103 protein-coding genes, 7 tRNA genes, 1 pseudogene and 1 riboswitch (2 of these 112 cut by a window edge) are annotated in these 111970 nt (G+C 68.1%); of the genes and pseudogenes, 45 read left to right on the top strand and 66 right to left on the bottom strand.

Annotated features, from left to right (window positions below; all coding sequences use genetic code 11):
- Both FPY90_RS01815 and FPY90_RS01810 read right to left on the bottom strand, forming a co-directional pair.
- Positions 1-1354 carry the 5' portion of an FAD-binding oxidoreductase gene (locus FPY90_RS01815; protein ID WP_498683487.1) on the bottom strand. It extends 59 nt beyond the left edge of the window, so 1354 of the gene's 1413 nt are visible here — the first part of the coding sequence; its start codon is at positions 1352-1354; its stop codon lies off the left edge, out of view.
- A gap of 74 nt (positions 1355-1428) precedes the next feature.
- Positions 1429-4464, bottom strand: a complete 3036-nt coding sequence (locus FPY90_RS01810) for an ATP-binding protein (RefSeq protein WP_498683486.1) — start codon at positions 4462-4464, stop codon at positions 1429-1431.
- Positions 4465-4578: 114 nt separating this feature from the next.
- On the opposite strand from FPY90_RS01810, the gene FPY90_RS01805 reads away from it, so the two are divergent.
- Together FPY90_RS01805 and FPY90_RS01800 are read left to right on the top strand one after the other, a co-directional pair.
- Positions 4579-5253: a YigZ family protein gene (locus tag FPY90_RS01805; RefSeq protein ID WP_071213294.1), complete on the top strand. Its 675-nt coding sequence runs from the start codon at positions 4579-4581 to the stop codon at positions 5251-5253.
- Positions 5235-6389, top strand: a complete 1155-nt coding sequence (locus FPY90_RS01800) for a class I SAM-dependent methyltransferase (RefSeq protein ID WP_498683485.1) — start codon at positions 5235-5237, stop codon at positions 6387-6389. The genes FPY90_RS01805 and FPY90_RS01800 overlap by 19 nt, the downstream gene beginning before the upstream one ends.
- A gap of 13 nt (positions 6390-6402) precedes the next feature.
- Here FPY90_RS01800 and FPY90_RS01795 read toward each other — a convergent pair whose 3' ends face one another.
- The gene (locus tag FPY90_RS01795; protein ID WP_498683483.1) at positions 6403-7194 is read right to left on the bottom strand and encodes a PIG-L deacetylase family protein; all 792 of its coding nucleotides are present in this window, start codon (positions 7192-7194) and stop codon (positions 6403-6405) included.
- 294 nt (positions 7195-7488) lie between these two features.
- Here FPY90_RS01795 and FPY90_RS01790 point away from each other — a divergent pair, with 294 nt between their 5' ends.
- The 4 genes from FPY90_RS01790 to FPY90_RS01775 all read left to right on the top strand — a co-directional run bounded on the left by FPY90_RS01790 (position 7489) and on the right by FPY90_RS01775 (position 10781).
- On the top strand, positions 7489-8445 hold the full coding sequence (locus FPY90_RS01790) for a patatin-like phospholipase family protein (protein ID WP_498683482.1): 957 nt from the start codon (positions 7489-7491) through the stop codon (positions 8443-8445).
- Positions 8446-8527: 82 nt separating this feature from the next.
- On the top strand, positions 8528-9097 hold the full coding sequence (locus tag FPY90_RS01785) for an isochorismatase family protein (protein ID WP_071213298.1): 570 nt from the start codon (positions 8528-8530) through the stop codon (positions 9095-9097).
- A 153-nt stretch (positions 9098-9250) separates the two neighbouring features.
- Positions 9251-10522, top strand: a complete 1272-nt coding sequence (locus FPY90_RS01780; protein WP_498683480.1) for a S8 family serine peptidase — start codon at positions 9251-9253, stop codon at positions 10520-10522.
- Entirely contained in the window at positions 10515-10781 is a 267-nt protein-coding gene (locus tag FPY90_RS01775) for a hypothetical protein (RefSeq protein ID WP_498683479.1), read from the top strand. Before FPY90_RS01780 ends, FPY90_RS01775 begins: the two co-directional genes overlap by 8 nt.
- Here FPY90_RS01775 and FPY90_RS01770 read toward each other — a convergent pair.
- From FPY90_RS01770 to polA, 6 genes are all read right to left on the bottom strand, one after another.
- Complete coding sequence (locus FPY90_RS01770) at positions 10767-12098, bottom strand: hypothetical protein (RefSeq protein WP_498683477.1); 1332 nt, start codon at positions 12096-12098, stop codon at positions 10767-10769. The two genes, FPY90_RS01775 and FPY90_RS01770, sit on opposite strands and share 15 nt — an antisense overlap.
- 146 nt (positions 12099-12244) lie before the next feature.
- Positions 12245-13711 carry a 30S ribosomal protein S1 gene (rpsA, locus tag FPY90_RS01765; RefSeq protein WP_071213302.1) on the bottom strand — a complete coding sequence of 489 codons (1467 nt, stop codon included), beginning with the start codon at positions 13709-13711 and terminating at the stop codon, positions 12245-12247.
- Positions 13712-13873: 162 nt separating this feature from the next.
- Positions 13874-14818, bottom strand: coding sequence for a polysaccharide deacetylase family protein (locus tag FPY90_RS01760; RefSeq protein ID WP_498683475.1), 945 nt, complete (start codon positions 14816-14818; stop codon positions 13874-13876).
- A 4-nt stretch (positions 14819-14822) separates the two neighbouring features.
- Complete coding sequence (locus tag FPY90_RS01755) at positions 14823-16118, bottom strand: GNAT family N-acetyltransferase (RefSeq protein ID WP_498683474.1); 1296 nt, start codon at positions 16116-16118, stop codon at positions 14823-14825.
- 59 nt (positions 16119-16177) lie between these two features.
- A complete protein-coding gene (locus FPY90_RS01750; RefSeq protein WP_498683472.1) occupies positions 16178-17476 on the bottom strand; it encodes a GNAT family N-acetyltransferase in 1299 nt (432 codons plus the stop codon).
- On the bottom strand, positions 17476-20106 hold the full coding sequence (gene polA, locus FPY90_RS01745; protein WP_498685488.1) for a DNA polymerase I: 2631 nt from the start codon (positions 20104-20106) through the stop codon (positions 17476-17478). The genes FPY90_RS01750 and polA overlap by 1 nt, the downstream gene beginning before the upstream one ends.
- 85 nt (positions 20107-20191) lie before the next feature.
- On the opposite strand from polA, the gene FPY90_RS01740 reads away from it, so the two are divergent.
- The gene (locus FPY90_RS01740; protein WP_498683470.1) at positions 20192-20719 is read left to right on the top strand and encodes a hotdog fold thioesterase; all 528 of its coding nucleotides are present in this window, start codon (positions 20192-20194) and stop codon (positions 20717-20719) included.
- A 30-nt stretch (positions 20720-20749) separates the two neighbouring features.
- Here FPY90_RS01740 and FPY90_RS01735 read toward each other — a convergent pair whose 3' ends face one another.
- From FPY90_RS01735 to FPY90_RS01715, 5 genes are all read right to left on the bottom strand, one after another.
- Positions 20750-21313 (bottom strand): dihydrofolate reductase family protein, encoded by a 564-nt coding sequence (locus tag FPY90_RS01735; RefSeq protein WP_498683468.1) that lies wholly within the window; start codon positions 21311-21313, stop codon positions 20750-20752.
- A gap of 158 nt (positions 21314-21471) precedes the next feature.
- Positions 21472-21711, bottom strand: a complete 240-nt coding sequence (locus FPY90_RS01730) for a hypothetical protein (protein ID WP_083410980.1) — start codon at positions 21709-21711, stop codon at positions 21472-21474.
- Positions 21711-22916: an inorganic phosphate transporter gene (locus FPY90_RS01725; protein ID WP_071213309.1), complete on the bottom strand. Its 1206-nt coding sequence runs from the start codon at positions 22914-22916 to the stop codon at positions 21711-21713. Before FPY90_RS01725 ends, FPY90_RS01730 begins: the two co-directional genes overlap by 1 nt.
- 251 nt (positions 22917-23167) lie before the next feature.
- Positions 23168-24631, bottom strand: coding sequence for a pyridoxal phosphate-dependent decarboxylase family protein (locus FPY90_RS01720; RefSeq protein ID WP_498683466.1), 1464 nt, complete (start codon positions 24629-24631; stop codon positions 23168-23170).
- A gap of 15 nt (positions 24632-24646) precedes the next feature.
- Complete coding sequence (locus FPY90_RS01715) at positions 24647-26014, bottom strand: MFS transporter (protein WP_498683465.1); 1368 nt, start codon at positions 26012-26014, stop codon at positions 24647-24649.
- Between the two features lie 117 nt (positions 26015-26131).
- Here FPY90_RS01715 and FPY90_RS01710 point away from each other — a divergent pair, with 117 nt between their 5' ends.
- Positions 26132-26755, top strand: coding sequence for an L-threonylcarbamoyladenylate synthase (locus FPY90_RS01710; protein WP_071213311.1), 624 nt, complete (start codon positions 26132-26134; stop codon positions 26753-26755).
- 17 nt (positions 26756-26772) lie between these two features.
- On the opposite strand, the gene FPY90_RS01705 is transcribed toward FPY90_RS01710, so the two are convergent.
- The 3 genes from FPY90_RS01705 to FPY90_RS01695 form a co-directional block, all read right to left on the bottom strand.
- Positions 26773-27201 carry a VOC family protein gene (locus FPY90_RS01705; protein ID WP_498683462.1) on the bottom strand — a complete coding sequence of 143 codons (429 nt, stop codon included), beginning with the start codon at positions 27199-27201 and terminating at the stop codon, positions 26773-26775.
- Between the two features lie 49 nt (positions 27202-27250).
- Positions 27251-28183 carry an aldose 1-epimerase family protein gene (locus FPY90_RS01700; RefSeq protein WP_498683461.1) on the bottom strand — a complete coding sequence of 311 codons (933 nt, stop codon included), beginning with the start codon at positions 28181-28183 and terminating at the stop codon, positions 27251-27253.
- 177 nt (positions 28184-28360) lie between these two features.
- A complete protein-coding gene (locus FPY90_RS01695) occupies positions 28361-28981 on the bottom strand; it encodes an ANTAR domain-containing response regulator (protein WP_071213314.1) in 621 nt (206 codons plus the stop codon).
- A 158-nt stretch (positions 28982-29139) separates the two neighbouring features.
- On the opposite strand from FPY90_RS01695, the gene FPY90_RS01690 reads away from it, so the two are divergent.
- Both FPY90_RS01690 and FPY90_RS01685 read left to right on the top strand, forming a co-directional pair.
- Positions 29140-29220 (top strand) — tRNA-Leu (locus FPY90_RS01690).
- Positions 29221-29654: 434 nt separating this feature from the next.
- Positions 29655-30581 carry a S1C family serine protease gene (locus tag FPY90_RS01685; RefSeq protein ID WP_498685487.1) on the top strand — a complete coding sequence of 309 codons (927 nt, stop codon included), beginning with the start codon at positions 29655-29657 and terminating at the stop codon, positions 30579-30581.
- Between the two features lie 80 nt (positions 30582-30661).
- Here FPY90_RS01685 and pyk read toward each other — a convergent pair whose 3' ends face one another.
- From pyk to hisI, 11 genes are all read right to left on the bottom strand, one after another.
- A complete protein-coding gene (gene pyk, locus FPY90_RS01680; RefSeq protein WP_498683460.1) occupies positions 30662-32179 on the bottom strand; it encodes a pyruvate kinase in 1518 nt (505 codons plus the stop codon).
- A gap of 66 nt (positions 32180-32245) precedes the next feature.
- On the bottom strand, positions 32246-33703 hold the full coding sequence (locus FPY90_RS01675; RefSeq protein WP_498683459.1) for a glutamate synthase subunit beta: 1458 nt from the start codon (positions 33701-33703) through the stop codon (positions 32246-32248).
- Entirely contained in the window at positions 33696-38300 is a 4605-nt protein-coding gene (gene gltB / locus FPY90_RS01670) for a glutamate synthase large subunit (protein ID WP_498683458.1), read from the bottom strand. The genes FPY90_RS01675 and gltB overlap by 8 nt, the downstream gene beginning before the upstream one ends.
- Positions 38301-38778: 478 nt before the next feature.
- A complete protein-coding gene (lgt, locus tag FPY90_RS01665; protein ID WP_498683456.1) occupies positions 38779-39768 on the bottom strand; it encodes a prolipoprotein diacylglyceryl transferase in 990 nt (329 codons plus the stop codon).
- A gap of 11 nt (positions 39769-39779) precedes the next feature.
- On the bottom strand, positions 39780-40574 hold the full coding sequence (trpA, locus tag FPY90_RS01660) for a tryptophan synthase subunit alpha (protein WP_498683454.1): 795 nt from the start codon (positions 40572-40574) through the stop codon (positions 39780-39782).
- Positions 40571-41851 carry a tryptophan synthase subunit beta gene (gene trpB, locus FPY90_RS01655; protein WP_498685486.1) on the bottom strand — a complete coding sequence of 427 codons (1281 nt, stop codon included), beginning with the start codon at positions 41849-41851 and terminating at the stop codon, positions 40571-40573. Before trpB ends, trpA begins: the two co-directional genes overlap by 4 nt.
- Positions 41852-41914: 63 nt before the next feature.
- The gene (gene trpC / locus FPY90_RS01650) at positions 41915-42745 is read right to left on the bottom strand and encodes an indole-3-glycerol phosphate synthase TrpC (protein WP_071213327.1); all 831 of its coding nucleotides are present in this window, start codon (positions 42743-42745) and stop codon (positions 41915-41917) included.
- A gap of 2 nt (positions 42746-42747) precedes the next feature.
- Positions 42748-42999 carry an HGxxPAAW family protein gene (locus tag FPY90_RS01645; protein WP_071213328.1) on the bottom strand — a complete coding sequence of 84 codons (252 nt, stop codon included), beginning with the start codon at positions 42997-42999 and terminating at the stop codon, positions 42748-42750.
- A gap of 114 nt (positions 43000-43113) precedes the next feature.
- Positions 43114-43719, bottom strand: coding sequence for a Trp biosynthesis-associated membrane protein (locus FPY90_RS01640; RefSeq protein ID WP_071213329.1), 606 nt, complete (start codon positions 43717-43719; stop codon positions 43114-43116).
- A complete protein-coding gene (locus FPY90_RS01635) occupies positions 43716-45275 on the bottom strand; it encodes an anthranilate synthase component I (protein ID WP_498683453.1) in 1560 nt (519 codons plus the stop codon). Before FPY90_RS01635 ends, FPY90_RS01640 begins: the two co-directional genes overlap by 4 nt.
- A gap of 47 nt (positions 45276-45322) precedes the next feature.
- Entirely contained in the window at positions 45323-45724 is a 402-nt protein-coding gene (hisI, locus tag FPY90_RS01630; RefSeq protein WP_498683450.1) for a phosphoribosyl-AMP cyclohydrolase, read from the bottom strand.
- A gap of 143 nt (positions 45725-45867) precedes the next feature.
- Between hisI and FPY90_RS01625 the strand changes: the two genes are divergently transcribed.
- Positions 45868-46500 carry a TIGR03085 family metal-binding protein gene (locus FPY90_RS01625; RefSeq protein WP_071213332.1) on the top strand — a complete coding sequence of 211 codons (633 nt, stop codon included), beginning with the start codon at positions 45868-45870 and terminating at the stop codon, positions 46498-46500.
- Between the two features lie 351 nt (positions 46501-46851).
- On the opposite strand, the pseudogene FPY90_RS01620 reads toward FPY90_RS01625, so the two are convergent.
- The 3 genes and pseudogenes from FPY90_RS01620 to FPY90_RS01610 all read right to left on the bottom strand — a co-directional run.
- A pseudogene (locus FPY90_RS01620) lies at positions 46852-48525 on the bottom strand (amidase); the annotation flags it as partial.
- Between the two features lie 94 nt (positions 48526-48619).
- Positions 48620-50167 (bottom strand): APC family permease, encoded by a 1548-nt coding sequence (locus FPY90_RS01615; RefSeq protein WP_498683446.1) that lies wholly within the window; start codon positions 50165-50167, stop codon positions 48620-48622.
- Positions 50164-51198, bottom strand: coding sequence for an agmatine deiminase family protein (locus FPY90_RS01610; RefSeq protein ID WP_498683444.1), 1035 nt, complete (start codon positions 51196-51198; stop codon positions 50164-50166). Before FPY90_RS01610 ends, FPY90_RS01615 begins: the two co-directional genes overlap by 4 nt.
- Positions 51199-51402: 204 nt before the next feature.
- Here FPY90_RS01610 and FPY90_RS01605 point away from each other — a divergent pair, with 204 nt between their 5' ends.
- Entirely contained in the window at positions 51403-52038 is a 636-nt protein-coding gene (locus FPY90_RS01605; protein WP_071213336.1) for a TetR/AcrR family transcriptional regulator, read from the top strand.
- 42 nt (positions 52039-52080) lie between these two features.
- On the opposite strand, the gene FPY90_RS01600 is transcribed toward FPY90_RS01605, so the two are convergent.
- The 4 genes from FPY90_RS01600 to FPY90_RS01585 form a co-directional block, all read right to left on the bottom strand.
- Positions 52081-52857: a GNAT family N-acetyltransferase gene (locus tag FPY90_RS01600; protein WP_083410983.1), complete on the bottom strand. Its 777-nt coding sequence runs from the start codon at positions 52855-52857 to the stop codon at positions 52081-52083.
- On the bottom strand, positions 52832-53602 hold the full coding sequence (hisF, locus tag FPY90_RS01595) for an imidazole glycerol phosphate synthase subunit HisF (RefSeq protein WP_113761026.1): 771 nt from the start codon (positions 53600-53602) through the stop codon (positions 52832-52834). Before hisF ends, FPY90_RS01600 begins: the two co-directional genes overlap by 26 nt.
- 68 nt (positions 53603-53670) lie before the next feature.
- Positions 53671-54519 (bottom strand): ATP phosphoribosyltransferase, encoded by an 849-nt coding sequence (gene hisG, locus FPY90_RS01590; RefSeq protein WP_071213338.1) that lies wholly within the window; start codon positions 54517-54519, stop codon positions 53671-53673.
- 110 nt (positions 54520-54629) lie between these two features.
- Entirely contained in the window at positions 54630-54893 is a 264-nt protein-coding gene (locus FPY90_RS01585) for a phosphoribosyl-ATP diphosphatase (RefSeq protein ID WP_071213339.1), read from the bottom strand.
- A gap of 154 nt (positions 54894-55047) precedes the next feature.
- On the opposite strand from FPY90_RS01585, the gene FPY90_RS01580 reads away from it, so the two are divergent.
- The gene (locus FPY90_RS01580; RefSeq protein WP_071213594.1) at positions 55048-55467 is read left to right on the top strand and encodes an HIT family protein; all 420 of its coding nucleotides are present in this window, start codon (positions 55048-55050) and stop codon (positions 55465-55467) included.
- 34 nt (positions 55468-55501) lie between these two features.
- Here the strand turns inward: FPY90_RS01580 and FPY90_RS01575 are convergent, their stop codons facing one another.
- Positions 55502-55753: a hypothetical protein gene (locus FPY90_RS01575; protein WP_071213340.1), complete on the bottom strand. Its 252-nt coding sequence runs from the start codon at positions 55751-55753 to the stop codon at positions 55502-55504.
- A gap of 34 nt (positions 55754-55787) precedes the next feature.
- Between FPY90_RS01575 and FPY90_RS01570 the strand changes: the two genes are divergently transcribed.
- The gene (locus tag FPY90_RS01570; protein WP_071213341.1) at positions 55788-56561 is read left to right on the top strand and encodes a TRM11 family SAM-dependent methyltransferase; all 774 of its coding nucleotides are present in this window, start codon (positions 55788-55790) and stop codon (positions 56559-56561) included.
- A gap of 187 nt (positions 56562-56748) precedes the next feature.
- On the opposite strand, the gene FPY90_RS01565 is transcribed toward FPY90_RS01570, so the two are convergent.
- The gene (locus FPY90_RS01565; protein ID WP_498683440.1) at positions 56749-57375 is read right to left on the bottom strand and encodes an ATP-binding protein; all 627 of its coding nucleotides are present in this window, start codon (positions 57373-57375) and stop codon (positions 56749-56751) included.
- Positions 57376-57505: 130 nt separating this feature from the next.
- On the bottom strand, positions 57506-57991 hold the full coding sequence (gene soxR, locus FPY90_RS01560; protein ID WP_071213343.1) for a redox-sensitive transcriptional activator SoxR: 486 nt from the start codon (positions 57989-57991) through the stop codon (positions 57506-57508).
- A gap of 359 nt (positions 57992-58350) precedes the next feature.
- Between soxR and FPY90_RS01555 the strand changes: the two genes are divergently transcribed.
- Together FPY90_RS01555 and FPY90_RS01550 are read left to right on the top strand one after the other, a co-directional pair.
- Positions 58351-59022, top strand: coding sequence for a VOC family protein (locus FPY90_RS01555; protein WP_498683438.1), 672 nt, complete (start codon positions 58351-58353; stop codon positions 59020-59022).
- A 177-nt stretch (positions 59023-59199) separates the two neighbouring features.
- Positions 59200-60336, top strand: a complete 1137-nt coding sequence (locus tag FPY90_RS01550) for an NAD(P)/FAD-dependent oxidoreductase (RefSeq protein WP_498683437.1) — start codon at positions 59200-59202, stop codon at positions 60334-60336.
- Between the two features lie 111 nt (positions 60337-60447).
- Here the strand turns inward: FPY90_RS01550 and ribH are convergent, their stop codons facing one another.
- The 10 genes from ribH to FPY90_RS01500 form a co-directional block, all read right to left on the bottom strand.
- Entirely contained in the window at positions 60448-60930 is a 483-nt protein-coding gene (gene ribH / locus FPY90_RS01545; RefSeq protein ID WP_498683435.1) for a 6,7-dimethyl-8-ribityllumazine synthase, read from the bottom strand.
- A complete protein-coding gene (gene ribB / locus FPY90_RS01540) occupies positions 60927-62210 on the bottom strand; it encodes a 3,4-dihydroxy-2-butanone-4-phosphate synthase (protein WP_498683434.1) in 1284 nt (427 codons plus the stop codon). Before ribB ends, ribH begins: the two co-directional genes overlap by 4 nt.
- Positions 62207-62839, bottom strand: a complete 633-nt coding sequence (locus FPY90_RS01535; RefSeq protein ID WP_071213347.1) for a riboflavin synthase — start codon at positions 62837-62839, stop codon at positions 62207-62209. The genes ribB and FPY90_RS01535 overlap by 4 nt, the downstream gene beginning before the upstream one ends.
- 11 nt (positions 62840-62850) lie before the next feature.
- On the bottom strand, positions 62851-63903 hold the full coding sequence (ribD, locus tag FPY90_RS01530) for a bifunctional diaminohydroxyphosphoribosylaminopyrimidine deaminase/5-amino-6-(5-phosphoribosylamino)uracil reductase RibD (protein ID WP_498683432.1): 1053 nt from the start codon (positions 63901-63903) through the stop codon (positions 62851-62853).
- Complete coding sequence (pnuC, locus tag FPY90_RS01525; RefSeq protein WP_498683430.1) at positions 63903-64604, bottom strand: nicotinamide riboside transporter PnuC; 702 nt, start codon at positions 64602-64604, stop codon at positions 63903-63905. The genes ribD and pnuC overlap by 1 nt, the downstream gene beginning before the upstream one ends.
- 155 nt (positions 64605-64759) lie before the next feature.
- Positions 64760-64905: riboswitch (FMN riboswitch) on the bottom strand.
- A gap of 21 nt (positions 64906-64926) precedes the next feature.
- Positions 64927-65598: a ribulose-phosphate 3-epimerase gene (gene rpe, locus FPY90_RS01520; RefSeq protein WP_071213350.1), complete on the bottom strand. Its 672-nt coding sequence runs from the start codon at positions 65596-65598 to the stop codon at positions 64927-64929.
- A gap of 47 nt (positions 65599-65645) precedes the next feature.
- Positions 65646-67199, bottom strand: a complete 1554-nt coding sequence (locus FPY90_RS01515) for an RsmB/NOP family class I SAM-dependent RNA methyltransferase (RefSeq protein ID WP_071213351.1) — start codon at positions 67197-67199, stop codon at positions 65646-65648.
- The gene (fmt, locus tag FPY90_RS01510) at positions 67196-68134 is read right to left on the bottom strand and encodes a methionyl-tRNA formyltransferase (RefSeq protein WP_498683429.1); all 939 of its coding nucleotides are present in this window, start codon (positions 68132-68134) and stop codon (positions 67196-67198) included. Before fmt ends, FPY90_RS01515 begins: the two co-directional genes overlap by 4 nt.
- Positions 68131-68706 carry a peptide deformylase gene (gene def / locus FPY90_RS01505; protein WP_071213353.1) on the bottom strand — a complete coding sequence of 192 codons (576 nt, stop codon included), beginning with the start codon at positions 68704-68706 and terminating at the stop codon, positions 68131-68133. Before def ends, fmt begins: the two co-directional genes overlap by 4 nt.
- A 119-nt stretch (positions 68707-68825) precedes the next feature.
- Positions 68826-69677 carry a cytochrome gene (locus FPY90_RS01500; protein ID WP_071213354.1) on the bottom strand — a complete coding sequence of 284 codons (852 nt, stop codon included), beginning with the start codon at positions 69675-69677 and terminating at the stop codon, positions 68826-68828.
- Between the two features lie 211 nt (positions 69678-69888).
- On the opposite strand from FPY90_RS01500, the gene FPY90_RS01495 reads away from it, so the two are divergent.
- The 9 genes from FPY90_RS01495 to FPY90_RS01455 all read left to right on the top strand — a co-directional run bounded on the left by FPY90_RS01495 (position 69889) and on the right by FPY90_RS01455 (position 72836).
- Positions 69889-69961, top strand: a tRNA-Gly gene (locus FPY90_RS01495).
- Positions 69962-70022: 61 nt separating this feature from the next.
- Positions 70023-70093: transfer RNA gene (locus FPY90_RS01490), tRNA-Cys, on the top strand.
- A 24-nt stretch (positions 70094-70117) separates the two neighbouring features.
- Positions 70118-70189: transfer RNA gene (locus tag FPY90_RS01485), tRNA-Val, on the top strand.
- A gap of 34 nt (positions 70190-70223) precedes the next feature.
- Positions 70224-70296: transfer RNA gene (locus FPY90_RS01480), tRNA-Gly, on the top strand.
- Between the two features lie 159 nt (positions 70297-70455).
- Positions 70456-70527, top strand: a tRNA-Val gene (locus FPY90_RS01475).
- Between the two features lie 33 nt (positions 70528-70560).
- Positions 70561-70636, top strand: a tRNA-Gly gene (locus FPY90_RS01470).
- A gap of 142 nt (positions 70637-70778) precedes the next feature.
- On the top strand, positions 70779-71180 hold the full coding sequence (locus tag FPY90_RS01465; RefSeq protein ID WP_071213355.1) for a nuclear transport factor 2 family protein: 402 nt from the start codon (positions 70779-70781) through the stop codon (positions 71178-71180).
- A gap of 126 nt (positions 71181-71306) precedes the next feature.
- Entirely contained in the window at positions 71307-71534 is a 228-nt protein-coding gene (locus FPY90_RS01460) for an antitoxin (RefSeq protein ID WP_083410985.1), read from the top strand.
- Positions 71535-71639: 105 nt separating this feature from the next.
- Complete coding sequence (locus FPY90_RS01455; RefSeq protein WP_498683425.1) at positions 71640-72836, top strand: benzoate/H(+) symporter BenE family transporter; 1197 nt, start codon at positions 71640-71642, stop codon at positions 72834-72836.
- Between the two features lie 110 nt (positions 72837-72946).
- Here FPY90_RS01455 and zapE read toward each other — a convergent pair whose 3' ends face one another.
- Positions 72947-73984, bottom strand: a complete 1038-nt coding sequence (zapE, locus tag FPY90_RS01450; protein WP_071213357.1) for a cell division protein ZapE — start codon at positions 73982-73984, stop codon at positions 72947-72949.
- Between the two features lie 256 nt (positions 73985-74240).
- On the opposite strand from zapE, the gene FPY90_RS01445 reads away from it, so the two are divergent.
- From FPY90_RS01445 to ybaK, 3 genes are all read left to right on the top strand, one after another.
- Positions 74241-75149 (top strand): sulfurtransferase, encoded by a 909-nt coding sequence (locus FPY90_RS01445; RefSeq protein WP_071213358.1) that lies wholly within the window; start codon positions 74241-74243, stop codon positions 75147-75149.
- A 13-nt stretch (positions 75150-75162) separates the two neighbouring features.
- A complete protein-coding gene (locus FPY90_RS01440) occupies positions 75163-75603 on the top strand; it encodes a SufE family protein (protein WP_071213596.1) in 441 nt (146 codons plus the stop codon).
- 77 nt (positions 75604-75680) lie between these two features.
- Positions 75681-76190 (top strand): Cys-tRNA(Pro) deacylase, encoded by a 510-nt coding sequence (ybaK, locus tag FPY90_RS01435; protein WP_071213359.1) that lies wholly within the window; start codon positions 75681-75683, stop codon positions 76188-76190.
- Between the two features lie 23 nt (positions 76191-76213).
- On the opposite strand, the gene FPY90_RS01430 is transcribed toward ybaK, so the two are convergent.
- Positions 76214-77467: an alpha/beta hydrolase gene (locus FPY90_RS01430; protein ID WP_498683421.1), complete on the bottom strand. Its 1254-nt coding sequence runs from the start codon at positions 77465-77467 to the stop codon at positions 76214-76216.
- Between the two features lie 133 nt (positions 77468-77600).
- Between FPY90_RS01430 and msrB the strand changes: the two genes are divergently transcribed.
- From msrB to FPY90_RS01375, 11 genes are all read left to right on the top strand, one after another.
- On the top strand, positions 77601-78032 hold the full coding sequence (gene msrB / locus FPY90_RS01425) for a peptide-methionine (R)-S-oxide reductase MsrB (protein WP_071213598.1): 432 nt from the start codon (positions 77601-77603) through the stop codon (positions 78030-78032).
- 224 nt (positions 78033-78256) lie between these two features.
- Positions 78257-79630 carry a DUF6421 family protein gene (locus tag FPY90_RS01420; RefSeq protein WP_071213360.1) on the top strand — a complete coding sequence of 458 codons (1374 nt, stop codon included), beginning with the start codon at positions 78257-78259 and terminating at the stop codon, positions 79628-79630.
- 40 nt (positions 79631-79670) lie between these two features.
- Entirely contained in the window at positions 79671-80399 is a 729-nt protein-coding gene (locus tag FPY90_RS01415; RefSeq protein WP_071213361.1) for an SDR family NAD(P)-dependent oxidoreductase, read from the top strand.
- 73 nt (positions 80400-80472) lie between these two features.
- Complete coding sequence (locus FPY90_RS01410) at positions 80473-81528, top strand: threonine aldolase family protein (protein WP_498683419.1); 1056 nt, start codon at positions 80473-80475, stop codon at positions 81526-81528.
- Positions 81529-81624: 96 nt separating this feature from the next.
- Positions 81625-82242, top strand: a complete 618-nt coding sequence (locus FPY90_RS01405; RefSeq protein WP_286135256.1) for a DUF3000 domain-containing protein — start codon at positions 81625-81627, stop codon at positions 82240-82242.
- A gap of 64 nt (positions 82243-82306) precedes the next feature.
- A complete protein-coding gene (locus FPY90_RS01400; RefSeq protein ID WP_071213364.1) occupies positions 82307-83623 on the top strand; it encodes an HRDC domain-containing protein in 1317 nt (438 codons plus the stop codon).
- 145 nt (positions 83624-83768) lie between these two features.
- A complete protein-coding gene (locus FPY90_RS01395) occupies positions 83769-85007 on the top strand; it encodes a thiolase family protein (RefSeq protein ID WP_071213365.1) in 1239 nt (412 codons plus the stop codon).
- A 3-nt stretch (positions 85008-85010) separates the two neighbouring features.
- Positions 85011-87140 carry a 3-hydroxyacyl-CoA dehydrogenase NAD-binding domain-containing protein gene (locus FPY90_RS01390; RefSeq protein WP_498683416.1) on the top strand — a complete coding sequence of 710 codons (2130 nt, stop codon included), beginning with the start codon at positions 85011-85013 and terminating at the stop codon, positions 87138-87140.
- A 147-nt stretch (positions 87141-87287) separates the two neighbouring features.
- Complete coding sequence (locus FPY90_RS01385) at positions 87288-87719, top strand: QcrA and Rieske domain-containing protein (RefSeq protein ID WP_083410987.1); 432 nt, start codon at positions 87288-87290, stop codon at positions 87717-87719.
- A 91-nt stretch (positions 87720-87810) separates the two neighbouring features.
- Positions 87811-88290 carry a Rieske (2Fe-2S) protein gene (locus tag FPY90_RS01380; RefSeq protein WP_071213368.1) on the top strand — a complete coding sequence of 160 codons (480 nt, stop codon included), beginning with the start codon at positions 87811-87813 and terminating at the stop codon, positions 88288-88290.
- A gap of 108 nt (positions 88291-88398) precedes the next feature.
- Entirely contained in the window at positions 88399-89034 is a 636-nt protein-coding gene (locus tag FPY90_RS01375; protein WP_071213369.1) for a cysteine hydrolase family protein, read from the top strand.
- Between the two features lie 6 nt (positions 89035-89040).
- Here FPY90_RS01375 and FPY90_RS01370 read toward each other — a convergent pair whose 3' ends face one another.
- From FPY90_RS01370 to FPY90_RS01350, 5 genes are all read right to left on the bottom strand, one after another.
- The gene (locus FPY90_RS01370) at positions 89041-89703 is read right to left on the bottom strand and encodes a hypothetical protein (RefSeq protein WP_071213370.1); all 663 of its coding nucleotides are present in this window, start codon (positions 89701-89703) and stop codon (positions 89041-89043) included.
- A 44-nt stretch (positions 89704-89747) separates the two neighbouring features.
- Positions 89748-91175, bottom strand: a complete 1428-nt coding sequence (locus FPY90_RS01365) for an ATP-binding cassette domain-containing protein (RefSeq protein ID WP_071213371.1) — start codon at positions 91173-91175, stop codon at positions 89748-89750.
- A complete protein-coding gene (locus tag FPY90_RS01360) occupies positions 91172-91930 on the bottom strand; it encodes a CbiQ family ECF transporter T component (RefSeq protein ID WP_071213372.1) in 759 nt (252 codons plus the stop codon). Before FPY90_RS01360 ends, FPY90_RS01365 begins: the two co-directional genes overlap by 4 nt.
- 8 nt (positions 91931-91938) lie before the next feature.
- The gene (locus FPY90_RS01355; RefSeq protein ID WP_071213373.1) at positions 91939-92745 is read right to left on the bottom strand and encodes a glycosyl transferase family 9; all 807 of its coding nucleotides are present in this window, start codon (positions 92743-92745) and stop codon (positions 91939-91941) included.
- 202 nt (positions 92746-92947) lie between these two features.
- Positions 92948-93199 carry a DUF8817 family protein gene (locus FPY90_RS01350; RefSeq protein ID WP_071213374.1) on the bottom strand — a complete coding sequence of 84 codons (252 nt, stop codon included), beginning with the start codon at positions 93197-93199 and terminating at the stop codon, positions 92948-92950.
- A 223-nt stretch (positions 93200-93422) separates the two neighbouring features.
- Here FPY90_RS01350 and FPY90_RS01345 point away from each other — a divergent pair, with 223 nt between their 5' ends.
- On the top strand, positions 93423-93911 hold the full coding sequence (locus tag FPY90_RS01345; protein WP_498683410.1) for a hypothetical protein: 489 nt from the start codon (positions 93423-93425) through the stop codon (positions 93909-93911).
- A gap of 40 nt (positions 93912-93951) precedes the next feature.
- On the opposite strand, the gene FPY90_RS01340 is transcribed toward FPY90_RS01345, so the two are convergent.
- The 3 genes from FPY90_RS01340 to FPY90_RS01330 all read right to left on the bottom strand — a co-directional run bounded on the left by FPY90_RS01340 (position 93952) and on the right by FPY90_RS01330 (position 96671).
- Positions 93952-94389: a VOC family protein gene (locus tag FPY90_RS01340; RefSeq protein WP_071213376.1), complete on the bottom strand. Its 438-nt coding sequence runs from the start codon at positions 94387-94389 to the stop codon at positions 93952-93954.
- A gap of 224 nt (positions 94390-94613) precedes the next feature.
- Positions 94614-95684: a nucleoside hydrolase gene (locus FPY90_RS01335; protein ID WP_071213377.1), complete on the bottom strand. Its 1071-nt coding sequence runs from the start codon at positions 95682-95684 to the stop codon at positions 94614-94616.
- A 3-nt stretch (positions 95685-95687) separates the two neighbouring features.
- Positions 95688-96671 carry an aldo/keto reductase gene (locus FPY90_RS01330; protein ID WP_498683408.1) on the bottom strand — a complete coding sequence of 328 codons (984 nt, stop codon included), beginning with the start codon at positions 96669-96671 and terminating at the stop codon, positions 95688-95690.
- 183 nt (positions 96672-96854) lie between these two features.
- Between FPY90_RS01330 and argG the strand changes: the two genes are divergently transcribed.
- The gene (gene argG, locus FPY90_RS01325) at positions 96855-98282 is read left to right on the top strand and encodes an argininosuccinate synthase (protein WP_071213379.1); all 1428 of its coding nucleotides are present in this window, start codon (positions 96855-96857) and stop codon (positions 98280-98282) included.
- 94 nt (positions 98283-98376) lie between these two features.
- Here the strand turns inward: argG and FPY90_RS01320 are convergent, their stop codons facing one another.
- Complete coding sequence (locus tag FPY90_RS01320) at positions 98377-99129, bottom strand: DinB family protein (RefSeq protein ID WP_498683407.1); 753 nt, start codon at positions 99127-99129, stop codon at positions 98377-98379.
- A 185-nt stretch (positions 99130-99314) separates the two neighbouring features.
- Here FPY90_RS01320 and FPY90_RS01315 point away from each other — a divergent pair, with 185 nt between their 5' ends.
- Together FPY90_RS01315 and FPY90_RS01310 are read left to right on the top strand one after the other, a co-directional pair.
- Positions 99315-99950 carry a maleylpyruvate isomerase family mycothiol-dependent enzyme gene (locus FPY90_RS01315; protein ID WP_071213381.1) on the top strand — a complete coding sequence of 212 codons (636 nt, stop codon included), beginning with the start codon at positions 99315-99317 and terminating at the stop codon, positions 99948-99950.
- A 135-nt stretch (positions 99951-100085) separates the two neighbouring features.
- Positions 100086-100709: a maleylpyruvate isomerase family mycothiol-dependent enzyme gene (locus FPY90_RS01310; RefSeq protein ID WP_071213382.1), complete on the top strand. Its 624-nt coding sequence runs from the start codon at positions 100086-100088 to the stop codon at positions 100707-100709.
- Between the two features lie 73 nt (positions 100710-100782).
- On the opposite strand, the gene FPY90_RS01305 is transcribed toward FPY90_RS01310, so the two are convergent.
- From FPY90_RS01305 to dxs, 3 genes are read right to left on the bottom strand one after another with little or no spacing between them, the layout of a single operon-like run.
- Positions 100783-101355 carry a hypothetical protein gene (locus FPY90_RS01305; protein WP_071213383.1) on the bottom strand — a complete coding sequence of 191 codons (573 nt, stop codon included), beginning with the start codon at positions 101353-101355 and terminating at the stop codon, positions 100783-100785.
- A gap of 13 nt (positions 101356-101368) precedes the next feature.
- Positions 101369-101968 (bottom strand): DUF402 domain-containing protein, encoded by a 600-nt coding sequence (locus FPY90_RS01300; protein WP_071213384.1) that lies wholly within the window; start codon positions 101966-101968, stop codon positions 101369-101371.
- Positions 101965-103932: a 1-deoxy-D-xylulose-5-phosphate synthase gene (gene dxs, locus FPY90_RS01295; protein ID WP_071213385.1), complete on the bottom strand. Its 1968-nt coding sequence runs from the start codon at positions 103930-103932 to the stop codon at positions 101965-101967. Before dxs ends, FPY90_RS01300 begins: the two co-directional genes overlap by 4 nt.
- Positions 103933-104147: 215 nt before the next feature.
- Here dxs and FPY90_RS01290 point away from each other — a divergent pair, with 215 nt between their 5' ends.
- Positions 104148-104576 (top strand): arsenate reductase/protein-tyrosine-phosphatase family protein, encoded by a 429-nt coding sequence (locus FPY90_RS01290; RefSeq protein WP_498683405.1) that lies wholly within the window; start codon positions 104148-104150, stop codon positions 104574-104576.
- Positions 104577-104618: 42 nt separating this feature from the next.
- Here the strand turns inward: FPY90_RS01290 and FPY90_RS01285 are convergent, their stop codons facing one another.
- From FPY90_RS01285 to FPY90_RS01270, 4 genes are all read right to left on the bottom strand, one after another.
- Positions 104619-105071: a hypothetical protein gene (locus FPY90_RS01285; protein WP_498683403.1), complete on the bottom strand. Its 453-nt coding sequence runs from the start codon at positions 105069-105071 to the stop codon at positions 104619-104621.
- 198 nt (positions 105072-105269) lie between these two features.
- Positions 105270-107975, bottom strand: coding sequence for an aconitate hydratase AcnA (acnA, locus tag FPY90_RS01280; RefSeq protein ID WP_498683401.1), 2706 nt, complete (start codon positions 107973-107975; stop codon positions 105270-105272).
- Between the two features lie 181 nt (positions 107976-108156).
- Positions 108157-109509 (bottom strand): class I SAM-dependent RNA methyltransferase, encoded by a 1353-nt coding sequence (locus FPY90_RS01275; RefSeq protein ID WP_071213394.1) that lies wholly within the window; start codon positions 109507-109509, stop codon positions 108157-108159.
- Positions 109506-111554 (bottom strand): APC family permease, encoded by a 2049-nt coding sequence (locus tag FPY90_RS01270; protein ID WP_498683400.1) that lies wholly within the window; start codon positions 111552-111554, stop codon positions 109506-109508. The genes FPY90_RS01275 and FPY90_RS01270 overlap by 4 nt, the downstream gene beginning before the upstream one ends.
- A gap of 156 nt (positions 111555-111710) precedes the next feature.
- On the opposite strand from FPY90_RS01270, the gene FPY90_RS01265 reads away from it, so the two are divergent.
- Positions 111711-111970, top strand: partial view of a potassium channel family protein gene (locus tag FPY90_RS01265; protein ID WP_498683399.1) — the 5' portion only. The gene runs 427 nt beyond the window's last position; the window shows 260 of its 687 coding nt (coding positions 1-260); it begins with the start codon at positions 111711-111713; the stop codon falls past the right edge of the window.

Here is a 111970-nt window from a genome sequence, read left to right as displayed (position 1 = left end):
CCTTGATGCGGGCCAGCCGCTCGTAGTTGCCCAGGTAGGAGGCGCGGATCCGGTCGGTTCCCTCCTCCATCATGAAGTTCACGTACGCCCCGCCGGCCGTGGTCGGATGCAGCTCGTCGTAGTAGGCCTTGGTCCACTCGGTGATGAGTTCCGCGTTGGCCGGGTCCGGGTCGACTCCCACGATGACCCCGGCCCAGCCGCCGGACCGGTAGGCGAAGGCCGTGGCATCGGCCGGGACGCGCGCGGCGGCCCCGTCGATCGGGTACAGGTGCATGGTGGAGTACCCCGTGGGCAGCGCCGCCCCGTACTTGGCGTGGACCTGGATCGCGGCGTCGGAGATCTCCGTGACGAAGTCCGCGCGCCAGTACCATTGCATCCCGGCCGGGAACAGCGGGTCGAAGGCCGACTGCAGCGCGGAAAAGGGCATGGCCTGCAGGCCCACCAGCAACGGGGAGCCGAACCCGCGCACCGGTGCCAGCACCGCGTCGGCCACCTCGTGCGCCCCGGTGTAGCACCAGATGATGGCGCAGGCCTTCCGTCCCCAGAGTTCCTCGGGGAAGGGAGGGGCCGGAGGGATGGTCAGTAGGCCGATCCAGCCGGAGAGTTCCTCGGGCAGGGCGGGCAGCAGTTCGCGGTACCAGCGCATCACCGCCGGGGCGTCGGCCAGGTCGTAGAACACCGGGCCACCGATGACGGTGCCGTGCTCGCCGATCTCGTGCATGCGGAAGGTGAAGGAAGTGACGACGCCGAAGTTGCCCCCGCCGCCGCGCAGCGCCCAGAACAAATCCGGGTGCCGGTGCTCGTCGGCCGTGACCAGGGTGCCGTCGGCCAGCACCACGTCGGCGGCCAGCAGGTTGTCCACTGTCAGGCCGAAGCGCCGGGTCAGGTAGCCGATGCCGCCGCCCAGGGCCAACCCGCCCACGCCCGTGGAGGCGATGAAGCCGCTGGGGACGGCCTGGCCGAAGGCCACGGTGGCGTGGTCGACATCCGCCCACAGCGCCCCGCCGTCGACCCGCACGGTGTGCGCCGCCGGGTCCACCGTCGTGGAGCGCATCGCGCCCAGGTCGATGACCAGCGCGTCGTCGGCCACGGCCAGCCCGGAGGCCTGGTGCCCGCCGCCGCGCACCGCGAGCCCGAGGGAGTTTTCACGGGCGAAGTCCACGGCCGCGACGATGTCCGCGGTGTCGGCGACCCGGGCGATGGCGGCCGGGCGGCGGTCGACCATGCCGTTGTAGACGGCGCGTGCCTCGTCGTAGGCGGCGTCCTGGGGCAGGGTCAGGGTTCCGCGCAGGGAGGTGCGCAGCGGGGCAAAGAGCTCCGCGGCGGTTTCGGTGGTTTGGCTCGGGGCTTCCATGGTTGGCTCCTGTTGGGGTAGGGGGTGGGTGGCGCGATACACGCTAGGCGCGGCCCTGTTCGCCGGGCGTTCGCCTACGCGGCTCCGGGCCCCAGCCGGGCCAGCAAGGCGTTGCTGCCCTGCGCGCGGGCCACCTCGCGCGCTTCATCGAGCAGGGCGGCGGCGGAGTCCCCCGCATCGAGCAGCGCACGCATGCGCAGCACCTCGGGCAGCCACCAGCGGTCCCGGTGCAGGGCGGCGGTGGCCCGGGCCGCATCGAGCACCGCGCACGCATCGGACCGCCGCCCGCCCTCGGCGAGGGTCACGGCCAGCAGCCACAGCCAGTAGGGCATCCGCGCCAGCGCATCTTGGGCGTGCAACGCCCCGATCCCGGCGCGGATCCTTGCGGCGCCCGGCTCCCCGCCGGCCAGCCAGCCGGCCAGGATTTCGCCCCACGGCCCGTAGTAGGCGATGTCGTAGCGGTGGCACAGCGCGATCAGCTCCGCCACATTCTCGGCCACCGCGGCCCGGTCCCCGCGCCATTGCCCGAGCACCGCCGCATAGGCCAGGGCCACGGCACGGGTGTAGATGTGCCCGCCGGACTGCGCCCCGGCGAGCGCCTGCGCGCACAGCCGCCCGGCGGCGTCGTCGTCCCCGGCCAGCCAGTGCGCGTGTGCCCCCCAGGCGCGGGCATGGATGTGCAGCCGCGTGCCCAGGATGTAGGAGTAGCCCGGCGGAGAGTCGTCGGTGCAGTGCGCAAAGTGCTCGATGGCCTCGGCGATCCGCCCCGAGCCCTGCGCCGCTCCGGCCACGGCGAAGTGCGCCTGCCCCAGCAGGGCCGGGTCGTCCCCGGCCAGGTCCAGGGCCCGGCGGGCGATGGCGTAGGAATCCTCGATGCGTCCCTGGACGTAGCGTCCGGCAAAGAGCCCGACGAGGCTGGCCGAGTGCACCGAAGGCCGGCCCAGCCGTTCGGCCAGCGCACCGACGCGCTCGAGGTTCCCCAGCAACGCCGCCGAGGAGTAGCCCAGCAGCGCGGTCTGCGGCGGGGACATGGCCCGGCGCACCGACAGCTCGGCCTCGTCGCGCTCCGTTCCGGCGGGCAGCCGGCCGATGATCCCCAGTGCCTGGTCGTAGCTTTTCAGCGCGGCGGAGTTCGCGAACACCCGCACGGCGTCGGCGCCGGCCCGCAGGTGGAAAGGCAGGGCCCGCTCCGGGTTGGATCCCAGTTCGTAGTGCTCGGCGAGCGTGGCGGCGACGGCATCGAGCCTTCCCGCGTTCAGCAGTTCCAGGGACTTCGCCAGCCTGCGGTGCAGCAGCCAGCGGCCGGCCGGGGTGGTGTTCTCCCGCACTGCGGTGCGCAGCAGGTGGTGGCCGAAGTCGTAGCCGGCGCCGGTGGGCAGCAGGATGCCTTCGCGCCAGAGCTCGTCCAGGGCAGCGGCCAGGCGGACGGTGTCCAGGTTCCCGGCCTCGGCCAGCAGCTCCAGGCTGATGCCCCGCCCGAAGGCGGCGGCAAGCTCGGCCACCGACCGGGCCGCCGGGCCCAGGCGGGAGAGCCGCCGACCCAGCAGCGTGCCGAATCCGTCGCCCGGCGCCGCGCGTGCCGCCTCGAGGATGTACAGCGGGAAGCCGGAGGTGGCGGCGGCCAGCAGCCGGGCCTCGTCGGTGCCCAGCGGGCGGCCGCGGATCCGGCCTGCCAGCTCGGCGCCCGCCGCCTGGTCCAGGGGTGCGACACGCAGCCGGTGCAGCAGCCCCGCGCTGCGGGCGCCTTCCAGCAGGGCGCCGACGGCCGGTGGCTGGGTGTCGGCGCCCTCCCGCAGGGTGGCCACCAGCAGCAGCTGCCGGGCCGCGGGGTAATCGAGCAGGAAGGCGATCCAGGCCGCGGTGTCGGGGTCGCACCACTGCAGGTCATCGAGCACCAGCAGGGTGGGCCGGCCGGGGGCCGCGACGGCGCCGGCCAGGGATTCGAAGAACCGGTAACGCTGCCAGGCATCGACCATGGCGCGGCCCGGGCCCGGTGGCACGTCGGTCCCCGCGGACGGGGTGGGATCGGGCAGCTCGGGCAGCAGCCGGGCCGCCTCGTGACGGATCGATTCCGGAAGCGCGGCAAGCAGCGGGGCGATGTCGCGGCCGCGCAGCCATCCGGCGACCGGGGCCAGCGGGATGCGCCCGGAGGCGTCGACGCAGCGCGCGAAGGCAACTGCAGCCCCGCCGGTGCGCGCCAGTTGGCCCAGTGCCTTGGCCAGGTGCGTCTTGCCGACCCCCGGCGGGCCGGAGAGCACCAGCAGGGCCGGCCGTCCGGCCCGGGCCTGCTCCCAGCAGCTTTCCAGCACCTCCTGCTCGCGGTCCCGTCCCACCGTCAGGTTGCCGGCCGCCGCCGGCCGGGCGGCGGGTCCCGGTGCCCCGGGGTGCGGGGCGGGCAGCCCCAGCAACCGGCGGGTCTCGGCCGCCGGTGCCACGCCGAGTTCGTTCTCGAGCACGTCGGCACAGCGGTGGTAGGCGTGCAGCGCGGCGGGCCGGTCCCCGAGGGCCAGGTGGGCGCGGATCAGGCCCCGGTAGCCGAGCTCCTCCAGCGGTGCGATGGTGACGCGCCGTCCGGCCACCTGAAGGGCCCGCTGCCCCCGGCCCAGCGCGGTGAGGGCCGCGGCGGCCTCGTCGCACAGGGCGGTGCATTCACGCAGCAGCTTCTCCCGCGCCTCGGGCACCCAGTCGGAATAGTTCCCCGGCATCAGGTCCCCCCGGTACTCCCGCAGCGCCGCCTGGGCGTGGGCCACAAACCGGGCAGGGTCCCTGCCCGCCGCCTGCAGCGCCGCGGCCCGCTCGGCGGAGAAGACCTGCACATCCACGCGCAACCCCGCACACTCCAGCGCGCCGATGGCACCGTCGGACATCCCCAGCGCATCGACGCCGTCCAGCAGCCGGCGCAGGTTGTGCAGTTCGCGGCGCAGGTTGGTCATCGCCTGCGGTTGCGGGGTCTCGGGCCAGAAGGTGCCGGCCAGCACGGACCGCGGCACCCGGATCCCCGGATGCACCACGAGGTAGGCCAGCAGCTCGACGGCGCGCGAACCCCCGGCCGCCAGGTCCGTGTCCCGGCTGGTCAGTCGTTGTTCCCCAAGCAAGTTCAGTTGCAGCACCGCTTGCGCCCCGTTTCGGCCATTGGCCCACGTACAAGATTCTCCCACCGGGCCCCGGCAGCGACAATGCCCCGGCGGGCATCCACGGGCGCTAAACACTAGACTGGATCGGTAATGGACAACGATTCTGTGGCGACGGCCTATACGACGGTGGACGGGGACTTCGTCCACGAGCTGGAGATCAAGCGCTCGCGCTTCATCACCTACCTGCGCCGGGTCGAATCCGAGGCCGCCGCCCGCGCCCTGGTGGCCGAGCTGCGCAAGAAGCACTTCGACGCCCGGCACCACTGCAGCGCGTTCATCCTGGGACCCGACCGCACCGCGATGCGCAGCAACGACGACGGGGAGCCCTCGGGCACCGCCGGCATCCCGATGCTCGACGCGCTGGCCAAGCGGGAAACCGACGCCGGGAAGACCGATTTGTCGGACATTTCCGCGGTGGTGGTGCGCTACTTCGGCGGCATCCTGCTGGGCGCCGGCGGGCTGGTGCGCGCGTACTCCGAATCGGTGTCCAGCGCCCTGGATGCGGCCCCGCTGCTGCGCCGCGAACGCCTGCGGATCCTGGGCCTCGAGGCCGACTACGCCGCCGCCGGCCGGCTGGAAAACGACCTGCGTTCCGCCGGGGTGCAGGTGCTGGGCACCGACTACGGGCCGAGCGCCGCCACGCTGCGGGTCGCGCTGAACGACGAAGCGACGCTGCTGGCCGCGTTCGACGACCGGCTGGCCACGCTGACCGCCGGCGCCTCGCGCGCACAAGACCTTGGAACCGAATGGGTGGATGTCCGTTGAACCTGGATTTTGGGCTGTTGCGCCGCTGGCCCGACGTGGAGGCCGCGAACCTGCACGCGGTCGATGCCGCCGACCGGCTGCTGCTGGATCTGGCCTCCGAGGCCGGATGGCCCGCGGAGCCGGGCCGGGTGGTGGTCCTGGGCGACCACTACGGCGCCCTGGTCCTCGGGGCCCTGGATGCCGGGGTGCGCGGCATCCGCGTGCACCAGGACGCGCTCTCCGGGGCCCGTGCCATCGATGCAAACGCCGCGGCCCTGCTGCCGGGGCTTGCCGGCGACTACCGGCAGCTGCCCCTGGGCGCCGCGCTGCTGGAGGGCGCCTCGCTGGTGCTGGTCGCGCTGCCGCGGTCGCTGGACGCGCTGGAGGAGATGCTCGCCGCGCTTGCCGAACACGCCCGCCCCGAGGTCACCGTCATGGCGGCCGGGCGCATCAAGCACATGAACCTCTCGATGAACGAGCTGCTCGGCCGGTACTTCGCCACCGTCTCCGCCTCGCTGGGACGGCAGAAGTCCCGGGTGCTCACCGCCACCGGCCTGCTTCCCGCCGCGCAGCGCCCCGAGGCACGCTTCCCGTTGCGGCAATCATTCGCCGTGGGACTTGAGGCACCGCTGGAACTGCGCGCCTACGCGCAGACCTTCGGAGGCGCCAAGCTGGATCCAGGCACCCGCTTCCTGCTCGAGCACCTCGAGATTCCGCCGGGAACCGGGCGCGCGGTGGACCTGGGCTGCGGCAACGGCACCATCGCAACGTACCTCGCGGTGCAGCACCGGCGGCTTTCGGTCCACGCCTGCGACCAGTCGGCCTCCGCCGTCGCTTCCACGGAAGCCACCGCCGCGGCCAACGGGGTCGCGGACCGCGTCACCGCGGTGCAGGACGACGCGCTCGGGACCCTGCCCGATGCCACCGAGCAGCTGGTGGTGCTCAACCCGCCCTTCCACATGGGCAACACCGTGCATGCGGGGATCGCGCTGAAGCTGATGGCCGATGCCGGCCGGGTGCTGGCACCGGGCGGGGAACTGTGGTGCGTCTGGAATTCGCACCTGGGCTACCGCGGCCAGCTCGAAAAGCTCGTGGGCCCCACCCGCCAGGTGGCGCGGAACCCGAAGTTCACCGTGACGGTGTCGACGAAGGCGTAGGCCCCGGTTCGCCTCAAAGCCCCTCGAACAGGTCGGCGAGCACGGGCTGCCCGGCGGCACGCGGCGGCCACGCCATGACAGCGGGCTCGCGGGACACCATCCGTTCCCAGCGGCGCACGCTGGCGCCCGGTTCGATCAGCACCTCGCGCTGGCTGCGGTGCTCCAGCAGCCCGGCGACGATCCGCGAGCACACCGCGGAGGTGTCGACCTCGATGTAGATGGCCTCGTCCGGGACCGGTCGCAGGTGGTATTCGCGCCCGGGGTCCCAGGCCTCGGCGCCGGCGCGCCGCCGGGCGGTGTTCCAGCGTTCGAAGACCGAGGCGCGGATCGCCCCGTGGACCAGGCGGCGCAACCCGGGTCCCGGCACGCACCTGGCGCGGTGGAACGCCTCGTCGGCGGCACGCCCGATGGCGATGTGGTCGCGGTGCCCGGTGATCCCGTCCGGACCGAAGGTCGCCACGACCTGCGGCCGCTCGGCTTCCAGGATCGACTGCAGCCGGGCCACCAGCTCCTCGAAGTCGGCCTCCGCGACGTGCCCGTCGGCGTACCCCAGCCATTCGTGCCGCACCGGGACGGTGCCGTGGGCCTTCCAGGCGTTGGAGCTTTCCACCCGGCGCCAGGCGCCCAGGGTCTCCGGGGTCGCCGGCACGCCGCGGGAGATCTGCCCGGCGGCGCCGTCCGTGGCCAGCACCAGGACAAACCTGAACCCGGGGTCGTGCTCGTGCAGGGCGATGGAACCGGCGCAACCGTAGGCATCGTCGTCCGGGTGGGCGACGATGACCGCGATGGAATGCGCCTCGTTCATGGCGCATATCTTAGTCTTGGCCACGGCTTCCGCCTATGCATGCACCGGCCCCAAGGACAAGGAAAATCCCCGGCCTGGCGCGGGGTCTTCCCGACCCCGGGGCCGACGGGCTTCCACCGTTGTGCACCGGCTTTTCGGCGTGGTATTTTTGCGGTGATCGTGAACCATCGGCAGGAGGTGAGTCCCCCATGAACGCAGTATCCACAGTGGGTGCTCCCCTGCAGTCCACGATCGCGCGACCTCACTAGTCGCCACCGGGAGCGCCCCGCAGGCACATCGCGAAAGGCGACTCCCATGAATTCACATCCCTTTAACACCAGGCATTTCACCTTGCCCGCGCTCGACACCGCCCGGACCGCACGAACCGCGAACGAACGGGCGCTGGTCCTGGGCGGCGGCGGATCGGCCGGCAACGCCTGGCTGATCGGCGTCATCGCAGGCCTCCTCGCGGCCGGGTTGGATGTGACCGATGCCGATGTTCTCATCGGCACCTCGGCCGGTGCCACGGCCGCGGCCCAGATCTCCGGCGCAAGCCCCGCCCGGCTGCTGGCCGACATCCTGGCCGCCGAACCCCCGCAACGAACCGCAGGCGGAGGAACCGGCAGTGGACGCGCTGCCGCGGAATCGGCGGCCGGGCACCTGCGCAGGACGGGCGAACTCATCTCCGCCGCCGCCGACCCGGCCGACATGCGCCGCAGGATGGGCGCGGCCGCGCTGGAGCTGGAGGCGGCGTCGGAGGCTTCCGGGCAGGCGCGGTGGCGCGACACGGTCGCGGCCCGGCTGCCCGTCCGGCACTGGCCGGAGCGAACGATGCTTCTCACGGCGGTCGATGCCCGCACCGGGGAACCGGTCGTGTTCGACAGGCACAGCGGGGTCGACCTGGTGGACGCCGTGGCCGCCAGCTGTGCCGCCGCCACCGCCTACGGCATCGGCGAAGACTGGTTCATCGACGGCGGCTACCGGCGATCGAGCGAGAATGCCGACCTGGCGGCCGGTTGCGGGCGGGTGCTGGTCCTCTCCCCGCTCGGCGGGCGGACCCGGCACCCGGCGCAATGGGGCATGGGACTGGCCGTGCAGGTCGACGAGCTGCGCGCCGGCGGCAGCGGGGTCGAAACCATCCTGCCGGATGATGGTTCGCTCGAGGCCTTCGGCAACAACATGATGGACCCCTCGACGCGTCCGGCCGCCGCCCGGGCCGGTTGCGAGCAGGGCAGGGCGCTGGCCGGGCGGCTCGCCGGATTCTGGCACTGACGCCCGCCCCCGGCGGCTCGCCGGTCCCGGCTCCGCGCGCCATATCCCGGCCCGGGCCCCGAAGCGGTGCAATACTGCTGGCATGGACGAACATCGCGAAGGCTCAAAGACCGCACTTGTCATCATCAACATGCAGCAAGGCGTGATGGATTACTGCGTGCATCCCAAGAAGGTCGTCTCCCGCATCCAGGACCTGGTCTCCCGGGCCAGGGACACCGGCACGCCGATCTACTGGGTGCAGGACGAACGCGAATTCGAGCGCCATTCAACGCCGTGGCGCCTGGCCGCCGGACTGGAACCGCAGGACGACGAGCACCGCATCTTCAAGTCCTACCGGGACGCCTTCACCGGCACCGGGCTGCACGCCTCGCTGATCGCCCAAGACGTGGGACGCCTCGTGATCTGCGGTGCCCAATCCGACTACTGCCTGCGCACCGCGGCCGGCCGGGCGGCAGCCATGGGCTACGACGTCACGGTGGTGCGCGATGCCCACACCACCGGAGCGGAGACCTTCGAGGGCCAGTCCCTGACCGGCGACCAGATCATCGCGCACACCAACGCGTACTTCGCCGGACTCGACTACCCCAACCAGGACTTCTCGCTGCTGCGCACCGACGAGGTCGCTTTCCGTCCCGTGGCCACGCACGACTGATGGCCGGGCTCCTGCCGGCGGGTTCCGGGGTCCCCGGCACTACCGGGGACCCGGGAACGACGGTAGGGTTCTGGGTACTCGACTGCCAGCAGATGCTGCTCCCGGGGCCATGGCTTCCGGATCGCGGCGCGCCCACCTGACGAAGGAGCCACGATGTTCGACCCCGACAAGCCGCTTTCAACCGCCGCCGTTCCGGTTCCCGGACGCTTCGTGGTGGTCTTTGACCGCCCCGGGCCGGGGGCCTCCGCCCGCTTCGGCGCCAGGGCCCTGCAGGACGAGGTGCCCGGCATGCTCGAGGCCCAGGGCTTCGACCTCGAGGGCTACTTCCCGCGGCTCGGCGTGGCGGTGGTGGACGCGGAATCCGGGCAGCTGGGCGAGTTGCGGGCCCGCTGCAGCTCCGAGGGCCTGCCCATGCACATCGTCCCGGAAATGCGGTACCGGATCCTGCCGGCGGCCACCGGCCCCGAGGCTTCCGCGGCCCCGGCCTTCGCCGACACCCCCTCGTCGACCTGGGGGCTGGCGGCGGTGCTCGCCGCCGAGTCCGGGTACACCGGGGCCGGGGTCAGGGTGGCGGTGCTGGACACCGGCTTCGACGCCGGGCACCCGGACTTCGCCGGACGCGACGTCACCACCGAGTCCTTCATCGACGGCGAGGATTCCCACGACGGGCACGGGCACGGGACCCACTGCATTGGCACCTCCTGCGGTCCGCGCGCCCTGGACGGGGCCCGCGGCTACGGGGTGGCGCCCGGCGCCTCCATCTATGCGGGCAAGGTCCTGGGCAACGACGGGTCCGGAACGGACTCCGGCATCCTGGCCGGGATCGACTGGGCGCTGCAACACGACTGCCACATCGTCTCCATGTCCCTGGGCGCCGACGTGCGCCAGGTGCACCCGCCCTATGTGGCCGCGGGCCGGCGCGCGCTGGAACGCGGCACGCTGATCATCGCGGCGGCCGGGAACAACGCGCGGCGCTCGGCCGGGGAGCCGGGATTCGTCGGGGCTCCGGCCAACAGCCCGTACATCATGGCCGTCGGTGCCCTGGATTCCCAACTGGCCGTCGCCGATTTCTCCGCGCGCACGCTGCCGGGACGCGGCGGCCAGGTCGACATTGCCGGCCCCGGGGTGGGGATCTACTCCTCGTGGCCGATGCCCCAGCGCTACAACACCATCAGCGGCACCTCGATGGCGACCCCGCATGCCGCGGGCGTCGCCGCGCTGCTGTGCGAGGCCACCGGTTTCCGCGGCCGCGAACTGTGGGCGGAGCTGGCCCAGGAAGCCCAACGGCTGGAGCGGCCCTCCGTCGATGTCGCAGCGGGCCTGGTGCAGTCCCCTCCCCCGGCCGCTCCCGAATCGCCGGCCCCGGCAGCGCAGGAACCTGCACCGGAGGACGAATCACCGGAAAGCTACTACGGCCATGGATGACTCCGGCCGGACACCGCTGCCGCCAAGCACCACCTTCATCGTGACCGTCCAGGACGCCTACCTGGAACGGGTCCAGGAGGTTGCCCACGACCTGGAGGAAGCGGGCCTGGCCATCGACCGGGTGCTGGGCAGCCTCGGCCAGGTGGTGGGGCACGCCGAGGATTCGGGGCGGGCCCGGCTGGCCGGGGTGCGCGGGGTGGCGTCGATCGAGCCCGAACGTCGTTTCGGGATCGCTCCCCCGGAATCAGGGCTTCAGTAGCTGCGGGGCGGCTTCCGGGAAATAACCCGGCATGTTCCCGTGGCTGCGCAGCGCGCACCCGGACAGGCCGATGGCGCGCAGGTCGATGACGTCGATGAGCTCGTCCTCGCCCAGCCAATCCATGGCCTCTGCCAGTCTCGGGCCCGCCGGCTCGCGGTCCTTCGCCGCGCGGCGCCGCAACCGTTCGGCCACCAGCAACCCGGAATGCCGTGCCCCGGTGTCCTGGTACAGCGATGCACCACGCATGGATCCCACATGGAACAGCAGCCTGCCTGTTGCCCGGTGCTCGGTGTGGGGATCCAACGCCTCCGACACCTCGTCGTAGGTCCACTGCTTGTCGGCCAGCAGCAGGAAGTCCCCGGCGGCCAGGGAGTTCAGGTGCCCGGCACCGTGGGCCGGGCACTCCTCATCGACCCAGATCGAGGCACGCGGCCCGGCCTCCGTTTCGGGCTCCAGGCCCTCGGCGCACGTGCAGCCCCGCGTGCGCCGGGCTTCGCCCAGCGGCATCGGGGGAAGCTGGGTTTCGAGCGCTTCGAACACCTCGTGCGGGTCGGCATCCCCCACGTCGATGACCAGCCAGCCGTGGCGCGGGGTCACGAGGAATTGCCCCAGCAACACGAGCAGGGCCTGCAGGGCCACCACCGCACCCAGGACCGCAAGTGCCAGCGGCCAGCTTTCCAACGGGTCGTCGTTCTCCTTGAGGATCGGCGCCTCCAGGAGCCGGGCATGGGGTCCGGCCAGCAGGAGCGCCCCGGCCAGGAATCCAAGAACTCCGAGCCCCAGGGCCGTGAACCGGCCCTTGCCGGGAGGCAGTCGCGGCCAGCCCTCGGGCAGCTCGGCCTGCGACACCCACGCCTTGGGTGCATCGCGCGGGCACAGGAAGCGCACCTGCCGCACCCGGGCCCACGCGTCCGTGCCCGCAATCCCAATCAGCAGCACGGCGGCGACCGTCCAGGTCCAGGCCGGCTGCCCGAGCACGTGGCTGCCCGCCGCGATGCCGGAGACCACCAGCAGGCCGATGCCCGGAAGCCTGCGGAGAAGGACGAATCCGGCAAAGACCAGCGCCTTGAGGCAGGCCAGCAACCCGTCGCGTGCCCAGTGGACCCATTCGGGGACCGGGGACTCGACGGCGCGCATGTACTCGGCAAAGCTCGCCGGTTTCGCCTCCGGCCCGTTGGCCAGGTGGAGCAGCAACGACGCGGCCAATACCAGCCACGCGGCCCAGAACAAGAGGTTGGTGCCCGGCCGCCTCGGCAGGGTCCCTCCCGCGGGAGTGGAGAGCGCGACCAGTGGAAGCTGGCCGGGCACGGAAGGCAACGAAACCAAGGTATTCCTTGTCAAAGAGGGCTTAATGATCATTTCCACCCTACCCGGGAACGCCGAAGGCCCCTTCCACCCGTGGTGGAAGGGGCCTTCGGTCAAGCTACCTCGCGTGGATCAATGATCCGTTGGCGCAGGAAAGCTTAGGCGCCGGTGAGCTTCTCGCGCAGTGCTGCGAGGGCCTCGTCGGATGCCAGGGTGCCTGCCTCGGGAGCCGGGGCTTCCGAGGAGTAGGACGAAGAAGCGGACTCGGCCGGAGCCGATTCTGCGGCTGCGTCGTCGAGCAGGTGCTGGGCAACCTGCTTCTTGTGGGCTTCCCAGCGGGTCTGGGCGTCAGCGTACTGCTGCTCCCAAGCTGCGCGCTGGGTCTCGAAGCCTTCGAGCCACTCGTTGGACTCCGGGTCGAAGCCCTCCGGGTACTTGTAGTTGCCCTCTTCGTCGTACTCTGCGGCCATGCCGTAGAGTGCCGGATCGAATTCGGTGCCTTCCGGATCGACGCCCTCGTTGGCCTGCTTGAGGGACAGCGAGATGCGGCGACGCTCGAGGTCGATGTCGATGACCTTGACGAACAGCTCGTCCCCGACGGAGACAACCTGCTCTGCCAGCTCCACGTGGCGCACGGCCAGCTCGGAGATGTGCACGAGGCCTTCGATTCCGTCTTCGACGCGCACGAATGCACCGAACGGAACAAGCTTGGTGACCTTACCCGGAACAACCTGCCCAAGGGCGTGGGTGCGGGCGAAGGTCTGCCACGGATCTTCCTGGGTGGCCTTGAGCGAGAGCGAAACACGCTCGCGGTCCAGATCCACTTCGAGAACCTCGACGGTGACTTCCTGGCCAACCTCGACAACCTCGGACGGGTGGTCGATGTGCTTCCAGGACAGCTCGGAAACGTGGACGAGGCCGTCTACGCCGCCAAGGTCCACGAATGCACCGAAGTTGACGATGGAGGAAACGACGCCCGGACGAACCTGGCCCTTTTCCAGCTTGTTGAGGAACGTGGAGCGAACCTCGGACTGGGTCTGCTCGAGCCATGCACGGCGGGACAGCACAACGTTGTTGCGGTTCTTGTCCAGCTCGATGATCTTGGCTTCGATTTCCTGGCCGATGTACGGAGCCAGATCGCGCACACGGCGCATTTCGACAAGCGATGCCGGCAGGAAGCCGCGCAGGCCGATGTCGAGGATAAGGCCGCCCTTGACCACCTCGATGACGGTGCCGGTAACGACGCCGTCTTCTTCCTTGATCTTTTCGATGTCGCCCCAGGCACGCTCGTACTGAGCACGCTTCTTGGACAGGATCAAACGACCTTCCTTGTCCTCCTTGGTGAGGACGAGGGCCTCGACGTTGTCGCCGACGGCGACAACGTCGCCCGGGTCAACATCGTGCTTGATGGAAAGTTCGCGGGAAGGGATGACACCTTCGGTCTTGTAACCGATGTCGAGCAGAACTTCGTCGCGGTCAACCTTGACGACGATGCCTTCGACGAGGTCGCCATCGTTGAAGTACTTGATGGTGGCGTCGACGGCAGCGAGGAAGTCTTCAGCAGAGCCAATGTCGTTGATTGCAACGACCGGGGCACTGGTCTTCTCGTTGGAGGTGATGGTCATGTAGTAGGGACTCCGATGTGGATAGTCTGTATGAGTCGGGCAGCCGGAAGCCCCGGCATATTCCGAATTTAGCTTGGGTGCGGGCACGGCAATAGCCGCAACACGCTCGCCTAGTCTATTCCCCTGCACCCTGCCGGGTCAAAACGGCAAACCTGCAAGTTGTCAAGCCGACGGGGCACCGGTTCGGGCCCCGAAGGCCTCGGACAGCGTGAGCAGGGCCAGTTTCCGGACTGCCAGCGATTCGAGCAGCCCGGGCAACGCCTCGGCCACGCCGCGGGCGGTTTCCGAGGCCGGGCGATTGAAGTGCCCGATCCCCACGTCCCCCGCACGCAGCGCCCTGGTTTGCGCCGCCACGCTCGCGGCCCGGAACGTCGCCCCGGCGTCGAGGTTGACGGTGAAATTCATCGGGACCAGGCCCAGCTCGCGGCACAGCGCGGCACCGAGCTCGTCCTGGTACGCGGTCCCGGAACGGAAGAACTTCGCCTGGATCCCGAAGGTGTCGGCCAGGTAGCGCTGGTTGTCCATGATCTCGTCGTAGGCGGCCGCAATGCTGGCGGTGCCCGGGATGCCGTAGGCCGCCTGCCCCCGGCTGGCCAGCGGCGCGTGGGTGGTGCCGTGGTTGGCGATCTCGAAGAGCGGGTCGGCGGCCAGCTCCCGGACCAACCCCTCGTTGGCCGCCGCCCACCGCTGGTTGATGAACAGCGTGGCCGGCGCCCGGTGCTTGCGCAGCACCTTGACCAGCGCGGCGTCGTAGCCTTCGCCGTTCGGTCCCCCGCAGGCGTCGAAGGTCAGCGCGGCTCCGCGCGCCGAGGCCGGCAGGCCCAGCTCGATGCCATTGACCTCCAGCCCGAACGCGCCGGAGGGCTTCGACGCGTAGGCGGAGAGAACCGCGCTGCGGCTGGGCACCGCGCGGGCCGGGGCGGCTGCCGCGGCAGGCGGCGACGGTGCGGGTGCCGGGGGCAACGGCGCCGTGGCGGCGGTTGGCGCGGGACCCTTCGGGGACAGCGGATCCGCGGCGCAGGAGGCCAGCAGGGTGGCACCGGTCCCGAGCAGGGCAGCGAGCAGCGTGCGGCGCCCCGTCGGGGAGCCGGGAAACGGTGTGGGCATTGAGCTAGAAATCCGCCTGGCAGTAGGGAATGGTGTCGGTGGCGAACAGGGCGTTGAGCGTGCCCAGCGCTTCGGGCGTGTGGACCTCGAGCACCCCGGAGGCGGCCAGGTGCGTGGCGCTGAAGCCGCCCAGGTAGAGCGAGGCCAGGTCGCGGACATCCACGCTGGCCTCGGGCACGGCCCCTTCCGGTGCCCGGCTGACCCCGGCTGCGGAGTCCTGGACCACCAGGTCCCAGATGCCGTCGGCGAATCCCAGGGCGTCGTGCACGCGCAGCCGGATGTTCCCGTCGCGCCCGTAGCTGCGCGCGGACAGCGCGGTCTCCAGGTCAAGGATGCGCAGCCAGAGGTGGTCCCCCAGGGAGGTGGCCTTGTAGGCGCGCGCGTTTTCCAGGGCGGTGGGCAACACGTCGTCGACCGGTCCGCGCCCGGTGATCTTTTCCACCAGGTCGTGGGCGCCGAGGTACGCGACCAGTTCGCGGCGGGCGGCACCGGTGGCGGTGCACATCTGGCCGATTTCCATGGTGGGCGGGGCGGTCTTCCACCCGGAGAACAGGTAGCTCATGAACCCGTCGGGCCTGCCCTGGGCATCCAGGTGCAGGGCGGCGCGCAGGTTCTTCACCGGCTTGAGCGAGTCGTAGTCCTCCCACAGCCCGGCTGCCTGGCCCACGTCGAATTGCGTGGCACTGATCGAGCCGAGCGTGTGGGCGTGGGCGGCGGCAAAGATGCCCGGGGCGTAGTTCTTCAGTTCCCCGGGGGCAATGGCCACCACGGTGCCCTCGTGCTCCACGCGCAGGTCCGCCCCGCGGTGGGTCTTGAGCGCGAAGCGTGCCCGCTGGGTGGCCCGGCCGAACCCGAAGCGCCCGTAGATGGTCGCCTCCGAGGCGGTCAATGCGGCGAACACCATCCCGGCCTCGCGGGCGCCGGCCAGGTCCTCGGTGATCAGCCGGCGCAGCAGGCCGCGGCGGCGGTGGGTGGGGCTCACGGTGACCGAGGTGATCTGGTGCACCGGCATCAGGTTCCCTCCCCCGATGTTCAGCGTCCCGGGGAACGAGGCATAGGTGGCCACCGGGGCCTCGGCGTGCAGCGAGGGCTGCACCGCTGCCTCGTCGTAGACGGCGGTGAAGGTGGTGTTGTCGTTGGCCTCGAGCCCGGCGAGGATCTTCAGTTCCTCGGGCTCCAGCGCGGCCTCGTGGAAGCCGCGGCTGATGGCCGTGAGGAATTCCACGGTGGCCGCGGAAGGGACACCGTCGATGAGCTCGGGTTCGAACCGTTCAATGCGAATCGTGGTGTCTTCACTCATGGTCGTGGGGTGCTCTCTGGATGGGGATCGGGTGGGTGGGGGCCGCTGCCGGTATGGGCCTAGAACCCGTTGATGGCGTGCGGCACGCCGGGGATGTCCAGCAACGCGGCCAGCTCGCCCGTCCGGGCGGGCGAGGCCGGTTCCAGCAATCCGGCGGCGACGAGCTCGGCGGTGCCGACGGAGCCCAGCAGCAGCGGTGCCAGGGCAACGACGCCACATGTGGCATCCGCCGGGGACGCCTCGGCCAGCGTCGAGACGCTGGCCCGTCCCTCGCGGATGTCAAAGCCGTAGCGCCCGGCGGCCAGGCCCATCGGGTCGGTGACCGCAAGCGTGAAGGAACCGGTGCCGCGGTATTCCCTGGCCTCGAAGGCCGCGGGCACATCCAGCACCCGCACCCACAGCCCGTGCCCGCGTTCGCTGAAGCGCACGCGGGCCGGGTCTTCCAAGGCCCAGGGCAGCGGGTCGTTCGCCGCGGCAAAGGGGCAGGAAACCGATTCGATGAGGTCGAAGCTGGCCAGGAAGCGGAAGATCTCGCGCCGGGCCACCTCGGTGGCCGCGACCAGGTCGCGGACCTTGAGCGTGATCGGCTTGGGGTCCCAGCCGCCGAAGACGTAAGTCACGTACCCCTGGATGTCCCCGGTCCCGTCCAGGTACACCGCGGCGCGCAGCTGGGGTTCCGGTTCCGGGCCCTCCTCGCCCCAGGCGCCGGTGGCGTGGCGGAGGTAGGCCTCCTGGCGTCCCACCGAACCGCGGCGGGCGGCGTGGAAACGCTCGAAGACCGCCGGGGCGATCGGTGCCAGCTTCTCCGGTGCAAGCTGCACCATGGACCCGGTCGCCGGCGCGTGGAAGCGCACGTCCCCGCGCACATCCAGGTGCAGCACCTGGGTCTCGGTCACCCGGCCGAAGCCGAAGCGCCCGTAGATGGTCGCCTCGGAGGCGGTCAGCGCGGCCACCGGGTACCCGGCGTCCTTGGCGCGGGCCAGGTCCGCGGACATCAGTTCGCGCAGGATGCCGCGGCGCCGGTGGGTGGGCCGCACCGTGACCGCGGTGACCAGGTGCGCCGGGACCACGGCGGCCCCGAGGTTCAGCGTCTTGGCGAACGTGCCGTAGGTGGCCACCGGCACCAGCGGGTCAACCAGGTCCCGGGGGCGCGAATCGTCCCAGACCGCGGTGAGCACCCGCTCGTCGACCTGGTGGGATTGCAGCATCTGTTCGAGCTGCTCGGCGGTGGTGGGCTTGTAGTGATAGAACCCCTCCCACACCGCGTTCACCCAGGCGGCATAGCCCGGGGACGCGACGCCGGTGTCGGCGCCGCGTTCCACCGCGACGTTTCCGAGGCGCAGGTGCCCGCCAAGCATCAGTGTCCGGCGTCCTGCCAGGAGGTGCCGATGCCCACGTGCACATCGAGCGGGACCAACAAATCCGCGGCCGCGCCCATCTTCTCGCGCACCAGTGCCTCGACGGCCTCGAGCTCGCCCGCGGCGACCTCGAGGACCAATTCGTCATGGACCTGCAGCAGCATCCGCGACTTCAGGCCGGCCTCCGTCAGGCCTTCCTCGACCCCGAGCATCGCGCGCTTGATGATGTCGGCAGCCGAACCCTGGATCGGGGCGTTCAGCGCGGCCCGCTCGGCGATGTCGCGCAGCTGGCGGTTGTCGCTGGCCAGCTCCGGAAGGTAGCGGCGCCGCCCGAAGATGGTCTCGGTGTAGCCGTCCACGCGGGCCTTGGTGACGACGTCGCGCAGGTAGTCGCGGACCGCGCCGAAGCGGGAGAAGTAGTCCTTCATCAGCGTGCGGGCCTCGTCGACGGAGATCCGCAGCTGCTTGGACAGGCCGAAGGAGCTCAGCCCGTAGGCCAGGCCGTAGCTCATGGCCTTGACCTTGGAGCGCATCTCGTTGGTGACCTCCTCGGGCTCGACGTTGAACACGTGCGAGCCGACAAAGCGGTGCAGGTCCTCGCCGTCCTTGTAGGCCTGGATCAATCCCTCGTCCTCGGAGAGGTGCGCCATGACGCGCATCTCGATCTGCGAGTAGTCCGCGGTCAGCAGCGTCTCGTAGCCCTCGCCGACGACGAAGACCTCGCGGATGCGCCGGCCGGCCTCGGAGCGCACCGGGATGTTCTGCAGGTTCGGGTTCAGCGAAGACAAGCGTCCGGTCGCCGCGACGGTCTGCGCGTAAGTGGTGTGGATGCGGCCCTCGGGGGCCACGGCCTTGCGCAGGCCCTCGACGGTCTGGCGCAGCTTGTTCGCGTCCCGGTGCGCCATCAGCGCCTTCAGGAACGGGTGCCCGGTGTTCTCCAGCAGGTCCTGCAGCGACTCGGCGTCGGTGGTGAAGCCGGTCTTGATCTTCTTGGTCCGCGGCAGGTCCAGTTCCTCGAAGAGGACCACCTGCAGCTGCTTGGGGCTGGAGAGGTTGACCTCGTGGCCGATGGCCTCGTAGGCCTGGTCGGTGGCCTGGTTGATGCCGGCGGTGAAACCGTCGTAGAGCTCGTCGAGCTTGGCGGTGTCGATGGCGATGCCGGCCATCTCCATGTGCGCCAGCACCAGCGAGAGCGGCATTTCCAGCTCCTTGAGCAGGGTCTCTCCCCCGCGCTCCACGAGCATCCCGGCCAGGTGCTGGGACAGCTGGCGCACCACGTGGGCTGCGCGCACCGCCGGGGTGGCATGGTCCGGGCCTTCGAGGTCGAAGGCCAGCTGCCCGTCGGCCGGGGCCTTGGGTTCCTCCAGCGGGATGCGCAGGTGCTGGGCTGCGATGTCGGGCAACTCGTGGCTGCGGCGGTCCGGCTGGATCAGGTACGCGGTGATCATGGTGTCATCGACGACCCCGGCCAGTTCCAGCCCGTGCTCCAGCAGCAGCTTGTAGGTGCCCTTGAAGTCGTGGACGGCCTTGGCATAGCTCGTCGAGGAAAGCACCTTGGCCAGCGCCTGCCGGGTCTCGGCGTCGATGTCCTGAAGGGAGACGAAGGCGGTGGCGTCATTGGAGGCGAAGGCCACGCCGAGAACGCCGGCACCGCCGGAAGCTGGCGCGGTGGCGGCATGCAGGCCCAGCAGCTGCGCACCGTGGGCGCCGAACCAGCCCTGCAGCGCCGCGGCGTCGCCGAGCACCTCGTGCACCGGGATCACCGCTGCCTCGACGGCGTCCTGCGGCTCGTCTCCGAAGAGGTCGAAGAGGCGCTTGCGCAGGGTGTTGAACTGCAAGGCGTCGAAGAGTTCCTCGATGGCCTCGCGGTTCGGGCGCTCCAGTTCCATGGCATCGATGCCCACCGGCAGCTCGAGGTCGCGCAAGAGGTGGTTCAGGCGGCGGTTGCGGGTCACGTTGTCCACGTTCTCGCGCAGCGAGTCCCCGACCTTGCCCTTGATGGCATCGATGTTCTCCAGGATGCCGGGCAGCCCGCCGTAGAGGTTGATCCACTTCGCGGCGGTCTTGGGTCCCACCCCGGGCACGCCCGGGAGGTTGTCGGCGGTCTCGCCGACCAGGGCGGCCAGGTCCGAGTACTGCTCGGGGCGCACGAAGTACTTGGCCTCGACGGCGTCCCCGTCCATCGGCGGGATGTCGGAGATCCCCTTCTTCGGGTAGAGCACCAGGGTCTTCTGGGTGATCAGCTGGAAGGCATCGCGGTCACCGGAGACCACCAGCACGTCCAGGCCCGCTGCCTCGCCCTTCGCGGCGAGGGTTGCGATGATGTCGTCGGCCTCGAAACCGTCCATGGTGATGGTGGGGATGTTCATGGCTTCCATGACCTTTTGGATCAGGTCGATCTGCCCGTAGAACTCTTCCGGGGTCTTGTTGCGCCCGGCCTTGTACTCGGTGTATTCCAGTGAGCGGAACGTGGGGGTGTCCAGGTCGAAGGCCACCGCCACGTGGGTGGGCTTCTGCTGCCGGATCATCGTCAGCAGCATCGACACGAAGCCGTGGACCGCGTTGGTGTGCTGCCCGGTGTCGGTTGCAAAGTTTTCCGCCGGCAATGCGTAGAAGGCGCGGAAGGCCATGGAGTGCCCGTCGATGACGAGCAGGCGCTGGGGATCGGTTGCCACAAGTTTGGTTGATTCGCTCACAGGTGCCAGCCTAGTTGGCATGGGCAATAATTTCACTGAAGACAACGCACCGGCCGTCGAGACATCTGGCACCTTTGCCTCCAACGGCGCATCGGCGGGCAATCCGCACGCCCGGCAGCTGGCCGCTCACGGCGTCCCCGAGGCGATGTGGCCGATGCTGGCCAGCCACGGGGTGGGTTCGCTGGTGGAGAAGCTGGGCATCGTTTTCTCGGAGATCACGGCCGACCGCGTGGTGGCCACGATGCCGGTGGAGGGCAACCAGCAGGTGGCCGGGATCCTGCACGGCGGGGCGTCGGTGGCGCTGGCCGAGACGCTGGGGTCCTTTGCCGCGGCGGTGCACGGCAAGGGCGCGAAGAAGCCCGTGGGCGTGGACATTTCCGCAACCCACCACCGGGCCGGGGTCACCGGCTTGGTGACCGGGGTCTGCACCCCGATCCACCTGGGCCGGACTCTCACCACCCATGAGATCGTCATCAGCGACGAGGCCGGCCGGCGCCTGTGCACCTCCCGGATCACCAACATGCTGCTGGACAACCCCGAAAGCTGAGGCGGGCCGGCTGCCGGGCCCGGGCGTCGGTCAGTAGTCGCGGGTCTGGCCCGGTGCCTTGACGATGTCGAACCGGGTCTCGCGCACTCCCCCGGGATATTCCCGGCTGAAGGTCGGGGTCAGCTTGGTGTGCCCGCGCATGGCAAACAGCGGACGGCCGCCGCCGAGCAAGACCGGCATGGTGTAGAGCAGCAGCTCGTCGAGCAGCCCCTCGTCCACGAACTGGCCGGCCAGCGAGCCGCCCCCCAGGACCCAGACGTCTTTGCCGTTCGCGCTGCGTGCCACGTCCCCGGCCCATTCGGTCACGTCGCCGCGGACGAAGGTCAAATCGGCTCCGGGGAACGCGGCAAGTTCCCGGTGCGTGAAGACCCACACCGGCAGCCCCGCGTAGGGCCATTCCTCGAGCGCCTGGTTAAGCAGCCAGGAGTAGGTGTCGGCGCCCATGGCGACGGCCCCGATCTGCCCCATGAATTCGGCGTAGCTTTCCGCCTGCCCCTCGAACCCGTCAAACTCCATGAGCCAGTCGAGTCGATCGTTGTCATCGGCAATGTAGCCGTCGGCCGAGGCCGCCACGAAATACCTGAATTGCGTCATGGGGCCCATCCTATCCATGGGCACGGCCCCGCCGCCGGTATCCGGCACGGGGGTTTCGCGGCCCGAGGGCCGCAATCCGTGCTTAACCGGCTTTCGCCCGCCCGGATCCATTGGATCCGGGCGGGCGAAAGCGCAGGGTGGTTCGGCCGGCGTGCGGCTTAGGCGCCGAGAATCTTTTCACTGAGCGAGGGCACGATCAGGATGATCCCGAAAAGGACCACAATGCCGCACATGGCAAAGCAGCCGTAGGCGGCGAGCTTGGCCGGCATGGCCGAACGCTTGGCATCTTCACCGACGGCGAGCATGCGCACGCCAAAGGAGTATGCCCCGACGATGAACAGGGCGGCGACCCAGGTGGTGACGGCGACGATCAGGAATTCATCCCACTGAATGGTCATTACTTGCTCTCCTGCTTGGCCTTGGCGCGCTCCATCTTGCGACGCTGCTTTTTGGTGGGGATGTTCACTGCGGCACCGGAGACATCAACGTCGCTGATCGCGTTGTTGTGTCCCACGATTTCGCGGCGGGACAGGATCCAGATGACGAGCAAGGCACCGAGTCCCAGGATGCTGACGATGACCAGTCCACCGTTGCCCAGGTGGGCGAGTGCCGCGGCCGCGGCCCCGATGATCGCGGCGGCCGGGAGCGTGAAGAGCCAGCCCAGGGCAATGCGCCCGGCCGTCCCCCAGCGGACTTCTGCGCCCTTGCGGCCCAGCCCGGAACCGATCACGGACCCGGAGGCGACTTGCGTGGTGGACAGTGCAAAGCCCAGGTGCGAGGAGACCAGGATGGCCGCGGCGGTGGAGGTTTCTGCGGCGAAGCCCTGGGCGGGCTTGACGTCGGTCAGGCCCGAGCCCATGGTGCGGATGATGCGCCAGCCACCCATGTAGGTGCCCAGTGCGATGGCCAGGGCACAGGAGGCAATGACCCAGAAGTGCGGGCCGGTTCCGGCATCCTGCAACCCGGAGGCAACCAGGGTCAGCGTGATGACACCCATGGTCTTCTGCGCATCGTTGGTGCCGTGGGCCAGGGCCACGAGCGAGGAGGAGAAGATCTGTCCGTAGCGGAATCCGCCGCGCTTCGGGGAGGCGAGGCCGGACTGGCGCTTGGTGACCGAGTAGGCCAGCTTGGTGCACAGATAGGCGGAGGTACCGGCAATGACCGGTGCCACCAGTGCCGGCAGCAGGACCTTGGACATCAGCACGCTGTAGTCGATGGCGCCGAACCCGGCACCCACGATGGCGGCGCCGATCAGTCCGCCGAAGAGGGCATGCGATGAGCTGGAAGGCAGGCCGAGCAGCCAGGTGAGCATGTTCCAGACGACGGCACCCATCAGGCCCGCGAAGATCATCGCCGGCATGATTTGCACGCCGGTGTCCCCGCCCTCCTTGATGATGCCTCCGGAAATGGTCTTGGCGACTTCGGTTGAAAGGAATGCACCAACAAGGTTGAGAACCGCGGCTAGCGCGACTGCGGCCTTCGGCTTGATGGCACCGGTCGCGATGGGCGTAGCCATCGCGTTGGCGGTGTCGTGGAAGCCATTGGTGAAATCAAAGAACAAGGCAAGTGCAATGACCAGGACGACGATGAGCGTCAGATCCATGTATAAACCAATCTTGGGATTGCGGGCGAGGGCCGGTTCGCGCTGGGTGACTCCGAAAATTCCCGCATTGTTTGCCCAATGTTGGGGGTCTGTTCACCTAAGTCGCAGATTCATCATATGGCCTGCCCCGCGCTAGTCAATTCCCCGGGCAGCACGCCGATACCCCTTCCCCGCCCGTGTATAGGCATGCACGGGCGGGCCGCGGAACCGACGTGAGCGACTTCACGCCTCGAACCGGCATCCCCGCCGGCTCAGGGTTTCGGGCCCGGATCCCGGTCAAGCGGTGCCACCAGGCCGGCCAGAAGCTCGATGAGCAGCTTCCCGGAGGCCGCGCGCGGCAGGGCCTCGACTAGGGCCAGCAGCGGAGCCATGTCCTTGGGCAGCGAGCCATCCGCAGGGGAAACACCCATGGCGGAGAGCACACGCGGCCCCCCGTCGGGTTCCGCACCCGCGGCGGCCGACGGACCCAATGCGGCGAGAACCTGTTGCGGGTCCACGCCCGCGACGCCGCGGACCTCGTCGGCGCAGGTGGCCAGCGCCGCGCACAATTGGGGCAGCACCGATTCGGTGACCGGGGTGATGGTCAGGTGCGTGGTGCGTGCCAGCCAGCTGCCGTCGGGCTGCCGGTAGCCCGGCTGCAGCTGCAGGTGCCATCCGGAGGCAGCCAGCCGGTCGGCCCACAGGTGCGGATCGATGCCCGACCGCTCGCCCGCACCCGGATCCCGGGCCACGGCCAGCAGCGGGCCGGCCGGGAAACCCACCACTTCCAGTCCCTCGATGCCCTTGATGCAGGCGGCCAATGCCGCGGTGGAGCGCTTGCAGGACTCGGCGAGCGCCGCATATCCGCCGACGCCCAGGTGCCTGGTGACGGCCCAGGCCGCGGCCAGCGGTGCGGCGGACTTCGAACCCAGCAACGTGGGATTCACCACCGGATAGCCCGGCCAATCGGTGGTGGCGAAGTATTGGCCGTGCTGGCGCTGCGCGCCCTTGGTCAGCAACACCGAGATGCCCTTGGGTGCGTATCCGTATTTGTGGAGGTCGGCGGCCAGGCTGGTGACCCCCGGAACCGACAGGTCCCAGGGCGGCAGCCCGTCCCAGAACGGCAGGATCCACCCGCCGAAGCAGGCGTCGACGTGGCAGTCGATCCCGCGGGCCAGGGCGGCGGCGGCAACCGGTTCGATCGGGTCGAGGGCCCCGTGCGGATAGGACGGTGCCGAGAGAACGACCAGGGCGGTGTCCTGGCCCATCCGGGCGATCACCGCCTCGGGGTCGACCTGGCCGTTGCGGCCCACCGGGACCAGGTCAAGGGACAGGCCCAGGTATTCGGCGGCCTTGTGGAAGGCTGCGTGGACGCTGGCTGGCGCGAGAATCCTGGGTTGTGCGCTGCCGCGGTGGTTGGCCCGGGCGGTCTTCACTGCCAGCAGGCTGCTTTCGGTCCCGCCGCTGGTGGCGGTTCCCACCACGGTGCGGTCCCCGCCGAGCAGGTCGCGGGCGAAGGTGATGAGGTCGCGTTCCATGTGGGCCACGGAAGTGAACATGGTGGGGTCAAGCCCGTTGACCGGTTGCACCAGGGCCATGGCCTGTTCGGCGAGCGCGTCCAGTTCGGCCAGCCCCGAGTCGTAGACGTAGGACATGACGTGTCCCCCGTGGGTGGGTGCATCCTGTGCCCGCCAAGACCTGAGTTGGTCCAGGATCGCTTCTGCGTCTTGTGGCATCTCCGGTTTTCCCCTTTACTCCGCAGTGGTGCCGAGCGGTTGGTTGAAGTTTGATTCGCGCAGCGGGTAGCGGCGGAACGCCCACAGGCTCAGGGCAATGACCAGGGCGGGGAGCACGCTGAAGGCCAGGATGATTCCGGTGACGGCCGCGGGTTGCTGGGTGGTGGCTTCGCCCGCCAGGGACTCGGCGTATCCGCTGGCAGCCAGGACGACGGTGAGGATCACGGCGCCCAGGGCCATGCCGGTGGTTTCCCCCGCCGTCCACACCCCGCCGAAGATCCCGGCATTGCCCTGTCCGTGTTCCAGGGCATCGTGGGTGATGACATCGGGCAGCATCGACATCGGCAGCGACTGCATCCCGGCATATCCGGCCCCGGCGAGCGCCACCGGGAGGTACACCCAGGTTCCGGGCCGGAGGAGCATCCCGGCCAGGGCCAGGGCGGCGAGGCCGAACAGGACGCTGGAGAGCAGGTAGCTGCGTTCCTTGCCGATCCGCCGGGCGACCATCCGCCAGATCGGGGCAAAGAGCAGTGCCGGGCCGATCAGGGCGATGAACAGGAACGTCACCGCTTCCTCGTCGTGCAGCACCCAGGTGGCGACGTATTGGGCCCCGGCAAGCATTCCTCCGGTGGCCAGGCCCTGCAGTGCGAAGGCCAGCAGCAGCGCGCGGAACGGCTGGCTGCGCCGCAGCACCGCCAGGCCCCGGAGATAGCCTTGGCGGATCGGGGCTCGTTGCACCGTGGCCCGGGTTCCGCCCCTGGGGGCAACCCGGGCGCTGGCCAGGAGACTGGCTCCGATGACGATTCCGGCCACGACGGACATCAGGAAATATCCAAGCCATTGGTTTTCCCCGCCCAGGGTGCGCAGCGCCGGTCCCCCGGCACCGAAGAGCAGGATCGCCAGGGACAGGACGAGCACGCGCAGGGACAACAGTCGGGTGCGCTGGTCGTAGCTGGCGGTCAGTTCGGCCGGCAGGGCCATGTACGGGACCTGGAAGAGGCTGAAGGCCGTGGCGGTGGCGGTGAATGCCACCAACACCCACAGCCCCGCCGCAAGTTGGCCCAGGCCCGCCGGCACGGCAAAGGTGAGGATGAAGAACAGCGGCAGCAGGGATCCACCGGCGACCATGAAGCGGTGCCGTGAACCCGTGGCGGCCAGGTCGCGGTCGCTGCGGATCCCGATGATCGGGTCGATGAGCACGTCCCAGATCTTGGCCACGCCCAGCAGCAGGCCAGCGCCCAGCGCAGCGATGCCCAGGGTGTCGGTCATGTAGTAGATCAGCACCAGCCCGGGGAGCGTGGAAAACCCGCCGGTGCCCATCGAACCGAGAGCATAGGTGCCGATGACCCTGCGTGGAAGCGGGACTTCCCCCGATGTCACCATGGCTTGGAGTCTACGCACCGAAACCGGCCCGTGACCAGAGCACACCGACCCCGGGAGAACCTGTGGGAATCGTGTAAAGGGAGTGCGCGAACCGGCGCGGAGCCGTAAGCTCGTTCAATGGCTAGATTCTTTGATGTTCACCCCGAAAACCCACAGCCGCGCGCGATCGCCCAGGCCGTGGAACTGATACGCAATGGCGGGCTGATCGCCTACCCCACAGATTCCTGCTACGCCCTGGGCGCGCAGATCGGCAACCGCGAGGCGCTGGACCGGATCCGGTCCATCCGCCAGGTCGACGACAAGCACCACTTCACGCTCGTGTGCAAGGACTTCGCCCAGTTGGGCCAGTACGTGGAGGTCAACAACAAGGTCTTCCGCAACATCAAGGCGGTGACCCCGGGCAGCTACACCTTCATCCTGCCGGCAACCAAGGAAGTCCCGCGTCGGCTGATGCAGGCCAAGAAGAAGACCATCGGTGTGCGCATCCCCGACAATGCAGTGGTCCGTGCGCTGCTTGACGAGCTCGGGGAGCCCATCCTTTCCAGCACGCTGTTGCTTCCGGGCGAAGAGGATCCGATGACCCAGGGTTGGGAAATCAAGGAGGCGCTGGACAACGTGATCGAAGGCGTCATCGATTCCGGCGAATGCGGGACCGAGCCGACCACCGTCATCGACTACTCCAGCGGCGAGGCAGTGATCTCCCGGGTGGGGCTGGGCGATCCCTCGCGCTTCGAAGAGTAACGAGGGACCGGGCCGGCCTACTGCGTGTGGCCTTCGGCGTCGGTGAGGTTGCAGACCAGCTGCCAGAGATGGCCGTCCGGATCGGCGAAGGTGCCGACGTATTGCATCCGTCCGCTGACGTGCGGTATGCGGTGGGCCGTAAAGCCCTTGCCCTCCGAATCGGCCACCGCGGCGAGTATTTCGTCGACCTCGTACTCGGTGGCGATGGCGCAGCTGAGGAAGGCGTCGGTGGCGGGCACCGGAAGCAGCGGCGTGCGCTTGGCCTCGCGCGAATACTTGGTAAAGGCCTCGGTCTCGGCCAGGAAGATCGTCATTCCCGGCAGTTCCAGGCAGACCATGCCCATGGCGAGCGTGGCGTTTTCGACGCCCACCACGTCGCGGTAGAAGGCCAGGGAGCGCGCGGCATCCCTCACCGCCAAACTCAGGACCACACCTTGGGTTTTCATCGGGACGCAGCTTCCTTCCACGCGTTGTACGTTGCCGAGCTTCCATTGTTCATCGGGAACCGCCCGCGGCCACATGCCTGATCCCCCACGAGGATTCCCAGATCTCGCCCGGCGCCAGCCACCGCAGTCCCATTCCGTTGTTGAAGGCGTTCGCCGCCGCGGTCATCGGTTCCAGGGCCACCGCGTGCACCGGACCTTCCGGGCCCTTGAAGGTTTGCGTGGTGTAGGCCTGGATGAACCCGTAGTTCCGATCCATGTGCAATTCCACACGGGTTCCATCCGGTGCCTCCAGGTAGTGCCGTGAACCGCCGTCGGCCACGCGCGTGAGATCCGTCCACGCATTGTCGAGGGAGACGTTGCCCAATTTCTTGCCGTGCCGGTAGTCCAGGTTCGTGCCGTCCACCGGCAACGGCCGCCCGACGGGAATCATCGCCTCGTCGACTTCCAAGTGCTGCGCGGCGTCTATGACCAGTGTCAGCTCGCCCACCGGGGTGTCACCGACCCGCAGGTAGGGATGGGCTCCCACGGCCACCGGGGCCTTGGACGTGCCGAGGTTCTCCAGCCTGTGGGTGACCTGCAACCCGTCCGCCACCAATTCATAGTGCACGGACGTGGCCAGTTCGAAGGGATACCCGGGCGCGGGCGAAATCTCCGCCGCCAAGGCCACGCTGTGGTTTGTGCGGTTTGCCTGCCGATAGCTGCTGTGCCGCAGCAGGCCGTGGCTGGCGTTGTTGCGCTCCGGTTCGGTGATCACCAGATGTTCCTCGATGCCGTCGTGGCTCCAGGTTCCTCCGGCAATGCGGTTGGGCCAGGGCACCAGGACGACGCCGGCCGCGGAGGGCGCGGCCATGTCTTGCGGGTAGTCCTGGACAAGTTCCACCCCGTCGACCACCAGCCTGCGCAATGCGGCACCGATCTGGGTCACCACCGCGTGCTGTGTGCGGCCGTCGATGGTTCCGGAGAGTTCGAATTGCTCACCCATCGGTGAACCCGGGTGTGGCACGGTGGCTCTTTCCTCGAGGTTGATTGCCCTGCATCGCCTGTCCCAAGAATCCTATCGAGCCAACGCGCCCGTGGCAGCAGGAAAAATGCAAACGGGGCCGAGGAATTCCCGTGTCGGGGATTCTGCGGCCCCGTCGAGGGCGTTCCTGGTGCTTGGCTACTTGACCTGGTCGATGACGGTCTCGGCGACTTCGCGCATGGACAGGCGGCGGTCCATGGACGTTTTCTGGATCCAGCGGAACGCCTCGGGTTCGGTCAGGCCCATCTTGGTGGTCAGCAGGCTCTTGGCGCGCTCGACGAGCTTGCGCGTGGCGAACTGCTCGGTGAGGTCGCCGACCTCTTTCTCCAGCGCGCGGATTTCTTCGTAGCGGGAGATGGCGATCTCGATGGCCGGCACCAGGTCCGCGGGAGTGAATGGCTTGACGACGTACGCCATGGCTCCGGCCTCGCGGGCGCGTTCCACCAATTCCTTCTGGCTGAAGGCGGTCAGCAGGACCACGGGGGCGATGCGCTCCTTGACGATGGTCTCGGCCGCCGTGATGCCGTCCATGACCGGCATCTTGACGTCCATCAGTACCAGGTCTGGCTTGTGCTCGCGAGCCAGCTCGATGGCCTTTTCCCCGTTGTCCGCCTCGGCAACCACGTCGTAGCCCTCGCCGCGCAGGATCTCGACGATGTCGAGGCGGATCAGGGTTTCATCCTCGGCAACAATCACGCGGCGGGGTGCGCCGGTGCCGGGCTCGGGATCAATTCGTGTTACTTCGGGCAGATCGCTCATGGGTGCTCCTTCATTCCCGGGGTGACCGGGGCTGTCATCGACTCTCGGTTTTACGGTTAAGCCTATCTGCATGTACAGTGGATAACCGCAAGGACGCGAGGATTTCTGCGCAAAGCAATCATCAGTTACGCTTATTCTCGCTGCTTCAAAATGTGCCCGCCCGAGTGGCGGAATGGTAGACGCGCTGCACTCAAAATGCAGTATCGAAAGGTGTGTGGGTTCGAGTCCCACCTCGGGCACAACCGGCCCCGATCCCCTGTTTCACAAGGGATCGGGGCCTTTGTCATTTCCGGAAAACAATTCCCCGGCGTCAATGCCGACCACCACTTTGACATCCATTTGTGTGCTTCTTCTTTCCATTGGGCACCCCACCTCATTTCTTGGGCCACATTGATTGAAGGGTATGGCGGGACCGCTGGATCCGGCGCTCGGAGACGACCAGCAAAATGGGCATTGCGGGATACCTGGAAATTCATGCTGTCCTGCTTCGCCGTTCTCCCATGGCGTATCCATGGCGGGACTACGGTGGGCACCGCTTTCGTTGTATAGGCATGTGGCGCTGCCGGTGCGTGGGCAGGAAGCGTCGCCAATATCCGACCATTGGCACCCCTGGAGGCGTGCGGTGAATGAGCCTTTCGATATTTCCGAATCCGGGCTTGGGTCTGAAGACGTGATGGACGCCTATTCCCGGACCGTCATCGGCGTTGCCGAAGAGGTTGGGCCGCATGTTGCGGCCGTCGAGATGATGCGTACCGGCCGCGGTGGCCCGGTGCGCCTTGGCGCGGGTTCCGCCGTGGTCTTCACCGACGAAGGCTTCATGCTGACCAATGCCCACGTGGCTGCCGGGGCCACTGCCGGACGGGCGACCTTTGCCGACGGCACGGCAACGGACCTGGAGATCAGAGGAGCGGACGCCCTGTCCGATCTGGCCGTGATCCGCGGCCTATCCCACATGCAGGCACCGGCCCGACTCGGCGACGCCGAGGGACTGCGGGTGGGCCAACTGGTGATCGCCGTGGGCAACCCGCTGGGCCTGGCCGGTTCGGTGACCGCGGGGGTGGTCAGCGGGCTGGGGCGATCCATCCCCACCGCACTTGGCCGGGCCCGGCGGGTGATCGAGGACGTCATCCAAACCGATGCCGCGCTGAACCCGGGCAATTCGGGCGGGGCGCTGGCCGATGCCCGCGGCCGGGTCGTCGGCATCAACACGGCCGTGGCGGGCGCGGGCTTGGGCCTGGCCGTTCCGATCAACGCGACCACCCGGCGGATCATCGCCGCGCTGATGGCCGACGGGCGTGTCCGGCGCGCCTATCTGGGCCTGGTCAGTGCCCCGTTTGCGCTCAACGAGACGCTGGCGTTGCGCATGGGCCAGCGGCAGGGACTGCGCGTTGCCGATGTCATCGCCGGGTCCCCGGCGGAGAAGTCCGGGTTGAAACCCGGAGACCTGGTGCTGACCGTCGGGAGGCGCCCGGTGTCCAGCGCCGAAAGCGTGCAAAAGCAGTTGTTCACCGAAGCCATCGGTGTGCCGCTGCCCGTGACGGTGCTCCGGAACGGTGCGATGGTGGATGTCATCGCCGTGCCGGTGGAGCTGACTGACTGAAAACGAAAGGGCCGGACCCCCACCGCGGTCCCCCAAGGGAATCGTGGTGGAAGTCCGGCCCCTGCCGCACCTCGAACCGGCTAGATGGTGTGGCTGTTTTCGCCCTCGCCCTTGTCCGAGTCCCACGGACCGACCTTCTCGCGAGCGGGCATCGGCTTGCCGTCGCCGAGCTGGCCGGCGTCAGCAAGGTCGCCGACCTTGTGGACGCGCAACGAGTTGGTGGACCCGGCCTGTCCGGGAGGCGACCCGGCGGCGATGCAGACAATGTCGTTGATCTCGGCCAGGCCTTCCTGCAGGAGGGCGCGGTCGACCTGTGCGGTCATCTTGTCGGTGTGGTCGGCGTACTCGACCAGGCGCGGCTGGATGCCCCACATCAGGGTCATGATGTTGTAGGTCTGCGGCAGCGGGGTGAAGGCCAGGACCGGGCGAACCGGGCGCAGCCGGGACAGGCGTCGGGCCGAATCGCCGGACTGGGTGAAGGCCACGATGTACTTGGCATCCAACTGGTCGGCGATTTCCACGGCGGCACGGGTGATGGCGCCGCCACGGGTCTTGGGCTTGGAGCCCAGGCGCGGGATGCGGTCCAGTCCATGCTTTTCCGTGGAGGAAATGATCCGTGCCATGGTCTCGACGGTCTCGATGGGGTATTCGCCCACCGAGGTCTCCCCCGAGAGCATGACCGCGTCGGCACCGTCGAGGACGGCATTGGCGCAGTCCGAGGCCTCGGCGCGGGTCGGCGTCGGGGATTCGATCATCGACTCGAGCACCTGGGTCGCCACGATGACCGGCTTGGCCCAGCGGCGGGCCAGCTCGATGGCGCGCTTCTGCACCAGCGGGACTTCCTCGAGCGGAAGCTCCACGCCGAGGTCGCCACGGGCCACCATGATGGCGTCGAAGGCGTCGATGATTTCTTCCAGCGCGTCAACCGCCTGCGGCTTTTCGATCTTGGCGATGACCGGAAGGCGCCGGCCTTCCTCGTCCATGATCTCGTGCACGCGCCCGATGTCGGCGGCGTTGCGCACGAAGGACAGGGCGACCATGTCGACGCCGGCCCGGATGGCCCAGCGCAGGTCCTCCTCGTCCTTTTCGCTCAGGGCGGGAACGTTCACGGCCACGCCGGGAAGGTTGATGCCCTTGTTGTTGGACACCTCCCCGCCCACGACGACCTCGGTGACGACCTTCTCGTCATCCACGGCCGTTGCGCGCAGGGCGACCTTGCCGTCGTTGATCAAGAGGATGTCGCCCACGTTGACATCGGTGGGCAGGCCCTTGAACGTCGTGGAGCAGAACGAGCCGTCCCCCAGCACGTCGGCAATCACGATGGTGAAGGTGTCCCCGACCTTGAGCATGTGCTTGGCGTCGTCCACGAAGCGGCCCAGGCGGATCTTCGGTCCCTGCAGGTCGGCAAAGATGCCCACCGGGCGGCCGAGCTCCTCGGCCGCCGCACGGACGTTGCCGAGGTTCTCGGCGTGCATCGAGTGGTCGCCGTGGCTCATGTTCAGCCGGGCGACGTCGACACCCGCCTTGAGCACTGCCAATGTCTTGTCGTAGGTACCGATCGCCGGGCCCCAGGTGGCCACGATTTTTGCGCGTCTCATACGGTTAGCCTATCTGCCTTTCCATTTCTCAGGTCGGGAAAACACCGCATCAGAGGTGCATCCGTTTCACAACATGCTGATGGCCCGATCCGTCGGAGAGACGGGGGCCGGAAGGCGGGTTTCGCCCATCAGGTATTTGTCCACGGCCGCGGCACAGGATCGTCCCTCGGCTATGGCCCACACGATCAGGGATTGTCCGCGTCCGGCATCGCCTGCCGCGAACACCCCCGGGGTGTTGGTCATGTAGTAACCATCGCGGGCGACGCTGCCCCGGTCATCAAACTCGGTGTTGGCCTGTTCCAGGAAGCCGGCCTGCTCGGGTCCGGTGAACCCCAGGGCCAGGAAGACCAGATCCGCGGGAATGACCCGCTCGGTGCCCGGCTTCGGAAGGCGCTGACCGTCTATGAATTCGGTCTCTGCCAGAGTAACACCCATCACCCTGCCGTGCTCGCCTGTGAAGTTGACCGTGGCGGCCAAATACATCCGCTCGCCGCCTTCCTCGTGTGCCGACTGGACCTCGAAGATGATCGGTGCCATGGGCCAGGGCTGGTGCGCCGGACGCTCGGCCGGCGGCTGGGCGCCGATGGCCAGGGTGGTCACGGAGGCCGCTCCCTGGCGGGTCGCGGTGCCCAGGCAGTCGGCCCCGGTGTCGCCGCCGCCGAGGATGACCACGTGCTTGCCGGCGGCATCGATCCGCAGGCCTTCACGCTCTCCGGCCACCACCTGGTTCGAATCCACCAGGTAGTCCATGGCGAAGTGCACGCCCTCGAGGTCGCGTCCGGGGACCGGCAAATCGCGCGGCACGGTGGCGCCCGTGGCCACGATCACCGCGTCGTAGAGCCTGTTCAAGGCGTCGAATTCGATGTCGGTGCCCACCGAGACCCCGGTGCGGAACACGGTTCCCTCGGCCTCCATCTGGGCCAGCCGGGTCTCCAGCACGTCCTTGCCCATCTTGAAGTCGGGGATGCCGTAGCGCAGCAGCCCGCCGACCTTCTCGTCGCGCTCGTACACCGCCACGGTGTGCCCGGCACGGGTCAGCTGCTGGGCTGCGGCCAGGCCCGCGGGGCCCGAGCCGATCACGGCGATGCGCTTGTCGGTGTGGCGCACGGCCAGCACCGGCTCGAGCCCGCCGGAGGCAATCAGGGTGTCGGCGATCTCGACCTCGACCTGCTTGATTGTTACGGCCGGCTGGTTGATGCCCAGCACGCAGGAGGACTCGCAGGGGGCCGGGCACAGCCGCCCGGTGAACTCCGGGAAGTTGTTGGTCGCGTGCAGGCGCTCGGCGGCCTCGGCCATCCGTCCCTCGTGGACCAGTGCGTTCCACTCCGGGATGAGGTTGCCCAGCGGGCAGCCGTTGTGGCAGAAGGGCACGCCGCAGTCCATGCAGCGCCCGGCCTGCTTTTTCAGCACGCCGGCGTCCTGCCTGGATGTTACCTCTCGGTAGTCCATGATGCGCACCGAAACGGGGCGCTTGGGCACGGTGACGCGTTCGCGCACCTCCAGGAATCCACGTGGATTAGCCACGGGTCACCTCCAAAATCCTGTTCCAGACGGTTGCTGAATCGGGGTCGAATCCTTCATGGACGGCAGTGTTTCGTGCCTGGGACACCGCGGCGTAGTCCCGCGGGAGCACCTTGGTGATGCGGGCCGCGGCCACCGGCCAGTCGGCCAGCAGGCTGGCGGCCAGCGCGGAGCCGGTGTGGGCCACGTGCTTGGTGAGCAGTTCCTTGATGAGCACGCAGTCCGCCTCGTCGGGGCCGGAGAGCAACAGGTCCTCGTTGGCCACGGCCAGCGGGTTCAGCGCCGCGGTGTCCAGGTCCAGCACGTAGGCCGTGCCCCCGGACATGCCGGCGGCGAAGTTGCGTCCGGTCGGACCGAGCACCAGCGCGGTTCCGCCGGTCATGTATTCGCAGCCGTGGTCGCCGATGCCCTCGACCACCGCGGTGGCCCCGGAGTTGCGCACGGCGAAGCGTTCGCCCACCAGCCCGGCGATGAACAGCTCGCCGCTGGTGGCGCCGTAGCCGATGACGTTTCCGGCAATGACCTGCTCGGCCGGGTTGAAGCCGGAGCGTTCATCGGCGCGCACGGAAATCCGTCCGCCGGACAGCCCCTTGCCGACGTAGTCGTTGGCGTCCCCGACCAGGTCCAGCGCAATGCCGGCGGGCAGGAACGCGCCGAGGGACTGGCCCGCGTGCCCGCGCAGGGTGACCGCGATGGTCCCCTCCGCCAGTTCGTCGGTGCCGAAGGTGCGGGTGACGTGGTGGCCGAGCATGGTGCCCACCGAGCGGTCGGTGTTCTTGATTGGGAGGTCAAGAACGACCATTTCGCGGCGTTCCAAGGCCGGAGCGGAGGCTGCAATGAGCTGGTTGTCGAAGTGCGCCTGAAGCCCGTGGTCCTGGGACCCGGTGCGCGAACGTGCCGCCCCGGGCTTGGAGCCGGCGGTGTTGAAGATCTTTTCCAGGTGCAGCCCGGCGGTCTTCCAGTGGCCCACCGCGGCGCGGGTGTCGAGCATCTCCGCCTGGCCGATGGCCTCCTCGAGGGTCGCGAAGCCGAGTTCCGCGAGGATCTCGCGGACCTCCTGGGCGAGGAACTCGAAGAAGTTCACCACGTGGTCCACCTGGCCGGTGAAGCGGGCGCGCAGCTCCGGGTTCTGCGTGGCCACGCCGACCGGGCAGGTGTCCAGGTGGCAGACGCGCATCATGATGCAGCCGGCGACCACCAGCGGGGCGGTGGCGAAGCCGAATTCCTCGGCGCCCAGCAGCGCGGCGATGACCACGTCGCGGCCGGTCTTCAGCTGCCCGTCGACCTGCACGGTGACGCGTTCGCGCAGCCCGTTGAGCATCAGCGTCTGCTGGGTCTCGGCCAGGCCGAGCTCCCAGGGCACGCCGGCATGCTTCAGCGAGTTCAGCGGGGAGGCTCCGGTGCCGCCGTCGTGCCCGGAAACCAGCACCACGTCGGCCTTGGCCTTGGTGACGCCGGCCGCGACGGTGCCGATGCCGACCTCGGAGACCAGCTTCACGTGGACGCGGGCACCCGGGTTGGAGCACTTCGCGTCGTGGATCAGCTGGGCCAGGTCCTCGATCGAGTAGATGTCGTGGTGCGGCGGCGGGGAAATCAATCCCACACCGGGGGTGGAGTGGCGGGTGCGGGCCACCCACGGGTAGACCTTGTTGGCCATCAGCTGGCCGCCCTCGCCGGGCTTGGCACCCTGGGCCATCTTGATCTGCAGGTCATCGGCGTGCGTGAGGTACATGCTGGTGACCCCGAAACGGCCCGAGGCGATCTGCTTGACCGCGGAGCGGCGCTCCGGATCCAGCAGGCGGTCCACGTCTTCGCCGCCTTCGCCGGTGTTGGACTTGCCGCCCAGCCGGTTCATGGCGCGGGCCAGGGTCTCGTGCGCCTCGGCGGAGATCGAGCCGTAGCTCATGGCCCCGGTCGCGAAGCGCTTCACGATTTCCGACACCGGCTCCACCTTCTCGATGTCGATGGGCGCGCGTTCGCCGGTCTTGAAGTCCAGCAGCCCGCGCAGCGTCATCAGTCCCTTGGCCTGGTCGTCGACGCCCCGGGTGTAGGCCTTGAAGATGTCGTAGCGGCGTTCGCGGGTGGCGTGCTGCAGCCTAAAGACGGTCTCCGGGTTGAACAGGTGCGGCGGGCCCTCGCGGCGCCACTGGTATTCGCCGCCGGTCTCCAGCACGCGGTGCGCATCGGGGTTCAGGTCCGCCGGGTAGGCGGCGGCATGGCGCATCGCGGTTTCGGTGGCGATGATGTCCAGGCCCACTCCCCCGAGCTGCGAGGAGGTGCCGGTGAAGTACTGGTCGACCACGCGCTGGGACAGGCCCAGGGCCTCGAAGGTCTGGGCGCCGCAGTAGGAGGCCACGGTGGAGATGCCCATCTTGGACATGATCTTCAGCAGGCCCTTGCCCAGCGCCTTGATCAGGTTGGTCTGCGCCTTGGCCGGGGTCACGGAGCCGAGCTCGCCCTGGGTGGCCATTTCCTCCACGGATTCCAGCGCCAGGTAGGGGTTGATCGCCGAGGCGCCGTAGCCCACGAGCACCGCCACGTGGTGCACCTCGCGCACGTCCCCGGCCTCGATGACCAGGGAGGTCTTGGTGCGGTTGGCGCTCTTGAGCAGGTGGTGGTGCACCGCGGAGGTGAGCAGCAGCGACGGGATCGGCGCCCATTGGGCGTTGGAGTCCCTGTCCGAGAGCACGATGAACTTCACGCCGCGGTTGATGGCGGCGGAGACCTTCTCGCAGATTTCCTGCAGGCGGGCGCGCAGCTCCGATTCCCCGCCCTCGGGGCGGTAGAGCCCGCGGACCTTCAGGGCGACCTTGGCGCCTGATTCGTCGCGGATGTTGGCGATCTTGGCCAGGTCGTCGTTGGTGATCACCGGGTAGTCGAGGGACACCTGCCGGGCGTCGACCTTGCCGGTGGCCAGCAGGTTCCCGTCCGGGCCGATGCTGGTGCCCAGGGAGGTGACAAGTTCCTCGCGGATGGAATCCAGCGGCGGGTTGGTGACCTGGGCGAAGGACTGGGTGAAGTAGTCGAAGAGCAGGCGGGAGCGGTCCGAGAGCACCGCGACGGGGGTGTCGGTGCCCATGGCTCCCAGCGGCTCGGCGCCGGCGGTGGCCATCGGGGCCAGCAGGATCCGCAGTTCCTCGGTGGTGTAGCCGAAGGTGCGCTGGCGGATCTGCACGGAGGCGGAGTTGTGCTTGACGTGCTCCAGGTCCGGCAGCTCGGTGAGGCTGATCTTGTTCTCGTTGAGCCACTGGGCCCACGGTGCGGAGGCGGCGACCTGCGACTTGATCTCGGCATCGTCGATGATGCGTCCGGCCTCGGTGTCGATGAGGAACATCTTGCCCGGGGCGACGCGGCCCTTGGCGGAGATCTGCTCTGGGGCCAGGTCGATGACGCCGACCTCGGAGGCCAGCACGACCAGTCCGTCGGTGGTGATCCAGTAGCGGGCCGGGCGCAGCCCGTTGCGGTCCAGCACCGCGCCGACCTGCTTGCCGTCGGTGAAGGAGACCGCGGCCGGGCCGTCCCAGGGCTCCATGAGCATGGAGTTGTATTCGTAGAAGGCGCGGCGGTCCGCATCCATGGTGGCGTGGTTTTCCCAGGCCTCGGGGATCATCATCATGATGGCCTGGGCCACGGGGCGGCCGGAGAGCACCAGCAGCTCGGCAACCTCGTCGAAAGAGGCCGAATCGGAAGCACCGGGGCTGCAGATCGGGAAGAGTTCCTCGGGGACCTCGCCCAGCAGCGGGGAGGCCAGCTGGGACTGGCGGGCGCGCATCCAGTTGCGGTTGCCCTTGACGGTGTTGATCTCGCCGTTGTGGGCAATGGTGCGGAAGGGCTGGGCCAGCGGCCAGGAGGGGAAGGTGTTGGTGGAGAAACGCGAGTGCACGATGCCCAGGCGCGAGGCGAAGCGGGCGTCGGACAGGTCCGGGTAGAACTCGGTGAGCTGCTCGGTGGAGAGCATGCCCTTGTAGACCATGGTCGCGGAGGAGAGCGAGGGGAAATACACCCCGAACTTGTTTTGGGCGCGCTTGCGGATGCGGAAGACGCGGGCGTCGAGGTCGGCCTCGTGGTCTTCGGCGGCACCCAGGAAGAGCTGGGAGAAGTGCGGCATGCAGCCCAGGGCGGTGGCGCCGATGGCCTGCGTGTTCACCGGGACGTCGCGCCAGCCCAGGACCGTCAGGCCTTCTTCGGCGGCGAGTTCCTCAAGGGCGGTGACGGCGGCGTTGCGCTGCGCGGCCTCCTGCGGGAGGAAGGCGGTGCCGGCGGCGTAGCGGCCGGGGGCGGGAAGGGCGAAGTCGGTGACCGCGCGGAAGAATGCGTCGGGGATCTGGGTGAGGATGCCGGCTCCGTCGCCGGTGCCGGCGTCGGCGCCCACGGCACCGCGGTGTTCGAGGCGGCGCAGCGCCTCGAGGGCCTGTTCCACGATCTGGTGGCTGGCCTCCTTGTTCAGCGTGGCAATGACCGCCAGGCCGCACGCGTCTTTTTCGTTTGCCGGATCGTAGAGTCCCTGTGCTGCCGGGACGTCGGCAAACCTGGTGTAGGGCGAGGAAATCTCCTCGCCCTGATGCGGTGAGGCATTGAGTTGGACTCCGGTCATGCTCATGAGTTGTCCCTTTCTCGGTGTGTGGGCGGCGGGTCTGGTTCTTCGGACGACGGTGGCCGAGGGAGTTTTTGGGTTCGCGAATCGGTGCCCCGCTGGGGGCTTGGTGTGGGGTGTCGGTGTGGCACCAATGCTGCGGGCGCGGCAACCGTGTGTTCCAGCCGGTGGGCGGGCCGCGGGTCGTGCGTTTCCACGTCATTGTGGTTGCCGGCAGCCTCGGGTGCGGATGGAGGGGTGCTCCGCGCCCGGCCGTGCTGCCACAGTGAAAAAAGAGTAGCACCGGCATGTTTCGGATTTATACGCGCTTTTGTTTCCAACAGTTTTCGTGCCCACTACGAACCCGTTGCTGACTTGGAACTTTTGGGTTTCCTGAAAGTTTCGTCGTAACGCGAAAAGACCCCCTTCACATTTCCCCACCTGGTGAGGCGTGAATGAAAGGGGGTCTTGCCGGTAATCCCGCGCGTGCCGGGGCGGATGGGGCCTAGGAGGCTGGTCCGTCGGCGGGCGGCTTCTGCTCGTCCGCCGGCTTCGAGCCATCCTTCGTGGGCTCTTCCGCTTCCGTGGTCCCGGCGGCGACTTCGGCCTTGGGTTCGCGGCCCTTGAGGTAGACCCCGGGATCCGGCAGCGGGCGCAGGCGGATGAGCACGAAGGCCAACCCGATGGCGCCCATGATGATCATGACGATGGCCAGCCACATGTGCACGCGCAGCCCGATGCCCAGGATGGTGATGGTGTCCGCGGCGTCGATGCGCATGGTTTCCATGATGGTCCGGCCGATGCCGTACCACAGGATGTAGGTCCAGAACAGGGAAGCCCGGCGCAGCTTGAACTTCCGGTCAAGGGCCAGCAGCAGGAATACCCCGGCCACGTTCCACAAGAACTCGTAGAGGAAGGTGGGCTGGAACAGGGTTCCGGCCGGCAGGCCCGGGGGGAAGTTGTAGCTGTTCGGGTCGATTTCCAGGCCCCACGGCAGCGTGGTGGGTTTGCCGAAGAGTTCCTGGTTGAACCAGTTGCCCCAGCGGCCGAAGGCCTGGGCCAGCAGCACGCCCGGGACCGCGGCGTCCAGGAACGCCGAGAGGCGCACCCCGGCACGCCGGCAGGCGATCCAGGCACCCAAGGAGCCCAGCGAGATGGCACCCATGATGCCCAGTCCGCCGGCCCAGATCTGCGGGATCTCGGAAAGGTGCGCCGATTGGCCCTGGAGGCCGAAGTAGTACTCGGGGTCGGTGACCAGCACGTGGTAGAGGCGTCCGCCGACGATGCCGAAGGGGATCGCCCAGATGCAGATGTCCCAGACCACGTCCTCCGGCCCGCCCTTGGCCCGCCAGCGCCTCGAGGCGATCCACATGGCGGCAATGATGCCGATCATGATGCAGATCGCGTAGGCGTGGATGGTCAGCGGGCCGATGGAGAATTTCGAGAACTCGGACGGCGGGCTCGGGATCGAGGCCAGGATATTGGCTCCAGCCACGGCCAGCGGCATCATGCGTTCACTGCCCGCCCGCTGAGTTCCGCGGTCAGCTTGGCCACCGCGTCCACTCCCCCGTCGCGCAGGGCCGCGACCAGGGCGGTGCCCACGATGACGCCGTCGGAGTAGGCGCCGATTTCTTCCACGTGCTTGCGCGCCGAGACGCCCAGGCCGACGCAGGCGTTTTCGGCTCCGGCGGCGTGGGCCGCGGCGACCACGGCGGCAGCTGCGTCGGAGACCTCGGCGCGGGCGCCGGTGACGCCCATGACCGAGACGCAGTAGACGAAGCCGCGGCTGGCGTCCACGGTGGCCTTCATGCGTGCCTCGGTGGAGGACGGGGCGACCAGGAAGACGCGGTCAAGGCCGTACTTGTCGGAGGCTTCCATCCATTCGGCGGCCTCGTCGGGAACCAGGTCCGGGGTGATCAACCCGGCGCCGCCGGCCTCGGCCAGGCGGCGGGAGAACTCGTCCACGCCCATGCGCAGCACCGGGTTCCAGTAGGTCATGATCATGACCGTTGCGGAACAACGCTCGGTGATGCCCTTGACGATGTCGAACACCTGGGCGACCTTGAAGCCCTGGGCCAGCGACTGGACCGTGGCGGCCTGGATGACCGAGCCGTCCATCACGGGGTCCGAGTACGGGATGCCGACCTCGATGATGTCGGCGCCGTTCTCGGCCATCGCCACGGCCGCGTCAATGGTGCCCTGCACGTCGGGGAAGCCGGCGGGCAGGTAGCAGATCAGCGCCGGGCGGCCTTCGGCGCGGGCCGCGGCGATCGCCGCGGCACTCTTGGATACGGGGCTCACTTGGCGTCCTTTTCGGTGTCGATGAGGTTGAACCATTCCGCTGCGGTTCCAACGTCCTTGTCGCCGCGACCCGAAAGGTTGGCGATGATGATGGTTTCTTTCGGCACCGCACCGGCGGCGATCTTCCGCTCGGCGATCTTCAGCACGCCGGCCAGGGCGTGCGAGGACTCGATGGCCGGGATGATGCCCTCGGTGCGGCAGAGCAGCGAGAAGGCGTCCATGGCCTCGGTGTCGGTGATCGGCTCGTAGTGCACCCGTCCGATGTCGGCCAGGTAGGCATGCTCCGGGCCGACGCCCGGGTAGTCCAGGCCGGCGGAGATCGAGTGCGACTCGATGGTCTGGCCGTCGTCGTCCTGCATCAGGTAGCTCTTGGCCCCGTGCAGCACACCGGGCCTGCCCAGTGTGATGGTCGCGGCGTGGCGGGGGGTGTCGATGCCGTCTCCCCCGGCCTCGAAGCCGTAGAGCTCGACATCGGCGTCGTCGAGGAAGCCGTGGAAGATGCCGATGGCGTTGGAGCCACCGCCGATGCAGGCGGCCACGGCGTCCGGCAGGCGTCCGGCCTGGGCGATGATCTGCTCGCGGGCCTCCTCGCCGATGACTTCGTGGAAGTAGCGCACCATGGCCGGGAACGGGTGTCCGCCGGCGGCGGTGCCCAGCAGGTAGTGGGTGGTTCCGACGTTGGCGACCCAGTCGCGCAGCGCCTCGTTGATGGCGTCCTTCAGCGTCTGGGAGCCGGCGGTCACCGGGATGACGGTGGCGCCGAGCAACTGCATGCGTGCGACGTTCAGGGCCTGCCGGCGCGTGTCTTCCGCGCCCATGTAGACCACGCATTCCAGGCCCATGAGGGCCGCCGCGGTGGCCGAGGCGACGCCGTGCTGGCCCGCCCCGGTCTCGGCGATGATGCGGGTCTTGCCCATGCGCTTGGCCAGCAGCGCCTGGCCCAGGACGTTGTTGATCTTGTGGCTGCCGGTGTGGTTGAGGTCCTCGCGCTTGAGGAAGACGCGCACTCCTCCGGCGGCTTCGGAGAAGCGCTTGGCTTCGGTGAGCAGCGAGGGGCGGCCCGAGTAGTTCTTGTTCAGGTCCTTGACCTGGGCGATGAACTCCGGGTCGGCCTTGGCCGCCTCGAAGGTCTCGTTGAGCTCGTCCATGGCGGCGATCAGGGATTCGGGCATCCAGCGTCCGCCGTAGTCGCCGAAGTACGGACCCGCGGCGTGGCGCAGGGAATGGGAAGGCGCGGAGGCGGGCTTGCTTCCACCCTGGTCTGGGTCACCGGTCATCGGGTTCATCTGGCGCATCCTTTTCTTGCTCAGGAATTCTTCGAGGGGTTTTGGGGGTGTTGCTTAGCGGGCGCGGGCCGGCTTGGCGGCGGTTCCGGCCTCGATGAAGCGCTGGACGGCGGCACGCGGGTCGTTGTCCTTGACCAGGGCCTCGCCCACCAGGATCGCGTCGGCACCGTGGGAAGCGTAGTGCTCGACATCCGCGACGTCGCGGACCCCGGATTCGGCCACGATGACGACGTCGGAGGGGATGTTCTGGGCCAGGCGGGCGAAGTTGCCGCGGTCCACCTCAAGGGTCTTGAGGTTGCGCACGTTCACGCCGATGATCTTGGACCCGAGCTTCACGGCGCGGGCGATCTCTTCCTCGGTGTGCGTTTCGACCAGGGCATTCATGCCCAGGGCGTGGGTCAGGTCGAGGAATTCGCGCAGCTGCGCGTCGTCCAGGGCCGCGACGATCAGCAGCACCAGGTCGGCACCGTGGGCGCGGGCCTCGTGGATCTGGTAGGCGTCGACGGTGAAGTCCTTGCGCAGCAGCGGGATGTCCACCGCGGCGCGCACCGCGTCGAAGTCGGCCAGCGAACCGCCGAAGCGGCGTTCCTCGGTCAGCACGGAGATCACCGAGGCGCCCCCGGCGGTGTAGGCACGGGCCAGGTCCGCGGGACTGCCGATGTCGGCCAGCTCCCCCTTGGAGGGGGATTTGCGCTTGACCTCGGAGATCACGCGCATCGAGGCGTCGCGTGCTCCGGGGTCGGTGTTGCCGCCCAGCGCGGCGTAGGCGTCACGTGCCGGGGCCGCCAAAGTGGCGTCGGTCTCGATTTGCGCCTGGCTCCGGATGGACCGACGGGCGTCCAGATCGATCCGGACGCCCGCGATGATTTCAGTTAGTACGCTCACGGCTAGTGCGAGTCACCGGATTTGGAACCGTTGACTCCGTAGCCGGCCTTCTTCATGATCCAGCCGACGACCAGGCCGAGCAGGACGACGCCGGAGCAGATGTACACCACGAGGTGGTTGTGCGCTGCGAAGGCGATGCCGCCGGCGACGAAGCCGACCATCATGATGCCGACGGCCGCCCAAGCGGCCTTCGAGTTGCCGTGGCCGATTTCTTCTGCGTGCATTGGATCGATCTGGGTGTTGGCGTTAGCCATGGTGGGAGACTCCTTCTCACCTCGTGCCAATCGGGAGTGACCCCGATACATTTCTTGATTCCATTCTGCCATTCTTTAAGGCGATGGCATGCCATGTTGCGCAGTGTGTGCGCATCAGCCGGTGGGATCATCCCCCCGGGAGAGCGAGTCCCAGCCGGAGATCTCATCGATCTGCCCCGTCGGCTCGGCCGCCGTGGTCCCGGGCGCAGTTGCCGCGGCGTCGCGGGCGTACTTGCGCGACCCGGCCCAGTTCCGGCCGGTGATGCCCAGCAGCAACGCGCTGGCCACGAGGATCGCGCCGGCCAGCACCGCGAACCAGGGCCAGGGGGTCAGGTCGTAGTCGCCGCCGGAGGTGTTCAACCCGGTGGCTTCCCCGACCTTGGTGGCGGCGGCAAACACGGGATCGGAAAGCACCGAGATGCCGGCGCCGGCGATGCCGCCGCCGGCCAGCAGCAGGATCGCGGCGATGATGTAGCGGGCGATCTTCCCGGCAATCATCGCGGCCAGCGAGCCGGCCAGGGCCACCACGGCCAGCGCGGCCACGGCGGTGGCGGCATCGGATCCCGCGATCTGGATCAGCGGGATCTTCACGGAGCCGACCTCGGGCTGGACGTTGATCCAGGTCCGGGTGCTGGTGGCCAGCGCCAGCACCGCGCCGAGCAGCCCCAGCAGCATCACGGAGCGCTTGGTGCTGCGGCGGGGTTTCGTTGTGGTGCTCATGTGTTGGTGCCGTCCACTTGTGCCGGCGCCATGGTCCCGGCGGCCCAGACGGCGCGCAGGGGTGCGGCGGACTTGTTGATGGTTTCCAGCGCCTCGGCGTCCAGGTCGGAGTCGGCGACAATGCCGCCGCCGGCCTGCACGTAGGCGCGGTTGCCCTTGATAAGCGCGGAGCGGATGGCGATGGCCATGTCCATGTCGCCGGCGAAGTCCAGGTAGCCGACCACGCCGCCGTAGATGCCGCGGCGGTAGGGCTCGAATTCGTCGAGCAGCTGCAGGGCACGCGGCTTAGGGGCCCCGGAGAGCGTGCCGGCCGGGAAGGTCGCGGCCAGCACGTCGTAGCCGTCGTGGCCCTCGGCCAGCTTCCCGACCACGTTGGAGACCAGGTGCATGATGTGGCTGAAGCGCTCGACCTCCATGAACTGGGTGACCTCGACCGAGCCCGGGACGCAGACCTTGGACAGGTCGTTGCGCGAGAGGTCGACCAGCATCAGGTGCTCGGCGCGTTCCTTCTCGTCGGCCAGCAGGTTCTTCTCATGCAGCTGGTCGTCCTCGTAGTTGGCCCCGCGCGGGCGCGAGCCGGCGATCGGGTGGGTGACCACGTGGTCGCCGTTGACGGTGACCAGCGCCTCGGGCGAGGAACCGACGATCGAGTAGTCCTTGCCGTGCGCGTCCTGCAAGCTGTACAGGTACATGTAGGGGCTGGGGTTGGTGCCGCGCAGGATCCGGTAGACATCCAGCGGGTCCGCGTGCGTTTCGAGCTCGAAGCGCCGCGAAACCACGATCTGGAAGACCTCGCCCTCGACTATCGCCTCCTTGCCGCGCAGCACTGCCTGGCGGTAGGAGTCCTCGTCCCAGGAGTGGGTCACCGCGTTCATGAGTTCGTCGGCCGGCACATCGGTGCCCGAGAGCACCGAGACCGGGTTCTCGGCGGCCTCGCCGAGCACCTCAAGCATGTCCCGGACGCGGGAGACGGCGTGGTCGTAGGCTCCGTCGACGCCCTCGGTGGTGCCGTTGAAGTTGATGGCGTTGGCGATCAGCGTCAGCGTGCCGTCGGTGTTGTCGTGCACGGCCATGTCGCCGACCAGGTTCATGGCGATTTCCGGCAGGTGCAGGTCGTCGGCCGGGGGGTTGGGCAGCTTCTCCCAGTGCCTCACCGCTTCCCAGCCGATGAAGCCGACCATGCCGCTGGTCAGCGGCGGCAGGTCGGGCAGGGGTTCGGTGCGCAGCGCGCGGACGGTGTCGCGCAGGACCTCGACCGGGTTGCCCTCGGTCGGCATGCCCGCCGGCGGGGTGCCCAGCCAGTGGGCCTTGCCGTCGACGGTGGTCAGGGTGGCGGGCGAGTTCACGCCGATGAAGGAATAGCGGGACCACACTCCCCCGGCCGCCGCGGATTCCAGCAGGAACGTTCCGGGCCGTCCGTTGGCCAGCCGGCGGTAGACCGAAATGGGTGTCAGCGCATCGGCCAGCACCCTCATGGTCACGGGGATGACGCGGCGTTCCGCGGCGAGCGCGCGGAATTGCTCGCGGGTGGGGGTCAGGGCGCCGAGAGCTTGCATGAGCGAAGAATGGTCCTTGCGTGTACGGAAGTGGAGCGGGGGGAAGATCAGGAAACGCGGCGGCCCACGACGGCGGGCAGTTCGCGGCCGTCGAAGCACGTGCGCGTCCCGGTGTGGCAGGCGGCGCCGATCTGGTCGACGACCACCAGCAGGGCGTCGCCGTCGCAGTCAAGGGCCACGGAGCGGACCAGCTGGGAGTGCCCGGAGGTGTCGCCCTTGCGCCAGTATTCCTGGCGCGAGCGGGACCAGAAGGTCACCCGCCCGGTGGTCAGGGTGCGGCGCAGTGCCTCCTCGTCCATCCATCCGAGCATCAGCACCTCACCGGTGCCGTGCTGCTGGATGACGGCGGCCACCAATCCGGCGTCGTCCTTCTTCAGGGCGTCGGAAATCTGCGCGGACAATTTCCCGTCAACGGAGGCGGGGGCGGCGAAGGCTGGGTTCTGCGACATCCACACCAGTCTAGTGCCACGGGCGGCAAAACGCGGGCCACCCCACGTCGGCGCGACCCCCGGTGACGAATTGGCCACAGATGCCGCGACCCGGGCGCGACACAGGGGCTCCAAGTGCCTCCGAACGTGTTAGTTTCGAAGTGATGCATTTCGTACCAGCCTCGCGTGAAGTATTGGCCGAAGTCCTGCTGGCGGCAGGGCCAACGGCCCCCACCCTGTGCGCAGGATGGGAGACCCGGCACCTGGCCGCGCACCTGGTGCTGCGGGAGCAGTCGCTGCTGGCCGCGGGCCTGGTGCTGAAGCCGTTGGCGCACCGCATGGAGGCCGAACTTTCGCGCCGCGCCGATCGCGCCCTGGACCGCAACGCCTATGCCTCGATCGTGGATGAATTCAAGGCCGGCGCCCCGAGGATCTCCCCGCTGTCGGTGCCCCGCATGGACCATGCCGCGAACCTCTCCGAGTTCTTCATCCACACCGAGGACGTCCGCCGTGCGGGCGACCGCTGGGTTCCGCGTGCGCTCGATGCCAGGTACGAAGACCTGCTGTGGGAGGACCTGGTGCGCCGGGCCGCGCACTACTACCGCGGCGTCGATGTCGGGATCATCCTGGTGCTGCCCGACGGCCGGCGCCACGTGGCGCGCAAGTCCAGCACCTCGGTGGCCATCACCGGGCGCGCGGGCGAGCTGTTGCTGCACGCCTCCGGACGCCGCGAAGAGGCCCTGGTGACGTTCGAGGGCGCCCAGGAAGCCATCGCCCTGCTTTCCGTATCGCTCTAGCAGGACACCACGCCGCGGGTCCTAGATCTCCGTGTAGGCCCCTGCAGCAAGCCCGACACCTGCCACCACATGGATGGCCGCCAGGATGCGCCCGGCCGGGTTCGACCCGATGGCAGCCGGTTCCGCCGGCGCAGGCAGGACCGCCGTGGCCCTCCATGTTGTTCCTTCACGCAGGACCGATGCCGGTTCGCCATTGACAGTCAGCCGGAGCGCGGCGCACTGCGGGGCTTGGACGCTGCCCTCAAGTAGCACGTGCCGGGCGCCCTCGTTGTGGATTGCGGGGTCCACCCCTGCCGTGATGGATATTTCCGGCGTTTCGATCCCTGTGCCTGCCGGGGTCTCTGACCAGCTCCGGTCCCCGGGCAGCTCGGGAGCAAGCGCCGGGGCCGTGCGCAGCGTGCCGGCATGCTCAAAGGCCCACCCCCATCCGAGGATCGCGTTGTCCGCATAGGCCGGACCGGCAAACGTGAGCCCCACCGGCATGCCGATGTCGTCCATCGTTCCCATGGCCACGGTGATGGACGGGATGCCGAAGTGGCGCATCGCGTAGTTTCCGTTGGAGAAAAAGATCCCGTTTTCCCACGCCTTGTCGGCAGCTTCCTTGTCGATGTCCGCGGTGGCGGCGCCGACATCGGCGTTGGCGGGGAAGAGCACCCCGTCGAGGTGGTGCTCGGCGAGCCAGTCTTCGAAAAGTTCCTTGCGCAGCGCCTCAAGGGCCTTGAGCCCCCGGGCGAATCCGGGCAGGTCGGCCAGTTCGGGCAGGCCGTTGGCCGCCAGCTGCACAACGTCGCGGTACCGGTTCGCATAGTCCTCGACCTCGTCGTAGCGGTCGGGCAACGACCCCGCGGGTGCGGGGAAGATCCTGGAGTGGTCGACGTCGGCCAGGCGGTTCAGTGCCGGGCCGTTGTTTTCGCGCAGGAACGTGTCCCAGCCGTGGGAAAGGAGCTCGTTGAATTCGATATCCATCCATCCCTCGGGCAGCACGCCGAGTGCGCCGAGCTGCTCTCCGCCGGGGGTGTCGCCCTCGTATCTTTCGATGACGGGGAAGTCGACCTCGACAACCGTGGCCCCGAGGTCCTCGAGCCGCTTGCGGGCAGCCTCCCAGAGCGCCAGCACGCTGGGGCGCAGTCGGATCGGGAACTTGGGGTCCTGCCCCAGGTACATCCGCGGCACCCCGAAGCGCTTGTCCTTCAGGGCTTCGGCATCGGCCAGCGTTGCGTAGCTTCCGGGGCGCACCGACGAGGCGGCAGGCAGTTCGACGGCCTCTTGGTCGCGCCAGAAATCCCCCGTGGTCTGGGGGTCGTCGGCGACGATCACGTCCAGCAGCCGGAACATGTCATCCATGGAACGGGTGTGCGGGACCACGACGTCGCGGGTCGGGAACAGCGGCCAGTTGCCGCGGATCGAGATGACCCCGCGCGAGGGCGTGTAGGCGCACAGCCCGTTGTTGGATGCGGGACTGCGGCCCGATGACACCGTCTCCTCCCCCATGCCGAAGACCCCCATGCTGGCAGCGGTGGCGACCGCCGAGCCGTTGGACGAGCCCGACGCGTAGGCAGCGGCGAGGTAGTTGGTGTTGTAGGGGCTTTCGGCGCGTCCGTAGAGACCGCGCTGCATCCCGCCGTCGGCCATGGGCGGCATGTTGGTCTTGCCCAGCAGCACTCCCCCGGCCTCGCGGATGCGGGCCACGGTGAATGCGTCGTGCTGGGCCACGAGGCCCTTGAAGGCCGGCGAGCCGGAGGCCACGGTGAGCCCGGCGACCATGTAGCTGTCCTTGACGGTGAAGGGCACTCCTTCCAGCGCCCCGGCCTTCCCTGCGCGCCGCCGCGCATCCGAGGCCGCGGCCTGGGCAAAGACTTCGGGGTTCAGCACTGCCACTGCGTTGAGCCTCACCGTGGACCTGTCGAAGCGCCCGATGCGGGCCAGGTGGGCGGCGACCAGCTCGACGGCGCTCATCTGGCCGGCTTCGAGGGCGTGCAAGGTCTCCTCGATGGACGCTTCGTGGATGGTGAACTGTCGTTTCATGAGGGTAACTAATGCTTTCTGGATTTGCCTGTTCGCCCCCCTTGGGGGCGAACAGGCGGGAATGTATGTGGTGCCGGATCGACCCGGGTGGTGGTTAGACCCGGTCCTTGGCCGAGCCAGGTGCCTTGCGGGGCAGGCTGCGCCCCGAGAAGAATTCCGGACGGCGTGCCGCTGCCCCCACCAGGAACAACGCACCGAGGGCAATGATGCCCACGCCGATCACGAAGACCAGCCCGACACCGAAGATCTCCGAGCCCGAACCGTACGCCGGGTCCCAGGAATCGACGGCTGTCTGGATGAACACCGCCACCAGAGCGATGCCGCCGAGCAGCGGGGCCAGCAGGCGCAGCGCGAAGTTGCGCACCGAGTCCAGGGCTGTGTGGCGGAAGTACCAGACACAGGCCAACGCGGTGATCCCGTAGTAGAAGCAGATCATCATGCCCAACGCCAGGATGGTGTCGTTCAAGACGTTGCTGCTCAGCACGCGCATCAGCGCGTAGAAGCCTGCCGAGACGCCTCCTGCGACCACGGTGGCGAAGGCCGGGGACTTGAACCTGTTGATCGACGCGAATTGCCTGGGCAGCGCCCCGTGGTGGGAGATGGCCAGCAGCGAGCGGGCCGGGGAGATCATGGTGGACTGCAGTGACGCGGCGCAGGAAGAGAGCACTGCCAGCGAGAGCAGGACCGCGAACGGCCCCATGACAGGGGTGGCGATGGAGGTGAACACGTTCTCCGCATTCTCCGGATTGCGCAGGCCCAGCCCGCTCTCCCCGATGCCGGCGAACATCAGCATGGCGATCGAGCCGAGCAGGTAGATCGCCAGCACGCCGATGGCCGTGAGCGCGGCGGCGCGGCCGGAGGTCTTCTCACCGTTTTTGGTTTCCTCGTTCATGGTCAGGCACACGTCCCAACCCCAGAACGCAAAGATCGACAGGCTCAACCCCACCGCGAAGGCGGAGAAGGAATCGATGTGCATCGGGTTGAACCAGGAGGCGTCGAAGGCCAGGTGTCCGGGCTGCGCGGCGGCCTTGGTGACGGCCCCGATGGTGAACCAGGCCAGCACGGCCAGCTGGAAACCGACCAGCACGTACTGCACCATGCGGGTGGTGGTCAGCCCGCGGCAGGCGATCCACACCGCGGCACCCACGAACACCAGGCAGGTGGCAACGTTGAGCAGCTTGTTGTTCGCCAGCTCGGCCAACGCGGGGTTTCCGGTTACCTGGGCCAGGAAGAGGTAGAAGAAGTCAACGGCCACCCCGGCAAGGTTGGAAAGCACGATGATGTTGGCGGCCAGCAGCCCCCATCCTCCCAGCCAGCCCAGCACCGGGCCGAAGGCCTGGGAGACCCAGGTAAAGGTGGTCCCCGAGTCGGGGGTGTCGGCGTTCAGTTCGCGGTAGGCCAGGGCGACCAGGAACATCGGGATGAACCCGATGATGAAGATCGCCGGCAGCTGGGTGCCGATCGCCTGGACCGTGGGACCCAGCGAGGAAGTCAGCACGTAGGCCGGGGCGATGGTGGAGATGCCGATCATCACCGCGGCGAAGAGCCCGAGCTGGCCGGAGGCCAGGCCCTTGGAACGGACCAGGCCGGTGTCGGAGGACGGGACGGGCGCCTGGGTACGCCGTGCGGTGGACAGGCTCATGGCTTGCGCACCAATGCCACTGGTTCCTGCTGGGTGATGCAGTGGATGCCGCCGCCGCGGGCGTAGAGCTCGCGGGCATCCACGCCCACGACCTTGCGCCCCGGATAGGCGTTGGCCAGCACCGCGAGCGCAGCTTCGTCGTTCGGGTCGTCGAAGGTGCAGGCCACCACGCCGCCGTTGATGACCAGGTGGTTGATGTAGCTGTAATCCACGAAGCCCTCCGCGTCACGCAGGATGCCCGGTGCCGGGACCTCGACGAGCGTGAATTCGCGGCCTTTCGCGTCGGAGGCTCCGTGGAAGGTGGAGATCAGTTCCTGGCAGATCGCATAATCCGGGTGTTCCGGGTTTTGCTGGGAGTGGATGAGCACGGTGCCCGGGGAGGAGATCGTGGCGACGATATCCACGTGGCCGCGGGTGCCGAACTCCTGGGAGTCGCGGGCCAGGCCGCGCGGAAGCCAGTGCACCTTGGTGGCACCCAGCGTGCGGGCGAACTCCGCCTCGACCTCTTCCTTGGTGGTCCCCGGGTTGCGCCCCGGGTCCAGCTGGACCGATTCGGTGGCCAGCACCGTGCCTTCGCCGTCCACGTGGATGGCCCCGCCCTCGTTGACAAGGTTCGAGGCGATGCGCGGCGCCCCTGCCCATTCGGCCACCGCTGCACCGATCTTTTCGTCCTTGTCCCAGGCTGCCCATCCCTGGGCACCCCAGCCGTTGAAGACCCAGTCGACGGCGGCGAGTTCCCCGGCGTCGTTGGTGACGAAGGTGGGGCCGATGTCACGCATCCAGGCATCATTGAGTTCCGCGGTGCGGATCTCGACGCGCTCGTCGAGGTATTGCGCGGCGACTTGCGTGTCTTCCGGGTCCACCACCATGACCACCGGGGCGAACTCCGCCACGGCGTGGGCGACGTTGGCCCAGGTGCTGCGGGCCGCGTGGGCCTCGGTTTCGGTCTCCCCGAGGGTGTACCCATCGTGGGGGAAGGCCATCCACACGCGTTTCTGGGCCGAGGTCTCGGCGGGCATGGTCCAGCTCATGGTGGTTCTCCTGCAAGTGCTTGGTGTGTGACCGATGCTTGTCACCGGGCCGGAAGTGGCGCCTGCGGAGATCACCGTCACAGTAAACGAATCTGATTCGTTTAATTATGGTGGCTTGGGTCACGCGGCGCAAGGGGTAAAACGAATTTGATTCGTTAGACTTGTTGTGCCGGCATTCCCCCGCGATCCCAGGAGCAACACCACATGGCCCGCCCACGCAGCCCCAAGCTATCCGCTCCCGCCATTGCCGATGCGGCGCTCTGCCTGGTGGACAAGCACGGCGAGTTCACCATCCCGCAGCTGGCCAAGGCCATGGGAGTCAGCCCCTCCTCGCTCTACAACCACGTCGTGTCCAAGGACGACATCGTGGAAATGATGCGCGGGGCGGCCATGGGCGAGATCGAGCTGCCGGAGCCCGGCGGCGACTGGGTGGACACCTTGCGGCAGATCGCCAAGGGGTACATGCGCTCCTATGCCAAGCACCCTAAACTGATTCCCCTGTTCACGGCGCACACCGTGCGGGACGAGGGGACCTTGCGGGTCTACGACCTGCTGGCCAGGGCCTTCGCGGCCGGCGGCTTCGGCGCGGCGGACTCGCTGGCCGCGATCACCGTGCTGGACTCCTTTGTGCTGGGCTCGGCGCTGGATGCCGCCGCCCCGTCCCAGGTCTGGGAATCTGCCGCGGAGAACTCCGCGGCCCTGAATGCCGCGCTGGAGGCGGGGCTGGCAGTACAGGACAGGGCGTGGACGACCTTCGAGTACGGCCTTGAGCTACTGTTGGCCGGGTTCCAGCTCCAGGGGAATTCCACGCAGCAGGAAGAGCCTTCCAGGACAGCGTGAGAAATCGGGTCCGGATCCGCTCCGTGCCGTGACGCCGGATCGTCACAGACGGGCGGCGGGCCCCACCCGGTAGTGGTAGCGGGAAACACTTTCAAAGCCCATGGATTCGTAGAGCGCGCGGGCCACGAGGTTTGATTCGACGACCTGCAGCCACACTCCGGCCAGTTTCAGCCTGGATGCCTCGACGAGCAGGGCCCGCACCACCGCGCGTCCGTGGCCGCGGGAGCGGAACGCTTCGCGGGTGGCCACGGAATAGATACCGCCCAGGTTCCCGACCAGTGCCAGCCGGGCCACGGCCTCGATGGCGCCGTCGACGGCCAACGAGGCATAGATGGAATCGGTGTTGGCCAGGATGTCGCGGCTGATGCCTTGCTGCGGTGCACCGTGCGGCCCTTCGACCTCGCAGAAGGCATTGAGCCACCCCTCGCCTGGTAGTCCGGACAGCTCGATGCGCGCATCTACGGGAACAGGCGGCTGGTTGCCGGAGTCCTCCAGGGGCAGGTACTGGACCAGGGTGGGCGAATCCAGCAGGTAGCCGCGTTCGGCCAAGAGTGCATCGAGATCCGACGGCAGGGAGTCCGGGCTGATCTGGAACACCGCCGGCAGGCCCTTGCCGGCGTAGCGGTCCTCAATCCCGGTGATCGCCGCGGCAACGTCGCGCGGCTCGGACAGCGGCAGCACCGAGTTCGCGCGCTTCGTCACGCCACCGGAAAACCGGCACCTCCAGCCGTCAACGACTTCTTCCGTCAGCGCCTGCCAGCCCCTGGACATGGTTTCGTCCAGGGACACGGGGTCAGCGGACCGGGAAACCGGCTTCACGGATGGCGTCCTTGACCTGCTTGATCATGTCGTCGGGCCCGAAGTGGAAGATGGAGGCGGCAAGCACCGCATCCGCGCCTGCGGCAATGGCCGGCGGGAAGTGCTCGGGACCGCCGGCACCGCCGGAGGCGATCAGCGGAACGGTGACTTCCGCGCGCACAGCCCGGATCATTTCCAGGTCGAACCCGTCCTTGGTGCCGTCGGCGTCGATCGAGTTCAGCAGGATTTCTCCCACACCACGTTCTGCAGCTTCCTTGGCCCAGGCCACCGCGCAACGGCCGGTGCCGGTGCGCCCACCGTGGGTGGTCACCTCGAAGCCCGAGGCGACGTCCGGGTTGTCGGTGCGGCGGGCATCCAGGGAGAGCACCAGCACCTGGGAACCAAAGCGCTGGGTGATTTCGTTGATGACCTCGGGGCGGTCGACGGCCGCGGTATTGATCGAGGCCTTGTCGGCCCCGGCACGCAGCAGGCGGTCCACGTCCTCGACGGCGCGCACGCCGCCGCCGACGGTCAGCGGGATGAAGATTTCCTCGGCGGTCTTGGCGACCACGTCATAGGTGGTCTCGCGGTTGCCCGAGGAGGCCGTGACGTCGAGGAAGGTGATTTCGTCGGCGCCGGCGGCGTTGTAGCGCTTGGCGAGTTCCACCGGGTCGCCGGCATCGCGCAGGCCCTCGAAGTTCACTCCCTTGACGACTCGGCCGTTGTCCACGTCGAGGCATGGGATCACACGGATCGCAACAGTCATGAAGGATCAACTCCTGGAAAAGTAGTGAAGAGCGGTGTTCTTCGAGGGGTACTGCGCTTGGGTGCTTGCTAGATGCGGCAGGCGTGGATGTTGGTGACAAGGATGGCGCGGGCGCCGATGTTGTACAGCTCATCCATGATGTTGTTGGTGTGGCTCTTCTTGACCATGGCGCGCACGGCGACCCAGTCCGAGTCTTGCAGCGGGGAAACCGTCGGGGATTCCAGTCCCGGGGTCAGCCGGGTGGCCTCGTCGACCAGGTCCCGGCGCACGTCGTAGTCGAGCATGACGTAGCGGCGGGCCACCAGCACACCGGTGAGCCGGCGCTTGAGCACCTCAAGCCCGGCGGGCGTCTGGCCGGTGCGGCCGATGAGCACGGCTTCGGACTTCAGGATGGGGTCCCCGAAGACCTCCATGCCCGCGGCCTTGAGCGTGTTTCCGGTTTCCACCACGTCGGCGATGGCGTCGGCCACGCCCAGGCGCACCGAGGACTCCACTGCACCGTCGAGGCGGACCACCGAGGCGTCGATGTTGTTCTCGAGAAGGTAGCTGCGCAGCAGGGCGTCGTAGCTGGTGGCGATGCGCTTGCCGTTGAGCTCGTTCTGGTGCGTGAAGGAACCGGCGGGGCCGGCGAAGCGGAAGGCGGCGTTGCCGATGCCCAGCGGAAGGACCTCGTCGACGTGGTCGTTGACCTCGGCGTCGAGGTACAGGTCGCGTCCGGTGATTCCGACATCGAGGATGCCGCCGCCGACGTACACGGCGATGTCACGGGGACGGAGGTAGAAGAACTCCACGTCGTTGTCGGGGTCGACCATGACCAGTTCGCGGTTGTCGCGGCGCTGGACGTATCCGGCCTCCAACAACATGGTCGAGGCGATTTCGGACAAGGCTCCCTTGTTGGGAAGTGCTACTCGCAGCATGGTGCGTTTCTCGTTTCAGGCTCTGAGGGGGGTATTACGGCATGAGGACAACAAATGGGTGTTTGTTGGCCGCCGCGGCACGGGAAAAGGATGTCTCCCGAAAGCGGCGGCTAGAGATGCTTGTAAACGTCCTGCAGAGTCAGGCCCTTGGCGATCATCATCACCTGCAGGTGATAGAGCAGCTGGGAGATTTCTTCGGCGGCGGCCTCGTCGGATTCGTATTCGGCAGCCATCCACACTTCGGCGGCTTCCTCCACGACCTTCTTTCCGATGCCATGCACGCCGGAATCCAGTTCGGCGATGGTACGCGAACCTTCGGGGCGGGTCTTGGCCTTCTCGGAGAGTTCGGCGAAGAGGGTGTCAAAAGTTTTCACATGGTCAGGATATCTTGGCCCGTTGGAAGCATTCACAACCGCGGCCCCATTGTGACGAAGGACTCCCCGCGACGGGCCAACATGACGCGGACGCTACCCGGGACACGCGCTTGGGCTTCGATCCGGTACCTGACAACGGACTATGCTCACCTTCATGGACGAGAAGTGCGCTTTTTGCGAAATTGCCTCCGGCAACGCCGAGGGGCACGTGGTGGCCTCGAATGCGCGTTGCGTTGCCTTCCTTGACGCGGCACCCGTCAATGCCGGGCACACCCTGGTGGTTCCCCGGAAGCATGTGCGCGACATCCATGGCCTGGATGAGGCCACGTCCGCGGCGATGTTCGATCTCGCCCGCCGCGTTGCCGATTCCCTGCGCGATTCCCCGCTGCCCTGCGAGGGCGTCAACCTTTTGATGTCCAACGGGGCAGTTGCCGAGCAATCGGTGTTCCATGCACACCTGCATGTCATACCGCGCGTGGCGAACGACGGGTTCGGATTCGTCGAGGCTCCCGCCGCCAGGCCCACCGCGGACGGGTTGGCCGCCACGGCACGGTTGCTGCGCGCCGGCCGGTGAGCATCGCGGCGAGAGCTTTCGGCGGCCTTCCTGCTCAGTGGCTTGGCTTGGCGCCATGGCGCCTATCCGCTAGCAGCATGGCTGCGCCCACGAGCATTCCTGCGACAAAGCCAAGCAATGCCGCCGGGACACCTATCTCGAGGACCGCGGCCCATGCCGTGGGTGGATAGACGCTCAGTCCGACGAGCAATCCGACCACGCCGCCCAGCAAGCCGCACCACAAGGCACCCAGCAGGGCGTAGGCCAAGGGCTTGGGCAGGTTCTGCGACGCCTTGAGGAATCCCATGACTCCAGCATGAACCTGTCAAAGGCCCCGTGCAATGTCGCTGGACGCCCCCGAAGGGTACACTTCGCATGATGAAGGACTTCGAAAAGATTTGATCGAGAGCATACCCAAAACATCCCCGTTGGATTCGCACCTTGCCGCAACGCACGACACGTTCGTGGCCGAGCGCCCGCCGGGTGCCGACGAAGATGTGCACATGGTCTCGGCAATTGTGGACCACATCATTGAACGGTGCAGCAAACCCGGCGACCTGGTTTTTGACCCGTTCGCGGGCTTCGGCACCACCCTCGTACGGGCCATCGCACTGGGGCGGGAAGCCCTCGGCATCGAACTGCTGCCCGAGCGCGTGGACTACCTGCTGGAAAGGGTGTCCGGCGCCCACATCATCGAGGGAGACGCCCGGGAACTGCTGCGTCTCGTCCGCGGCGCCGAGTCGCCCCTGCCCGACACGGACGTCAACCTCATCGTCGCCTCTCCCCCATACATGACGGCTGAAAACCACGAACCCGACCCGCTGACCGCCTACGAGAAAAATGACGGGGACTACGACCGCTACCTGGCCGAGCTCGGCCTCGTCGCGGCCCAATGCGCGCGGGTCGTTGTGCCCGGCGGCTTCGTGGTGTGGAATCTTGCCGACATCCACCACATGGACCTCACCACCCACTTGATCCGCGACTGCAAGCGCGCGCTTGGACAGCACCTCACCCTTGTGGGCACCACGGAGATTCTCTGGGATCGCTACCCACACGATTTGGTCGCCGACGCCTTGCTCGTGTTCCAGCGGCCTGCCGTCGCGCGGCACATGTAGTCGCACCACGCTTTCTCCTGATACGCCCCGGACCGCCAGGCAACCCTGGCTCAAACAAGGCCGAACGCCGGCGTCGCGGATCGGCGCTGGCTGCCACCCGTTCAGTTCGACGCCGACCACGAGCCACCGTGCGGGAAATGCTCCTCGGCCTGCGGCGACGTCGGGCCGGCCGTTGCCGCTCGTGCCTTCAAGATCGGCAATCTCGAACCTCGACGGAGAGAACCGGAGCCAGAGCCTCGCCCAAGGTTTCGAGCTCGGATACCAATATCTTGGCGCCGGGCGCGCGGGATGGGTCGGGCAGGAAATGCACCGTGGTTCCGGTCGTCCCGTTGTCCGGCAACGGGATCAGCTCCGTCACGGGAATTCCCCGTTCGTACCGCTGGGTCCATGAACCGTGCGTGCGCCGATTGGTGTGGACCAGCCAAGTGCTCAAAGCTGCAACCACGGACATGCCTCGGCGAGGTTGCCCGTCGGGCAGCAACGGTGCGTCGGTGGAATCGAAGAACCTAAGATCCTTCCTGGCCATGACCGGCTTCCTGATGGTGCGCCCATGAACATCCTGCCGGGTGTCGGTTCCCCGCCCTTTGTCAGCCACGGAAATCGAACCGTCCGGATGCAGCGTGATCAGGGCTGAGCCGCCACCTTGGTCCGAGGCTTCGTCTGCTGGGTAGGCAAGAACCTCAAGGACCAAGTGCAAGTCCCGGCTGCGTGAATCGAAAGTCGGGTCGCGCCGGATTCCTTCCAGATGGTCAACGTCGACCTCCATGTCCCAGTCATGGGTGGTGTTCCGCCAGATCCGTGGTTCTTTGGACATGGGAAGATTCTCACACACAGTTGGCCTCGCTGCTGCGATCAATGGATCGATTCGAGCAGACCGCGTGACGAGCCTCCTACGAGTCGCCGTCCCCCGGATTCGTCATTGCCATGGGAGCAACGGACGGTGTTCAGCCGCGGGCTTCTTCCCCGTCGTTGCTTTCCAGGCTCCGGCGAACCCACCGCGAACCCGGGCCCTCGGCTGCCGCTTCGTCTTGGGGATTGAAGAGACTGCATTTCTTGAGGGAGAGGCAACCGCAGCCGATGCAGTCATCGAGTGATCCCTGGAGCTTTTCCAGCTGGCGGATACGTCGTGCCACCAGCAGCGCCCAATGCGTGCTGAGCTGATGCCAGTCGTCCTGGGTCGGGGCCCTGTCCGAGGGGAGTTCGGCCAGCGCATCTGCAATCTCGGCAAGGGTGAGGCCCACGCGTTGTCCGGCGGCAATGACGGCAAGCCGCCGCAGGGTGTAGCGGCGAAAGACACGCTTGTTGCCGGCGGTGCGTTCCGAGGAGATCAGGTTGCGGGACTCGTAGTACCGCACGGCGGGTACCGACAAACCTGCCCGGCTCGCAATTTCGCCGATGGGGAGCAGGCTTTTGGGTGTGGCGGGGCTCATCTGCCCATGCTCGCATGCCACCGGCTTGACCTCAAGCTAGCTTTAGCTTGTTCCATGGTGCCTACGCCCACGAACACAAGGAAACCCATGACTGCCACTTTGATCGACAACGAAGGCCAAGCCGCCGCCGGGCACCGGGAACAAGATTCGGTGCAACCGGCAATCTCCGCGCGTGAACGAAGCAGAAGGTTGAGGCTGCTGAGGAAGCAGCCCCGCGAGGGAGCAGCACCAAACCGAAGCGCGGGCATCGCGCGGCCACACGAATCACCGCAGATTCTCTTGGCCGGAAGTTTTGGCTCGAGAATCATCTGATCCTAAGGCATCCCGTAGCACCCCCTCCCAGCGAAGGCATCCCAGAAATGAAAATCTCCAGCGTCTCCATTACCGTCCGTGACTTCGCCCAGGCAGTGGGGTTCTACAGAGACATCTTGCTGCTACCGGTCGAAACGACTCCCGCCGGCGCGGAGGTCGCCATCGGTTCAAGCCGCCTCATGCTGAGTGCCGGGGACGCCTTTGACGGTGTCCACCACCTCGCCTTCGGAATCCTGCCCTCGGAATTTGATGTGGCCCACGCATGGCTGGCCCGTCGTGTCCCGCTGCTCCAGGTCGGCGGCTCTGCGGTCTTCCTCGGCTCGGATGACTGGAAATCCCGTTCCCTGTATTTCCTGGGGCCCGAAGGCATCATCCTCGAGTTCATCGCCCGCGATGCCGATGCCTCCGCCATGACCGGCAAGGGCGAAAAACCGCAGATGTTGTCCATCAGTGAAGTCGGGGTCGGCGTCGCGGACGTTCCGGCCACCGTGGCGACCTTGTCCGAGAAGCTGTCCATCCCCAACTACTTCGACTGTTCCAGCACCTTCGCCTCCATGGGAAGCCATGACGGTCTCCTGATCGTTGTGCAGCGCGAACGGCTCTGGTTCCCCACCAAGATGTCTCGGCCGGCCCGCGGACCCCTCACGGTCCAGATCGAATCACCGGCGGGGAATGCCCGGGTCGATATCGGCTCGAACATCTCCATAGTCAGCCGATAGCGCTTCCGCCCCTGATTCGTGTCCACCAGAGCGGGGCCGAGCCGAATGGGCACGAGCGAATGATCCGTTCCCGGGCCGGGCGGGTTCCTTTGAATCGGCAGGTCTTTGCCTTGACCGCGGCACCGGCCGGCCATACCGTCAAAGATAGCTCGTCACCCCACAAATGGAGTTGGTCGCATGTCTACGCAGGTCTTGGTTCTGGGTGCCGGTTTCGGCGGGCTCGAGGTGGCGGCGGGGCTTTCGGAACGTTTCGGTGCCGACATCGAGGTCACCCTCATCGACCGCAACGAGCACTTCATGTTCGGCTTTTCCAAGCTCGATGTCATGTTCGGCAGGCTCACCGAGGAAGAAGCCAGCCACCCCTACAGCCAGCTCGACAAGCCCGGCGTGAAGCATGTGCAAGCCGCCATCCTGTCCATCGATCCGGTAGCCAAGCGTGTGGAGACGGACTCCGGTTCCTTCGAGGCGGACTACCTGGTGGTGGCCCTGGGCGCGGACCTCGACCCGTCGGCGACACCCGGGCTCCTGGAATGCGGCCATGAATACTACAGCGTCGCGGGCGCCCTGGCCGCACGCCGGGCGCTGAACAACTTCGACGGCGGCCGGGTGGTCATCGGCGTCACCTCCACGCCGTTCAAGTGCCCGCCGGCACCCAGCGAGACGGCATTCCTGGTGCATGACCTGCTGGTCTCCCGGGGGCTGCGGGAGCGCTCGGAAATCGCCTTGGTGATGCCGCTGCGCACCCCCGTGCCGCCGGTGCCGGCAGCCTCCGAGGCCCTGCTTGAAGCCTTTGCCGAGCGCGGCATCGCTTGGCATCCCCAGAAGGTGATCGAACGGCTGGAACCGGCGAGCAGGGAGCTGGTGCTGGACGACGGCACCACCATGCCCTTCGACCTGTTCCTCGGGGTGCCCAGGCACGTGGTCCCGAAGGTGGTTGCCGAATCGGGAATGGCCCTCGAGGGCTGGATCCCCGTGGATCCGCTGACCCTTCAAACTTCCCATCCGGACGTGTTCGCCATCGGGGATGTCACCAGCGTCGGGACCCCCAAGGCCGGGATCTTCGCCGAGGGGCAGGGCGCCGTGGTGGTTGACGCCATTGCCGCACGCATCAACCGGTCCGCCGGAACGCGCGGCTACGACGGCAACGGCGTGTGCTACGTCGCCTTCGGCCCGCATCGTGCGGCCCGCCTGAACATCACCTTTGCCGCAGGTGCCCGGCCCCACGGCAGCTACGATGCGGCAAGCGAGACTATCGCGCAAGAGAAGAAGGACTACGGGGTATCCCGCCTGCGCCGCTGGCTCGGCGAGGCCTGAGCCTTCCGGGATGCTCCCGCGCCCCGGGCACGGCGATGCCCGCTCCCCCGGCAGGGCTGCTCCCGCCTTGCGGGTGCCGGTGAAGCGGGCGTCGGTGCCGGGCCGGCGGCCCTAGCGGCGGGTCAGCACCAGGGCGGTCTGCAGCCCGGCGCTCATGGCCTCGTAGCCCTTGTCCTCGACGGAGCCTTCCAGGCCCGCACGGGCGATGGCCTGCTCCTCGGTGTCGCAGGTCAGCACGCCGAAGCCGACGGGGACCCCGGTGCGCACGGACACATCGGTCAGGCCCATGGTGGCACCCTGGCAGACGAAGTCGAAGTGCGGGGTGCCGCCACGGATGACGACGCCCAGCGCGATGACGGTGTCGTAGGAGTGGGCCAGGCGCGAAGCGGCCACCGGAAGCTCGAAGGTGCCCGGCACGCGGATGACCTCGGGGGTCTGGATCCCGGCGTCGGCGGCGGCGCGCAGGGCCCCGTCCACCAGTCCGTCCATGATCTGGGTGTGCCAGCTGGCCGCGACGATGACCGCGCGAATGCCGGCCTCGCCCGCCGCTGCCAGTTCGTTGGCTCCGACGAGGGGTGCTCCGTGTCCGCTCATGATTTCACTCCTGGGTTGGTGTTTTCGGTGGTTGGCAATTGCAGTGAATGGTTCATCAGGTTTTGCTTGGTGCGCAGGTACTCAAGGTTTTCGGGGCGCGCCGCCACCCGGGTGGGGACGCGCTCGGTGACGGCGATTCCGGCACTCTCCAGCCATTCTTCCTTCAGCGGGTTGTTGGTGATCAACCGGACGCGGCGAATAGACAGCGCATGCAGGATGGCGGCCGCCGCATCGTAGTTCCGGGCGTCGACCGGCAGGCCCAGCTGCTCGTTGGCGGCCACGGTGTTGGCACCGCCGTCCTGCAGCGCGTAGGCGCGGATCTTGTTGGCCAGCCCGATGCCGCGGCCCTCGTGGCCGCGCAGGTAGACCAGTACCCCGCCGAATTCGTTGATGGCCTCGAGTCCGGCGGCCAGCTGCTCGCCGCAATCGCAGCGGTAGGAGCCGAAGACGTCCCCGGTGAGGCATTCGGAGTGCACGCGCACCAGCGGTTCGAGCGGCATGGTGCCGTCCGGGCCGGTGGCGCTGAGCGAAAGGTGCTCGATGCCGCTGCCTCGTTCGCGCCAGGCGCGGACCATGAACTCCCCGTGCGGGGTGGGGACCTTGACTTCGGGCCCGCCCTGCACGGCCGCCGCGCTGGTGCCCACGGCCGGCTCCGCGTCGGAGGTGGCGCGCCAGGCGGCCAGGTCCTCGATGCTGACCAGCGGGATGTTCCACAGATCGGCGAATTCGCGCAGCGCCGGCAGGCGCATCATCGATCCGTCGTCGTGCACCAGCTCGGCGATGACCCCGACCGGTTCCAGGCCGGCGGCCTTGCACAAGTCGACGCTGGCCTCGGTGTGCCCGCGGCGCACCAGCACCCCGCCGGCGACGGCACGCAGCGGGAAGATGTGGCCCGGGCGGGTGATCAGTTCCGGTCCGGAGGCCGGATCGGCCAGGATGCGGGAGGTCAGGGCGCGGTCGGCGGCGCTGATGCCGGTGCTGACCCCGTGTGCCGCGTCGCAGGAGACCGTGTAGGCGGTGCCCTTGGCGTCCTGGTTGTCTTCCACCATGGGCGGCAGGCCCAAGGCGTCGGCGCGGTCCGAATCCATCGGGGTGCAGACCACGCCGGAGCTGTGGCGGATGGTCCAGCCCATCAGCTCGGGGGTGGCGAACTCGGCGGCGAAGATGATGTCGCCCTCGTTCTCGCGGTCGGCGTCGTCGACCACCACGACGGCCTGGCCGGCGGCCATGGCGCTGATGGCCGCGTCGATGGAGTCCAGGCGGATGGGATCGGTGCTCATGATGCGCTGCTTTCGGTGGTGTTGAAGGAGGCCAGGCGCTCTGCGTACTTGGCCATGACGTCGACCTCGAGGTTGACCGCCGAACCGGGCACGCGTTGGCCCAGGGTGGTTTCGCGCAGGGTCGTGGGGATGATCCCGACCTCGAACCACTGCTGGTTCTCGCGGGCCTCCGAGACCTCGGTGACGGTCAACGAGATGCCGTCGATGGCGATGGAACCCTTCTTGGCCACGTACCGGGCCAATTCGAAGGGGATGGAGAAGCGGAAGCGGTCCCAGGCCCCGAGGGACTCGTGCTCGAGCAGGTGCCCGACGCCGTCGACGTGGCCCTGGACGACGTGGCCGTCCAGCCGCCCGCCGGCCTGCACGCAGCGTTCCAGGTTGATGCCCTCGCCCCGGGCCAGGGCGCCGATGGTGGTGTGGCGCAGGGTCTCGCCCATGACGTCCAGGGACAGGGTGTCCCCGGCGATGGAGGTTGCGGTCAGGCAGACGCCGTTGACGGCGATGGACCCGCCCAGTTCCAGGTCATCGGTGTGGTTCGGCGCACTGATGCGCAGGATGACCGAGTCGGTTTCCGGGGAGGATTCAATGGCTTCGATGCGGCCCATGCCGCTGATGATTCCGGTGAACATGTGTTGGTTCCTTAGAGTGTGCCGGTGCCCGTTGGCATGGGTTCAAAGTGGGTAAGGGTGTCGGGGCCCAGGATGCGCACGGCCTCGCCGTCGACGGGATCGAGGCGGAAGGCCCGGGCGGCCGAGAGGGTCTCGATGCCCAGCTCCCCGACGGAGCCGCGGCCCGCGCCCAGAAAGATGGGTGCCTGGTAGAGGAAGATCTCATCGACCAGGTCGGCTGCCAGGAATGCGGTGGCGATCGAGGCCCCGCCTTCGAGCAGCACGTGGTCGATGCCGCGGGAGGCAACCAGCGCCAGGACCTGGTGCGGGTCGCGGGTGCGGACCTGTTCCCAGTTCCCGTCGGCCTTCAGTGCCGCGTCGGCGGGGATGTCGCGCAGGCCCATGACGATGCGCCGGGGCTGGTGCTCGAAGGGTTCGCCGTGTTCGTTGCGGGCGTTGAGGCGCGGATTGTCGGCAAGCACGGTGCCGGTGCCCACCACGATGGCGCCGACGCGGGCGCGCACCTCGTGGGCGTGCAGCAGCGAGCGCGGGGAGGTGATCCATTGGCTGGTTCCGTCCGCCGCGGCGATCCGGCCGTCCAGCGTCTGGGCCAGGTGCAAGGTGGTGAAGGGCCGTTGCTCGGCCCGGGCGGCGAACCACCGGTGGTTCAGCTCGGTGGCTTCGGTTTCCAGCAGCCCCTGGCTGACCTCGACCCCGGCCGCGCGCAGCGTTGCCGCTCCCCCGCCGGAATCCTTGCCGCCGTCGGTGACGGCGAAGACGACGTTGCCGATGCCGGCATCGACGATGGCCCGTGAGCAGGGCCCGGTGCGGCCGGTGTGGTTGCACGGTTCGAGGGTCACCACCATGGTGGCGGCTCGTGCCGCGGCCGGGTCGAGGGGACCCAGGCGGTTCAGGGCGTCGGCCTCGGCGTGCGGGGTGCCTGCGCCCCGGTGGTAGCCGGTGGCCAGGATCGTGCCCTCGGCATCGACGATGACGGCGCCGACCAGCGGGTTCGCACCCCGGGTGCCGCGGCGGGCCAGCTCCAGGGAAAGCCGCATGGCTGCGGTTGCGCGTGAGGGTTCCATCAGGGATTCACCTTCACCGTGGGATCGGGCATTTCGGTTTCGATGCTGGGCTTGGAGTCGTTCTTGGCCTTCCACCAGATGAAGAACCCGACCAGCGTGAAGCAGCCGTAGAACAGGTACATGAAGGCGCTGGCGTAGTAACCGGCGCTGAATAGCAGCGGCACCCCGACCACGTCGACGATGACCCAGATCAGCCAGAACTCGACCAGGCCCTTGGCCATGCCGTAGGTGGCCAGGAGCGATCCGACGAAGGTCCAGGCATCTGCCCACACCGGTTCGTAGGATCCCAGGGCCCCGAAGATGGGGGTCAGCGCCACGGTGCCGACGACCATGACCACGGCCAGGGAGATGCGTTCGGTGCCGGTGGCCCAGCGCGGGGTGACGGCGCTGCCGCCGGAATCCCGGCTCGACTTCCAGCGCTGCCAGCCGTAGAAGGACACGGCGATGAACATGATTTGGCGTCCGGCCTGGCCCAGCAGGTTTGCCGTCTGGTCGTGGCCGAAGATGCTGCCGAGGAATACCGTCAGCAGCAGCACGTTGCCGATGATGCCCACCGGCCAGGCCCAGACCTTGCGGCGGATGCCGCCCAGGGCGGAAGCAAGTCCGAAGACGTTGCCCACCACTTCGCGGACAAGCAGCGCGCTGCTGCCCACCGTGATGTAAGAATTGAAAGCTTCAATGAGCCACCGCAGAAAATCCATCGTCCTCCTGTCAAGCCGCGATGGCTCCGGGGGTTCTATACGACGGTTCCACCTTCATGGCCGAGCCGTTGGGCAAGGGCCGCGGTTTCCTGGGAAAACGTTGGGGTTTCCCTGGTCCTGCCCTTGCGCACCGACGAGGGCGCAGGTTTTGCGTGTACGTGCTTCTCCCATCCAGACTTTAACTGTCGGTACCGGAATTTCACCAGTTCAACCAAGTTTCGGGAATTCCAAGGAATTCCCTGTAGCTTGGGTCGCGGACTATAACCGCCGGTTCGGACTTACACCGACCCCGGAGCACGTTGTGTAGTTGTAGCTCTTAGTATTACATGGAAACCGGTGTGGCGGCTGCGAGGTTTCGTAATGTGACCACTGCCTCGGCGGGATCCGCCGTTCCGTACACCGAGGATCCGGCCACGAAGACGTCGGCCCCGGCCTCGGCCGCACGCAGGATCGTTTCGCGGGTGACCCCGCCGTCGACCTGCAGGGCGATCGGCAGCCCGGTGCCGTCAATGGCCTTGCGCGCCCGGCGGATCTTGGGCAGGACCAGGTCCAGGAACGCCTGGCCGCCGAATCCGGGCTCCACGGTCATCAGCAGCACCATGTCCAGCTCCGGGAGCATGTCCAGGTACGGCTCGATGGGGGTGGCCGGGCGCAGCGCCATGGCGGAGCGCGAACCGGCGGCCCGCAGGTCCCGGGCCAGCTTGACCGGCGCGGCGGAGGCCTCGGCGTGGAAGGTCACCGAGGCCGCACCGGCCTCGGCGTAGCCCGGTCCCCAGCGGTCCACGTCGCTGATCATCAGGTGCACATCCAGCGGCAGCTCGCTGACCTCGGCCAGCCGCGCCACCACCGGCAGGCCAATGGTCAGGTTGGGCACGAAGTGGTTGTCCATGACATCCACGTGCACCGCATCGGCGGTGTGGATCCGGGTGAGTTCGCGCTCCAGGTTGGTGAAGTCCGCGGAAAGGATCGACGGGTTGATCTGGCAGGTACGCATGTGCTTTTCTGGCTCCTGTCGGGGCGCGGCGGCGGTGCGCCGGGTGGCTAGGCGGTGCGGGTGAACAGCGCCATGAACATGGCATCGGTGCGGTGGATGTGCGGCCACAGCTGGATGGTGCTGCCTTCGCCCACGGGACGCGCCGCGGAGGCCAATCCCGGCAATGCGGCGGATTCGAGCGCGGCCCCGGTGTCCAGCAGCTTCGCGTTCTTGTTCCGGGACAGCAGGTCATCGACCACGGCCACGGTCTCGGCCGGGTGCGGCGAGCAGGTCACGTAGGCGACCACCCCGCCCACGCGCACGGCGGAAAGCGCCGCATCGAGCAGCTCGCCCTGCAGTACGGTGAGTTCGGCAACGTCCTTCGGGGTCTTGCGCCAACGCGATTCGGGGCGGCGGCGCAGCGCGCCAAGGCCCGAGCATGGCGCATCGACCATGACCCGATCGTATCCACCGGAGTATTCGGCCTCGCCGTATTCCCGTCCGTCACGGACCGAGATCATCCATGTGTCGGGGTCGATCGCCACCAGGGCCTTGGAAACCAGTTCGGCACGGTGCTGGGCCGGTTCGTTGGCGGTGAGCTTCGCTCCGTGCCCGGCGGCCAGTGCGGCCAGCAGCGCGGCCTTGCCGCCGGGGCCGGCGCACAAATCCAGCCAGTAGGTGTCTTCCCCGTCCTCGGGCAGCGGAACCTGGGCCAGGGCCCGGGCGACCAATTGCGAGCCGGCGTCCTGCACGCGGGTGCTTCCTTCGCGCACGGAGCCCAGGCGGGCGATGTCCCCGCCCTGGTAGTAGGCCGAATCGGCCACCAGTGTTCCGGGTTCAGCGCCGGCGTCCAGCGCCTCGTCCAGCGAGCCGATGCCGGGCAGGGCCACCAGGTTCACCACGGGGGCCAGGTTGTCGGCGACAAGCAGCTCGGTGATCTCGGAGGCGTCGCGTCCGTGGGCGACCAGCGCCTGGCGCAGCGCCCGCACGATCCATTCGGGGTGCGAGTGGACCAGCGCGGCAGCGGCGTTTTCGTCGGCGATCCCGGCGACCAGCTCCTCGCTCCAGGTCTCCAGGTCCTTGAGCGAGACCTTGCGCAGCACCGCGTTGATCAGCCCGGAGGCGCCGGCGCCAATGACCATGCGGGCCAGGGAGACGGTTTCGTCGAGGGCCGCGTGGTTGGGCACGCGCATGGCCAGCAGCTGGTGGGCTCCCAGGCGCAGCGCGTCCAGCACGGCGGGGTCCAGCTCGTCCAGCGGGCGGTCGACGCAGCGGGCCAGGATCGCGTCGTACAGGCCCTGTCCGCGCAGCGCGCCGTAGGTCAGTTCGGTGGCGAATCCGGCATCGCGGCGGTCCAGGTGGTGCTCGCGGATCCGGGCCGGGAGCACCAGGTTGGCGTAGGCGTCGTGTTCTGCCACGGCGCGCAGCACCTCGAAGGCGGTCAGCCGGGCCTGGTCGGCACGGCGGTTGCGGGCCGAGGGCGCGGAGGCGCTGAACTTGCGTGGCCCGGTTCCCCCGCGGTTGCGGGTGCGCCCGGCATCGTCACGGCGCTCCTGGCCACCGCCGCGATTGGTTTCGTTGCGTCGCGGACGGTCGGAACGTCCCTGCCCGAATTCGCTCATGCGAATTTCACCTCATCCACGGTTCCGGACGCGAGAATGCCTCGCGCCCAATCTGCTGCATTCATCATTTTCTTGCCCGGTGGTTGCACCAGGGCCAGTTCCACGCCGTGCGATCCGGTGCCCACCACGACACGCGGCTGCTTGCCGCCCGTGATCTGCACCTGGCCGGGCGTCAGGGAGTCAGCGTCGGCGGCCGGGGAGACCGGGCCGATCTTGAACCGCTGCCCGTCCAGCTCGGTCCAGGCGCCGGGATCGGGGGTGGTGCCGTTGATCCGCCGGCGGATCGCCAGCGCCGGGGCGCTCCAGTCGATCTTGCCGTCAACCAGGGTGAGCTTGTGCGCGTAGCTGGATTCGCCCCGCTGCGGCACGCCCACCACGGCTCCGCTGTCCAGGCCCGAGAGCGTCTGGGACAGCAGCACCGATCCGGAGACCGCGAGCCTGCCAAGCAGGTCCCCGGCGGTGTCGGCGGGGTCGATGGCCTCGGTCAACGTGCCAAAGACCGGGCCGGTGTCCAGGCCCTTTTCGAGCTGGAAGGTCACGGCTCCGGTGATGTCGTCCCCGGCCATGATCGAGTGCTGCACCGGGGCGGCTCCGCGCCAGGCCGGGAGCAGCGAAAAGTGGAGGTTGACCCAGCCCAGGCGGGGGATGCCCAGCGCCTTTTCGGGGACCAGCCCGCCATAGGCCACGATCGCGGCGATGTCGGCCTCCAGCGCGGCGATGCGCTGCTGGGTTGTCTCGTCAATACGGTTGGCGTGGATGATCTCGATGCCCAGCTCGGCGGCGCGGGCCGCGACCGGGGATGGGGTCAGCACGCGCTTGCGCCCCACCGGGGCGTCCTCGCGGGTGAGCACTGCAACGACGTCGAAGCCGTCCTTCACCAGCTGGTCAAGGGAGGCCACGGCGACCTGCGGGGTGCCGGCGAACAGGACCCTCATGCCTGTCCCCCGAAGCTTGCGCCGGCGCCGAAGCTGGAACCCAGGGCCGAGCTGCGCTTGGTCACGGTGCTTGCCGCGACCTGGTTGTAGTTGGAGTCGCGAAGCTTGCGGAAGGCGTCCTTCTTCAGCTCGCCCTCAAGCCGGTCGATGTACAGGATTCCGTCCAGGTGGTCGGTCTCGTGCTGCAGGCAGCGGGCCAGGAATCCCTCGCCCTCCACGACCACGGGGTTTCCGTCCACGTCGGCCCCGGTGGCGCGGGTCCATTGGCGGCGGCGCACCGGGTAGCCCAGGCCCGGGATCGACAGGCAGCCCTCGACCACGTCGTCCTGGAAGTCCTCGCCGAGCTCAAGCACCGGATTGACCATGTGCCCGCGCTTTCCGGCGATCTGGTAGGTGAAGACCCGCAGAGAGACGCCGACCTGGGGTGCGGCGAGGCCGGCACCTTCGACGTTTTCCATGGTTTCGTCCATGTCTGCCACGAGCTTGCGCAACTCCGGCCCGAATTCGGTGACCTCGTCTGCGCGGGTCCTGAGGATCGGGTCGCCAACAATGCGAATGCCTAAGACGGCCATGCGGTCGCATCTCCCTTCGGCCGGCGGGGTTCCGGCAATGTGCTGTGGATGGTTGGGGCGTGCGCGACCGAATCCAAAAGGTGCGCGCCGGTCCCCCGCTGAACAGTCTACCGACAGCGCTACTTCACAGACGGCGGGGGCGGGCCCACTTCGTGCAGCGCGATCCCGGCATTGCTGACTTTTTGCGTGGCTCCCCAGACCTGTCGCAAGGACCAGAACTTCGACCAGTACGCGGGCAGGACCTCCGGATTGGCCATCACCGTCTGCACCTCGGTCTGGCCAATGGCCACCCCCAAGAGCATGGGGTCCTGTGAGTATTTCCACGGTTCCCAGGTCCCGGCGGCGGGATCAACGACCATTTCCTCGGCCTTGGCGCCGGCCGCCAGCTGCATGATGACCTTCGGATCCAGCGGCTTGACCCGCCCGTCCCGGCCGGTGCCCCGGGTCTTGTAGTCGATCAGGCACAGCCGCCCGCCGATGGTGGCGACCAGGTCAAGGGTGCCGGCGTAGCCGACGCTGGAGTTCCACACGGTGACTTCCGCGGCCAGGGGCTGCACCTGGTAGGTGTCCCACCAGTCGTCGAAGCGGCCGGCGAAGCCCTCCTCGCCGTTGGCCGACAAGGCTTCGCGCGCCTCGGCCGCCTGGTGCGGCTTGCCCATGGCCCGCAGGGCGATCTGTTCGCAGTACTGGTGAACGCGGTCGCCGCGGGCCGCGGCACCATCCCGGTAGTCGGCGGCGGCATTGGAAGCCTGACGTGCCAGGGCCTTGAGCTTGGCGGAGTTGCCGACGGCCTCCCCCAGCCGGGGGTCCTGCACCACGGCGGTGGCAGCCATGTGACCTATCCAACCATCCAGGCTCATTTTTTCCTGTCCGATGACGGTCGTGATGGAGGGAACCTCCGGAAGGTCGCCGATTTTTCTGGCATACATGCGGCCAAAATCCGTTTGCTGGGCCAGCGCTGGGGAAGTCATAAGAAAGATTTTTCCACGCTCCGACGACGTTTCGTCGGTTGCCGGCTTTTTCGGGCCAGTCCGAAACCCCGGGATCACAAGGATCTTCGCTAAAAGTCGGGCCTGGAATGCACCGATTTGGAACTTTAGGGAAACGTCGTATAGAGTTTTTACTCGTTGGAACGCAGCCAAACGGAACGGAAACATTCCAGGCGGATTGCGCTTCTTTCATGTGGACATAGCTCAGCTGGTAGAGCGCGACCTTGCCAAGGTCGAGGTCGCGAGTTCGAACCTCGTTGTCCACTCGCATTTGATTCACCGGATCGGCTTGCCGATCAAACTGAACGGGTTATCCCGATTGGTTATGGTGGGGTGGCCGAGAGGCGAGGCACCGGCCTGCAAAGCCGTTTACGCGGGTTCGAATCCCGTCCCCACCTCGTAGTACGATAATGCAGCAGTATGGGCGATTGGCGCAGCGGTAGCGCGCTTCCCTGACACGGAAGAGGTCACTGGTTCGATCCCAGTATCGCCCACGAAGAACCCGCACCTAGTGCGTGGGTTTTTCACGTGGACATAGCTCAGCTGGTAGAGCGCGACCTTGCCAAGGTCGAGGTCGCGAGTTCGAACCTCGTTGTCCACTCTGAAGAAATGGACCTCAATTCCATGGAAGAGGGGTCCATATTTCTTTGAGTCTTCCGAAAGGAAGACACCGCAGTACCCGAATGAAAATGACAGCGGATCTTGCACTTGTTCTTCGGAACGAAGATCCACGCTATAGTTCAGGTGCAGTACCCATCACGGGCGATTGGCGCAGCGGTAGCGCGCTTCCCTGACACGGAAGAGGTCACTGGTTCGATCCCAGTATCGCCCACGACGATCTATACTGTTAGTATTGATTGCCAATGTGGACATAGCTCAGCTGGTAGAGCGCAACCTTGCCAAGGTTGAGGTCGCGAGTTCGAACCTCGTTGTCCACTCCAATTCGTAGGTCGCGTGGTTTTCCAAACCACGCGACCTACGTGTTTAACCACGATTTCACCTGCCATACTTTGAGTTGCCTGCCTTGCCGTTCCGGGCCGAATTTTTCGCGCGACTGGTTGTCGATGTCAGAAGGAAACTCAAATGCAGACTTTCGAGGCTGCCCAACGTTGGGCGAATACATGGGCCAGCGCCTGGCCGCGCAAAGACGTGGAAGCGATCGTCAACCTTCAGGCCGATGTAGGTGAACACTGGGCGTCGATGTTCCAGCCATTTCATGGACGCAGCGGCCTGCGCAACTACCTGGTCGAATGCTTCGCTGAAGAGACCAAACCCGCGGAAACCTGGTTCGCCGATCCGGTGGTTGAGGGAGGCACCGCGTCCGTTGAGTACTGGGTCGTCATATACATCAAGGACCAACCCACAACGGTGTCGGGATGCACGGTCCTGGCATTCGATGAGTTTGGATTGGTGAAAGTCGCACGCGACTATTCGGATGCACAAGAGGGACACCACGCGCGTCCGATCCAAGCGTTCGGGCACTGATCGGACGTGGTCAGCACGAATATCTTCAAAAAGTCACACAAATGCCCTTGAATCGCCACCGACTCGACATAGGATGATTCACAGACGGGGGCTTTCCTGGCCCCCACGATTGAGAGGAGGTGCCTTTTGTCTATTTTTGACGAGCTGAAGGGCAAGGCCGAAGGACTGAAGGACAAGGCGGCCGGGTTGATTCACGAAAACTCGGGCAAGATCGGTGAGGCCATCGATAACGCCGGCGACTTCATCGACGAAAAGACCGGCGGCAAGTTCGCCGAGCACGTCGACAAGGTTCAGGACGGCGCAAAGGGCCTCCTCAACAAGGATGAAGGCGACGGCGGTACACCTACCGTCTAGGTTCCAGCCTGGTTCACTAGGTCATTTGCCCTAGGCACGACAAACGGGTGCCGGTACCGCCGTGAGGCGGGACCGGCACCTGTCGTTTGCAAGGAAAGATACGCATTGAGACCCACAGCACCACCCCGCCTTTCGACCAAGAACTCGCCTGCGCAACCGATCATGGCGGGACTGGTGACGGCCTTGGTCGGTTACACCTCTTCGTTTGCCGTCGTGCTCACCGGGCTCAAGGCAGTCGGCGCCACCGACGCCCAAGCGGCGTCGGGACTCTTCGCCCTGACCATAGCCCTGGCCATATGTGCCGTGGGGTTGGCCTGGTTCACCAAACGACCCATCACCACCGCGTGGTCCACCCCCGGAGCAGCGTTGCTCGCCGGGGCTGCCACCGTGAACTTCGGGTGGGACCACGCCGTCGGGGCCTTCCTCATGACGGGGGTGCTGATTGCCGCGACCGGAGCCATCCCCTGGCTGGGCAGGTTGCTGGCGGCCATCCCGGTTTCCCTGGCCCAGGCCATGCTGGCCGGTGTGCTGCTCAAGCTCTGTCTGGCTCCCTTTGTGGCACTTTCCACCATCCCGCTGTATGTTGCGCCGGTCATCGTGGTCTGGCTCGTGTTCCTGCGCCTGAGCCCCCGCTGGGCCGTGCCCGCGGCCATGGCCTCGGCCCTGGGCATCGCCGGGTTCTCCATGGCGCAAGCCGGTGCCACCGGTGTCGTGGGCGAGTTGCTGCCCACGCTCCAATTCACGGCGCCGGCATTCAGCCTCGAGGCCTTCACGGCCATCACGTTGCCATTGTTCGTGGTCACCATGGCTTCGCAGAACGTGCCCGGCGTGGCAGTGTTGGCCAGCTTCGATTTTCAAACCCCGTGGCGGGCCTCGATGCTCTCCACCGGCATCGGCAGCGCCGCCGCGGCCGTCTTTGGCGGGCACGCCATCAACCTCGCCGCGATTTCCGCGGCCCTGGCCGCCGGGGAGGAGGCCGGGGAAGACCGATCCAGGCGCTGGATCGCCGCGGTGTCCTCCGGCGGGTTCTACATCGTGCTGGGCCTGGCTTCGGCCGCGATCACCGCCCTGGCCACCGCGAGCCCGGAGGGGCTGCTGGAAGCCGCGGCGGGCCTGGCACTGTTGGGCACCTTGGGTGCCTCCGCATCCTCGGCGCTGTCGGATCCGACGAGCCGGATGAGTTCGCTGGTGGCCTTCCTGATTGCCGGTTCGGGCCTGAGCTTCGCCGGGATCGGCGGGGCCTTCTGGGCGCTGCTTGCCGGGCTGGCCTTGCGCCTGCTGATAGAGCGCAAGCACAACTGACATCCCCGGTCCCCGGGCATGAGAAAGGCCGTGCCCCGCTCCCGATCCCCCTCCAAGCCAAGAGGCTTGCGGGAGCCGGGACGGCCACGGCCTTTCTGCGTTGCTGCTGCCTAAAGCGCGGGCTCGCCGGTCTGGCCCTCGCGGGCCAGCGCGGTGAGGCGGGAGACGGCGCGGAAATACTTCTTCTGGTAGCCGCCGGCCATCATCTCCGGGGTGAACAGCTCGGAGAAGGGCTTGCCGGAGGCAACGATGGGCACGTCCTTGTCATAGAGCCGGTCGGCCAACACCACAAAGCGCAGTGCGACGGCCTGCTCGGTGATGGTCTCCACGTTGTGCAGCACCAGCACGTCGACATCGCCCAGCAGGGCGCGGTAGCGGCTGGGATGGACCTTGGACATGTGTGCGACCAGGTCCGAGAACTCGTCAATCGCATAGGTCTTGTCGCCGTATCGTTCGGTGGCGAATTCCTCGATGGCGGCATCGTCCAGCGGCGTAGGCGCGTCGGGCAGGCCGCGGTGGCGGAAGTCCACCCCGTCCACGCGGTGCACATCGAACTGCTCGGCGAGCACCTTGATCTCGCGTTGGAAGTCCACGGCGGCAAAACGTCCATCGCCCAGGGCGCCGGGCAGCGTGTTGGATGTGGCAGCCAGTTTCACTCCGGCATCCGAGAGCTCGCGCATCAGGCGCGACATCAGCACGGTGTCCCCCGGGTCGTCAAGTTCGAATTCGTCGATGCACACCAGCGAGTAGCTGCTCAGCACGTCGACCGCCTGGCGGAAAGATAGCGCACCGACGAGGTTGGTGTATTCGACGAAGGTCCCGAAGGCCTTGCGGCCCGGGGCAAGGTGCCACAGCGAGGCCAGCAGGTGGGTCTTGCCCACCCCGAACCCTCCGTCCAGGTACATGCCCGATTTCTCGACCTTCTTCTTGCCGAAGAGGTTGGAGAGGAAACCGCCCTTGGACTTGCCAATGGTCGAGGCGAAGCCCCTGAGCTTGGTGACCGCCTCTGCCTGGGTGGGCCAGGCCGGGTCCGGACGGTAGGTCTCGAAGGAAACCTCGCCGAACCGGTACGACGGGTGGAAGCCGGCGAGAAGATCGTCAATGGAGACCGTGGGGGTCCGTTGGGAAAGATTCGTAATCGTGGCCATACGGCTGGACGGTCCTTAAGTCTTCGGAAGGCTGTGACGGGCGTTTTTGGCGCGGAGACACGCCCCAGCCATTTTATGCCCAGACCTCGGGCATCCCCTAAATGGGAGCCGTGGCGCCGGCCGCTTATAGCGCAATTGCGGACGCTTGAAGCGAAATATGGCGTTGAATGACTCCTTCGCGCTGCCCGAGGCGCGCACGGTGGCTAGGCTGGAAACAGCACCATCCCCCATTTTTCTTGTTGCGAGGTCTATAACAATGAGCCTGCCCATCGACTCCAATCCTTCATTTGCCGAATATGCCCACCCGGAACGGCTGGTGTCCACCGATTGGCTGGCGGCCAACCTGTCCACCGAGGGCCTGGTGGTCCTCGAGTCCAACGAGGACATCCTGCTGTACGACACGGGCCACATCCCCGGAGCGGTCAAGGTCGACTGGCACACCGAGCTGAACGACGAAGACACCCGCGACTACGTCGACGGCGAGCGCTTCGCCGCGCTGATGGCAGCCAAGGGCATCGGCCGCGATACCACCGTGGTCATCTACGGCGACAAGTCCAACTGGTGGGCCTCCTATGCGCTGTGGGTCTTCACCCTCTTCGGCCACGAGGACGTCCGCCTGCTCGACGGCGGCCGCGACAAGTGGATCGCCGAGGGCCGTGAGTTGACCCGCGAGAAGCCGGTCGTTGCCACCACCAGCTACCCGGTCATCGAACGCGACGATTCGGTCATCCGCGCCTTCATGCCCGAGGTGCTGGGCCACTTCGGCAAGCCGATGATCGATGTGCGCTCCACCGAGGAGTACACCGGCGAGCGCACCCACATGCCCGCATACCCGGAGGAAGGCACGCTGCGCGGCGGCCACATCCCTTCGGCTGCTTCGGTTCCGTGGGGCCGTGCCGCGGCCGAGGACGGGACCTTCAAGTCCCGTGCCGAGCTCGAGGCGATCTACCTGAACGAGGCCGGGCTGGCCGCGGGCGATGACATCATCACCTACTGCCGCATCGGCGAGCGCTCGAGCCACACCTGGTTTGCCCTGCAGTTCCTGCTCGGTTTCCAGAACGTGCGCAACTACGACGGTTCCTGGACCGAGTGGGGCAACGCCGTGCGCGTTCCCATCGTGAAGGGCATCGAGCCCGGCGCCGTTCCCGCAGGATTCGGGGCCTAGCCGCATGGGTGAGATGCCCGAGGCCCTGGCCGAGATCGTCGAGGACTTCCAGTCCGTCACCGAGCAGGAGCGTCTGGAGATGCTGCTGGACTTTTCCGAGGAACTGCCCGAGCTTCCGGCGCGCCTGGCCGAGCACCCGGACCTGCTGGAGCAGGTCGTGGAGTGCCAGACCCCGTTGTTCCTGAACATCGAGGTCGAGCCGGCCGGGGAGCACAAGGTGTCGTTGTTCTTCTCCGCTCCCCCGCAGGCGCCCACCACCCGCGGGTTCGCCTCGGTGCTGCACCAGGGACTCGACGGGCTGCCCGCCGCGGCGGTGCTAGCCGTCCCCGACGACATGCCCAACCTGCTGGGCTTGACCCGGGCCCTGACGCCATTGCGTTTGCGTGGCATGACTGCCATGCTTGCCCGTATCAAGCGACAGGTCAGCGAGCGGGTTGCCGCTGCCGGCTCCTAAGCCGCAAGCAATTTCGATGCTTGGGCGCCGGCACATGCCGGCGCCCAAGCCCCGTTAATGGAGGATCCCGAAAGCCCATGTCCAAGAAGAAGAACACGCATTCCACCGGGACTCCCGCGACCACGCTGCTGGACCGCGAGGCGGTCCACTACACCGTGCATTCCTACACCCATGATCCGGCCGCGGCCAACTACGGGATGGAAGCCGCCGAGGCCATCGGGGTGCCCCCGGCCCGGGTGTTCAAGACGCTGCTGGTGTCCACCGGGGAACCGGGGGCCGCTGCGCTGGCGGTTGGCATCATTCCGGTGAACCGATCACTGGACCTCAAGGCCATGGCCACGACCCTGGGGCTCAAGAAGGTGGAGATGGCCGACCCGGCCGTGGCCGAGCGGCGCACCGGGTACGTGGTGGGCGGCATCTCCCCGCTGGCGCAGCGCAACCGCTCGCGCACAATCATTGATGCCAGTGCCATGGCGCTGGAAACCGTCTACGTCTCGGGCGGGCACCGCGGGCTGGACCTGGAGCTGTCCCCGGCGGACCTGCAGCGGTTGACCGAGGCAGAGGTCGCGCACATCGCCGGCCACTGAGGTCCGCTGCAGGGGCCGGGGGCCTATTCCAGGCCCGCCGCGTTGTCCCCGGGGCGCGGGGCCTCCAACACGCCCTGGACGAAGGCGGTGACCTCCGCTTCCCAGCGCTGCGGATCCACGTTCCACTCCCGGGTGTGCCCGGCCCGGCTGAATCGCCGCAGCCCCACCATTTGCGGGTTCAGGGCGGCGAGCTGCTCGGAGGGGCCGATCGGCACGAAGTCGTCGTCCTCGCTGTGCAGGATCAGGGTGGGGACCCGCAGCTGGTCGTGCCGTTCGACCCAGTTCAGGATCTTCAAATCCAGCGGGGCCGCCAGCCCGGTCATCCACCGTCCGGCCTTGTTGCCCAGCAGCCATTGGCCGAAGTCGCCCACGGCCTCGGGGATGCGGTTGCGCTTGGCCTGGTGCGAGAGCACATCGATCCAGTTGATCACCGGCCCGTCAAGCACCAGGGCTCCGATCTTCCGTGCCTGCCGGGACCTGTCGGCCACCTGCAGGGCGATGGCCCCGCCCATGGACCATCCAAACAGCAGGATCTCCCTGGCGCCGTTGGCCACGGCGTGGTCGATGGCAGCTTCGATGTCGGGCCATTCCGTGGCCCCGAGTCCGTAGCGTCCGTCGACCGCCGCGGGGGCCACCCCGTCGTTGCGGTAGGAAACCAACAGCGCGCTGATCCCCAGGGCCGCGAACACCGACAGTGCGCGCAAACCCTCCTTGCGGTTGGCCCCGCGGCCATGGACGCAGATGGCCCAGGTGTCCGCCTGGGTGTCCCCCGGGACGTACCAGGCCGGGGCCAGTCCGCCGAGGATCGGGATCTCGACGTCTTGGTAGGTGGCCCCGAGGTCCTCGGGCGAGTCGTAAACGATCCCGGAAAACCGTCCGCGCACCGCGGCCGACAGGTCCCCGAAGTAGATTTTTTCCACGGCCCGGGTCACGGTGCCGTCCCCGAGCCGATAGCCCTTGGGTTCGCCCAGCCGCGCATGGCCGGTGTCGGCGGTGAAGAACAGCGAGTAGCGGCCCGGTGCCGTGGAATCCTTGTCCGCCGACAGGATCACGTCCTGCCCTTCGGCGGTGGGCACCAGCGCGAGGATCTCCAGGCTTTGGTCCGGCTCCGCATCGGGGGTCACCACGCGGCGGGCAAAGTAGGCGGCCAGCGCGGAGACGCTTCCGGCAAAGATCGATCCGGCCGCAGCGCCGACACCCACGCCAAGCAACGCCCAGCTCAGGCCCTTGCCTGCCGAGGGTGCGAGAGGGGGCGTGGGGGAAAGATTTGCCTTCATGCCTACCATCATTGCAAACAACGGCTGCCACCTTGTGGTTTTGGGCCCGATGAATTTCGGCAGCCGATCCATGTCGCCGGACAGGTGCGGGAATGAGCGCGCCGTCCCCGGTGTTGTGCGTGATGTGAGTGATATCCAGAGCCCCAAAGAATCCAGCACCCCCGTCTCGCCCAGCGTCGCCAAGACCGATGAGCAGTGGCGCACCGAATTGACCCCGGAGGAATTCCAGGTCCTGCGCAAGGCCGGCACCGAGCGTCCCTTCACCGGCGCATACTGGGACACCACCACCGAGGGTGTCTATGAATGCCGGGCCTGCGGCCAGGAACTCTTTACCTCCAATGCCAAGTTCGATGCCGGCTGCGGGTGGCCCTCGTTCTTCGCGCCGCTGGCAGAGGACCGCGTCCGCTACATCCGCGACTCCACCCTGGGCATGGTCCGGGTCGAGGTGCGCTGCGCGGCCTGCGATTCGCACCTGGGCCACGTATTCGAGGGCGAGGGCTTCAACACCCCCACCGACCAGCGCTACTGCATGAACTCGGTCTCGCTGCGCTTGAAGACGACCTAGGCGCAGCGGGCCCCGCACCCCGGCGCCGGGCTGCATTCGGGAGGTGCCGAACCCGAGCATTCCCCGCACACATGCCTTGGTGCCCGCGGTGCCGCCTCATGCCACAGCACTGCTTACGCTCAGGCCAATTTTCAATCAGCAATGATGACCTCTCGGTACGCTGGAACCAGGAAACAACAACAGCATCCGCGGCACGTTCGGCCGTACCGAAAGGGGTATCCAAAATGTCACAGGCAACTCTTCCCAAGCCACTGTCCAACCACGAGCTCGTCTCCTCGCCCGCATGGCTGGCACTGAAGACGGCAGCCACCGAATTCCAGGGGCTCCAGGTCCACGACGGCTCGGTGCCCGAGGACTCCGACAAGCCCCGCGCCGCCGCGCTGCTGGGAACCATCACCGAATCCCTTCAGGTGCTGGCCCCGCAGTTCCCGCACGACGCCGACTACTTCCGGGCACTGCACCACGACCTGGCCGCCTGGGAACAAGCCGGGTTCGGCATTCCCGACTTCCTTGATGCGCTGCTGGCCTTCCAGCCGCAACTGGCCCGCGAGGACGGGCTGCGCCACCTGGTGCTCTTCCCGATGTACACGCAGAACGGCTCCACCGACAGGCTGCTCGAGGCGGTGCTGGTCGAGGTCATCTGGCCCGAGTTCATTTCCGCCCTGGAGGCCGGGGACTACTCCAACAAGCTCTTCGTCCCGCTGCGCTTCTTGGACTTCACCCCGGGCTACGACACCAACTCCGCGGTGCTCTTCCCCGAATCCGTGGCCATCCGCGAAACCCCGTCCTTCACCTGGGGCGCCATCTTCCAGGACCGCGAGGCCGCGCGCTTCCGCCGGGTGCTGAAGTCCGCCGCCCAGATCACCAACCTCGAGCTGCCCGCCGACGCGGCCGCCATGCTCGGGGACCAGTCACTGACCGAAGAAACTTTCGTGATGTGGGACCTGATCCACGACCGCACCCACATGCGCGGGGACCTGCCCTTCGACCCGTTCATGATCAAGCAGCGCATGCCCTTCTTCCTCTACTCCCTCGAGGAGCTGCGCTGCGACCTGACGGCCTTCCGTGAATGCGTGAAGATCGCCCGGGACGCCACCGCCGATGAGGCCACCCGCCACCACGCCAAGCTGGTTCAGTACGCGGTGATCTTTGACCGGATCTTCCGCTTCGCCATCACCGGGACCCGCAACCGCAATTACGACGGGGTCGGCGGGCAGCTGCTCTTCGCCTGGATGCACCAGCACCACGTGCTGCACTGGACCGACACCAAGCTGACGATCGACTGGGACCAGGTCCCCGAGGTCGTCTCGAACCTGGGCCATGCCATCGACGAGCTGTACTGGCGCTCGATCGACCGCCCGAAGATCGCGCACTGGCTTGCCGCCTACGAGCTGGTCTCCGCCACGCTGACCCCGCACCCGGCCTCGGTCTGGGCCAAGGGCCCCGACGCACTGCCGCTGACCGCCCCGCTGCGCGAGATGACCGACCAGGTGATGGACGACGAGTTCCCGCACTCGATGTTCTACGAGGCCCTGGCCAAGAAACTGCGCCCGGTCATCGAATCGACCGTGGGCATCACCGGCACCTCGGACATCTAGCGCACCGACCGCACACCCAACGGAGGCTAGAATCTTTTCCATGGCTGACCTCAAGGATCTGACGATACTGATTGCCGGGGCGAGCTCCGCCTCCGGCGTCGCGGCGGCACACGCCCTGTGCGAGGCCGGCGCCACGGTGCTGGCCGCCGGCTCCAATGCGGAGCGGCTGGCGCAGCGGCTGCCCTTCGTGCACGGGCGCTACGAGGTCGATTTGGCCAACCACGCCGCGGTGACCGAGCTGCACGCGCTGATCGACACCGAGCGCGGGCCCATCGACGGGCTGCTTCACCTGGTCGGCGGCTGGCGCGGCGGCAAGGGCCTGGCCGGGCAGACCGACGACGACGCCGAGTTCCTGCACACCCAGGTGGTCACCACGCTGCGCAACACCACCCGGGTGTTCCGCGACGACCTGGTGGCCTCGCGGTGCGGACGCGTTGCCATCGTCTCGGCCACCGCCGTGGATTCCCCCTCCGGCTCCAACGCCAACTACACCACCGCCAAGGCCGGGGCGGAGGCCTGGATGCGTTCGGTGGCGGCGGAGCTGCGCACCGCCCAGTCCGGCAGCAAGGCCGCACCGGTCCCGCAGCGGGCCGCGGCCCTCATCTGGGTCATCAAGGCGTTCACCGACGCCGCCAGCCGCGAGGCGCACCCCGAGCGCAACACCGCCGGCTTCACCGACGTCACAGCCTTGGGGCAAGCCGCCGTGGAACTGTTCACGGCGGATGCCTCCGCGATCAACGGGGCGCGGATCCACCTGCCAAGCCTCTGAACAACGGGTGCGCGGCACCCGCCGCGCACCGCCGAATTTTTCCCTGCCCTCCCCTCGATAGGACCCTTCTCCAGTGACTTCCTCGATCCATGATTCCTCGGTACGCGGCTTCGCCTCGGACAACTACTCCGGCGTCCACCCCGAGGTCCTTGCGGCACTGGCCGCGGCCAACGGCGGGCACCAGGTCTCCTACGGCGAGGACCAATACACCGAGGAACTCGGACGCGTCATTGCCTCGCACTTCGGTGAGACCGCCACGATCTTCCCTGTGTTCAACGGCACCGGCGCCAACGTCACCGCGCTGCAGTCGCTGCTGCCGCGCTGGGGTGCGGTCATCTGCGCCAACAGCGCCCACATCAACGTGGACGAGAACGGCGCACCGGAACGCATCGCCGGCATGAAGCTGCTCTCGGTGCCCACCCCCGACGGCAAGCTCACCCCCGAGCTGATCGACCTGGAGGCCTGGGGCTGGGGAGACGAGCACCGCGCCCAGCCGCTGGCCGTGTCGCTGACCCAGTCCACCGAACTCGGCACCCTGTACACGCTCGAGGAACTGCGCGCCATCACCGCGCACGCCCACAGCAAAGGCATGCGCGTGCACATGGACGGGGCCCGGCTGTCGAACGCCGCCGCCGCGCTCGGGGTGGGGCTGGGCGAGATGACCACGGGGACCGGGATCGACATCCTTTCCTTGGGCGGCACCAAGAACGGCATCATGTTCGGCGAGGGCATCGTGACCCTCACCGAGGGCCCGGCCGAGTCGATGAAGTACCTGCGCAAGATGAACATGCAGCTGGCCTCCAAGATGCGCTTCATCTCCGCCCAGCTGCTGGCCCTCTACGGCACAGACTTGTGGCGGACCTCGGCCGCGCACGCCAACGCGATGGCGGCCAGGCTCTCGGCCGCGGTCCAGGCGACCGACGGCGTGGAACTGGTCTACCCCACCGAATCCAACGGCGTGTTCGCAGCGCTGCCCAACGCCGTGGCGGACCGCTTGCGCGAGCGCTTCCGCTTCTACGACTGGGACCGGGCCGCGGGACAGGTGCGCTGGATGTGCTCCTTCGACACCACCGAGGCGGACGTGGATTCCTTCGTGGCCGCACTTGGCGAGGAACTTGCCGCGCGGTAGGTTCTTCCGCGGGCCGCCGGGGCGGGCGCGCAACCTGCACCCGCTCCCCGGCGTGCCGCAAGCATCCAAGCCACGGCCACACTTTAGACTCGCCATGTGACATCAAACGGACCAGTCCAAGCAGTGCCGCCGGCCTTCCTCGAAGCCCTGGCCGCCGTTCGCCGCGCCAGCTGCCGGCGCGAAATCCACCTTCAGGAAATCCCGGCCCCGGCCCGCCTGGCACCCTACGCCCTGGCCCTGTCCGCGGACGTCCACGAACGGGTGGCGCGCCCCAAGACGGAAACCGCGGCCCCGGTGCACGCCGAGGAACTGGCCACCGGACGCTTCGTGCTGCTGCACGACCCGGCGGGCTCCGCCCTCTGGGATGGCACCTTCCGCATCGTGACCTACATCCGGGCCCGCATGGAATCGGAGATGGGCAACGACACCATGCTCGGCTCCGTGGCCTGGACCTGGCTGCTGGACTCTCTGAACGAATCCGGCGCCGACTACCGCCAGGCCGGAGGCACCACCACCCGCGTGCTCTCCGAGAGCTACGGGACCCTGGCCGACCGCCCCGAGACCATCGACATCGAGCTGCGCGCCTCCTGGACCCCCGGCGACCACGACATCTCCACCCATCTGGAGGCCTGGGCCGACATGGTCTGCACCTTCGCCGGATTGCCGCCGCTGCCCAGCGGGGTCACCGCACTGCCGCACCGCCGGCTCTCCTAGAACCGGGCCATTCCGGCCCGCCGGAATCCGGGTCCCGGGCAATCGGTACTAGAATCGGAACATCATGACCCGTACCCACCACGCCACCAAACCAGCCCCGGGCGCCGCAGCCGACGCATCAACCGCTGCGCCGCAGCCCGAGGGAATCGAAGAAGCACCGCAGGCCGAGCCCCGGGAACCGGTCCTGCTGGACATGCCGCGCGACGGGGTTCCCGAGGTCATCACCACCGCACCGGGCATGGCGCGCGCCGCGCGCGCCATCGCCGCGGGCACCGGCCCGGTGGCCGTGGATGCCGAGCGGGCCTCGGGCTTCCGCTACGGACAGCGCGCCTTCCTGGTCCAGCTGCGCCGCGAAGGCTCCGGAAGCTGGCTGATCGACCCGGTTCCCTTCGAGAACCTCGATCCGATCCAGGAAGCCATCGGGGACGAGACCTGGATCCTGCATGCCGCCTCCCAGGACCTGCCCTGCCTGCGCGAGCTGGGCCTGGAACCGGCCCGCCTCTTCGACACCGAACTTGCAGCCCGCATCGCCGGGCTGCCGCGCGTGGGACTGGGCCCCGCCGTCGAAGCCCTGCTGGGGCTGCGCCTGGCCAAGGAACACTCGGCCGCCGACTGGTCCACCCGCCCGCTGCCCGAGCCGTGGCTGCGCTACGCCGCGCTGGACGTCGAGGTGCTCGACGAGCTGCGCGTCGAACTGATCAAGATCCTTGAGGCCGACGGCAAGCTCGAGTATGCGGAACAGGAATTCGAGGCCGTGCGCACCGCACCGCCGGCCCCGCCGCGCGTGGACCCGTGGCGGCGCACCTCGGGCCTGCACCAGATCCGCGACCGCCGGACCCTGGCCGCGGTCCGCGCCCTGTGGGAAACCCGCGAATCCCTGGCCCGCACCCGCGACACCGCCCCGGGCCGGCTGATCCCGGACTCGGCGCTGGTCGCCGCGGCCAAGGCCATGCCCAAGAGTGTCCCCGCGTTGCTGAAGACCCCCGGCTTCCACGGCCGCTCGGCCTCCAAGGACGCCCCGAAGTGGCTTCGCGCCCTGCAGGACGCCTCCACCACCTCCGAGCTGCCGCCCAACCAGGTCCCCTCGAACTCCCCGCCCCCGCCCAAGGTCTGGGCCGACAAGGATCCGGTGGCCGCCGCCCGGCTGCAGACCGCCCGGGCCCGGGTGGCGCGCACCGCCGAGTCGCTGAACATCCCCACGGAGAACCTGCTGACCCCGGACACGCTGCGCCGGTTGTGCTGGAACCCGCCGGCGGCGATCGACCCGGACACCGTGGCCGATGCCCTGCGGGCCCTGGGCGCCCGGGCCTGGCAGATCGACCTGGTGGGCCCGGTGCTGACCGTGGCGCTGCTGGACCCGGACGAGTTGGCCAAGCGCTGATGAATTGCCGGGCAGGTTTTTCCGAAATACCGGGAAGGACCTGCCCGGCTTTTTCTTGCCCGGGGGCGCCCGGCTTGCACTCTAAGTTACTCACCAGTAGCGTATGGGGTGGATCACATCCACATCCCGATCACAAGGAGTACCGGTGAGCCCCCAGCCAGTGAACACGCGCCATGCGCGCAGCGTCCGCGACGTCGTCTTCGTCGACGGCGTCCGCACCCCCTTCGGCAAGGCGGGTGAAAAGGGCATGTACCACGGCACCCGCGCCGACGACCTCGTGGTCAAGTGCATCCGCGAGCTCATCCGCCGCAACCCCTCGCTGCCGCCCGAACGCATCGACGAGGTCGCCATCGCGGCCACCACGCAGACCGGCGACCAGGGACTGACCATCGGGCGCACAGCAGCGCTGCTGGCCGGACTTCCGCAATCGGTCCCGGGATTTGCCATCGACCGCATGTGCGCCGGGGCCATGACCGCGGTGACCACCACCGCCGGCTCCATCGCCTTCGGCGCCTACGACGTGGTCATCGCCGGCGGCGTCGAGCACATGGGCAACCACCCCATGGGCGCCGGGGCCGACCCGAACCCGCGCTTCGCCGCAGAACGCCTGGTGGACCCGGCAGCCCTGAACATGGGCAACACCGCCGAGAACCTGCACGACAGGTTCCCGGCCATCACCAAGGACCGCGCCGACGCCTACGCGGTGGAATCCCAGGCCAAGCTGGCGGCGGCCTATGCGGCCGGGGACATCCAGCCGGACCTGGTCCCGGTCGCCGCGCGCCGCCCGGCCGAGGGCTTCACGCTGCGCACCACCGACGAACCCCCGCGCCCGGGCACCAGCCTGGAATCGCTGGCCGGGCTGCGCACCCCCTTCCGCGCCCACGGCCGGGTCACCGCCGGCAACGCCGCGGGCCTGAACGACGGGGCCACCGCCGCGGTGCTGGCCAGCGCGCAGGCCGCCGAGGAACTCGGGCTCAGCGTGAAGATGCGCCTGGTCTCCTACGCCTTCGCCGGGGTCGACCCCTCGGTGATGGGCATCGGCCCGGTCCCCGCCACCGAAAAGGCGCTGGCCCAGGCCGGGCTGGCCATCGGGGACATCGGCCTGTTCGAGATCAACGAGGCCTTTGCCGTCCAGGTGCTCTCCTTCCTTGACCACTACGGGATCCAGGACACCGACCCGCGGGTGAACCGCTACGGAGGGGCCATCGCGGTGGGCCACCCGCTGGCCTCCTCGGGCGTGCGCCTGATGAACCAGCTGGCCCGCCAGTTCAAGCAGGACCCCTTGGTCCGCTACGGGTTGACCACCATGTGCATCGGGCTGGGCATGGGCGGCACCGTCATCTGGGAAAACCCGCACCACGCCGACTTCGGAAAGGATGCCTAAGCCATGAGCTCGAGCACCATTGAAAACTTCGCTTCCCTCGCTTCCCTGGTCCCCGACGAGATCATCACCCACTCCCTTCTCGAGGACGTGGTGCTGCCCGGCGGCACCACGCTTGCGCTGCTGACCCTGGACAACGGGTTCGACCACACCAAGCCCACCACGCTGGGCCCCAACACCCTGCTGGAACTGCACGCGGCGCTCACCGCGCAAAAGGCGCGCGCTGCTGCCGGGGAGATCGCCGCGCTGGCGGTGACCGGGAAGCCCTACTTCCTGGTCGCCGGCGCGGACCTCAACGGCGTGAAGAACCTCGCCTCTCCCGAGCACGGGGCGGCCATGGCCACCCTGGGCCATGCCTGCTACGACCTGCTGGCGGACCTCGGGGTGCCGACCTTCGCATTCATCAACGGCGTCGCCCTGGGCGGCGGGCTGGAGATCGCCCTGGCCTGCTCCTACCGCACCGTCTCCACCGGGGCCAACGGCATCGGGCTTCCCGAGGCATTCATCGGCCTGATCCCCGGCTGGGGCGGGGTCTACCGGCTCCCGCGGCTGACCGGCCCGGAGGCGGCCATGACGGTGATGATCGAAAACCCGCTGAACAACAACCGCTCGCTGAACGGGGACGCGGCCTTCAAGCTCGGCATCGCCGACGCCCTGTTCGAGCCGGCCGACTTCCTGGAGCAATCCCTGCTCTGGGCCGGAAGCGTGCTCGCCGGCGCCGAGGTCGCCCGCCCGAACGCCGTGGAGCCGAACTCCAGCCCCGAGGTGGCGGCCCGCTGGGCGGCAGCCGCGGCCAAGGCCCGGGCCTTCGTGGAGGCCAAGACCTCCAACGCCGCCCCGGCCCCGGCCAAGGTGCTGGAGGTCTTCGAGGCCGGAGCGTCGATCACCCAGAAGGAATCGGCGGCCCTGGAAATCGCGGCGCTGACCGACATGATGCAGACCGACGCCTTCCACAACACCGTGTACGCCTTCCTGGACCTGGTGCAAAAGCGCTCCAAGCGACCCGCCGGCGCCCCGGATCCGAAACTCGCCCGCCCCGTCACCAAGGTCGGCGTGGTCGGTGCCGGGCTCATGGCCGGACAGCTCGCGCTGCTCTTCGCCAGGAACCTCAAGGTGCCGGTGGTCATCACCGACATCGACCAGGCGCGCGTGGACAAGGGCCTGGCCCACATCCATTCCGAAGTGGACAAGCAGCTGGCCAAGGGCCGCATCTCCCCCGACGCGGCAAACCGCACCAAGGCGCTGGTCACCGGTTCGGTGTCCAAACAGGCCTTTGCCGATGCGGACTTCGTCATCGAGGCCGTCTTCGAGGAACTTGCCGTCAAGAAGCAGGTCTTTGCCGAGGTCGAGGCCGTGGTGTCCCCCGAGTGCATCCTGGCCACCAACACCTCCTCGCTGTCGGTGACCGAGATGGGCAGGGACCTGAAAAACCCCGAACGGCTGGTCGGCTTCCACTTCTTCAACCCGGTCGCCCAGATGCCGCTGCTGGAGATCGCGCGGACCGAAAAGACCGGCGACACCGCGTTGGCCACCGCCTTCGCCCTGGGCAAGGCATTGCGCAAGACCAGCGTGCTGGTGGCGGACGAGGCAGCCTTCGTGGTGAACCGGATCCTGCTGCGTTTGATGGGCGAGATCGCCAACGCCTTCGACGACGGCACCGAGGCCTCGGTGGCCGACGGCGCACTGCGCCCCATGGGCCTGCCCATGAGCCCGTTCACGCTGCTGGCCATGGTCGGGATCCCGGTGGCGCACCACGTCTCCGAGTCGCTGCACGCCGCCTTCGGCGAGCGCTTCCACGTCTCGGGCAACCAGCAGGTGCTCATCGACAACGGCATCAAGTCACTGTGGGCGCCCACCGGCGACGGCGGGATGGAAATCCCGGCCTCCACGCTGGGGCTGCTGGAGTTCGGGAACACCCCGAGCACCTCCGAGGAACTGCTGCTGCGCACCCAGGACGCGCTGGCCGAGGAGATCGGGTTGATGCTGGCGGCGGGCGTCGTGGCGGGTCCCGAGGACATCGACCTGTGCATGATCCTGGGCGCCGGCTGGCCCATGCACCTGGGCGGCATCACCCCGTACCTTGACCAGGTCGGCGCCTCCGAGCGGGTCAACGGCAAGAAGTTCCACCAGCACTAACCGGGCCCCCGCGCACCGGGGCGGGTGAAGGCGGGATGCCGGCTACGGCCGGCGTCCCGCCTTCGCCGTTTCCCGATGGTGCCGGCCAAAAAATAATCCCGGCTCCCATCCATCGACCTTGGCCCGATTGTGCGCGACACTTTGGTTATGAAACAGCACATCACTCTCATGCCCACCCGCAGAAGCGTCATCGAGGCTTCCCTGGTTGCCGGCGCCGCGGTGACATTGGTGTCGTGCGGGTCCGGCGGGAAGGCCCAGGACCTCCCGCAAGCCACCGGCAAGCCCGTCGACGCGATCGCGCTGGCGAAGCTTCCGGTCAAGGGCACCGCCTCGGTCACCGTCAACGGTGCCGGCTACCTGCTCTACCGCCCGGACGAGGCCACGGTCCTGGCCTACACCTCGGTGTGCACCCACCAGGGGTGCAAGGTCGGCACCGGCAGCGGCGAGATCTTCAAGTGCCCCTGCCACGGCTCGGAGTACTCGAAGCTCGACGGTTCGGTCGTCCAGGGTCCTGCCCCGAAGTCCCTGGCCCGCTTCGCCACCGAGGTGGACGGCCCCGAGGTCAAGATCCTCCTCTAGCGGGCGGCCCCCGGCACGCGGGTGCGTTTGTAAGTGACATCGCAGCGTAGGCTGCGCCTGGGTGCCGCGCCCGCGTGGAATGATGGGTCCCATGAGTTTGCCCATCCCTGATTGCACGCGCCGCGCCTTTGTCGGCACCACCGTGGCCGCCGGCGCCACCCTGGCACTGGCCGCCTGCGGCGACGGTTCCTCGGCCGCACCGAACAACGAGCCCTCCGCTCCCCCGGCACCCGAAGGCGAGGGAACCGTCGTGGCCACCGTGGCCGAGCTGGCCGTGGGAACGCGCCTGTCGGTCGCCGCGGTACGCACCCGGGGCGAGGAAGCTGGCAAGCAGGCCGGGTTCCTGCTCTTCCGCCCCAACGCGAAGACGGTGCTGGCCTACACCGCGATCTGCACCCACCAGGGCTGCGCGGTGACCACCAAGGACCCCAACGGCGAGGCCTTCTACTGTCCCTGCCACGGCTCATATTTCCAGCCCGAGGACGGCAAGGCCGTTGCCGGTCCGGCCCGTGCCGCGCTGGAGCGCTTCGCCGCGCAGATCAAGGGCGACGACGTCCTGATTTACGTCTAGGGCGGCCGGTGGCTTCCCTTCCCTTGGAGGGCAAGGCGTCATAGGTTGGTGGGTGGGTGCCCGGTGGGCGCCTGCCCACCTTTTTGACCCCGAAGGAGCCTGGCTGCCATGTCCAACGAGTCCACCGCAGTGGTGTTCATCGAGTTCCAAAACGACTTCACCTCCCCCGGAGGCGTCCTGCACGATGCGGTCAAGGATTCCATGGAGGCCAACTCGACCCTGGAAAATGCCGCCAAGGTGCTGGCCGCGGCGCGTGAGCACGGCGCCACTGTCATCCACTCGCCCATCGGCTTCGCGCCGGGCTACAACGAGATCTCCGCCCACCCCTACGGGATCCTCAAGGGCGTGGTGGATGCCACCGCCTTCGTCAAGGGACAGTGGGGAGCGGAAATCGATGCGCGGTTCACCCCGCAGCCGGCCGACATTGTGATCGAGGGCAAGCGCGGACTGGATGCCTTCGGCAGCACCAACCTGGATTTCATCCTGCGTTCCAAGGGCATCACCAAGGTGGTGCTGGCCGGATTCCTGACCAATTGCTGCGTGGAATCGACCATGCGCACCGCCTACGAGCGCGGATTCGAGGTCGTGACACTGACCGATGCCGTCGCGGCAACCTCCGTGGAGGAAGGCGAGTCCGCTGTGCGGTTCAACTACCCGATGTTCTCAACCCCGGCGACCACCGACGAATTCATTTCCACGTTGGAATCCTCCCAGGACCTGGCCCACACTTCGCGCGGCTACTAGGATCCGTCAGCCACCTGCGTCAAAGCCCCTGGTCATGAACTCGACGGTTCCGTCGTCGAGCCCGGACAGCGACATCCATCCGGCCTCGCTGGCCGTCCCCGGCACCCGGTAGCTGCGCAGGTCAGCGCCCCACCGGGTGCAGAGAAGCTCGTTGCCTTCATCTACCCAGTGGATGGCGACCAGGACCCCGTCGACCCATGCCTCGTAGCGGTGGGTCGACACCGTGGCACCCAACGGGATGGGCAGCTGCTCGAGCGCACCGACCCGCAGGATGTGCGCATTGGGCTCGGCGCCCAGGTGTCCGTTGGCATCCTGTGCGTCCCAGGCGGCCTCGTTCAGCCGCCAGTAGCGCAACCGGTTCCCCGGATCCTCGATGGCCTTGAACAGCATCAGGATATCTCCGTAGCTCGGCATGGAGCCGACGGGCAGGCCCTGCGGATCCCGGCGCATCAGCTTGGCTGTGCCCAGGCTCCGGTCCCGGAACCAGCTCAGTTCCCAGCTGCCGTTCCCGGGCTCCAGGCGGAGGCGCGATTCGGCACGGTACGGTTCGCCGTCGTCCTCGACCAGGACGCGGGTGAGCAAGACCTTGGATTCCAGGGAACGGTAGAGCACCCCGACGCGCGTCTCATCGCGCACCAGCACTTCCCAGCGCTCAAAATCCTGCGGCATTCCACTCCCGTCGCCCATCCGTCACGGCCCAAGAAGCCCCCACTTTACCCGGGGCCGCCGGTCCTGTCCCGGACCCGTGCTGCAACCGCTGGGCCCATGCGGTGCACGCGGTGCGCGGTGGCGGCCATGAACGCCTCGTCGTGGGTGGCCAGCAGCACCGCCCCTCCGCGGTCCAGCACCGCCGCGAGCGCCGCGTGCAGCAGGGCCAACCCGTCCGCGTCCAGTGCCTCGGTCGGCTCGTCAAGCAGCAACACCTCCGGCTCGCGCACCAGCACCGTGGCCAGGGCCACGAGCCGGCGGGACGAGGCCGGCAGCTCGTAGGGGTGGGCCTGGGCATGCTCTCGAAGTCCCAGCGAATCCAGCACCGCGGGGATCCGCGCCGCCGCCGGGCCGCGCCTGGGCAGGCCGAAGGCCACCTCGCGGGCAACGGTCCGCTCGAAGAGCTGGTCGGAGGGATTTTGCAGCAGCAGCCCCACCGTGCCGGCGGCCAGGGATTTGCCGCGCACCTGCCCGGCGCTCGGGCACAGCAGGCCGGCGGCGGCCTTGAGCACCGTGGTCTTGCCGCTTCCATTGGGCCCGGCCAGCCCCACGCATTCGCCGGCCCGCACCGTCAGTTCCAGGCCCTCCACGACGGGGCGTGCGGATCCCGGGTAGCCGATCCCGACCCCGGAGAAGCCCAGCAGCACCTCGTCCCGTGTCCCCGGTGCCCGGCGCACCGCCGGTGCCACAGGTGCGGCGTCTGCCGGCACCGCGGTGTCCAACTCGTGGCAGCTGCCCTCGCGCAGGGCCAGCACGGTGTCGGCACCGGCCGCCAGCCGGTCGACGGCGCGGGCGAGCAGCACCAGCGCGGTGCCCCCGCTGCGCAGCCGGTCCAGCAGTTCGCAGATCCGGGCCGCGACCGCGGCGTCCAGGCCGGCCAGCGGTTCGTCCAGGACCAGCACCGCCGGCGCGTCCAGCGCGAGTGCTGCCAGCGCCACCAGGCGTTCCTGCCCGCCGGAGAGCTGGGCCGGATCGCGTTCCAGCAGCGCGTGCAGTTCCAGTCGGTCCGCGAGCGCAGCGATCCGCCGGTGCATCTGCGCGCGCGGCACCCCGGCATTCTCCAGGCCCAGGGCCAGTTCCTCCGCCACCGTCGCGCGCACCCCGGACAGGTAGTGGCGCGCGTCCTGGGGCAGCAGCCCGACCTGCCGGGCCCAGCCCACCGGGTCGATGCGCACCGCCGCGCCGGGCCGGTGGTGGATCCGCTGGCCGGCAAGGTGCAGCGTCGCGTCCAGTGCGTCGCCGTCGTGCCGCGGCAGCATCCCGGCCAGCACGGCCCCGAGCGTGGACTTGCCCGATCCCGAGTTCCCCAGGACCACCGTCAGCGAGCCCGGCGCCAGGGACAGGTTGATCCCGGACAGCGTGTCGCGGGAGGCCCCGGAATAGCGGAAGCGCGCCAGCTCCAGCCCGAGCACCCGGTTCGGCCCCGTGCTCACGCGGCGCCGGCCCAGGTGGGCGCCAGCACCGCGACCGGTCCCAGCACGATGCAGGCCAGGGCGATCCGGCGCACCCGGCGCTGGGCGGCCGAGTCCGGAACCTCGCGCAGGCGCGTGTGCGGGCCCGCGGCCGGGAAGCCGCGGGCGGCCAGGTGGGCGGAGCGGTCCGCGGCGTCCTGCAGGGCACCGAGCACCAGCGGGACCGAGCGCAGCCGCACGCGCCGGAACCAGCCGCGCGGCCCGCCTCCCGGGGTTGCCCCGCGCAGCAATTGCGCCTGGCCGATGGCCCGCTGCCGCTGCTCCAGGGCCGGAAGCAGCAACAGCGTGGCCGCGAGAAGGTAGCCCAGCTGCGGCGGGGCGGGTGAGAGGTCGACCGCGGCGACCAGGTCATGCCGGTCGACCAGCAACGTGCACAGCAGCCCTGCCACCACCAGGACCCCGGTGCGCAGGCCCAGCGCCCCGGCGGTCGCCAGTCCCTCGGCGGTGATCCGCAGCGGGCCTGCGGCGGCCAGCACGTGGCCGCCGGCGGTGTCCGCCATCGAATGGATCAGCAGCTGGGAGCCGAAGGCCGGTGCCAGGATGGCCGCGGCCAGCCCGGCCAGCCTGCGGGCGCGCCGTGCCCAGGCGGCCAGCAGCAGGCATGCCAGCAGCACCGCGACACTGAGCCACCAGCGGCCGGCCGCCACCGTGGTGGCGGTGGCGGCCGCGGCGAGGGCGAGCACGGTGAAGGGGTGCAGCCGGCAGGTGCGGGGCATGGGAGCTGCTACTTGGAGCCGCGGGAGCCGAGCACGTTGTGGCGGCGCACGAACGCGAAGCCTGCACTGAGCCGCCGGGGCAGGGCGTAGATGAGCAGCGCGGCGACCAGGAAGACAATGGCCTTGTCGCCGGGGTCGGAGATCAGCGCCTGCTTGGTCACCGCCGAGAGCAGCGAGTCGCCCATGGAGCGGAAGGCGGCGACCAGCGCGCCGGTGCCGACCCCGGAGGTGCCGCCGAAGACGAAGGCGGCGACGGGTGCGGAGAGCACGCCGACCAGCACGCCGGCGGCCAGCCCCGCCACGGGGGCCAGGTAGGGGCGGCGCAGCGCGCCGAAGCGGGCGGCGGTGCCGGCCAGGAAGCCGACCAGTGCGGCACCCGCGGCAAATGGCAGCACCGTCGGGTTGAACAGCGACCAGATCAGCGTGCCGAGCACGCCGGTGGCGGCACCTGCCCGGCGTCCGGCCAGGAAGCCGACCAGCACGGTGCCCAGCGAGTCCAGGTAGAGCGGGACCATCACGGAGCCGACGAACTGGCCCAGCACGATGTTCAGCGCCAGTGCGACGGGGATCAGGGTGAGGGTGGAAACCGGAAGCTCGGGCAGCACCGCGGCCAGCAGCAGCAACGCTGCCACCAGGTAGGCGGCGAAGGTGGCCAGGGCCACGGCCTGGCCCAGCCCGTCGACCAGGCCGGTGGGCTGGGTGAGGACCAGTGCGGTGTAGGTTCCGGCGAGCAGCAGGGCGCCGGCGGCTGCCAGCATCCGGCGGCGCAGCGGGTGCCCGGTGGCGGTCTCGGGCAGGATCAGGTTCGGTGACATGGGATGGAATTCCTCGATTGCGGGGGCACATCCCGGAAAGACCGGATGCGCCGCGGAGCGTGAGCGGGGCCTATGTCACCTTGGCCCGGGAAAGATTCTAGCGCACCGCGGATCCGTCCCCGGCCGGCACTGCGTCTTTCGTTGCCCGGCTCGTTCAGAGGTAGTTCTTCGGTTCGGCTGCTGCCGCGAGCCTGCCATGGCGTTACGTGGGCCCTGCCGCGAACTGGTCGAAAAGCCCTCCGCCATCGGAGGCCAGGACGATGAGGCTGCCGGGCGAATTTTCCGGCTCACAGCCGGCGACCGCGGAGAAATGAATGTCAAGGTCTCCGTGCTTCAGGCACAGGTACGGATTTTGGCGTTCCTGCCGGCACGTCAGGTCAAATCCGAGCGCTTCGTGGAAAGACAGAACATGATCGAGGTTTTGGCAGGTCAGAAACCGGGATCGCTCGCTCATTAATCCCTGCGCTCCACCAATCCGGTTTGCCTGGTTGAGGGGACCCCGGAGGCCGCGGCCAGAGGCGCTCGTTGTCCTGCCGGCCCGTTGGCCCGGCCGCGTTGCCGGTGTTGCCGGCAACCACGTCCACGGCCGGAATGATGTTCCTGGGGCGGCGCGGCCCAGGCCAGAAACAGCAGACTGCTAGTCTTTCGAGATGCGCACAATCTTCACCATCCTCGGAATGGTTGCGATCATCGCTTATGCGGTGCTCGGGGCAATGCTGATGAACGACTGGGCCGTGGTTGCCGCCAGCGGGGTGCCGCTTGAGACGGCGATCGCCGACATGGCTGCGGCGAACCAGCCCTACAGCGCAATTCCAGGGGCCGTCTTCGCGTCGCTGGGTATCGTGCTCGCGCTCGCATGGGGCGTGGCGACGATATCCCGCCGAGCCACCGTGCCGATATGGGCAACAGCGTCAATGTGGGCAGGAATCCTTTCCCTGGGCGCACCGGCATTCTTCTTCACGGCGTTCGGCAACATGAATTCGGTGGGCGATACCTACTACAACTGGAACGCCGAGGCCGCGTTCGCGTTGGAGGCACCCCTCTATATGGCCAGCGGGGTCGCGTTCCTGGGCGCCACGGCCACGATGCTGGCCGCGCTCGCCATGCCAGTCCTTCGGAAGAAGCCATCGCCCCGTCCGGGGCACGGCACCGGGGAAACCGCCTAGCCCTGTCGCCGGCAATGGCGGCCCGGCCGGATGGGGAAAGTCAGCCCTTCTTCAGCTCCTGCGCGAGCATCACCAGGATTCCGCTCGGGCCACGGAGATAGGTGAGTTTGTAGATGTCGGAGTAGGTCGCCACGCCGCGCAGGGGGTGGCATCCGTGCCTTGCGGCAATCGCCAGGGCCTCGTCAATGTCATCCACCGAGAAGGCCACACGGTGCATGCCGATGTCGTTGGGACGGGTGGGGGCCGATTCGATCGCCTCGGGATGGATGTATTCGAAGAGCTCCAGTTGTCCGTGTCCGTCCGGGGTCTGGAGCATCGCGATGTTGGCGTGGTTTCCATCGAGTCCCACCGCGGTGTCGGTCCACTCGCCGCTGACGGTGTCTCGGCCGACGACAGCAAGACCAAGGTCCGTGAAAAAGGCGATTGCCTCTTCAAGGTCGCGAACCGCAATGCCGACGTTCTCAAGTTTGATAGCCATGTGGTGAAAACTACCAAGGGCGCAGGCATAACGCCAGAGCCCCGGACCGCCGTTCCCGCTCGCCAGGTGCTCCCCCGGCGGTCCGGACTTTCCCCGAGGAACACGATCCCGGATCGGCGCTTTTTTGCGGCACTCCGCTTCCGCTGTCCGCGCTGGCAAAGGCATGGCTGGCGGGTGGGTCCCGGCGTCCACGCCAGGAAATTCGGTTGCCCGGCACGTGCCACTCAGGCAGCTTGGCCAATCCGCCGGGCCAGGGCGCCGAGCCTCTTCACGAGTTCGGCGAACCCGGCCTCCGGGTCGTTCCAGGTGACCACGCGGGCGTTGGCTGGCTTGCCCCAGAGCGCGCGGAAATCGGCCACGGTGGTGCCGATGAGCAGCGGGGATTCGGTTTCCACGGCCACGGTTGCCTCCCGGCTCTTGTATTCCAGGGTGCCGGCCGCGATCCCGGCGGCGAAGAAGTCGTGCACGTGGGCGATGTAGCCCTGGTCGTAGTCGCGGTGGAACTCGAAGTAGAAGCGCAGCGCATCGGACAGGTAGCGCACCAGCGGGTTCGAGGCCGTGCTGCGGGTGCCTTCCGGGTCGTCCCCGCGCACGATCTCCGGTTCGGTGCATCCGGCGGCCGCGGCCAGGTCGGCGAGCAGTTCGGGGCGCATCTCGAAGCGCTCGGTGGTGTCCAGCGAGCAGACGATCGGCAACTTGGACGCCTCCAGCCCGGCCTCGGCGGCGGCCGTGTACGCGGCGTAGACCTCGGCGGCGGCGTGCGGGTCCACGTGCGTGTTCCACTCGGCGGTCGGGGTGGTGTTGCCCTGGTGGTAGAAGGCCCCGCCCATGATCACGACCCGGCCCAGGAGCCAGGGCAGCCGCGGTTCGCGGCGCAGCGCGAGCGCGAAGTTGGTCAGCGGGGCACTGAGCAGCGCGGTGAGCTCCCCGGGGCTGGCGCGGGCCGCCTCGATCCAGTGATCGACAGCGTCCCGTTCCCCCGCACCCGGGTCCGCCGGTGCAGCATCGGGCAGCGTGGCGTACCCGACGCCCTGCGGGCCGTGGGTTTCCGGGGTGGTCAGCAGCGGGACGGTCAGCGGTTCGCGTGCCCCGATGAGCACCGGCACGTCCGGCGCCCCGCACAGCGCCAGCAGCGCCCGGTTGTTCGCCGCGACCTGGTCGGCGCCGACGTTGCCGGGCGTGGAGGTGACCGCCACGATTTCGACGTGTTCGCAGGCGGCCAGGTAGGCCAGGGCCAGGGCGTCGTCGATCCCGGTGTCGTTGTCGAGCAGGATCCTGGTGCGCGGAAAGTCCATGGCCTAGAAGAGTGCGATCTTCGGCACGCGCGGGAAGATCGTGTCGAGTTCGGCCAGATCCTCTGCCGACGGCTTCCAGGAGACCGCCGCGGCGTTCTGCGCGACCTGCTCGGGCAGCGTGGCCCCGGCGATGACGCTGGCGACCGAGGGTTGGGCGGCGAGCCAGGAGAAGGCGATCTCAAGTTCGGTGAAGCCGCGCTCGCGGGCGAAGTCGGAGAACGTGCGCAGCTGCCCGAAGTCCACGGTGTGCATCAGGTGCTGCCGGGCGTGGGTCAGCCGGGAGCCTTCCGGGGCCCGTCCATCGGAATACTTGCCGGTGAGCAACCCGTTGGCCAGCGGGAAGTACGGCAGCAGGCCCAGCGAGTACGCCTCGGCGGCCGGGGCCACCTCGAGCTCGGCGCGCCGATCCAGCAGGTTGTAGTGGTTCTGCGAGGAGATGAAGCGCGTGCCGCCGCAGATGCGGGCGGTGAATTCGGCCTCGGCGATCTGCCAGCCGGCGCGGTTCGAATGCCCGATGTAGCGCACCTTGCCGGCGGCCACCAGGTCGTCCAGGGCGGCCAGCGTTTCCTCGATGGGGGTCAGCGGGTCCGGGCTGTGGAACTGGTACAGGTCGATGTACTCGGTGCCCAGCCGGCGCAGGGAGGCTTCCACGGCGCGGATGATGTAGCGGCGCGAGCCGCGGGCACCGAAGTCGTTGCCGTTTGCCCCGCCCATGTCCATGCCGAACTTGGTGCCGATCACGACCTCGTCGCGGCGTGTGCCCAGCGCCTTGCCGAGCAGGGTCTCCGAGAGGCCGGGCTCCCTGCCGTAGGTGTCGGCGACGTCGAAGAATGTGATTCCGGACTCAAGGGCGGCGTTGATGACGGCGTCGGTTCCGGCTTGGTCCTCGGTGGCTGTCCCGGCACGGCCCAGGTTGTTGCAGCCGAGCCCGACGGCCGAAACCACCAGCCCGGAATTGCCCAAACGGCGATACTCCACAGTGCTCATAAGGATTCATCCCTTCAAATAATTATGCATTCGGTGCCGCCCGCGAAGGCATCCCCGGCGCGGGCCCGCGACCACGGTCCTTAGAAAATCCAAGTATGACCTGCTTTTCGGCCCGTTGCATGTCGCCCGGCTGCCTTGTCATTGTTCCCCGGAAACTCCCTTGCACGCTATAGGATGGAGGACATGTCTAAAGTCCTCACCTCCCTGCCCGTTGGCGAACGCGTAGGTATCGCGTTCTCCGGTGGCCTTGATACTTCCGTCGCCGTTGCCTGGATGCGTGAAAAGGGTGCCATCCCCTACACGTACACCGGCGACCTTGGCCAGTACGATGAACCGAATATTGATGCAGTCCCGGGCCGCGCCCTGGAATACGGCGCCGAGGCCGCACGCCTCGTCGACTGCAAGCCGGCCCTGGTCGAAGAGGGCCTGGTGGCCCTGGCCTGCGGTGCCTTCCACATCCGCTCCGGCGGCAAGGCCTACTTCAACACCACCCCGCTGGGCCGCGCCGTGACCGGCACCCTGCTGGTTCGCGCCATGCGCGAAGACGGCGTGGACGTGTGGGGCGACGGCTCGACCTACAAGGGCAACGACATCGAGCGGTTCTACCGCTACGGCCTGCTCTCGAACCCGAAGCTGCGCATCTACAAGCCGTGGCTTGACCCGGCATTCGTCCACGAGCTCGGCGGCCGCTCGGAAATGAGCGAATGGCTCATCGAGCGCAACTTCCCGTACCGCGACTCGGCCGAGAAGGCCTACTCCACCGATGCAAACATCTGGGGCGCGACCCACGAGGCCAAGACCCTCGAGCTGCTGAACACCTCCCTGGAATCGGTCGAGCCGATCATGGGCGTGCGCTACTGGGACGAATCGGTTGCCATCAAGGCCGAAGACGTCTCGGTGACCTTCGAGGCCGGCCGCCCGGTCGCCATCAACGGCGTGGAATACGCCGATGCGGTCGCACTGGTCGACGAGGCCAACAAGATCGGTGGCCGCCACGGCCTGGGCATGAGCGACCAGATCGAGAACCGCATCATCGAGGCCAAGTCCCGCGGCATCTACGAGGCACCCGCCATGGCGCTGCTGCACATCGCCTACGAGCGCCTGCTCAACGCCATCCACAACGAAGACACCGTGGCCAACTACCACGCAGAAGGCCGCCGCCTGGGCCGCCTGATGTACGAAGGCCGCTGGCTGGACCCTCAGGCCCTGATGCTGCGCGAGTCCCTGCAGCGCTGGGTCGGCTCGGCCGTCACCGGGACGGTCACCGTGCGCCTGCGCCGCGGCGACGACTACACGGTGCTTGACACCGAGGGCCCGAACCTCAGCTACCACCCGGACAAGCTGTCCATGGAGCGCGTGGGCGACTCGGCCTTCGGCCCGCTGGACCGCATCGGCCAGCTGACCATGCGCAACCTGGACATCGCCGATTCCCGCTCGCGCCTGGAGCAGTACGCCAACCAGGGCCTGCTGGGCAACAAGACCGTCGAGCTCGTCGGCAAGCTTGAGGCAGGCGGAGCTTCGGCCATCGTCGATGCCGAGGCCGTTGACGCCGATGAGTTGGCTTCCGATCGCGCCCTGGAACGCGCTGCCTTCGATTCGGGCACGGACTAGAAACACCACGCCGGCCCACACGGGCGGCAGGCAACCGGGGCGGGGTCCCTCACCAGTTTCTGGTGAGGGGCCCCGCCCTTTTTCGCGCCCGGCCTCAGTCCCGTTTCTCGAGGACGTCGAGGTCGCGCACGGCAAAGCGGAGGTGTTCCCATTCCTCGGACAGGATCACGTGCAGGCAGGAACGCGTGCTCTGCTCGCGGTCCGGGTTCCAGGGATTGGGGTGCCGGTGTTCGAGGTCGCCGTCCGTGAGCCTGGCCAGGAACCCCCGCACCATCGCCACGCGCCCGGCCCTGGCCTCGAGCACCTCCGAGTAGGCCGGAACGCCGGGGGTGAACACGGAGGCGTCGTAGCCGTATTCCGCAAAGCCGTCGTTGGGCTGGCCCAGGGGGTGGAACGGGGCCTCGAGGCCTTCGATGGTGAGGCGCAGCCAGATGTCGGTGGCCATGACCAGGTGGCGCAGCGTCTGGGAGAAGGACCATTCCCCGTCCACCGACTCGTCGACCACCCCCGCCGGCAGCGCCGCGACCCGCTCCATGGTGGACGCCCAGGCCTGCTCGACGGCCGTCCAGGCACCGCGCAGGCCCTCGGGGTCAGCAGCCAGCATCGTTGCCCTGCCCGGGAAGCGGCGCAGCATTTCCGCGCGCACAAAGGGCACCACGTCGATGCCGTTGACCAGCAGGACTCCCCCGGCCCGCAGGAGCCACGGGTCATCGATCTCGGCTCCCTGCATGTTGCCCCCAAGCATCTTCGCATCCGAGAGGTCGCAGCCGTTGAACCAGGATCCGCGCAGGTCTGCGTCGTTGAACCGCGATCCCTGCAGGTTGTCGCTCGAGTCGAAGATTGCCATGCTGGTCCTCCCGTGGGCGGCTCGCCACGGCGATGGCCGCCGGGCGGGATGGAGCGTGGCGGCCACTCGGGTGGCCGCGAGCCCACGGTATCACCGGCGTGGCGGTTCCCGGATGCCGGCAGCGGCGCCGGCTTGCTAGACTTCTCGACCACGCCCCGTTGCCTACGTTCGGAGAAACCCTGCCCATGAACACCGCACGCAACAGGCTCTGGTCCTTGGCCCACGCGGAGCGCGCGGCCCTGTCCCGGGATCTTGCCGGCCTCGAGGATGCCCAGTGGGCAACCGGCTCGCTGTGCGGGCGCTGGAGCGTGGAGGAGGTCGTGGCGCACCTGACCGCGGCGGCAAGCGTTGGCCCGGCCCGCTGGGTCGCCAGCGTGCTGGGTGCCAGGTTCGATTTCGACCTGCACAACGACCGGCGGCTGGCCGAGCACCGCGGGGCAACCCCCTCCGAAACGCTGGCACGCTTTCGTACGATCGAGACCAGCACCACTTCGACGTTTGGGCCGGTCGAGGCCTGGGTGGGCGAGGTGGTCATCCACGGCCAAGACATCCGCCATCCGCTGGGGATGGATCACGACGTCGACGGTGCGGCCGCCACCGCGGTCGCCCGCTTCCTCGCGAAGGGGGACTTCACCGTGCCGAGCAAAACGAACATTTCCGGGTTGCGGCTTGAGGCCACCGACGGCCCATTCGCCAGCGGTGCCGGCCCGCTCGTCATGGGCACAACCCTGGCGCTGGTGATGGCCATGGCCGGACGCGGCGCCTACTGCGGCCAGCTCACCGGGGAAGGCGTTGAAACCCTGCGGGCGCGGTGTTCCTGACTCCCGGGCGGTGCCACGGGCAGCCATGGACACGGAAGCGTCGTGGACCTGGTGGCCCGATGGACGACGCCCGAGACGCGTGTGGAAGAATCGCGTGGGCAAGAGTGAAAGTGAACAGGAAAGGTTGGTGCAGCCGTGGACCTTGAGAACGATCCGGAGCGCGCCTCCCGGCTGTGCCGCGAGGCGCAGGCGCGGTTGATGGGCAATGTGGCAAACCTGGCGGACCCCGAGGTTCGCGCACCGAGCCAACTGCCCGGCTGGAGCGTGGGCCATGTCCTGACCCATCTGGCCCGCAACGCCGATGCGCACACGCGACGCCTGGCCGGCGCCCTGGACGGGCAGGATGTTCCCAAGTACGCCAGCGGAGAGGGCCAGCGCCGGGTCGAGATCGAGGATGGCGCCGGAAGGCCGGCCGTTCAGGTCGTTGCCGACCTCCGCAGCAGCATGGCGCACCTGGAAGAGGTGTTCGACCGGTCCTCCGACGCCGGGTGGCCCAACGGCCATTTCCTCGGCGGAGGGCACTACGGCGTTTCGGGCTGCCCCGCCCACCGGCTGCGCGAAGTGGAAATGCACCATGTGGATCTCGGGCTCGGCTACACGCCACTGGACTGGCCCGAGGAATATGTGGGCTGGGATCTCCCGATGCTCCTCGCAACCGCCCCGGGTAGGCTGGGCAACCCCTCCGAAAAGCGATTGTTCATGGCCTGGCTGGCCGGACGCGGTCCCCTTGACCCCTCCACGAATCTGGATCCATGGTAGCCACAGCGCACCGAATTCGGGCAGCACAACGCCCGGCAACGATCCCTCGCTGCCGGGCGTTTGTCCGTAGCCCTTAGCCCAGGGAGAAGGGTGCCTTGGCCGGCAGCGGGTAGGCCTGGCGGAGTTTCTCAACGTCCTCGAACGGCGCGGTCGCGATGGACAGCTTGGTAAAGTCCAGCTTGGCTTCGCGCAGGCAGGTCTTGATGGCCGACACGGCCTTCTTCGGCTCCGGCGAGAGGATCCTGATGTTCAGCTTGCGGGTCGCGAAGTCGGAGGACTCCACGGTTCCCAGTCCGCGCCACGCCAGGTGGCCCACCAGGGCCTCCTTGGCCGTGGCTTCCAGGTAGCGGTCGCGGTCGGTGCCCTCGGCGGTCTTCAGCGCGTACTGCACGATGACCCAGCCCTGGTCGGCGTCCGTGATGGTCGCGAAGCCGTCGACCTGGCACTGCTCGGTGAAGGCGTCCAGCAGGCCCGTGGCGGTGGCCTCGTTGACGTCCTTGGCGGTCTCGGTCGTGGACATGTGCCCGACGGTGCCGTGGTTGACGACGAACTGGCCAAGCTCTTCGCCCTCGTAGGTGGAGAACCAGGCCTCGCGGAAGTATAGGGTTCCATCTTCGTCGCGTCGGTAGGTGCGAACTATTGACATATGGTGGTGCTCCTTAGCGGGATGGTGTCTGTGAAAATTCGGTGCGGCCGCGGGCCAGCCAGCCGGTGGCGGTGCCGTCGAAGGGGGCATGTCCCTGCCCGACCGCATGCAGCAGCGTCCGCGCCTCGGCCCCGATGCTCCGGACCAGCGCCGGCGGGTAGCCCATGGCCGCGGCGTGCTGCGCAAATTCGTCCTCGTCATCGAGGAAGACCCCGCGCGAGCGCGAGTCGACGACATCCAGGTCCATGTCCACGGAGTTCGCTTCCCAGCCGCCGCGGGCCAGTTCACGCCAACCGATCTGCGTGGACAGGTCAAGGTACACGCGGAAGTCCTCGGCGGGGTCGTCGTAGAACGTGCCCAGCCATTGCCCGGCACGCGGCACCAGGCAGACCGCATCGGTGTCGGCCCAGTGTCCGTGGCCGGGACGCGAGACCAGCGAGCCTGCCGGCTGGTAGATCCAATGGCCATGGGTATCCGCGCCCAGGTAGCGCCCGGGCACCACCCAGTGCGGGTGCCCGTCGTATTTCCAGGCACGGGCCACCACCAGGTCCCCGGGGGCGGCGCCGGCCGGGTCCCGGGGCAGGTTCGCGGGCACCGGTGCTGCTGCGCTCACAGCTGGGGAATCTGTCCGGTGGGCATCTCGGCCCCGGGCAGCGGCCGGGCGAAGGGGACCTTGGTGCCCAGCACCTGGGCCAGGGTGTCGTTGGCGATCCGGTCGGCGGTGAGCCCGACCCGCTCCATGACCTCGCCGCGGGTGCCGTGGGCGAGGAACTCGGTGGGCAGCCCGACCTCGTTCAGCGCCGTGTCGACCCCGGCGGCCCGCATTTCCTGGCGGATCCGCGATCCCACGCCTCCGGCGCGCACGCCGTCCTCGACGCAGACCACGATGCGGTGGCGGGCGGCCAGGCCGATGATGGAGCGCGGCACCGGCAGCACCCAGCGCGGGTCGACCACCGTGACGGTGATGCCCTGGGCGTTCAGGCGCGCCGCGACGTCCAGGCAGAGCTCGCTCATGGCTCCCACCGAGACGATGAGCACGTCGCGTTCCTCGCCGGCACCGAGCTTGGCCAGGATGTCCACGCCGTCGTGCAGGCGCTGGATCGCGACGATCTCCGGTCCCACGTTGCCCTTGGAGAACCGCACCACCGAGGGCGCATCCTTGATGGCCACGGCCTCGCGCAATTCCTCGCGCAGGCGCACCGCGTCGCGCGGGGCGGCCAGGTGCAGGTGGGGCACGATCTGCATCAATGCCATGTCCCACATGCCGTGGTGGCTGGGGCCGTCCGGGCCGGTGACCCCGGCACGGTCCAGCACCACGGTGACACCCGCCTTGTGCAGGGCCACGTCCATGAGCAGCTGGTCGAAGGCGCGGTTCAGGAAGGTCGCGTAGACGCAGACCACCGGGTGCAAGCCGCCGAAGGCCAGTCCGGCGGCGGAGGTCATCGCGTGCTGTTCGGCGATGCCGACATCCAGCACGCGGTCGGGGTGGCGTTCGGCCATGGTCTTCAGTCCCACCGGCTGCAGCATCGCCCCGGTGATCGCGACGATGTCTGCCCGCTCGTCGGCGATGTCGGCGATCTCCTCGCCAAAGACACTGGTCCAGGAGCGGGCCGAGGCCTTGGAGACCGGCTCGCCGGTCTGCGGATCGATGACCCCCACGGCGTGGAACTGGTCAGCCTCGTCGGCGCGGGCGGGCGCGTAGCCGCGGCCCTTCTCGGTCAGCGCGTGCACGATGACCGGGCCGGCGAACTTCCGCGCCTGCAGCAGCGCCTCGTCGACGGCCCCCTGGTTGTGCCCGTCGATGGGGCCGATGTACTTCATGCCCAGGTCCTCGAAGAGTCCCTGGGGTGCCCACCAGTCCTTGATGCCCTTCTTGGTGGCATGCAGTGACTTGTAGGCGAACTGGCCCACCGCGCCCGAGTCCTTCAGCCGGTTCTTGAGCTTGTCCATGGTGTCTTCGTAGGCGGGGTGCGTGCGGAACTGGTCCAGGCGCTGGCGCAGCCCGGCCAGTTGGTCGGCGAGCCCGCCGATGGTCGGGGCGTAGGAGCGGCCGTTGTCGTTGACCACGATGACCACCCGGCGGTCCTTGTCGGCGGCGATGTTGTTGACCGCTTCCCAGGCCATGCCGCCGGTCAGGGCGCCGTCGCCCACCAGGGCGACCACGTAGCGGTCGGCCTCCCCGGTGAGCTTGCGGGCGCGGGAGATCCCGTCGGCCCAGGACAGCGAGGAGGAGGCGTGCGAGGATTCGACGATGTCGTGGACGGATTCGGCGCGTTCGGGGTATCCGGAGAGCCCGCCGGCCTGGCGCAGCGTGGAGAAGTCCTGGCGGCCGGTCAGCAGCTTGTGCACGTAGGACTGGTGCCCGGTGTCGAAAATGATGGAGTCGGTGGGTGAATCGAAGGCCCGGTGGATGCCCAGGGTCAGTTCGACCACGCCGAGGTTCGGGCCCAGGTGTCCGCCGGTTCGGGCCACGTTCTTGATCAGGAACGAGCGGATTTCCTTGGCCAGTTGCTGCATTTGGGCCGCGTCCAGGCCACGAAGGTCCCGCGGTTCCTTGATGGTCTGAAGCAATGGCACGGAGGCAGTCCTTTCGAGATGACAAATACCCGTTCAATCTTACCGCTTGCGGGTTGGGGCCCGGCACGATGGCGGCGAACAACACATCCCCGGCGACGGCACCCGGCCGCCGCTGGCCTCCCCTCGCTGCCCGCACATAGGATCGAACCCGGGCGGGCGCCACTGGGCGGCTTTCCCCTTACCGAGAGTCCCCTCACCGAAGGATGCACCGCACCATGAACTCCGCCACCGGCCAGGAACCCACTGTCCTGTTTGTTTGCAACACCAACGGCGGCAAATCGCAGTTGGCCGCCGCGCTGCTGCGCCAAGCCGCGGGCGGCACCGTGCGGGTGCAGTCCGCCGGACTGCTCCCGGCGCACAGCATCAACGAACTCGCTGCCTCCGTCGCCGAGGAATCCGGCGCCGACATGCGTTCGGAGGTCCCCACTGCGCTGACCGAGCAGGCGTTGCGCGCTGCCGACCGCGTCATCATCGTCGGCGAGGCCCGGGTTCCCGAGCTGGAGGGCGTCACGATGGAACGTTGGGTGCCCAACGAAGCCCCCGCCGGGCTGGCCACCGATCGTGAGCGCATGGTGTTCCTGCGTGACGACCTTGCAGCCCGTGTGGCGGAGCTGAACGCCGATCTTGGAACGCCACCGGCCTGATGTCCCGGCCGCTCGGCTCGCCCGGGCATCGGCGCGCTCCGCTCAGGGCCCGGCGGGATCCCCGTCCCGGCGGTCGCGAACCTGATCGCGTCTCGCACCGCCCGCCTCGCTCCCGTCCGGCGCGCGGTCGGGATCCGTTTCTGGCGCGCGGTCCGGAACCGCGTCTCCGGACTCCGGGTCGAGCGTCTGGGCATGCTTGGCCCGCTCGCGGGCGCTGGAGCGTGCCGACTGGGCGCCGTCGCTGAGGTTCCGGGCTTCTTCCTGGAGGCGGTCGGCGTCCACTTGTGCCAGTTGCGCGTCAGCCGCGGCCCGTGCGGCCCGGGCTTCCTTTTCCCGTGCGTCCCGTTCTTGCTCGGACGCCGCCTCGCGCAATGCCTTCGCCTCTTCGAGGTCCTTTTCCCGCTTCCGCCGTCGCGAGAGGAAAAGCACCAGGCCAAGGACCACCAGAATGACCACGACGATGACGATGATCCACACCAGCTGGCTCGTATCCATGATGTTCGACCTCATTCCAATGGAGTCGGGGCTGATACGACCAGTAAAACCCAAAACCGGCGTTGAAGCCATGAAATCGCACGCCCGCGGCGGCCCGGGGCGCGGAAGATCCCCCGGCGTTAACGCCACAAGGGCGGTCCGCTCCGAATTGCTTCGGAACGGACCGCCCTTGCGGTGCGTGGATCGTGCGCCGGCTGGTTAGCTGGCGGAGATCTGGCGCAGGACGTACTGCAGGATGCCACCGTTGCGGTAGTAGTCCGCCTCGCCCGGGGTGTCGATGCGCAGGTCGGCATCGAAGGAGACGGTCTTGCCGTCCTCGGCCACGGCGGTGACCTTCAGGGTCTTGGGGGTGGTGCCGTTGTTGAGTTCGGTCACTCCCTCGACGGAGAAGGTCTCGGTGCCGGTCAGGCCCAGGGTCTCGGCGTTTTCGCCGGCCGGGAACTGCAGCGGAAGAACGCCCATGCCGATGAGGTTCGAGCGGTGGATGCGCTCGAACGACTCGGTGATGACGGCCTTGACGCCCAGCAACGCGGTGCCCTTGGCTGCCCAGTCGCGCGAGGAGCCCGATCCGTATTCCTTGCCGCCCAGGATGACCAGCGGGGTGCCGGCTTCCTTGTAGTTCTGCGCAGCGTCGTAGACGTAGGCCTGCGGAGCACCTTCCTGGGTGAAGTCGCGGGTGAAGCCACCCTCGACGTTGTCCAGGATCTGGTTGCGGATGCGGATGTTCGCGAACGTGCCGCGGATCATGACCTCGTGGTTGCCACGGCGCGAGCCGTAGGAGTTGAAGTCCTTGCGGTCCACGCCGTTGGCCAGCAGGTACTGGCCGGCCGGTGAATCGGACTTGAACGAACCGGCCGGGGAGATGTGGTCGGTGGTGACCGAATCGCCCAGCTTCAGCAGCACGCGGGCGCCGGAGATGTTCTCCACCGGTGCCGGGGTTGCGGTCATGCCCTCGAAGTACGGGGGCTTGCGGACGTAGGTCGAATCCTCGGCCCACTCGAAGGTGTTGCCCGCCGGGGTGTCCAGGGCCTTCCAGCGGTCGTCGCCGTCGAAGACGCCCTCGTAGCCGCGGGCAAACATGTCCGCGTCGATGGAGGAATCCATCGTGGCCTGGACCTCGGTCGGGGTCGGCCAGATGTCCTTGAGGAACACCTCGTTGCCGGCCTCGTCGGTGCCCAGCGAATCGTTCTCGAAGTCGAAGTCCATGGTGCCGGCCAGGGCGTAGGCGATGACCAGTGGCGGGGACGCCAGGTAGTTCATCTTCACGTCCGGGTTGATGCGGCCTTCGAAGTTGCGGTTGCCCGAGAGCACTGCGGTGGCGGAGAGGTCGTGGGCCTGGATGGCCTCGGAGATCTCGGCGTCCAGCGGACCGGAGTTGCCGATGCAGGTGGCGCAGCCGTAGCCCACGATGAAGAAGCCGAGCTTCTCCAGGTACGGCATCAGGCCGGACTTCTCGTAGTACTCGGTGACGACCTTCGAGCCCGGGGCGACGGATGTCTTGACCCAAGGCTTGGACACCAGGCCCTTTTCCACTGCCTTGCGTGCCAGCAGTGCTGCGGCAAGCATGACCGAGGGGTTGGACGTGTTGGTGCACGAGGTGATCGAGGCGATGGAAACCAGGCCGTGGTCGATCGAGAAGCTCGTGCCGTCTGCCTTGGTGACCTCGACGGAGGTCGACGGGCGTCCGATGCCCAGCTCGTCGGCTGCGCCTTCGGCGTAGTTGTGGATGTCCTTGCGGAACTGCTCCTTCGCGCTGGAAAGCTCGATGCGGTCCTGGGGACGCTTCGGGCCGGCGATGGAGGGAACCACGGTGGACAGGTCCAGCTCGAGGAACTCGGAGAAGCGGATCTCGCGGCTCGGGTCGTGCCACAGGCCCTGCTCCTTGGCGTAGGCCTCGACGAGGTCCACGTTCTCCTCGGAGCGGCCGGTCAGGCGCAGGTAGTCCAGGGTGACATCGTCAATCGGGAACATGGCCGCGGTGGAACCGAATTCCGGGGACATGTTGCCGATGGTCGCGCGGTTTGCCAGCGGAACCTCGGCAACGCCCTGTCCGTAGAACTCCACGAACTTGCCCACGACGCCGTGCTTGCGCAGCATCTCGGTGATGGTCAGCACGACGTCGGTCGCGGTGGCGCCGGCGGCGATCGCGCCGGAGAGCTTGAAGCCCACCACGCGCGGGATCAGCATGGACACCGGCTGGCCGAGCATCGCTGCCTCGGCCTCGATGCCGCCCACGCCCCAGCCCAGCACGCCCATGCCGTTGACCATGGTGGTGTGCGAGTCGGTGCCGACGCAGGTGTCCGGGTAGGCACGCAGCACGCCGTTGACCTCGCGGGTCATCACGGTGCGGGCCAGGAACTCGATGTTCACCTGGTGCACGATGCCGGTGCCTGGCGGGACGACCTTGAAGTCGTCGAACGCGGTCTGGCCCCAGCGCAGGAACTGGTAACGCTCGCCGTTGCGCTGGTACTCGATCTCCATGTTGCGCTCGAGCGCACCGGCGTTGCCGAATGCGTCGATCTGCACGGAGTGGTCGATGACCATTTCGGCAGGTGCCAACGGGTTCACGCGGGTGGGGTCGCCACCCAGGTCCTTGACGGCCTCGCGCATCGTGGCGAGGTCAACGATGCACGGAACACCGGTGAAGTCCTGCATCAAGACGCGTGCCGGGGTGAACTGGATTTCGGTGTTGGGTTCGGACGCGGGATCCCACTGGCCCAGGGCCTTGACGTGGTCCGCGGTGATGTTCGCACCGTCTTCGGTGCGAAGCAGGTTCTCCAACAGAACCTTGAGGCTGTACGGAAGGCTTTGCGCGCCTTCGACGGCGTTCAGCCGGTAAATTTCATATTCGTTGCCCTTGACGTCCAATACGCCCTTGGCACCAAAACTGTCCACATTGCTCACGGGGACTCCTCTCGCCGGATTCTTCATCTTCGTTGCACACCCACAAGGAAATCCAGTTAGGCGGTCCTAACTGAGTTCAACTCGTGGATTCTTGCGACAGAGCTATAGACAGTCTATCCCCCACCGCCCATCGAACCCCGCCAACCCGACATTTACGGGTTCAACGGGGTCACATCTTCGCTCAGCGGCGGACAAACAATCCGACCGTCTCCATGTGGTGCGTGTGCGGATACAGGTCGATGACCTCGACCTCGTCCAGTCGGAAGCCGGCAGCGGCCAGGTCTGCGGTGTCGCGGGCGAACGAGGCCGGATCGCAGGAAACGTAGGAGATCTTCTGGGCGCCCGAACGGGCCATCGCGGAGACGGCCGTCTTGCCTGCACCGGTGCGCGGCGGGTCAAGCACGATCGAGTCGAGCTTGGCCTTGCGGGTGTTCAATTCCCGCGACAGCGTCTTCTCGACACGGCCCTGGGAAATGATCGCCTGGGGGAACTCGCGCAGGTTCTTGACCGCGTCCTTGCTGGTGCCCGGGGCGCCCTCGATGGACAGCAGCATGCCGTCGTCGCCCACGGCCTTGGCCAGCGGGGCGCTGAAGAGCCCCGCGCCGGCGTAGAGGTCCGCAACCCGGGTGCCGTAGCCCGGGGACAGCTGGGCCATGACGCGCTCGACCAGGGTGGCCGGGGCCAGGCGGTGGATCTGCCAGAAGCCCTCGCCGGTGATCCGGTAGTCGTGTCCGGCCACGGACTCCGAAAGCCAGGTGCGGCCGCGCAGGCGCTGCAGCGCGCCGCGGCCGTCGGCCACCGAGCCGCCGACCTGGGTGACGGAGGCCGCGGAAACCCCTTCCGGCAGGCGCTTGGCCGCACGCCCGGCGGCCCCGGCGACCGTGCCGTCCTCGACGAACAGCACCAGCACGCCGGAGTCCTCCCCCGAGCCAACGGCAACCTCGATGCGGCTGATGCCCACCAGCGGCAGCTCCCAGAGCTTGAGCTCGTTGATCTTCGGATGCGCCAGCGGCATCTCCTTGACCGGGACCAGGTCGTTGGAGCGGAAGGGACTCATGGCCAGGCGGCCCTTGGCATCGACGGCGAACGCCGTGCGCGTGCGCCAGCCCAGCGCGTCCGCGCTCTCGCCCTCGGGCGCCCGCACACCGGTGAAACCGTGTTCGGCGGCGTCGATGCCGCCCAGGCGCTCCAGCTGCTCGATGAAGATCCGGCCCTTGATCTCCCGCTGGGCCTCCAGCGAGATGTGCCCGAATTCGGCGCCGCCCACCGGCAGCGCGCCGCGTGCGGCCGCGTGCAGGGAATCAGCCTGTGTCCAGAAATGCGGCACCCGGGATTCGGCCGGCTCGTGGACCTCCACGACGTCGCCGCGCCAGAAGCGGGCCTTCTCGCCGTCCTCGCGCACCGCGACGGACACCAGTTCGCCGGGGATCCCGTGGCGCACGAAGATCACCCGGCCCTCGTGGCGGGCGACGGTGTGTCCGCCGTGGGCGGGTGCGCCCAGGCGCACCTTCAGGATGTTTTCGTGCGTGCTCATGGCGTGTCTTTCGGCTTGGAGATCGGAAGTGTTGCGGAAGTGTTGCGGGGCTTGGTCCCGGCCGAGCCCTGCTCGGTGGGGCCCAGGAACGTCGAGACGTCCGAGGAGGCCAGGCGCCACGGCACCGAGGCCACCACGACCCCGGGCTCGTAGTGCAGCCGGTTTTTGATGCGCATCGCCGTCTGGTTGTGCACCAGCTGCTCCCACCAGCGGCCCACCACGTATTCGGGGATATACACGACGATCAAGTCGCGCGGGGAATCGCGCTTGATGGAGCGGATGTGCTCGATCAGCGGCGCGGAGATCTCCCGGTACGGGGAGGCCAGCACCGTGATCGGCACCGGGATGCCCAGGGCCTCCCACTGCTTCAGCGTCGCCTCGGTGCGCTCGGAGTCCGCGTCCACCACGATGGCATCGAGCTTCGAGGGCCGGGCGGCGCGGGCGAAGGCCACGGCCCGCAGCACCGGCTTGCGCAGCGTGGAGACCAGCACCAGGGCGTGCACACGGGCCGGCAGCGCGGTGGCCGAGTCGTCGGCGCCGATGGCCAGTTCCTTGTCGACCTGCACGTAGTGCCGGTGCAGGGAATCCATCATGAAGAAGAGCACCGCGATGCCCAGCACCGCCAGCCAGGCGCCGTGCACCAGCCGGGTTCCCAGCACGATCACCAGCACCGCCGCGGTGAGGCCGAAGCCCACCAGGTTCAGCAGCCTCGAGCGGTGGATGCGGGCGCGCACCCGCTTGTCCGGGGTCTGGGCCAGTTCGCGGCCCCAGTGCCTGATCATGCCCAGCTGGCTCAGCGTGAAGGATACGAACACGCCCACCACGTAGAGCTGGATCAGCGTCGGCACGTGGGCGTTGAAAAGCCAGATCAGCACGATGGCGGCGATGGCCAGGGCCAGGATGCCATTGGAGAAGCCCAGCCGGTCCCCGCGGGTGCGCAGCTGGCGGGGCAGGTAGCCGTCGGTGGCCAGGTGCGAGGCCAGGTTGGGGAAGGAATTGAAGGCGGTGTGCGAGGCCATCAGCAGCACCGCCACGGTCAGGGCAAGCACCAGGTACAGGCCCACCGATTCGCCGCCGAAGATCGCCTCGGCCAGCTGGCCCAGCACCGGGTGCTGGATGTAGTCCGCCGGGACCGGCCCCCCGTCCAGGCGCAGCCCGGTGGCCGGATCCTCGACCACATGGACCTGCACGGCCCGGGCCAGGTACATCGTCCCCAGGGTCAGCGCGCCGGCAATCAGCCCCAGCAGCAGCAACACGGTCGCCGCGTTGCGGGCCTTGGGCGCAGCCAGCGTGTGCACGTTGGAGATCGGGACCTCCACGCCCGTCAGCGCGGCCGAGCCGGTGGAGAAGGCGCGCAGCACCAGCAGCACGCCGGCCAGCCCGGTGAGCCCGTGCGGGTAGTCCGGGTCCGGGACGACCTCGAACCCGGCACTCGGTGCGGTGCCCAGATTCCCGGTGGCGGCCAGGATGCCGCCGGCAGCCAGCATCACCAACACCACCCCGACAAAGAGGTACACCGGTGCGGCGCTCCCGATCCGGGAGCGGCCGCGACCGCGCAGGTTCAGCACCGCCAGGATCACGACCCCGGCGGTCGCGATCCACGCCTGGGACCCGGCCATGGCGGGGAACGCGGCGATGACGTAGTGCGAAGCCGAGGAAATCGACACGGCCACGGTGAGCACGAAGTCCACCAGCAGGGCGGCGGCCACGGTGGTCCCGGCGCGGTGCCCCAGATTCACCGAAGCGATCTCGTAGTCCCCTCCGCCGGAGGGGTAGGCCTTCACCGACTGCCGGTAGGAGGCAATGATGACCAGCATGACGACCATGACGGCCAGGCCCACCGAGGGCGAGAACGCCATGGCACTCAACCCGGCCAGCGCCAGGGTGAGGATCACCTCGTCCGGGGCGTAGGCGATGGAGGAGAACGCGGAGGCGGAGAAAATGGGCAGCGCAAGGCGTTTGCGAAGCGGCGCCTGCTTCAGCCTCTCGGTCCTGAAGGGGCGCCCCACCAGAATCCGCTTCAGCGCGGCAAGGAATGAAAGCACGATCCAAAGCTAGCCGCCTTTGCCCCGCCCTGTCATACACCACACCGAACCCGGGCACGTGAACAATCACGCATCCGGGCCCCGAACCGTGAAACACTGGTGGTGAACCGTGCCGCGGAGGACCGCAGGCACACGGCGGGAACAAAGGGATGGATCATGGCGCACTTCGTCATCATGGGTTGCGGCCGGGTCGGGGTGACCCTGGCCCACACGCTCGACGACTCCGGCCACTCGGTGGCCATCATCGACCAGGACGACCGCGCCTTCCGCAGGCTGCGCCGCAACTTCTCCGGGCTGAAGGTCTCCGGGGTCGGATTCGACCGCGAAACCCTGGAACGGGCGAACATCTCCGAGGCCTACGCCTTTGCCGCGGTCTCCAGCGGCGACAACTCCAACATCCTGGCCACCCGGGTGGC

Origin of the sequence: Arthrobacter sp. C2 (genome assembly GCA_024207135.1) — a bacterium.
Taxonomy (GTDB): Bacteria; Actinomycetota; Actinomycetes; order Actinomycetales; family Micrococcaceae; genus Paeniglutamicibacter.
This window is presented reverse-complemented; position numbering and strand designations above follow the sequence as displayed.

Excerpts from the sequence above, each read along its gene's own strand:
- FPY90_RS01805 (WP_071213294.1), top strand. The coding sequence starts at position 4,579 with ATGGACAACGATTCTGTGGCGACGGCCTATACGACGGTGGACGGGGAC.
- FPY90_RS01800 (WP_498683485.1), top strand. The coding sequence starts at position 5,235 with ATGGGTGGATGTCCGTTGAACCTGGATTTTGGGCTGTTGCGCCGCTGG.
- FPY90_RS01795 (WP_498683483.1), bottom strand. The coding sequence starts at position 7,194 with ATGAACGAGGCGCATTCCATCGCGGTCATCGTCGCCCACCCGGACGAC.
- FPY90_RS01790 (WP_498683482.1), top strand. The coding sequence starts at position 7,489 with ATGAATTCACATCCCTTTAACACCAGGCATTTCACCTTGCCCGCGCTC.
- FPY90_RS01785 (WP_071213298.1), top strand. The coding sequence starts at position 8,528 with ATGGACGAACATCGCGAAGGCTCAAAGACCGCACTTGTCATCATCAAC.
- FPY90_RS01780 (WP_498683480.1), top strand. The coding sequence starts at position 9,251 with ATGTTCGACCCCGACAAGCCGCTTTCAACCGCCGCCGTTCCGGTTCCC.
- FPY90_RS01775 (WP_498683479.1), top strand. The coding sequence starts at position 10,515 with ATGGATGACTCCGGCCGGACACCGCTGCCGCCAAGCACCACCTTCATC.
- rpsA (WP_071213302.1), bottom strand. The coding sequence starts at position 13,711 with ATGACCATCACCTCCAACGAGAAGACCAGTGCCCCGGTCGTTGCAATC.
- FPY90_RS01760 (WP_498683475.1), bottom strand. The coding sequence starts at position 14,818 with ATGCCCACACCGTTTCCCGGCTCCCCGACGGGGCGCCGCACGCTGCTC.
- FPY90_RS01755 (WP_498683474.1), bottom strand. The coding sequence starts at position 16,118 with ATGAGTGAAGACACCACGATTCGCATTGAACGGTTCGAACCCGAGCTC.
- FPY90_RS01750 (WP_498683472.1), bottom strand. The coding sequence starts at position 17,476 with ATGCTTGGCGGGCACCTGCGCCTCGGAAACGTCGCGGTGGAACGCGGC.
- polA (WP_498685488.1), bottom strand. The coding sequence starts at position 20,106 with ATGGCCTTCCGCGCCTTCTACGCATTGCCGGCGGAAAACTTTGCAACC.
- FPY90_RS01740 (WP_498683470.1), top strand. The coding sequence starts at position 20,192 with ATGGGCAATAATTTCACTGAAGACAACGCACCGGCCGTCGAGACATCT.
- FPY90_RS01735 (WP_498683468.1), bottom strand. The coding sequence starts at position 21,313 with ATGACGCAATTCAGGTATTTCGTGGCGGCCTCGGCCGACGGCTACATT.
- FPY90_RS01730 (WP_083410980.1), bottom strand. The coding sequence starts at position 21,711 with ATGACCATTCAGTGGGATGAATTCCTGATCGTCGCCGTCACCACCTGG.
- FPY90_RS01725 (WP_071213309.1), bottom strand. The coding sequence starts at position 22,916 with ATGGATCTGACGCTCATCGTCGTCCTGGTCATTGCACTTGCCTTGTTC.
- FPY90_RS01720 (WP_498683466.1), bottom strand. The coding sequence starts at position 24,631 with ATGCCACAAGACGCAGAAGCGATCCTGGACCAACTCAGGTCTTGGCGG.
- FPY90_RS01715 (WP_498683465.1), bottom strand. The coding sequence starts at position 26,014 with ATGGTGACATCGGGGGAAGTCCCGCTTCCACGCAGGGTCATCGGCACC.
- FPY90_RS01710 (WP_071213311.1), top strand. The coding sequence starts at position 26,132 with ATGGCTAGATTCTTTGATGTTCACCCCGAAAACCCACAGCCGCGCGCG.
- FPY90_RS01705 (WP_498683462.1), bottom strand. The coding sequence starts at position 27,201 with ATGAAAACCCAAGGTGTGGTCCTGAGTTTGGCGGTGAGGGATGCCGCG.
- FPY90_RS01700 (WP_498683461.1), bottom strand. The coding sequence starts at position 28,183 with ATGGGTGAGCAATTCGAACTCTCCGGAACCATCGACGGCCGCACACAG.
- FPY90_RS01695 (WP_071213314.1), bottom strand. The coding sequence starts at position 28,981 with ATGAGCGATCTGCCCGAAGTAACACGAATTGATCCCGAGCCCGGCACC.
- FPY90_RS01685 (WP_498685487.1), top strand. The coding sequence starts at position 29,655 with ATGGACGCCTATTCCCGGACCGTCATCGGCGTTGCCGAAGAGGTTGGG.
- pyk (WP_498683460.1), bottom strand. The coding sequence starts at position 32,179 with ATGAGACGCGCAAAAATCGTGGCCACCTGGGGCCCGGCGATCGGTACC.
- gltB (WP_498683458.1), bottom strand. The coding sequence starts at position 38,300 with ATGAGCATGACCGGAGTCCAACTCAATGCCTCACCGCATCAGGGCGAG.
- trpB (WP_498685486.1), bottom strand. The coding sequence starts at position 41,851 with ATGACCGGTGACCCAGACCAGGGTGGAAGCAAGCCCGCCTCCGCGCCT.
- FPY90_RS01645 (WP_071213328.1), bottom strand. The coding sequence starts at position 42,999 with ATGGCTAACGCCAACACCCAGATCGATCCAATGCACGCAGAAGAAATC.
- FPY90_RS01640 (WP_071213329.1), bottom strand. The coding sequence starts at position 43,719 with ATGAGCACCACAACGAAACCCCGCCGCAGCACCAAGCGCTCCGTGATG.
- FPY90_RS01635 (WP_498683453.1), bottom strand. The coding sequence starts at position 45,275 with ATGCAAGCTCTCGGCGCCCTGACCCCCACCCGCGAGCAATTCCGCGCG.
- hisI (WP_498683450.1), bottom strand. The coding sequence starts at position 45,724 with ATGTCGCAGAACCCAGCCTTCGCCGCCCCCGCCTCCGTTGACGGGAAA.
- FPY90_RS01625 (WP_071213332.1), top strand. The coding sequence starts at position 45,868 with ATGCATTTCGTACCAGCCTCGCGTGAAGTATTGGCCGAAGTCCTGCTG.
- FPY90_RS01615 (WP_498683446.1), bottom strand. The coding sequence starts at position 50,167 with ATGAGCCTGTCCACCGCACGGCGTACCCAGGCGCCCGTCCCGTCCTCC.
- FPY90_RS01610 (WP_498683444.1), bottom strand. The coding sequence starts at position 51,198 with ATGAGCTGGACCATGCCCGCCGAGACCTCGGCCCAGAAACGCGTGTGG.
- FPY90_RS01605 (WP_071213336.1), top strand. The coding sequence starts at position 51,403 with ATGGCCCGCCCACGCAGCCCCAAGCTATCCGCTCCCGCCATTGCCGAT.
- hisF (WP_113761026.1), bottom strand. The coding sequence starts at position 53,602 with ATGACTGTTGCGATCCGTGTGATCCCATGCCTCGACGTGGACAACGGC.
- hisG (WP_071213338.1), bottom strand. The coding sequence starts at position 54,519 with ATGCTGCGAGTAGCACTTCCCAACAAGGGAGCCTTGTCCGAAATCGCC.
- FPY90_RS01580 (WP_071213594.1), top strand. The coding sequence starts at position 55,048 with ATGGACGAGAAGTGCGCTTTTTGCGAAATTGCCTCCGGCAACGCCGAG.
- FPY90_RS01575 (WP_071213340.1), bottom strand. The coding sequence starts at position 55,753 with ATGGGATTCCTCAAGGCGTCGCAGAACCTGCCCAAGCCCTTGGCCTAC.
- FPY90_RS01570 (WP_071213341.1), top strand. The coding sequence starts at position 55,788 with ATGTCGCTGGACGCCCCCGAAGGGTACACTTCGCATGATGAAGGACTT.
- FPY90_RS01565 (WP_498683440.1), bottom strand. The coding sequence starts at position 57,375 with ATGTCCAAAGAACCACGGATCTGGCGGAACACCACCCATGACTGGGAC.
- soxR (WP_071213343.1), bottom strand. The coding sequence starts at position 57,991 with ATGAGCCCCGCCACACCCAAAAGCCTGCTCCCCATCGGCGAAATTGCG.
- FPY90_RS01555 (WP_498683438.1), top strand. The coding sequence starts at position 58,351 with ATGAAAATCTCCAGCGTCTCCATTACCGTCCGTGACTTCGCCCAGGCA.
- FPY90_RS01550 (WP_498683437.1), top strand. The coding sequence starts at position 59,200 with ATGTCTACGCAGGTCTTGGTTCTGGGTGCCGGTTTCGGCGGGCTCGAG.
- ribH (WP_498683435.1), bottom strand. The coding sequence starts at position 60,930 with ATGAGCGGACACGGAGCACCCCTCGTCGGAGCCAACGAACTGGCAGCG.
- ribB (WP_498683434.1), bottom strand. The coding sequence starts at position 62,210 with ATGAGCACCGATCCCATCCGCCTGGACTCCATCGACGCGGCCATCAGC.
- FPY90_RS01535 (WP_071213347.1), bottom strand. The coding sequence starts at position 62,839 with ATGTTCACCGGAATCATCAGCGGCATGGGCCGCATCGAAGCCATTGAA.
- ribD (WP_498683432.1), bottom strand. The coding sequence starts at position 63,903 with ATGGAACCCTCACGCGCAACCGCAGCCATGCGGCTTTCCCTGGAGCTG.
- pnuC (WP_498683430.1), bottom strand. The coding sequence starts at position 64,604 with ATGGATTTTCTGCGGTGGCTCATTGAAGCTTTCAATTCTTACATCACG.
- rpe (WP_071213350.1), bottom strand. The coding sequence starts at position 65,598 with ATGCGTACCTGCCAGATCAACCCGTCGATCCTTTCCGCGGACTTCACC.
- FPY90_RS01515 (WP_071213351.1), bottom strand. The coding sequence starts at position 67,199 with ATGAGCGAATTCGGGCAGGGACGTTCCGACCGTCCGCGACGCAACGAA.
- fmt (WP_498683429.1), bottom strand. The coding sequence starts at position 68,134 with ATGAGGGTCCTGTTCGCCGGCACCCCGCAGGTCGCCGTGGCCTCCCTT.
- def (WP_071213353.1), bottom strand. The coding sequence starts at position 68,706 with ATGGCCGTCTTAGGCATTCGCATTGTTGGCGACCCGATCCTCAGGACC.
- FPY90_RS01500 (WP_071213354.1), bottom strand. The coding sequence starts at position 69,677 with ATGACTTCCCCAGCGCTGGCCCAGCAAACGGATTTTGGCCGCATGTAT.
- FPY90_RS01465 (WP_071213355.1), top strand. The coding sequence starts at position 70,779 with ATGCAGACTTTCGAGGCTGCCCAACGTTGGGCGAATACATGGGCCAGC.
- zapE (WP_071213357.1), bottom strand. The coding sequence starts at position 73,984 with ATGGCCACGATTACGAATCTTTCCCAACGGACCCCCACGGTCTCCATT.
- FPY90_RS01445 (WP_071213358.1), top strand. The coding sequence starts at position 74,241 with ATGAGCCTGCCCATCGACTCCAATCCTTCATTTGCCGAATATGCCCAC.
- FPY90_RS01440 (WP_071213596.1), top strand. The coding sequence starts at position 75,163 with ATGCCCGAGGCCCTGGCCGAGATCGTCGAGGACTTCCAGTCCGTCACC.
- ybaK (WP_071213359.1), top strand. The coding sequence starts at position 75,681 with ATGTCCAAGAAGAAGAACACGCATTCCACCGGGACTCCCGCGACCACG.
- FPY90_RS01430 (WP_498683421.1), bottom strand. The coding sequence starts at position 77,467 with ATGAAGGCAAATCTTTCCCCCACGCCCCCTCTCGCACCCTCGGCAGGC.
- FPY90_RS01420 (WP_071213360.1), top strand. The coding sequence starts at position 78,257 with ATGTCACAGGCAACTCTTCCCAAGCCACTGTCCAACCACGAGCTCGTC.
- FPY90_RS01415 (WP_071213361.1), top strand. The coding sequence starts at position 79,671 with ATGGCTGACCTCAAGGATCTGACGATACTGATTGCCGGGGCGAGCTCC.
- FPY90_RS01400 (WP_071213364.1), top strand. The coding sequence starts at position 82,307 with ATGACCCGTACCCACCACGCCACCAAACCAGCCCCGGGCGCCGCAGCC.
- FPY90_RS01390 (WP_498683416.1), top strand. The coding sequence starts at position 85,011 with ATGAGCTCGAGCACCATTGAAAACTTCGCTTCCCTCGCTTCCCTGGTC.
- FPY90_RS01385 (WP_083410987.1), top strand. The coding sequence starts at position 87,288 with ATGAAACAGCACATCACTCTCATGCCCACCCGCAGAAGCGTCATCGAG.
- FPY90_RS01380 (WP_071213368.1), top strand. The coding sequence starts at position 87,811 with ATGAGTTTGCCCATCCCTGATTGCACGCGCCGCGCCTTTGTCGGCACC.
- FPY90_RS01375 (WP_071213369.1), top strand. The coding sequence starts at position 88,399 with ATGTCCAACGAGTCCACCGCAGTGGTGTTCATCGAGTTCCAAAACGAC.
- FPY90_RS01370 (WP_071213370.1), bottom strand. The coding sequence starts at position 89,703 with ATGCCGCAGGATTTTGAGCGCTGGGAAGTGCTGGTGCGCGATGAGACG.
- FPY90_RS01360 (WP_071213372.1), bottom strand. The coding sequence starts at position 91,930 with ATGCCCCGCACCTGCCGGCTGCACCCCTTCACCGTGCTCGCCCTCGCC.
- FPY90_RS01355 (WP_071213373.1), bottom strand. The coding sequence starts at position 92,745 with ATGTCACCGAACCTGATCCTGCCCGAGACCGCCACCGGGCACCCGCTG.
- FPY90_RS01350 (WP_071213374.1), bottom strand. The coding sequence starts at position 93,199 with ATGAGCGAGCGATCCCGGTTTCTGACCTGCCAAAACCTCGATCATGTT.
- FPY90_RS01345 (WP_498683410.1), top strand. The coding sequence starts at position 93,423 with ATGGTTGCGATCATCGCTTATGCGGTGCTCGGGGCAATGCTGATGAAC.
- FPY90_RS01340 (WP_071213376.1), bottom strand. The coding sequence starts at position 94,389 with ATGGCTATCAAACTTGAGAACGTCGGCATTGCGGTTCGCGACCTTGAA.
- FPY90_RS01335 (WP_071213377.1), bottom strand. The coding sequence starts at position 95,684 with ATGGACTTTCCGCGCACCAGGATCCTGCTCGACAACGACACCGGGATC.
- FPY90_RS01330 (WP_498683408.1), bottom strand. The coding sequence starts at position 96,671 with ATGAGCACTGTGGAGTATCGCCGTTTGGGCAATTCCGGGCTGGTGGTT.
- argG (WP_071213379.1), top strand. The coding sequence starts at position 96,855 with ATGTCTAAAGTCCTCACCTCCCTGCCCGTTGGCGAACGCGTAGGTATC.
- FPY90_RS01320 (WP_498683407.1), bottom strand. The coding sequence starts at position 99,129 with ATGGCAATCTTCGACTCGAGCGACAACCTGCAGGGATCGCGGTTCAAC.
- FPY90_RS01315 (WP_071213381.1), top strand. The coding sequence starts at position 99,315 with ATGAACACCGCACGCAACAGGCTCTGGTCCTTGGCCCACGCGGAGCGC.
- FPY90_RS01305 (WP_071213383.1), bottom strand. The coding sequence starts at position 101,355 with ATGTCAATAGTTCGCACCTACCGACGCGACGAAGATGGAACCCTATAC.
- FPY90_RS01290 (WP_498683405.1), top strand. The coding sequence starts at position 104,148 with ATGAACTCCGCCACCGGCCAGGAACCCACTGTCCTGTTTGTTTGCAAC.
- FPY90_RS01285 (WP_498683403.1), bottom strand. The coding sequence starts at position 105,071 with ATGGATACGAGCCAGCTGGTGTGGATCATCGTCATCGTCGTGGTCATT.
- FPY90_RS01275 (WP_071213394.1), bottom strand. The coding sequence starts at position 109,509 with ATGAGCACGCACGAAAACATCCTGAAGGTGCGCCTGGGCGCACCCGCC.